The sequence below is a fragment of the Nitrospira sp. genome, assembly GCA_029194675.1.
Lineage (GTDB): Bacteria > Nitrospirota > Nitrospiria > Nitrospirales > Nitrospiraceae > Nitrospira_D.
In genome coordinates, this window is the sequence record JARFXP010000005.1 from 57,672 (window position 1) to 173,014 (window position 115,343).

At 55.3% G+C, this 115,343-nt stretch carries 113 protein-coding genes, 2 tRNA genes, 1 other RNA gene and 2 pseudogenes (2 of these 118 cut by a window edge); 30 read left to right on the forward strand and 88 right to left on the reverse strand.

The annotated features are described in order from the left end of the window. Window positions 1-206: the final stretch of a SurA N-terminal domain-containing protein gene (locus P0120_21065; GenBank protein MDF0676802.1), read on the forward strand. Its footprint begins 493 nt before the window's first position; 206 of the gene's 699 nt are visible here — the last part of the coding sequence; its start codon lies beyond the left edge, outside the window; its stop codon occupies window positions 204-206. Between the two features lie 129 nt (window positions 207-335). Further along, window positions 336-611 (forward strand): DUF433 domain-containing protein, encoded by a 276-nt coding sequence (locus P0120_21070; GenBank protein ID MDF0676803.1) that lies wholly within the window; start codon window positions 336-338, stop codon window positions 609-611. Window positions 612-1,058: 447 nt separating this feature from the next. Here the strand turns inward: P0120_21070 and P0120_21075 are convergent, their stop codons facing one another. The 17 genes from P0120_21075 to P0120_21155 form a co-directional block, all read right to left on the reverse strand. Continuing rightward, complete coding sequence (locus P0120_21075; protein ID MDF0676804.1) at window positions 1,059-1,196, reverse strand: hypothetical protein; 138 nt, start codon at window positions 1,194-1,196, stop codon at window positions 1,059-1,061. A 107-nt stretch (window positions 1,197-1,303) separates the two neighbouring features. Continuing rightward, window positions 1,304-3,928: an SUMF1/EgtB/PvdO family nonheme iron enzyme gene (locus P0120_21080; protein MDF0676805.1), complete on the reverse strand. Its 2,625-nt coding sequence runs from the start codon at window positions 3,926-3,928 to the stop codon at window positions 1,304-1,306. A gap of 282 nt (window positions 3,929-4,210) precedes the next feature. Further along, window positions 4,211-5,230 (reverse strand): tRNA preQ1(34) S-adenosylmethionine ribosyltransferase-isomerase QueA, encoded by a 1,020-nt coding sequence (gene queA, locus P0120_21085; GenBank protein MDF0676806.1) that lies wholly within the window; start codon window positions 5,228-5,230, stop codon window positions 4,211-4,213. Next, window positions 5,230-6,444: a SpoIID/LytB domain-containing protein gene (locus tag P0120_21090; protein MDF0676807.1), complete on the reverse strand. Its 1,215-nt coding sequence runs from the start codon at window positions 6,442-6,444 to the stop codon at window positions 5,230-5,232. Before P0120_21090 ends, queA begins: the two co-directional genes overlap by 1 nt. Beyond that, window positions 6,441-6,698 carry a DUF2905 domain-containing protein gene (locus tag P0120_21095; GenBank protein MDF0676808.1) on the reverse strand — a complete coding sequence of 86 codons (258 nt, stop codon included), beginning with the start codon at window positions 6,696-6,698 and terminating at the stop codon, window positions 6,441-6,443. The genes P0120_21090 and P0120_21095 overlap by 4 nt, the downstream gene beginning before the upstream one ends. A 53-nt stretch (window positions 6,699-6,751) precedes the next feature. Beyond that, window positions 6,752-7,774: an aspartate-semialdehyde dehydrogenase gene (locus P0120_21100; GenBank protein MDF0676809.1), complete on the reverse strand. Its 1,023-nt coding sequence runs from the start codon at window positions 7,772-7,774 to the stop codon at window positions 6,752-6,754. A gap of 7 nt (window positions 7,775-7,781) precedes the next feature. Further along, entirely contained in the window at window positions 7,782-8,987 is a 1,206-nt protein-coding gene (locus P0120_21105) for a hypothetical protein (protein MDF0676810.1), read from the reverse strand. Between the two features lie 169 nt (window positions 8,988-9,156). After that, a complete protein-coding gene (leuB, locus tag P0120_21110; GenBank protein ID MDF0676811.1) occupies window positions 9,157-10,230 on the reverse strand; it encodes a 3-isopropylmalate dehydrogenase in 1,074 nt (357 codons plus the stop codon). A 35-nt stretch (window positions 10,231-10,265) separates the two neighbouring features. Continuing rightward, window positions 10,266-10,634, reverse strand: a complete 369-nt coding sequence (locus tag P0120_21115; protein ID MDF0676812.1) for a cupin domain-containing protein — start codon at window positions 10,632-10,634, stop codon at window positions 10,266-10,268. Window positions 10,635-10,693: 59 nt separating this feature from the next. Beyond that, window positions 10,694-12,241 (reverse strand): 2-isopropylmalate synthase, encoded by a 1,548-nt coding sequence (locus P0120_21120; GenBank protein ID MDF0676813.1) that lies wholly within the window; start codon window positions 12,239-12,241, stop codon window positions 10,694-10,696. A gap of 453 nt (window positions 12,242-12,694) precedes the next feature. Beyond that, on the reverse strand, window positions 12,695-13,501 hold the full coding sequence (gene pssA / locus P0120_21125; protein MDF0676814.1) for a CDP-diacylglycerol--serine O-phosphatidyltransferase: 807 nt from the start codon (window positions 13,499-13,501) through the stop codon (window positions 12,695-12,697). After that, window positions 13,498-14,148, reverse strand: a complete 651-nt coding sequence (locus P0120_21130) for a phosphatidylserine decarboxylase family protein (GenBank protein ID MDF0676815.1) — start codon at window positions 14,146-14,148, stop codon at window positions 13,498-13,500. Before P0120_21130 ends, pssA begins: the two co-directional genes overlap by 4 nt. A 174-nt stretch (window positions 14,149-14,322) precedes the next feature. After that, window positions 14,323-15,336 carry a ketol-acid reductoisomerase gene (gene ilvC, locus P0120_21135; GenBank protein ID MDF0676816.1) on the reverse strand — a complete coding sequence of 338 codons (1,014 nt, stop codon included), beginning with the start codon at window positions 15,334-15,336 and terminating at the stop codon, window positions 14,323-14,325. A 59-nt stretch (window positions 15,337-15,395) separates the two neighbouring features. Beyond that, window positions 15,396-15,914 carry an acetolactate synthase small subunit gene (gene ilvN / locus P0120_21140; protein ID MDF0676817.1) on the reverse strand — a complete coding sequence of 173 codons (519 nt, stop codon included), beginning with the start codon at window positions 15,912-15,914 and terminating at the stop codon, window positions 15,396-15,398. 74 nt (window positions 15,915-15,988) lie between these two features. Then, entirely contained in the window at window positions 15,989-17,764 is a 1,776-nt protein-coding gene (ilvB, locus tag P0120_21145) for a biosynthetic-type acetolactate synthase large subunit (protein ID MDF0676818.1), read from the reverse strand. Between the two features lie 228 nt (window positions 17,765-17,992). Next, window positions 17,993-18,417, reverse strand: an RNA gene (gene rnpB / locus P0120_21150) — RNase P RNA component class A. A 92-nt stretch (window positions 18,418-18,509) separates the two neighbouring features. Then, a complete protein-coding gene (locus P0120_21155; protein MDF0676819.1) occupies window positions 18,510-19,379 on the reverse strand; it encodes a M48 family metallopeptidase in 870 nt (289 codons plus the stop codon). Between the two features lie 112 nt (window positions 19,380-19,491). On the opposite strand from P0120_21155, the gene rnhC reads away from it, so the two are divergent. Next, window positions 19,492-20,157, forward strand: a complete 666-nt coding sequence (gene rnhC, locus P0120_21160; protein MDF0676820.1) for a ribonuclease HIII — start codon at window positions 19,492-19,494, stop codon at window positions 20,155-20,157. 15 nt (window positions 20,158-20,172) lie between these two features. Here rnhC and P0120_21165 read toward each other — a convergent pair whose 3' ends face one another. The 13 genes from P0120_21165 to hisH all read right to left on the reverse strand — a co-directional run bounded on the left by P0120_21165 (window position 20,173) and on the right by hisH (window position 32,071). Further along, window positions 20,173-21,000 (reverse strand): SGNH/GDSL hydrolase family protein, encoded by an 828-nt coding sequence (locus tag P0120_21165; GenBank protein MDF0676821.1) that lies wholly within the window; start codon window positions 20,998-21,000, stop codon window positions 20,173-20,175. Next, window positions 20,997-21,539, reverse strand: coding sequence for a hypothetical protein (locus tag P0120_21170; GenBank protein ID MDF0676822.1), 543 nt, complete (start codon window positions 21,537-21,539; stop codon window positions 20,997-20,999). The genes P0120_21165 and P0120_21170 overlap by 4 nt, the downstream gene beginning before the upstream one ends. Before the next feature lie 13 nt (window positions 21,540-21,552). Further along, the gene (locus P0120_21175) at window positions 21,553-22,716 is read right to left on the reverse strand and encodes an SGNH/GDSL hydrolase family protein (GenBank protein ID MDF0676823.1); all 1,164 of its coding nucleotides are present in this window, start codon (window positions 22,714-22,716) and stop codon (window positions 21,553-21,555) included. Between the two features lie 531 nt (window positions 22,717-23,247). Further along, the gene (locus P0120_21180) at window positions 23,248-24,021 is read right to left on the reverse strand and encodes a C4-type zinc ribbon domain-containing protein (GenBank protein ID MDF0676824.1); all 774 of its coding nucleotides are present in this window, start codon (window positions 24,019-24,021) and stop codon (window positions 23,248-23,250) included. A gap of 54 nt (window positions 24,022-24,075) precedes the next feature. Further along, a tRNA-Ile gene (locus tag P0120_21185) sits at window positions 24,076-24,152 on the reverse strand. Between the two features lie 156 nt (window positions 24,153-24,308). After that, on the reverse strand, window positions 24,309-26,123 hold the full coding sequence (rpoD, locus tag P0120_21190) for an RNA polymerase sigma factor RpoD (protein ID MDF0676825.1): 1,815 nt from the start codon (window positions 26,121-26,123) through the stop codon (window positions 24,309-24,311). 2 nt (window positions 26,124-26,125) lie between these two features. Beyond that, window positions 26,126-27,937 carry a DNA primase gene (dnaG, locus tag P0120_21195; protein ID MDF0676826.1) on the reverse strand — a complete coding sequence of 604 codons (1,812 nt, stop codon included), beginning with the start codon at window positions 27,935-27,937 and terminating at the stop codon, window positions 26,126-26,128. A 134-nt stretch (window positions 27,938-28,071) separates the two neighbouring features. After that, window positions 28,072-28,416, reverse strand: coding sequence for a histidine triad nucleotide-binding protein (locus P0120_21200; protein MDF0676827.1), 345 nt, complete (start codon window positions 28,414-28,416; stop codon window positions 28,072-28,074). Between the two features lie 10 nt (window positions 28,417-28,426). Beyond that, window positions 28,427-29,083: a bifunctional phosphoribosyl-AMP cyclohydrolase/phosphoribosyl-ATP diphosphatase HisIE gene (gene hisIE / locus P0120_21205; protein ID MDF0676828.1), complete on the reverse strand. Its 657-nt coding sequence runs from the start codon at window positions 29,081-29,083 to the stop codon at window positions 28,427-28,429. A gap of 16 nt (window positions 29,084-29,099) precedes the next feature. Then, complete coding sequence (hisF, locus tag P0120_21210; protein ID MDF0676829.1) at window positions 29,100-29,879, reverse strand: imidazole glycerol phosphate synthase subunit HisF; 780 nt, start codon at window positions 29,877-29,879, stop codon at window positions 29,100-29,102. A 79-nt stretch (window positions 29,880-29,958) separates the two neighbouring features. Beyond that, window positions 29,959-30,684 (reverse strand): 1-(5-phosphoribosyl)-5-[(5-phosphoribosylamino)methylideneamino]imidazole-4-carboxamide isomerase, encoded by a 726-nt coding sequence (hisA, locus tag P0120_21215; GenBank protein ID MDF0676830.1) that lies wholly within the window; start codon window positions 30,682-30,684, stop codon window positions 29,959-29,961. A 29-nt stretch (window positions 30,685-30,713) separates the two neighbouring features. After that, window positions 30,714-31,466, reverse strand: a complete 753-nt coding sequence (locus P0120_21220) for a hypothetical protein (protein ID MDF0676831.1) — start codon at window positions 31,464-31,466, stop codon at window positions 30,714-30,716. Further along, a complete protein-coding gene (gene hisH / locus P0120_21225) occupies window positions 31,463-32,071 on the reverse strand; it encodes an imidazole glycerol phosphate synthase subunit HisH (protein ID MDF0676832.1) in 609 nt (202 codons plus the stop codon). Before hisH ends, P0120_21220 begins: the two co-directional genes overlap by 4 nt. A 166-nt stretch (window positions 32,072-32,237) precedes the next feature. On the opposite strand from hisH, the gene P0120_21230 reads away from it, so the two are divergent. Then, window positions 32,238-32,636, forward strand: coding sequence for a nucleotidyltransferase domain-containing protein (locus P0120_21230; protein ID MDF0676833.1), 399 nt, complete (start codon window positions 32,238-32,240; stop codon window positions 32,634-32,636). Beyond that, on the forward strand, window positions 32,626-33,039 hold the full coding sequence (locus P0120_21235) for a DUF86 domain-containing protein (GenBank protein MDF0676834.1): 414 nt from the start codon (window positions 32,626-32,628) through the stop codon (window positions 33,037-33,039). Before P0120_21230 ends, P0120_21235 begins: the two co-directional genes overlap by 11 nt. 52 nt (window positions 33,040-33,091) lie before the next feature. Here P0120_21235 and P0120_21240 read toward each other — a convergent pair whose 3' ends face one another. The 9 genes from P0120_21240 to rho form a co-directional block, all read right to left on the reverse strand. Next, window positions 33,092-34,033, reverse strand: coding sequence for a DUF4238 domain-containing protein (locus tag P0120_21240; protein ID MDF0676835.1), 942 nt, complete (start codon window positions 34,031-34,033; stop codon window positions 33,092-33,094). Between the two features lie 165 nt (window positions 34,034-34,198). After that, window positions 34,199-34,807, reverse strand: a complete 609-nt coding sequence (gene hisB, locus P0120_21245) for an imidazoleglycerol-phosphate dehydratase HisB (GenBank protein ID MDF0676836.1) — start codon at window positions 34,805-34,807, stop codon at window positions 34,199-34,201. Then, window positions 34,804-36,087 (reverse strand): histidinol dehydrogenase, encoded by a 1,284-nt coding sequence (gene hisD / locus P0120_21250; GenBank protein ID MDF0676837.1) that lies wholly within the window; start codon window positions 36,085-36,087, stop codon window positions 34,804-34,806. The genes hisB and hisD overlap by 4 nt, the downstream gene beginning before the upstream one ends. Beyond that, a complete protein-coding gene (gene hisG, locus P0120_21255; GenBank protein MDF0676838.1) occupies window positions 36,084-36,782 on the reverse strand; it encodes an ATP phosphoribosyltransferase in 699 nt (232 codons plus the stop codon). The genes hisD and hisG overlap by 4 nt, the downstream gene beginning before the upstream one ends. A 9-nt stretch (window positions 36,783-36,791) precedes the next feature. Beyond that, a complete protein-coding gene (gene murA / locus P0120_21260; GenBank protein ID MDF0676839.1) occupies window positions 36,792-38,060 on the reverse strand; it encodes a UDP-N-acetylglucosamine 1-carboxyvinyltransferase in 1,269 nt (422 codons plus the stop codon). Between the two features lie 9 nt (window positions 38,061-38,069). Beyond that, window positions 38,070-38,960 (reverse strand): peptide chain release factor N(5)-glutamine methyltransferase, encoded by an 891-nt coding sequence (prmC, locus tag P0120_21265; protein MDF0676840.1) that lies wholly within the window; start codon window positions 38,958-38,960, stop codon window positions 38,070-38,072. Between the two features lie 2 nt (window positions 38,961-38,962). Next, the gene (gene prfA / locus P0120_21270; protein ID MDF0676841.1) at window positions 38,963-40,042 is read right to left on the reverse strand and encodes a peptide chain release factor 1; all 1,080 of its coding nucleotides are present in this window, start codon (window positions 40,040-40,042) and stop codon (window positions 38,963-38,965) included. A 98-nt stretch (window positions 40,043-40,140) separates the two neighbouring features. Continuing rightward, window positions 40,141-40,347, reverse strand: coding sequence for a 50S ribosomal protein L31 (gene rpmE / locus P0120_21275; GenBank protein ID MDF0676842.1), 207 nt, complete (start codon window positions 40,345-40,347; stop codon window positions 40,141-40,143). A 96-nt stretch (window positions 40,348-40,443) separates the two neighbouring features. Further along, window positions 40,444-41,691: a transcription termination factor Rho gene (gene rho / locus P0120_21280; protein ID MDF0676843.1), complete on the reverse strand. Its 1,248-nt coding sequence runs from the start codon at window positions 41,689-41,691 to the stop codon at window positions 40,444-40,446. Between the two features lie 483 nt (window positions 41,692-42,174). On the opposite strand from rho, the gene P0120_21285 reads away from it, so the two are divergent. From P0120_21285 to P0120_21330, 10 genes are all read left to right on the forward strand, one after another. After that, window positions 42,175-42,591 (forward strand): DUF2203 domain-containing protein, encoded by a 417-nt coding sequence (locus P0120_21285; GenBank protein ID MDF0676844.1) that lies wholly within the window; start codon window positions 42,175-42,177, stop codon window positions 42,589-42,591. A 56-nt stretch (window positions 42,592-42,647) separates the two neighbouring features. Continuing rightward, the gene (locus P0120_21290) at window positions 42,648-42,929 is read left to right on the forward strand and encodes a YciI family protein (protein MDF0676845.1); all 282 of its coding nucleotides are present in this window, start codon (window positions 42,648-42,650) and stop codon (window positions 42,927-42,929) included. A gap of 188 nt (window positions 42,930-43,117) precedes the next feature. After that, the gene (locus P0120_21295) at window positions 43,118-44,272 is read left to right on the forward strand and encodes a hypothetical protein (protein MDF0676846.1); all 1,155 of its coding nucleotides are present in this window, start codon (window positions 43,118-43,120) and stop codon (window positions 44,270-44,272) included. Window positions 44,273-44,641: 369 nt separating this feature from the next. Then, window positions 44,642-45,277, forward strand: coding sequence for a carbon monoxide dehydrogenase beta subunit family protein (locus P0120_21300; GenBank protein ID MDF0676847.1), 636 nt, complete (start codon window positions 44,642-44,644; stop codon window positions 45,275-45,277). A gap of 40 nt (window positions 45,278-45,317) precedes the next feature. Next, window positions 45,318-46,529 (forward strand): transketolase C-terminal domain-containing protein, encoded by a 1,212-nt coding sequence (locus tag P0120_21305; GenBank protein ID MDF0676848.1) that lies wholly within the window; start codon window positions 45,318-45,320, stop codon window positions 46,527-46,529. Window positions 46,530-46,585: 56 nt separating this feature from the next. Further along, window positions 46,586-47,497 carry a thiamine pyrophosphate-dependent enzyme gene (locus P0120_21310; GenBank protein MDF0676849.1) on the forward strand — a complete coding sequence of 304 codons (912 nt, stop codon included), beginning with the start codon at window positions 46,586-46,588 and terminating at the stop codon, window positions 47,495-47,497. 15 nt (window positions 47,498-47,512) lie between these two features. Continuing rightward, window positions 47,513-48,220, forward strand: coding sequence for a 2-oxoacid:acceptor oxidoreductase family protein (locus tag P0120_21315; GenBank protein ID MDF0676850.1), 708 nt, complete (start codon window positions 47,513-47,515; stop codon window positions 48,218-48,220). Between the two features lie 18 nt (window positions 48,221-48,238). After that, window positions 48,239-48,517 carry a pyruvate ferredoxin oxidoreductase gene (locus tag P0120_21320; GenBank protein MDF0676851.1) on the forward strand — a complete coding sequence of 93 codons (279 nt, stop codon included), beginning with the start codon at window positions 48,239-48,241 and terminating at the stop codon, window positions 48,515-48,517. Between the two features lie 76 nt (window positions 48,518-48,593). Then, on the forward strand, window positions 48,594-48,863 hold the full coding sequence (locus P0120_21325; GenBank protein MDF0676852.1) for a hypothetical protein: 270 nt from the start codon (window positions 48,594-48,596) through the stop codon (window positions 48,861-48,863). Between the two features lie 63 nt (window positions 48,864-48,926). Next, window positions 48,927-49,002: transfer RNA gene (locus P0120_21330), tRNA-Asn, on the forward strand. Window positions 49,003-49,686: 684 nt separating this feature from the next. On the opposite strand, the gene P0120_21335 is transcribed toward P0120_21330, so the two are convergent. Beyond that, window positions 49,687-50,334 (reverse strand): class II aldolase/adducin family protein, encoded by a 648-nt coding sequence (locus P0120_21335; protein MDF0676853.1) that lies wholly within the window; start codon window positions 50,332-50,334, stop codon window positions 49,687-49,689. 114 nt (window positions 50,335-50,448) lie between these two features. On the opposite strand from P0120_21335, the gene P0120_21340 reads away from it, so the two are divergent. Next, window positions 50,449-51,450 (forward strand): alpha/beta fold hydrolase, encoded by a 1,002-nt coding sequence (locus tag P0120_21340; protein MDF0676854.1) that lies wholly within the window; start codon window positions 50,449-50,451, stop codon window positions 51,448-51,450. A 44-nt stretch (window positions 51,451-51,494) separates the two neighbouring features. On the opposite strand, the gene P0120_21345 is transcribed toward P0120_21340, so the two are convergent. From P0120_21345 to P0120_21385, 9 genes are all read right to left on the reverse strand, one after another. Beyond that, window positions 51,495-52,982 (reverse strand): proteasome accessory factor PafA2 family protein, encoded by a 1,488-nt coding sequence (locus P0120_21345; protein MDF0676855.1) that lies wholly within the window; start codon window positions 52,980-52,982, stop codon window positions 51,495-51,497. Between the two features lie 4 nt (window positions 52,983-52,986). Beyond that, window positions 52,987-53,796, reverse strand: coding sequence for a hypothetical protein (locus P0120_21350; protein MDF0676856.1), 810 nt, complete (start codon window positions 53,794-53,796; stop codon window positions 52,987-52,989). A gap of 12 nt (window positions 53,797-53,808) precedes the next feature. Continuing rightward, on the reverse strand, window positions 53,809-54,582 hold the full coding sequence (locus tag P0120_21355; protein MDF0676857.1) for a proteasome subunit alpha: 774 nt from the start codon (window positions 54,580-54,582) through the stop codon (window positions 53,809-53,811). 105 nt (window positions 54,583-54,687) lie between these two features. Next, on the reverse strand, window positions 54,688-54,879 hold the full coding sequence (locus P0120_21360; GenBank protein ID MDF0676858.1) for a ubiquitin-like protein UBact: 192 nt from the start codon (window positions 54,877-54,879) through the stop codon (window positions 54,688-54,690). Beyond that, window positions 54,876-56,402, reverse strand: coding sequence for a proteasome accessory factor PafA2 family protein (locus P0120_21365; GenBank protein MDF0676859.1), 1,527 nt, complete (start codon window positions 56,400-56,402; stop codon window positions 54,876-54,878). Before P0120_21365 ends, P0120_21360 begins: the two co-directional genes overlap by 4 nt. Window positions 56,403-56,488: 86 nt before the next feature. Then, entirely contained in the window at window positions 56,489-58,225 is a 1,737-nt protein-coding gene (locus P0120_21370) for an AAA family ATPase (GenBank protein MDF0676860.1), read from the reverse strand. 65 nt (window positions 58,226-58,290) lie between these two features. Continuing rightward, a complete protein-coding gene (locus P0120_21375) occupies window positions 58,291-59,409 on the reverse strand; it encodes a trypsin-like peptidase domain-containing protein (GenBank protein ID MDF0676861.1) in 1,119 nt (372 codons plus the stop codon). Continuing rightward, window positions 59,402-59,827 (reverse strand): secondary thiamine-phosphate synthase enzyme YjbQ, encoded by a 426-nt coding sequence (locus P0120_21380; protein ID MDF0676862.1) that lies wholly within the window; start codon window positions 59,825-59,827, stop codon window positions 59,402-59,404. The genes P0120_21375 and P0120_21380 overlap by 8 nt, the downstream gene beginning before the upstream one ends. Beyond that, window positions 59,824-60,705 (reverse strand): hypothetical protein, encoded by an 882-nt coding sequence (locus P0120_21385; protein MDF0676863.1) that lies wholly within the window; start codon window positions 60,703-60,705, stop codon window positions 59,824-59,826. Before P0120_21385 ends, P0120_21380 begins: the two co-directional genes overlap by 4 nt. Window positions 60,706-60,869: 164 nt before the next feature. On the opposite strand from P0120_21385, the gene P0120_21390 reads away from it, so the two are divergent. Both P0120_21390 and P0120_21395 read left to right on the forward strand, forming a co-directional pair. Next, entirely contained in the window at window positions 60,870-61,499 is a 630-nt protein-coding gene (locus tag P0120_21390) for a hypothetical protein (GenBank protein ID MDF0676864.1), read from the forward strand. Further along, window positions 61,496-61,924 carry an HIT family protein gene (locus P0120_21395; GenBank protein MDF0676865.1) on the forward strand — a complete coding sequence of 143 codons (429 nt, stop codon included), beginning with the start codon at window positions 61,496-61,498 and terminating at the stop codon, window positions 61,922-61,924. The genes P0120_21390 and P0120_21395 overlap by 4 nt, the downstream gene beginning before the upstream one ends. A gap of 142 nt (window positions 61,925-62,066) precedes the next feature. Here the strand turns inward: P0120_21395 and P0120_21400 are convergent, their stop codons facing one another. The 10 genes from P0120_21400 to P0120_21445 form a co-directional block, all read right to left on the reverse strand. Beyond that, window positions 62,067-62,897, reverse strand: a complete 831-nt coding sequence (locus P0120_21400) for a hypothetical protein (protein MDF0676866.1) — start codon at window positions 62,895-62,897, stop codon at window positions 62,067-62,069. A gap of 204 nt (window positions 62,898-63,101) precedes the next feature. Next, entirely contained in the window at window positions 63,102-63,509 is a 408-nt protein-coding gene (locus P0120_21405) for a DUF3574 domain-containing protein (GenBank protein MDF0676867.1), read from the reverse strand. 11 nt (window positions 63,510-63,520) lie between these two features. Further along, complete coding sequence (locus P0120_21410) at window positions 63,521-65,248, reverse strand: hypothetical protein (GenBank protein MDF0676868.1); 1,728 nt, start codon at window positions 65,246-65,248, stop codon at window positions 63,521-63,523. Continuing rightward, window positions 65,245-66,714, reverse strand: a complete 1,470-nt coding sequence (locus P0120_21415; protein ID MDF0676869.1) for a class I SAM-dependent methyltransferase — start codon at window positions 66,712-66,714, stop codon at window positions 65,245-65,247. Before P0120_21415 ends, P0120_21410 begins: the two co-directional genes overlap by 4 nt. Beyond that, the gene (locus P0120_21420) at window positions 66,707-66,940 is read right to left on the reverse strand and encodes a hypothetical protein (GenBank protein ID MDF0676870.1); all 234 of its coding nucleotides are present in this window, start codon (window positions 66,938-66,940) and stop codon (window positions 66,707-66,709) included. The genes P0120_21415 and P0120_21420 overlap by 8 nt, the downstream gene beginning before the upstream one ends. 596 nt (window positions 66,941-67,536) lie before the next feature. Then, a complete protein-coding gene (locus tag P0120_21425) occupies window positions 67,537-69,147 on the reverse strand; it encodes a DUF2235 domain-containing protein (GenBank protein MDF0676871.1) in 1,611 nt (536 codons plus the stop codon). A gap of 356 nt (window positions 69,148-69,503) precedes the next feature. Further along, the gene (locus tag P0120_21430; protein ID MDF0676872.1) at window positions 69,504-70,466 is read right to left on the reverse strand and encodes a hypothetical protein; all 963 of its coding nucleotides are present in this window, start codon (window positions 70,464-70,466) and stop codon (window positions 69,504-69,506) included. A 483-nt stretch (window positions 70,467-70,949) separates the two neighbouring features. Continuing rightward, complete coding sequence (locus P0120_21435) at window positions 70,950-71,237, reverse strand: hypothetical protein (GenBank protein ID MDF0676873.1); 288 nt, start codon at window positions 71,235-71,237, stop codon at window positions 70,950-70,952. Window positions 71,238-71,349: 112 nt separating this feature from the next. Continuing rightward, window positions 71,350-72,009 (reverse strand): isoprenylcysteine carboxylmethyltransferase family protein, encoded by a 660-nt coding sequence (locus P0120_21440; GenBank protein MDF0676874.1) that lies wholly within the window; start codon window positions 72,007-72,009, stop codon window positions 71,350-71,352. A 518-nt stretch (window positions 72,010-72,527) separates the two neighbouring features. Further along, complete coding sequence (locus P0120_21445; protein ID MDF0676875.1) at window positions 72,528-73,493, reverse strand: hypothetical protein; 966 nt, start codon at window positions 73,491-73,493, stop codon at window positions 72,528-72,530. Window positions 73,494-74,057: 564 nt separating this feature from the next. Here P0120_21445 and P0120_21450 point away from each other — a divergent pair. Further along, window positions 74,058-75,806, forward strand: coding sequence for an OmpA family protein (locus P0120_21450; GenBank protein ID MDF0676876.1), 1,749 nt, complete (start codon window positions 74,058-74,060; stop codon window positions 75,804-75,806). Window positions 75,807-75,967: 161 nt separating this feature from the next. On the opposite strand, the gene P0120_21455 is transcribed toward P0120_21450, so the two are convergent. Then, a complete protein-coding gene (locus tag P0120_21455) occupies window positions 75,968-77,116 on the reverse strand; it encodes an FAD-dependent oxidoreductase (GenBank protein ID MDF0676877.1) in 1,149 nt (382 codons plus the stop codon). A gap of 77 nt (window positions 77,117-77,193) precedes the next feature. Beyond that, entirely contained in the window at window positions 77,194-77,676 is a 483-nt protein-coding gene (locus P0120_21460) for a hypothetical protein (protein MDF0676878.1), read from the reverse strand. Window positions 77,677-78,964: 1,288 nt separating this feature from the next. Here P0120_21460 and P0120_21465 point away from each other — a divergent pair. The 6 genes and pseudogenes from P0120_21465 to P0120_21490 all read left to right on the forward strand — a co-directional run bounded on the left by P0120_21465 (window position 78,965) and on the right by P0120_21490 (window position 83,286). Next, a complete protein-coding gene (locus P0120_21465; GenBank protein MDF0676879.1) occupies window positions 78,965-79,312 on the forward strand; it encodes a 4Fe-4S dicluster domain-containing protein in 348 nt (115 codons plus the stop codon). 94 nt (window positions 79,313-79,406) lie between these two features. Continuing rightward, window positions 79,407-79,709 carry a hypothetical protein gene (locus tag P0120_21470; protein ID MDF0676880.1) on the forward strand — a complete coding sequence of 101 codons (303 nt, stop codon included), beginning with the start codon at window positions 79,407-79,409 and terminating at the stop codon, window positions 79,707-79,709. A 429-nt stretch (window positions 79,710-80,138) separates the two neighbouring features. Then, window positions 80,139-80,921: an IS4 family transposase gene (locus P0120_21475; GenBank protein MDF0676881.1), complete on the forward strand. Its 783-nt coding sequence runs from the start codon at window positions 80,139-80,141 to the stop codon at window positions 80,919-80,921. Then, window positions 80,897-81,307, forward strand: coding sequence for a transposase (locus P0120_21480; GenBank protein ID MDF0676882.1), 411 nt, complete (start codon window positions 80,897-80,899; stop codon window positions 81,305-81,307). Before P0120_21475 ends, P0120_21480 begins: the two co-directional genes overlap by 25 nt. Before the next feature lie 552 nt (window positions 81,308-81,859). Next, a pseudogene (locus P0120_21485) lies at window positions 81,860-82,108 on the forward strand (transposase). Window positions 82,109-82,314: 206 nt separating this feature from the next. Beyond that, on the forward strand, window positions 82,315-83,286 hold the full coding sequence (locus P0120_21490) for a hypothetical protein (protein ID MDF0676883.1): 972 nt from the start codon (window positions 82,315-82,317) through the stop codon (window positions 83,284-83,286). On the opposite strand, the gene P0120_21495 is transcribed toward P0120_21490, so the two are convergent. Next, window positions 83,253-84,010 (reverse strand): IS5 family transposase gene (locus P0120_21495; GenBank protein MDF0676884.1). Its coding sequence is split into 2 segments (ribosomal slippage): window positions 83,253-83,669 and window positions 83,672-84,010, totalling 756 coding nucleotides; the frame shifts between segments, so codons are not numbered across the junction. The genes P0120_21490 and P0120_21495 overlap by 34 nt on opposite strands. 104 nt (window positions 84,011-84,114) lie before the next feature. Here P0120_21495 and P0120_21500 point away from each other — a divergent pair. Next, complete coding sequence (locus tag P0120_21500; GenBank protein MDF0676885.1) at window positions 84,115-84,717, forward strand: hypothetical protein; 603 nt, start codon at window positions 84,115-84,117, stop codon at window positions 84,715-84,717. A gap of 408 nt (window positions 84,718-85,125) precedes the next feature. Here P0120_21500 and P0120_21505 read toward each other — a convergent pair whose 3' ends face one another. The 3 genes and pseudogenes from P0120_21505 to P0120_21515 form a co-directional block, all read right to left on the reverse strand. Further along, the gene (locus P0120_21505) at window positions 85,126-85,332 is read right to left on the reverse strand and encodes a hypothetical protein (protein MDF0676886.1); all 207 of its coding nucleotides are present in this window, start codon (window positions 85,330-85,332) and stop codon (window positions 85,126-85,128) included. Continuing rightward, window positions 85,329-86,735, reverse strand: a pseudogene (locus P0120_21510) (DUF2235 domain-containing protein). Before P0120_21510 ends, P0120_21505 begins: the two are co-directional and overlap by 4 nt. A 1,309-nt stretch (window positions 86,736-88,044) precedes the next feature. Then, on the reverse strand, window positions 88,045-88,539 hold the full coding sequence (locus tag P0120_21515; GenBank protein MDF0676887.1) for a thermonuclease family protein: 495 nt from the start codon (window positions 88,537-88,539) through the stop codon (window positions 88,045-88,047). 331 nt (window positions 88,540-88,870) lie between these two features. Between P0120_21515 and P0120_21520 the strand changes: the two genes are divergently transcribed. Beyond that, window positions 88,871-89,116, forward strand: coding sequence for a hypothetical protein (locus P0120_21520; GenBank protein ID MDF0676888.1), 246 nt, complete (start codon window positions 88,871-88,873; stop codon window positions 89,114-89,116). Between the two features lie 74 nt (window positions 89,117-89,190). Then, window positions 89,191-89,877: a response regulator transcription factor gene (locus P0120_21525; protein MDF0676889.1), complete on the forward strand. Its 687-nt coding sequence runs from the start codon at window positions 89,191-89,193 to the stop codon at window positions 89,875-89,877. Between the two features lie 286 nt (window positions 89,878-90,163). Here the strand turns inward: P0120_21525 and P0120_21530 are convergent, their stop codons facing one another. Both P0120_21530 and P0120_21535 read right to left on the reverse strand, forming a co-directional pair. Continuing rightward, window positions 90,164-90,679, reverse strand: a complete 516-nt coding sequence (locus tag P0120_21530; GenBank protein MDF0676890.1) for a PQQ-dependent sugar dehydrogenase — start codon at window positions 90,677-90,679, stop codon at window positions 90,164-90,166. Beyond that, complete coding sequence (locus tag P0120_21535; protein ID MDF0676891.1) at window positions 90,637-91,398, reverse strand: PQQ-dependent sugar dehydrogenase; 762 nt, start codon at window positions 91,396-91,398, stop codon at window positions 90,637-90,639. The genes P0120_21530 and P0120_21535 overlap by 43 nt, the downstream gene beginning before the upstream one ends. A 1,267-nt stretch (window positions 91,399-92,665) precedes the next feature. Between P0120_21535 and P0120_21540 the strand changes: the two genes are divergently transcribed. After that, complete coding sequence (locus P0120_21540) at window positions 92,666-93,037, forward strand: hypothetical protein (GenBank protein ID MDF0676892.1); 372 nt, start codon at window positions 92,666-92,668, stop codon at window positions 93,035-93,037. 252 nt (window positions 93,038-93,289) lie between these two features. Here P0120_21540 and P0120_21545 read toward each other — a convergent pair whose 3' ends face one another. From P0120_21545 to P0120_21645, 21 genes are all read right to left on the reverse strand, one after another. After that, window positions 93,290-93,580, reverse strand: coding sequence for a hypothetical protein (locus tag P0120_21545; GenBank protein ID MDF0676893.1), 291 nt, complete (start codon window positions 93,578-93,580; stop codon window positions 93,290-93,292). 63 nt (window positions 93,581-93,643) lie between these two features. Next, a complete protein-coding gene (locus P0120_21550) occupies window positions 93,644-95,368 on the reverse strand; it encodes a class I adenylate-forming enzyme family protein (GenBank protein MDF0676894.1) in 1,725 nt (574 codons plus the stop codon). Next, the gene (locus P0120_21555) at window positions 95,343-96,509 is read right to left on the reverse strand and encodes a citrate/2-methylcitrate synthase (GenBank protein ID MDF0676895.1); all 1,167 of its coding nucleotides are present in this window, start codon (window positions 96,507-96,509) and stop codon (window positions 95,343-95,345) included. Before P0120_21555 ends, P0120_21550 begins: the two co-directional genes overlap by 26 nt. Continuing rightward, on the reverse strand, window positions 96,502-97,419 hold the full coding sequence (prpB, locus tag P0120_21560; GenBank protein MDF0676896.1) for a methylisocitrate lyase: 918 nt from the start codon (window positions 97,417-97,419) through the stop codon (window positions 96,502-96,504). Before prpB ends, P0120_21555 begins: the two co-directional genes overlap by 8 nt. Before the next feature lie 19 nt (window positions 97,420-97,438). Continuing rightward, complete coding sequence (locus P0120_21565) at window positions 97,439-98,842, reverse strand: MmgE/PrpD family protein (protein MDF0676897.1); 1,404 nt, start codon at window positions 98,840-98,842, stop codon at window positions 97,439-97,441. 60 nt (window positions 98,843-98,902) lie between these two features. Beyond that, a complete protein-coding gene (locus P0120_21570) occupies window positions 98,903-99,238 on the reverse strand; it encodes an enoyl-CoA hydratase-related protein (protein MDF0676898.1) in 336 nt (111 codons plus the stop codon). A gap of 29 nt (window positions 99,239-99,267) precedes the next feature. Next, window positions 99,268-100,053, reverse strand: a complete 786-nt coding sequence (gene meaB / locus P0120_21575) for a methylmalonyl Co-A mutase-associated GTPase MeaB (GenBank protein MDF0676899.1) — start codon at window positions 100,051-100,053, stop codon at window positions 99,268-99,270. Continuing rightward, the gene (locus P0120_21580) at window positions 100,050-101,009 is read right to left on the reverse strand and encodes a hydroxymethylglutaryl-CoA lyase (GenBank protein MDF0676900.1); all 960 of its coding nucleotides are present in this window, start codon (window positions 101,007-101,009) and stop codon (window positions 100,050-100,052) included. The genes meaB and P0120_21580 overlap by 4 nt, the downstream gene beginning before the upstream one ends. 11 nt (window positions 101,010-101,020) lie before the next feature. After that, window positions 101,021-101,821 (reverse strand): enoyl-CoA hydratase-related protein, encoded by an 801-nt coding sequence (locus tag P0120_21585; protein MDF0676901.1) that lies wholly within the window; start codon window positions 101,819-101,821, stop codon window positions 101,021-101,023. Window positions 101,822-101,828: 7 nt separating this feature from the next. Further along, entirely contained in the window at window positions 101,829-103,433 is a 1,605-nt protein-coding gene (locus P0120_21590; protein MDF0676902.1) for a carboxyl transferase domain-containing protein, read from the reverse strand. 6 nt (window positions 103,434-103,439) lie between these two features. Beyond that, window positions 103,440-103,847 carry a cobalamin B12-binding domain-containing protein gene (locus P0120_21595; protein MDF0676903.1) on the reverse strand — a complete coding sequence of 136 codons (408 nt, stop codon included), beginning with the start codon at window positions 103,845-103,847 and terminating at the stop codon, window positions 103,440-103,442. Continuing rightward, entirely contained in the window at window positions 103,844-104,683 is an 840-nt protein-coding gene (locus P0120_21600) for an MBL fold metallo-hydrolase (protein ID MDF0676904.1), read from the reverse strand. Before P0120_21600 ends, P0120_21595 begins: the two co-directional genes overlap by 4 nt. Window positions 104,684-105,135: 452 nt before the next feature. Further along, complete coding sequence (locus P0120_21605) at window positions 105,136-106,734, reverse strand: methylmalonyl-CoA mutase family protein (protein ID MDF0676905.1); 1,599 nt, start codon at window positions 106,732-106,734, stop codon at window positions 105,136-105,138. Window positions 106,735-106,770: 36 nt separating this feature from the next. Beyond that, entirely contained in the window at window positions 106,771-107,667 is an 897-nt protein-coding gene (locus P0120_21610; protein MDF0676906.1) for a 3-hydroxyacyl-CoA dehydrogenase NAD-binding domain-containing protein, read from the reverse strand. 99 nt (window positions 107,668-107,766) lie between these two features. Further along, window positions 107,767-108,909 carry a dihydrolipoamide acetyltransferase family protein gene (locus P0120_21615; protein ID MDF0676907.1) on the reverse strand — a complete coding sequence of 381 codons (1,143 nt, stop codon included), beginning with the start codon at window positions 108,907-108,909 and terminating at the stop codon, window positions 107,767-107,769. 100 nt (window positions 108,910-109,009) lie between these two features. After that, window positions 109,010-110,005, reverse strand: coding sequence for an alpha-ketoacid dehydrogenase subunit beta (locus P0120_21620; protein ID MDF0676908.1), 996 nt, complete (start codon window positions 110,003-110,005; stop codon window positions 109,010-109,012). Window positions 110,006-110,038: 33 nt separating this feature from the next. Then, window positions 110,039-111,037 carry a thiamine pyrophosphate-dependent dehydrogenase E1 component subunit alpha gene (locus tag P0120_21625; protein MDF0676909.1) on the reverse strand — a complete coding sequence of 333 codons (999 nt, stop codon included), beginning with the start codon at window positions 111,035-111,037 and terminating at the stop codon, window positions 110,039-110,041. Between the two features lie 21 nt (window positions 111,038-111,058). Then, window positions 111,059-111,817, reverse strand: coding sequence for a hypothetical protein (locus P0120_21630; protein ID MDF0676910.1), 759 nt, complete (start codon window positions 111,815-111,817; stop codon window positions 111,059-111,061). Beyond that, window positions 111,814-112,806 (reverse strand): fumarylacetoacetate hydrolase family protein, encoded by a 993-nt coding sequence (locus P0120_21635; GenBank protein ID MDF0676911.1) that lies wholly within the window; start codon window positions 112,804-112,806, stop codon window positions 111,814-111,816. Before P0120_21635 ends, P0120_21630 begins: the two co-directional genes overlap by 4 nt. Continuing rightward, window positions 112,803-113,909 (reverse strand): homogentisate 1,2-dioxygenase, encoded by a 1,107-nt coding sequence (locus P0120_21640; GenBank protein MDF0676912.1) that lies wholly within the window; start codon window positions 113,907-113,909, stop codon window positions 112,803-112,805. The genes P0120_21635 and P0120_21640 overlap by 4 nt, the downstream gene beginning before the upstream one ends. A 28-nt stretch (window positions 113,910-113,937) precedes the next feature. Then, on the reverse strand, window positions 113,938-114,531 hold the full coding sequence (locus tag P0120_21645; protein MDF0676913.1) for a VOC family protein: 594 nt from the start codon (window positions 114,529-114,531) through the stop codon (window positions 113,938-113,940). A 237-nt stretch (window positions 114,532-114,768) separates the two neighbouring features. Here P0120_21645 and P0120_21650 point away from each other — a divergent pair, with 237 nt between their 5' ends. Beyond that, window positions 114,769-115,343, forward strand: partial view of an iron-containing redox enzyme family protein gene (locus P0120_21650; GenBank protein ID MDF0676914.1) — the 5' portion only. 169 nt of this gene lie beyond the right edge of the window; the window shows 575 of its 744 coding nt (coding positions 1-575); its start codon is at window positions 114,769-114,771; its stop codon lies beyond the right edge, outside the window.

The following is a 115,343-nucleotide window of genomic DNA, read 5'->3' on the forward strand; positions in this document are numbered from 1 at the left end:
ACTCCGTTGGCCTAACCCCGGCTGAGATTGCCGAAGGACAGTCTCTCATGACCAGGCCACAAGATTCAGACCCTGCTAAGGCAGCCGAAGCCAAACAGCGGGTGCTGGATGATATGCTGTTTCAAAAGCAGCAACGCGCCCTGGTGTCATTCCAACAATCCATGAAGGCCAAGCTACCGATCACCGTCCGCAGAGAATTGCTGTGAGATAAGCTCCAGTGGGGCCTCTTCATTGCGGACACGCGGCTGGAGCACCTCCAGATTCTGGACGAAATTGACATCCTGCCGAAGCTTCGATAGGCTCAACTTTGTCCTCAAGTCTGGAGGGAATAACTAATGACCACGGCAACTCGCCATCCCTTCATTGTCTGCACCGACGAAATTCTTCAGGGGGCTCCCATCATCGCGGGTACTCGCACACCAGTACGAGCTATCGCCGAATTGTGGAAATTTGGCCTGGCCCCGGAAGAAATTGTAATCCGATTGCCCCATACCACACTGGCTCAGGTCTTCGATGCCCTCAGCTACTACCAAGAGCATCGGGGCACGATTGATGCCGACATCGAACGCAATCGCGTGACCGACGAACAGGTACATCCCCGGCTGCGGTAACCCCAGCATCCCCATTGTTTCTGCGTCTCTACCTGGACGAAGACGTCTCGATCCTCGTGGCCGATTTGGTCCGTGCGCACGGCTTTGACGTTCTGACAACCCGGAAAGCACAGAACCTGGGTCGATCGGATCAGGCACAGCTGATCTTTGCCGCAGGCGAAGACCGGACACTGCTGACACACAATCGGGTCGATTTTGAACGGAGTGCACATCGAGGCACTTCATCAGCACAAGTTGTATGTGGGCATTTTAGTGGCTAATCGGCGGGCGTCGGACTTCGAACTTGCCAGACGCCTCCTGAGAGTACTAGACCGTTTCACAGCTGAGGAACTCTGTAATCAACTACTCTACCTGTGATTCTGCAATGGACTGCTCCATCCATGTCCCTCGAAGATGCATGAACGGGACATTGCACTTCGTTGATTATCCTGTCTGTCCTTTTTTCTTTTACCCAAGCATTCCGGCTTCGATGCGCTCGCCCAATGTGAAGCGACGCGAACGTGGGAACTTATCGATCTGCGGGATCAGCCACAGCAGCAGCTCGTGGCACGATTGTACAGCCTGTGGGATGGTGGGAGCGGTCACACGCCACCTCCTCGCTGAAAGGGTTGCTCAGCAGAACACTCCTCGGACGGGAATAGAAGCACAAGACACGTGAAGACGCAAAGGGTAAAAAAGCAAAGGGCAAAGGGTTAGGGCCCTAAGTCCTGGACGAGACGAAACCCAAGGGTGCCTTGGAAGTTGAGCCGGAGGGCTTGGTCACCCATGCTTGCGCGGCTGGGCGCACGCAGCAACCCCGTATTGTTGTACCAGGAACCGCCACAGACCACGCTCCCTTGACACCACTCCCATACATTGCCTGCCATATCCAGCACCCCTTGCTGTGTGGCCCCGTGTGGATACATCCCGACAGCGGTCGTGCGCTTCAGTCGGCTTTCACTACCGTTACACCGGCTTGCATCCCAGCCGCCTTCCCATGGATACTCTCGTTTTGGATCTCCGCCTGTTGCCGCCTGCTGCCACTCCCAATCGGTAGGGAGGCGTATCTTCGAACTGGTCCTACTACTGAGCCACCGGCAAAAGGCAACCGCTTCGTACCGGGAGACATTCTCCCGAGGCGCATTGGCACCGAGCCATCTCGGATCAACTTTAAGGACCCGGTCGATCTTGTCGACATCGTACCACCACTCCTTGTTTCCAAAACCGTCCTCTGCGTTGAGAAACGATTCGAACTGCAGGTTGGTCACGGGGTACTTGGCGATGCGGAAGGGCTTGACCTTGAACACATTGTCAGCATTGCCCGTTTGCCGTCCAGAGCGACGCCGTAGAAGCAGCTCAAAGAAGCCTTTGATCTTGGACCCCACATGATCGATACGCTCCAAGTTCCCCTGTACTTCGGGGATATCGATCCACAGAATGTCGGGAAGGCCATCCTGGTTCAGCCCAACACCAGGCCGAGTGTCGCCGACCGTTGCGAGGAACTGGCCAATTGTGAACCGGTCTTGATGCGAAAGCGACGTATTCTCAAGGCATTCACAGAGCTTGTCTTGCGGTGACATAAACCGCCGCACAAGTTCCTTGATGGACTTCTCTCCTCTTCTTGCAACGATCTCCTGTAGCTGCTTGAGCCGGTCCGCATGCCAGAGATACTTGAGATCGTATCCCTGTCCCTCCCATTCACCCGCGTCAATCTCAGCCCGCCGCAGAACGAATAACTCTTCGAGATCATCCCCAATCCACTTGGCCAACTTTGGCCAGGCCCGAAAGAGGGCTTCGTGCGCAACCTCAAGCGTTCGTCCCTTCCCATCCCCACCCGAGATCAGTAGGCGTGCTGAGACAAACCGCTCCAACACGTCATGGGCAGAAGCAGGCAGGTCTTTCCACGGGACTGGTTGCTTCGCATACTGGTCTTTGTCATTTATTCGAACCATGGACAGGAACGTGTTGCGCAGATCCGAGAGGTTCTCCTCTGACAGTGGCTTGGCGCTCAGGACTGCTTCCGCTGCTCGTGCGATACACCCGTCGAGTCTTCCAAGCTTGTCTCGATATTCCTCCAGCGTCAGTAGCTTGTCTTCGCCAAAGCCCTCATAGAGTTCACGGAGGGTAAAGGCAAGCAACGGCAAGGCATCCGCTGTTTTGGTATCGCTGATCATGGCTGGGACAAGGCCCGTCCCCAGCTCAAGGCCGGCGATGCGTGCCGGACCTTCGATCACCGACGTAAACTCGTCCACCTCCATCTGCGGTACGGTAAACGGTTCGACTCTCAGCCCTCGCATCGCGGGATGGTCCTGAAAGGAACCAAGAAAATCGGAGCGCAACGTTGCCAGCACCAGGAGATGGCTATCCTCGCAATCCAGCACGCTGCGTAGAAATGCCAGAAACCGCTCTCCATCTTCGTTGGCGCCTATGGTCAGCAACTCCTCGCATTGATCGATCATCAGGAGCACGGTTGCCTCTCGAGACCCGGAGGTCTCGCGCAAGGTTTTGATCAAGGCCAGGAATGCATCGACAGATTTCTTGGTCTCGTGCTCCTGCCATGTAATTTGATCTCGTACATGCGCGACTTCCGTTGGTGTGGTTGTCGCCTCTTGTGTAGTTCGACTGAACCGTTCAGTGAGGACCCTGGCCAACTCATCAAACGGGGTCTTGAGCGGCCGGAATGGCTCAACCACGATCCAGCGCAAGTCCCGCTTGAGTCGTGGAAGCAGACCTGCGCGCATCAAGGAGGACTTGCCACTGCCCGAGGCACCGAGCATGAGCGTGAGCCGAGGTCCACCGAACTGTCGGAGGCGATTGAGCAAGGCCAGTCCTTCGCGGATCTCCTTATCACGCCCGAAAAAGATAGCGGCGTCTTGTTCTTGAAAAGCCGGCAAGCCTGGATAGGGTGGTCTTCGGCTATCCCAGTCGAACAAGTCTTTCGGATCCAGGCCGGCAGCGAGGAGTCCCTTCTCCAAGCGCTGGTACGCCTCATCCCATCTGGTCGTGGCATCAATAATCTGTTTACCTGTGAGAATTGGATCGACCTTGGCGTCGTCGATTTTGATTGGAAACACTTCCTTGCCCAGCGCCTTGGCATGGGCCATCTCGGCAAAGCACCAGCGAGAAGCCATCGATGCATGACTCCAAAGGACGATGACAGCTCGGCACTCGCGTAACTTAGCGTACAACTCTTTCTCCCAATCTCGTCCTGCAGGAATCCCATCCGCAGGGTCGAAATCGAGGAAGATCGATCGATGGCCCCACTGTTCTAAGCGGGCCTTCAATTGCTGGGCGATCCCGTTATCTTTGCTACTGTGACTGAGAAAGATGCTGCTCATGAAATTATGCCAACCAAAATAACGTATCCCACACCACCAGCATGAATAAGGGGAATACGTACGCGACGCATTCTACGCTTCCGCCAGACAAAGGCAAGGACCCCGAACAGCGCTGTTGCAGCATGACTCTTCTTGTCCGACTCTGTTCGCCCTGACCCTGTGGAAAGGCACGTACCTGCAGCTGGTTCTACTCCCGGGGTTTGACCTGCTCACCACAGGATGAGCCAAGCTTGTCCTGAGTCTGATGAATGGCTGACTACGAACGAACTTGGGGATACTATGCTAGAGAATCAGCATCGCGTCGCCGTAGCTGTAGAAGCGGTATCGCTCCCTGACCGCTTCTTCGTAGGCCCTTCGAATTGGCTCGATTCCGGCGAAGGCCGACACCAGCATGAGCAGCGTGGTCCGCGGCAGGTGGAAATTCGTCATGAGGACATCGACAACCTTGAACGGGAACCCTGGAGTAATGAAGAGCCAGCTCTCGCCACCCATCGGGACCATTTCCCCCTTTTCTTTCATCACGGTTTCAAGCGTGCGGACGACCGTCGTGCCGACAGCCACCACCCGACCACCAGCTCGTTTGGTCTCTCGGATGGCTTTCGCAGTCTCTTCGCTGATTGTGAAACTTTCCGCTCCCATTTGATGATCTTCAATCCGCTCGGTCGTCACCGGCTTGAACGTGCCAGGACCGACATGGAGCGTCACCGTGGCAACGTTGATTGCGGCTTCGCGCAGTCGTCGAAACAGCTCTTCCGTAAAGTGAAGCCCCGCCGTCGGAGCCGCAATCGCCCCCTCGTGTTTGGCAAAGAGCGTCTGATACCACTGGCGATCCTCTTGAATCGGTGTGCGCTTAATGTACGGTGGAAGGGGCATCACCCCTCGTGCTTCGAATAATTGTGTGGCCGGCGCAGGACTATCCACTACCACCTCAGTCCCCGTGGAATCGCGCTTCGCGATCGTGGCGCGAGATTGCTGATCAAACTCGATGATCTGGCCGACACGAAATGTGCCTTTGACCATAACCTCCCACCGCCTCTCACCAAGATCTTTCACGAACAACACTTCGACCAGCGTCCCAGTCGGTTTCTTGATTCCAGGCACTCGTGCAGCCATCACCTTTGTGTCGTTGACTACGAGAAGGTCTCCCGGCTCCAACAATTCCGGAAGATCGGCGACATGACGATGGGTCAATTGTTCCGTCGTTCGATCCACGACCAGCAGCCGCGCACGATCCCGAGGGCTGACGGGTTGTGACGCAATCAGTGAATGATCGAAGGGGAAATCGAACTCGGAGAGTTGCATCAGGAAGGAGGAGGCGACGGTACCGGAGGTGCTTGCGTCAATGACGCATCCTGAAGCTCCGTCCCAGGATAGTAATAGCGAAGAATGCTCGAAAAGGAGTAGCCCAAGTCGGCCAGCTCCTTTGCACCCCACTGGCAAAGCCCAACCGCATGACCGGCTCCGTAGCCGGAGAAGACGACCTCCTCCCCGACCGACTCAATGGTAAATTGCGTACTGGGTACTACCGTATACCCCACCGCTTTACGCAGATCTTCGCCCCGTATGGTCAACTCCCCGCTCGAGTGCACGATCTGTAGAGTTGCAACTCGTCCGGCGCGGCTATAGGAAAGCGGTGTGATGGCCGAGATTGTTCCTACGGCATATCCCTGCCGGCGCAAATTCTTCTCCAAGGTGTCGAGCTTCAAGGAGGCCTTCCACTGATAGTACGGAGACTCGATGTCGAACGGGCATTCCACGCCCTTCAAATAAGGGAGATCCTTCGACCACACAGTCATGGCATCCTCCGTGATTCCCGCAGCAGTCGAAGAGAACGCAGCATAGATCGGAGCACCTTGGTAGGTCACTACCAATCCTCTCGTAGACTCCACTGCCTCCACCACCCGTGCGTCGATGCCTTGGCGGCCGCGATATACCTGATCTTGAATCCCCGCGACCACATCATAGTCCCGAGTGGAGCTGAGCATGCGCTGATACAACGCATAGGTTCGAGTTGCGACTGCCTGAACCTTCAGCATCTCAAGGTGCCAGGCCGGGTTCACCTCTGCCGGTACGACACCTTTGACATACTCTTCCAAATCGACATGATTGACGAGGAGCAATCCCTTTCCTCGCCGAACGAGCTGAATCAATCCGCTGACTTGGAGGGCACCTTTCTCATCACCTGTATGAAGCGCAGTCCTGTTACCATTCTGGTTCAGCCGGAGTTTAAGGTCGTGAATTCCTGCCCGTACCGTCAGTTGATCAGTCACCACCGGTTTGCCGTTGAGGATCAACGCATGACCACGCACCTTGATTCGCAGAACAGGCCGATAGGACCAGGCCTGATCCTGTTCGTCGGTCACCCAAATAGTCTGATCCGTCTGTACTTCCAGCTGCTGAACATCCGGAGCTAACAGCACGCGAATCGATTGCGCCGCCTCTGCCTCCGCCATCATAATCAAGCCGAGGCAGATCCCCAATCCTGCTGCACGAGCCCGGAGCCGCACTGCTGTCATCGGCGGAAGAGCCATCCTACAAGATAGAATAGCAGACTCAGAAGAACGCTGAGGACAATACTGGTCGTGATGGGGAAGTAGAAGCTGAAGTTGTCACGTTTGACGGAGATATCGCCCGGAAGCCTGCCGAGCCAGCTGAAGGTGCTGCTGAGACCGGGAATCCGGTCCACGACGACCAGTAGGATCCCGAGGGCAACAATGCCGAGCCCTATTCCGATCAGGATCTTGCCCAACGTTGTCCATTCCGGTATCAACTTTCATCCCATGAGCGGAGTACCCAACCGGTCCCGTGATACAACACATGGCGCTAGTCATTCACCAGACATTCTGCGATCTGAATGGCGTTCAGCGCCGCTCCCTTGCGAAGATTGTCGGAGACGACCCAAAGGTTGAGGCCGTTTGCGATCGATTCATCCTCCCGCACACGACCGATATAGACCTCATCTTTTCCGGTCGCATCGAGCGGCATCGGGTACAGCTTCTTCACTGGATCGTCATAGACAATCACGCCGGGCATGGCCGCCAGCGCAGCACGCGCCTCGTTAGCCTTCAATGGACGTTCTAATTCAACATTAATCGCCTCTGAATGACAGCGTAGCACAGGCACACGCACCGTCGTGGCCGTCACCCTGAGCCTCGGCGCACCGAGTATTTTTCGCGTCTCTTTTGCGATCTTGACTTCCTCCGAACAGTCCCCCCCCTCGTTGAACGAGCCGATGTGCGGCAACAGATTAAAGGCAATCTGATAGGGATAGACCTTGGCGGTGACGTCGCGAAACGCGAGCAAATCCTTCGTTTGATCCATCAACTCATCCATGGCCGCAGCGCCAGTCCCCGAAACCGATTGAAAGGTCGTGACCACCACACGCTTCACTCCCACCGCATCATGAAGAGGCTTGAGCGCCATGACCAAGGGCGTGGTCGTACAGTTGGGAATGGAGACGATTCCACGAGGCATGGTGCGCAAGGCCGCGGCATTGACCTCCGGAACCACCAAGGGAACCTGCTCATCCATGCGGAACACCGCACTATCGTCGATCACCGCGATGCCGGCGGCACCCAGACGTTGACCGTAGTCTCTGCTGATGGCATCCGTGGCCGAAATGAACGCCAGATCCACGCTCTCGAATGATGACGAATCTGTTAACTCCTCAACTTTCCATTCCTTGCCCTGACACGTCATCACCTCACCGGCCGTTCGTTTGGACGCAAAGAGCCTGAGGCCCATCAGCGGAAATTTACGCTCCTCCAAAATCTCAAGGGTTTCCTTGCCCACCGCACCGGTCGCTCCAAGGACCGCCACCATATACCCTGGTTTCTTCTTGATCATGAACGGCCTACTCCAACGCCAACGTGCGAATGCGATGATTAAAGGTGTCGGCCACCAGCAGCGTTCCGTCGCGATCAGCAACGATACCGAATGGGTAACACAAGCTTGCTTCTTTTGCGAGGCCGCCGTCGCCGGAATGGGATGGAACTCCTTGCCCCGCCACACAGAACGCCATCCCGGATGTCCGATCCCATTGTCGGATGAGGTGATTGTCTGAATCGGTCAGGAAAAGGCGTCCCTCCTGGTCCAATGCGATTCCTGTCGGCCGCGAAAGGCTGGGCGAGGCATCCGACGGGGACTCATACCGATAGACTCCACCGTCGCCGGCCGCTGTGGTCATCAATCCTGACGAAAGATCGACAGATCGAACTCGGCCGTTGAAGGTATCAGCGATATAGAGGTGGTTGTCCGCGAGCGCCAATCCACTCGGACCGGCAAGGGCTGCGTCAGCAGCAGGTTTCCCATCTCCGTCGTACGTTGCCATCCCGGTTCCCGCAACCGTCCGAATCACACCTGTCTTGAGATCTACCATCCGCACACGATGATTGCTCTGATCAGCGATATAGAGTCGGCCCTCGTCGTCAACAGCCAGCGCTGCAGGTTCATTGAGCGCAGCCTGACGTGCAGGGCCGCCATCACCGGAGAATCGGGCGTGACCAGTTCCGGCCAGCGTTGTCATGATGCCGGTTTCTGAATCGACCATCCGCACGCGATGATTCATGGTATCGGCGATATATAAATTTCCCTCCCGGTCCACGGCGACTGCCGTAGGGAAGTTAAGCTCCGCGCGCGCCGCGGGCCCATCGTCTCCGCCATACCGCTTGGGAGATGTGGAGGCTCGAGTCGTCCAATACCTGACGGTTCCGCTCAAATCGGCTTGCTGAGTAAATGTCATCGGACCGGCTTCTCCGGCACCATCGCCCAAAGGATCTTCATCCATAGGCTGGGCGGGTGAGTCCCGCTCCACCGCCGAGCGTATGTGGTCATCCCCGAACTTGCCGGCTACCGTTGAGATGAGACCGGTCGCACGCTCGACTTTGCGAACGACATGATTTTCTGAATCGGCCACATAGACATTGCCATGGCAATCGACTGTCACGCCCTTCGGCTCGTTCAAACGAGCCTGTCTTGAAGGTCCGCCGTCTCCCGTATAACCAGACTGGCCGTTGCCGGCGAGCGTTCCGATCATCCAAGTCGAAAGAATGGCTGCCATAGTTTCGAGCCGATGCTACCAAACTGATGAAAAACTATTTTCCCACAGGATGTTCAAAAAGGCCGTCCAGCGAGGCCGCAGCGAGCGAAGAGGTGAGGCGTACGCTTCGGTACGTTGAGCCTCTGAGCGACGCGAGAACAAAGCTGGCGGACGTTTTCAACATCCTGCTCTAATTCAAGTTTCGGACAATCGCCTCACCCATTTCCACAGTGCCGACGATCTTCGCTCCTGGACTCTGAATATCTTTGGTCCGATATCCAAGGTCGAGCGTTTTCAGGATGGCCTGTTCGATAGCTTCCGCTTCCTTCTCGAGATGAAAGGCATACGAGAGCATCATCGCCACCGAAGCAATCGTCGCAATGGGATTGGCGATATTTTTCCCCGCAATGTCGGGAGCGCTCCCATGAATCGGCTCAAAGAGGCCGACCTTGGCCCCGATACTTGCCGACGGCAACATCCCGATCGAACCGGTCAGCATCGCCGCTTCATCGCTCAGAATGTCTCCGAACATGTTGTTGCAGAGCAAGACATCGAATTGTCGCGGATTCCGCACCAGCTGCATTGCAGCGTTATCCACGTAGATATGTCCCAGTTCGACGTCCGGATAGGAGGCATGCACATCGATAACCACCTTGCGCCAAAGCTCGGACGATTCCAACACATTCGCCTTGTCGACCGAGGTAACCTTCTTCCGCCGTTTCCGAGCCGCCTCGAATGCAACCTTGGCGATCCGCCTGACTTCCTCCGTCGTATAGACTTCCGTATTGACCCCTCGCTCTTCGCCGTTCGGCAACTTTTCGATCCCCTTCGGTTTGCCGAAATAGATACCACCCGTGAGTTCGCGGATCACGAGGATGTCGATCCCCTCGACAACCTCGCGCTTCAATGTGGACGCATCAACCAGATTCGCATAGAGCTTGGCAGGCCTCAAGTTGGCATAGAGTCCTAAGGCTTCGCGGATTCCGAGCAGCGCGCGCTCCGGCCGCAGGCTGTACTCCAAGCTCTCCCATCGAGGCCCGCCGACGGCGCCGAGCAAGACGGCATTGCTTTGCTTGGCAAGCGCCAATGTGTCCTTCGGCAGCGGCACACCCACTTTATCGATCGCCTGCCCGCCGATATCGGCTGCGACAAACTCGAATGAGTGCCCGTACTTCTCGGCAATGACCTTCAAGACTTTCACGGCTTCGGGAACGATCTCGCGCCCGACTCCGTCACCGGCCAGCACTGCAATCTTGGCCTTCACTATCGCTCCTTTCGATGACTCAATCGGCTCATGGCCTATTCCAGTATGGTTTCGTCTTCCATCCGCCAGGCCGGATCAACGAGACACAAGAACTCGACATCGCTCTCCCCGGTATTTTCGACGAACTGTTGTCCTCCCGGCGGCACGTAGATGGTCGTGCCGGCTTCGACCAGCGTGACCTGGTTGTCGATCGTGAAGCGGCCCCGCCCTGAAATGAAGTAATAGACTTCCGATGAGGCCAAGACGTGGCGCTTCGATCGTTGACCGGACGGTAATGTCCCGTGGGCAAGACTATAGTTCAATTTGAGCTGATGCTTGGCAGGATGAAAAATCTCCCGCAAGCGAGTATCATCTCCCGCCAGAAACTCGGGGCGATCCGCCGGCGTCACCTTAAACAAGGACAAGCTCCCTCAATCTCTCAGACCTCACCAGGGAAAGCGAAACTGTACCGTGGAGATCCGCGTCAAATCAAGTTCACCTTCTGCTCGCCTTGCGCCTGTTTCGTCGCCAGATAAGCCAACTTATTCAGGGCACTGATGTATGCCCGAGCAGACGCCGTGATGATATCAGTATCGGCACCGTGGCCTGTGACCGTCCGACCATCCTCCTGCACGCGCACCGATACTTCCCCTTGTGCATCGGTCCCACCGGTGATGGCTTTCACGACATACATCAGCAACTTGCTCTTCGTCTGCGTCATGGCGGCAATGGTGCGGTACACGGCATCCACCGGCCCATCGCCGGTCCCGGTTTGAGCGGTGGGTATGCCGTCGATTTCCAATTCGACTGTGGCTGTAGGGACCCGATCCGTTCCGCTCGATACTTGTAGCGCCTTTAAGACGATGCGTTCGGCCATCTTCGACAACTCTTCGGAGACAATGACTTCGAGATCTTCCTCGAAAATCTCCTTCTTTTGGTCTGCAAGTTTCTTGAACCGCTCGAAGGCGTGGTTGACCTCTGCCTCACCGAGCTTGTAACCCAACTCTTCCAGACGCTGTCGGAAGGCATGACGCCCTGATAACTTGCCCATCACCATCTGGCTTTCAACCAATCCGATCGATTCCGGGCGCATAATTTCATAGGTCGTCTTCTCTTTGAGCAAGCCATCCTGATGAATGCCCGACGTATGGGCAAAGGCGTTCGCCCCCACGATCGCCTTATTGGGTTGCACCACCATCCCTGTGATCTTGCTGACCAAACGACTGGCTTTCGCAATTTCCTCGGTTCGGATACGAGTATCCGCTCGGTAAAAATCCGTTCTGGTGCGGAGTCCCATCACGATCTCTTCCAGGGACGTATTGCCCGCGCGCTCTCCGATTCCGTTGAGCGTGCATTCCACCTGGCCAGCTCCATTCATGATTGCCGCCAAACTGTTTGCCACCGCGACACCGAGATCGTTGTGGCAGTGGACGGAAATCACGGCTTGTTCGGCATTGGGAACCTTGTCGCAAATCCCCCTGATCAGTGCGCCGAATTCCTGTGGAACGGCGTAGCCTACCGTATCAGGAATATTCACAGTGCCGGCTCCGGCAGCGATGACCGCCTCAATGACCTCGTAGAGGAACGAGGGATCCGATCGGCTCGCATCCATCGGAGAGAATTCGACATCGTCAACATAAGTCCGCGCCCGCTGGACCATCTCCACGGCACGCTGTTTAGCCTGTTCCCGCGTCATCCGAAACTGGTGCTTCAGGTGAATATCGGACGTAGAAAGAAACGTATGGATACGGACCTTCGGCGCACCTTTCAAAGCCTCCCATGCTCGATCGATATCTTCCGGTCGAGCCCGCGCCAGACTGCAGATCGTCGGACCTTCGACTTCCTGAGCGATACGTCGCACCGCTTCAAAATCTCCGGGTGAACTATAGGCAAATCCCGCTTCAATAATATCGACGCCGAGCCGCGCCAGTTGTTTGGCCACCATGACCTTTTCTTCCACATTCATACTGGCGCCGGGCGACTGCTCGCCATCTCTCAAGGTTGTGTCGAAAATTCTGATCATGCGTGTCATGGTTGACCTCCGATACAAGCTGCTCAAAAAGTCCTTCCGGCAAGGCCGCAAGGAGTGAGAACCCCGAGGCGTACGTTTTTGGTACGTTGAGGGGTTCGAACGACTGAGAACGAAGCGGGAAGGCTTTTTCAGCAGCTTGAAAATAGAAAAGCCTTCGTCCCATCAGAGACCCAGGGACGAAGGCTTCACGCACTCCGTGGTACCACCCTGATTCAGCCTGAAGACCGACCGGTCGTCAGACCCTTGATTCTGCCTCTTGCGGAGGCAAGGCGGAATCTCCTACTTCATGTTCGGAGATTCGGCTCGGAGGCGAGTTCGGCGGCGTCTAGGCTGGTTTGCACCACCCACCAGCTCTCTACAGAATGTTCACCACCCTGTTTCTGGACGGCTCGCGTACTACTCCTCGTCTTAGCCTTTCACAACCCTTTCAGTTCCTCCTGCTGTTGTTCGCCGTTATGAGTTGGATTCGATCGGTGGCGACTCCACTTTTCCGAGGCCTTTTTTCCCGGCTGCCGGAGCAACCAACCAAAAGACCTTTTCGACCGGCCCCATCGATGCGTAGCCAGCAAAGATGACAAATAACATAACCGCCGGCCAAGCCGCCACCATCATCAGCGTAAGAATACCCCATACCAGGTAAGTGATCTGCCGGTGGCCCTTGAATTTCAGTTCCTTAAAGCTGCGATACTTGATCGTGCTGACCATTAGAAACGAGAGCGCCAACGTCATGAGCAATACCACGATCGGCCTGACGTCCCCTCCCATCTTGAGGAGGTTATGATCAAAGACCACCAGTGACGCCACCACCCCGGCAGCGGCTGGAATAGCCAGACCGGTAAAGTACTTCCCGTCCGACTGCGTGACGGTAGAGTTGAATCGTGCCAACCGCACGGCTCCCATGGCCACATAGGCAAACATCACGGCCACGCCGAACGTACCCTGTCCGCTCAACGCCCAGGAGTAAATTAACAAACCTGGTGCGACACCGAACGACACGACATCAGACAGCGAGTCATACTCCAGCCCGAACTGGCTCGTACTGTTGGTCAGTCTGGCCGACTTCCCATCCAAGACATCAAAAATCATCGCAACAAGAATTGCAATGGCCGCTTCCAGGTAGTTGCCGTTGAACACGGACAGTATCGCAAATACACCGCAAAACAAATTGCCGGTGGTAAACAGGTTCGGAATCAGATGCATGGCGGCTTTCCGCCGTTTCCCATCTTTCCCAAAGGAATTCTTGAATCCCGCCGTTTTCATGGTAATTCTCCCAGGATGGTTTCTCCACCCTTCACCCGTTCACCAACGGCCACTCGGAGTTTAGTGCCCATCGGCAGAAAGGTATCCATGCGCGATCCGAAACGGATCAACCCATATCGTTCACCACGGATGGCTCGATCCCGTGGCGAGATCCAACACACAATACGCCGAGCGATCAATCCAGCCACTTGCACACAAAGAACCTTCATGCCTTCATGCGTCTTGATCATCACGGCGTTCTGTTCGTTCCTCAACGTAGCCTCTGGCTTGCTGGCGACCAAAAACAGACCTGGTTGATATTGCACATCTTCGATCACTCCATCACAGGGAGTCCTATTGATGTGCACATCGAAGACATTTAAAAAGATCGTTACCCGGAAGCTGCGTTCTTTCAGGTATCGCGGCTCGAACTCTTCCTCGACGGCGATCACTTTCCCATCTCCGGGAGCGACCACAAGATTCGGGCCCTGCGGTATGACTCTGGCCGGATTGCGAAAGAACCAGGCAGAGAACAGCGTTGCGATGCCACCGAGAAACGCGACGGCCGGCCAGCCCAGCAATGCAGTTGCGAGTGTCACGCCGGCGGGAACCGCGATGAACGGAATTCCTTCCTTGGCGAAGGGGACGCCGACCGCACGATCTGCCACAGTATTGCCTCACAGTATGAGAGTGGTCAAACGGGCTGTCTACTCCTACCCGCACCTCGACATGCCAATACGGGTCTCTCCGCAGCCAAGACCACCCTCTGTGAAAAGGCGGTTGCACTTCTCATCGTACATTGCACCTTTTGAACGATGCAAGAACGAAGCTGCCAGTCTGTCCTAGTTCTTAGTTTTATCGACGAGCTGATCCTTCTTCAGCCAGGGCATCATCCCCCGAAGCTTGGCTCCGACGGCTTCAATGGGGTGAGATTCGCCTTTGGCAAGGAGCGCGTTGTAGACCGGTCGATTGGCTTGATTCTCCAAGACCCATTCTTTGGCAAACCGTCCTGTCTGGATCTCTTCGAGAATCCTCTTCATCTCCTGCTTCGTCTGTTCGGTCACCACACGCGGACCTCTGGTCACATCACCGTATTTCGCCGTTGTGCTGATCGAGTAGCGCATGTTGGCGATCCCGCCCTGATAGATCAAGTCGACGATGAGCTTCACTTCGTGGAGGCATTCGAAGTAGGCCATCTCCGGCGAGTACCCGGCTTCGACCAGGGTCTCGTACCCGGCCTGGATCAGCGACGTCAGCCCTCCGCAGAGCACGGCTTGTTCGCCGAAGAGATCGGTCTCGGTTTCCTCGCGAAAATTCGTCTCGATGACACCCGCGCGTCCACCGCCGATCGCGCTCGCGTAGGCCAATCCGACCTGCTTTGTGGTGCCGCTGGGGTCCTGATGGATCGCCAAGAGGCAAGGCACCCCGCTGCCTTTCGCATACTCGGAACGAACAAGATGTCCCGGCCCTTTCGGGGCTACCATGAAGACATTGATGGAGGCCGACGGCACAATCTGTCCAAAGTGAATATTGAAACCATGACCGAACGCCAAATAGGATCCCGCCTTAAGATTGGGGGCCACTTCCTGTCGATAGATGGCGGCCTGCGCTTCATCGGGTGCCAGAATCATCACGACATCGGAAGTCTTCACGGCATCGCCGACGGGCATTACTTTTAGCCCGCTCTGCTCGGCCTTTTTCCACGAGGCGCCCTCACGCAACCCGATGACGACCGACACACCGCTTTCTTTGAGGTTCAACGCATGCGCATGGCCCTGACTCCCATAGCCGATCACGGCCACGGTCTTGTTTCGGATCTGTTGAATATCGGCATCCTTCTCGTAGTAAATTTTCATGACCAGCCCTTTCGCTCATTTTATTTTTATATAGCAAGTCTTCGAGTCCCAGCAGGATGCTACTCGCGCGCCACTTTCTTCGCTTGGACGGCAACGGAACGGACCGGTTCGCGCGCGACGGCAACCCGACCGGTGCGGACCAACTCTTTGATCCCAAGCGGCTGAAGCAAGTTGATGATCGCTTCAATCTTCTTGGGATCTCCCGAGACTTCGATGGTGTAGGTGCTCGGCGTCGAATCGACGACGTTCGCCCGAAAGATATCCACGATTCTGAGCGCCTCGGCTCGATCCGCATCCTTCGTATGCACCTTGATGATCGCCGTCTCTCGTGAAACAAACTCCGTTTCGTTCAAGTCCACGACCTTGATGACATCGATGAGTTTATTCAGCTGCTTCACGATCTGCTCGATGATCCGCTCATCACCCGATGTCACAATCGTCATCTGAGACATGGATGGATCAAGCGTCGGAGCGACCGACAGACTCTCGATATTGAATCCACGGCCGCTGAATAAGCCGGCGACCCGTGACAGCACCCCGAACTTATTCTCCACAGTCACTGAGATGATGTGTTCCATCTATTAATAGTGCTGAGTGTAATAGTGCTGAGTGCTGAGTCACTACACTCAGCACCCACTACTCAGGACTTCCTTTATGCCGTTAACACCGTATCTTTATCTTCCGGCGTCACCTTCGCCGTACCGGATTGTTTCTGCTTCAACTCAGGCGGATCCTCAAGGAGCATCTCATGGTTACAGCCACCGGCCGGGATCATCGGATAGCAATTCTCATAGGGATATGTCGGCACATCCACTATGACGGGTTTATCCGTCGCCAAGGCTTCTTTCAAGACGGCATCCAGGTCGCCGACCTTCTTGACTCGCAAGCCGACCGCTCCATACGCATCCGCCAATTTGACAAAATCCGGCGTGGTATCCAGATAGCTCGACGCGTAGCGGCCTTCGTAGAACAGGTCCTGCCATTGTCGCACCATGCCGTGAAATCCGTTGTTCAAGATGACGATCTTTACCGGCAGCTTGTTCACCACCGCCGTGGCCATTTCTTGCATGTTCATCTGGACGCTGCCGTCTCCCGCGATACACAGGACCAGTCGGTCACGAAAGGCAGCCTGCGCGCCCATCGCTGCGGGAAATCCAAACCCCATGGTGCCAAGTCCGCCTGATGTCAACCATCGATTCGGTTTCGTCAACTTGAAATACTGTGCGGCCCACATTTGGTGTTGTCCGACATCCGTCGAGACGATCGGATCCCGATCCTTGGTCAATTCATACAGTCGCTTGACCACCTGTTGCGGCTTGATCGGCCCGTCTTTCTCTTGGTGAAACGTCAGGGGGTGGGCCTGTTGCCATTCTCGGATCTGATCCCACCAGGGCTTCCGGAGGTCTTTCTGCTCGCCATTGACCGTCGCGCGCAAGATCTGATTCAACTCACGGAGCACCGCCCTGCAATCGCCGACGATTGGAATATCGACGTGGATGTTTTTCCGAATGGAGGTCGGATCAATATCGACATGGATCACTTTCGCATAGGGACAGAACTCCGACACCTTTCCCGTTACCCGGTCGTCAAACCGTGCCCCGATGGCGATCACCAGATCGGAATAATGCATGGCCATGTTGGCTTGATACGTCCCGTGCATCCCGAGCATCCCCAGGGACAGAGAATGCTCTCCCGGAAACGCGCCAAGGCCCATCAGCGTCATGTCCACCGGAATCTGTGTCGTCTCAGCCAGCTCAAGCAGTTCCTGTGAAGCTCCGGAGAAGATCACCCCACCACCGACATAGAGAATCGGCTTCTTGGCCTTCATGATCGCTTCGGCTGCCTGTTTGATCTGCCATTTATTCCCCTCGTAGGTCGGATTGTACCCGCGAATCGAGACGGAATTCGGATAGATAAACTCGGCTTTGGCCATCGATACGTCTTTCGGGATATCCACCAAGACCGGGCCTGGACGGCCGGTCGTCGCGATATAAAACGCCTCTTTGATCGTTGCCGCCAAGTCGTTCACGTCTTTGACGAGAAAATTGTACTTCGTGCAGGGTCGGCTCAACCCCACGTTGTCGGCTTCCTGAAAGGCATCGTTCCCGATCAAACTGGTCGGGACTTGGCCGCTGAAGCAGACCACCGGGACAGAATCCATATAAGCATCGGCCAATGCCGTAATGACGTTGGTCATGCCGGGACCGGAGGTGACCAGACACACACCGGCCTTCCCGGTCGCCTTCGCATATCCTTCCGCCATATGACCCGCGCCCTGTTCATGGCGCGTCAAGATCACTTCAATATCTTTCTGCTGGTGAAGCGTATCGAAAATCTTCAACACAACTCCGCCAGGAAGCGCGAAGACGGTCTTCACTCCTTCCCGCTTCAGGCATTCAATGAAGATTTCAGCACCGGTGAGTTTCATGGCAACTCCTTCCAACCGCAAGCAGAAGGTCTACTGTCGATGGTGAAAGCTTAAAACGGTACCCCTCACGAAGCACGCATCATCGTGCAGAAATGTTTTTAAAATCAAGGGGAAAGATTTGAGATCCTAGCATCCTTACCATGGACCGTCAATACAGGGCTGCGCGAACCCCTGAGACGGAGTACGTTGAAGTGTTTGAATACGAGGAAACGTCATCGAAAAAAGTGCGTGGATGGAAGACCTATAAGCCGGATTCTGTCCCGCAAAGAAGTGTCCCCTTTGCTTGGATGATCATTTCTCTGGGATTCGAGTTGCCTCGAACCTCAAGCGACCTACCCGAAGACCTCGACCGGGCCAGTCGGTGTGCGGAGATCCATAAAGAGCCCGCATATGTCTTCCTATTTGGCCTTGCACCGGGCGACGCTTACCGTGCCGGTGATGTCACCACCACCGCGGTGGGCTCTTACCCCACCGTTTCACCCTTGCCTGAGCCGCAGCGACCAGATGGGATCTCATCGCCTTGGCCATCGGCGGTTTGATTTCTGTGGTGCTGGTGTCGGATTGCTCCGCCTGGGAATTACCCAGCGCCCTGCCCCCGGAGTCCGGACTTTCCTCTCGATGGGAACCCACCGAGCGACCATCCAGTCTTCCACCCACGCTGGGTCAGTATAAAAAATGATGCAGGTCGGTAACAAGCAGACGGACCAATCCCTCTTAACTATAGGCCACCAAGCTGCAAGAGCCGTTACCTGCCCCCGACTTCTGGTAGAGGGGCCGCCGGCATGGGGGTCCTTTTCTGATAGATGGCCATGGCCTCAGGCATCCACTCTTTCAATTGGTCAATTCTGGTGTCGTGGCTCGGATGGGTCGACAAGAATTCTGCCGGACCTTCACCGCCCGATACCTCCGCCATCCGTTCCCAGAGTGCAACCGATTCACGTGGATCATACCCGGCATCCGCGGCTAAAAGAATTCCCACGTAATCTGCTTCCGACTCATGTTTTCGGCTAAAAGGAAGCAGCAGGCCGACCTGCGTTCCTGCACCGAGCGCCGCCATCGTCGCCTGACTAAGTGCAGGATTCTTACTACTCATCCCGACTGCCGCACCGACGACTTGAAGCCCGATCTTCGCGACTTGCCCTTGACTCATGCGCTCCGCGCCATGGCGAGCCAAGGCATGCACCACTTCATGCCCCATCACCGCCGCCAAGCCGGCTTCCGTTTTGGCCATGGGGAAAATACCCGTGTAGACCGCCATTTTTCCACCAGGCAGCGCAAAGGCGTTCGCCGTTTTGTCATCTTTGATGACCGTGACTTCCCACTGAAACTGTTGCGCCATCTCTGCGTATTTCGACCGTTTCGCGGCCTCCACGATCCGAGCCGCCACCCGTTTCACCGGTTCAACCTCTCGCGGATCTTGGGAAGGTCTCATTTTTGGATCGCTTTTGACCTGATTGTACGCCTGAGCCCCCATTTGCATTTCCTGGCTGACCGACGTCATCAGTAGTTGTGACCGGCCTGTATAGGGGTTGGTTTCGCATCCTGCGAGGCTGATTCCCCACATCAGGAGACAGATGAGTATCGTTGTGCATATGAGCTTCTGTGCACGCATCATCAATCCTCCAACCGAAATCCGATCCGACAGATCCCCGCGCGATTGACCACCATGAATTCGATTGGTAGATTACCGCGCCCTAGGAGGGACTTCTAGAGGAACCGCGAGCCCCATGACAACAGCGTCACATCCCCGCAACACGATTGAACGCATCGGCATCGACGAATCCGGGAAGGGCGATTACTTTGGACCCCTCGTCATCGCAGCCGTATTCGTTGATGGGACCACCCAAGGCGAATTGAATCTGATGGAGGTCCGCGACAGCAAGAAAATTTCCGACGGCCGAATCTTGGAAATGGCTCCCGACATTAAGGCCATTTGCCCGCACAGCGTCATCGCTATCGGGCCGAAGAAGTATAACGAACTCTACACCAAGATCAAAAATCTTAATCGCTTGCTCGCCTGGGGCCATGCCAAGGCGCTTGAAACCTTGCTCGAACGAGTGACCTGTGATCGGGCCATCTCTGATCAGTTCGGAGACGAACGGCTGATTCTCAATGCCTTACAAGAAAAGGGACGGACGATCGTGCTGGAACAACGGACCAAAGCCGAATCGGACTTAGCAGTCGCCGCGGCATCAATCTTAGCACGGGCTGAGTTTCTCCTTCGCCTCAAACGCCTCTCCGCCGAAGTCGGCACCACCCTCCCCAAAGGCGCCTCTCCAGCCGTCGAACTCGCCGCTAAGATGATCATCAAGAAACACGGACGGGATCGACTGGACTCGGTCGCCAAGCTGCACTTCAAGACCACGCAGGCCATCTTGGCCAGGCTGATCTGATTCTCCAGCTGGCTGTCAGTCAACAAGGTCTGGCCTGATGGGCCCGCGCGCGGCCGATCGCAAAACACCTCCTGATGAACGCCATTCTAAAGAATGCATCGGTACGGCAGGACTCAGTGCAGTGCGGTGGCCGACTAATTGCCGGATCTTCTCGGCCAGGGTCTCTGCAATCATGCGATTGCCTCGAGGGCTCAAGTGTACCCCGTTCATCAAGACATCTCTGTCCTGATCGAGTACCTTCTGAATGTCCACAAACGGCACACCGCTGGAATCCGCCCAATGCTCGAGATCGGTGGTGAGCGCGCTGTGTGTAAGAAGGGGGAGCTCCCTGATCTTAATTGCACCTTCTTTTTCCAACTTGTCCTTTATTATTTTAACTTCTGGCGCATATGTGACCCCCTTCATATCAGCTTCCTTGACGATATGGGACTTCGCCTGCTGCTTGAGAGCCACAAATATGATTCCACGCTGCTGACACTCCCGATACAGTTTGTCGATACTCGCAATGAAATGTTCGCTCGTACCCGTCATGTGCCGTTGAACCTGTCCGCGGTTGAACGTCGGCTCGGCGGTCATGTTCTGCCGAATGCTGTCGATAAACGCGACCGTGACGAGGTGATCACGCACCATCCCATAACCAGCCTTTAATGGTGTGCTCGCCGACTGTTCTCGTCTCTGGGTAGAATTCTTCCTGTCGCCCTCACTCACGCTTGGGTTTCCTCTGGCCGCATCGTTGACCCCTTCGTAAAAAGTGACCACGTCCGGGTGCAACGGTATCGCCTCCGCATAGAAGAGGGCGAGTATTTCCTCCGAACGGAGGTGAGGAATACCGAGATTAATCACTTCAACCTTCCGGTTACCTCTGAGTCTTTGTTGAGTGCTTGTTCGAGATAGTAGGGGTAGGTTTCGTTATCGCGGTCATAGTAGCCGAACGTGGAAAAGGACCCGAGCGTGACAATGCGCGTGACTCCTGGTTTCTTGGTTTCGTCGATCTCTCTACCGCGGAACCCCCGCGAATTGATGGATGCCCTGAAAGTTTCCTTCGTCGCCGGATCATGGTCGATCTTCAATTCATGGGGGAAGAATTTTGTGTACCCCTGTTGAATACTTTCGTGCTGCATGACCGTGTGATGATCAGTCGCGGCAGGAACGTTCTGCCGTTGGAAGCGCGTGCCATAATAGAGCACGCTGGGCCCAACCCGAAAGGCGAGCACAGTCCGAAAGTCGGCCTCGACCACCGAAAGGCTAATGAGCACCATCGCAATATAGAAGCTACCTCGCTCGATGCTTGAAACTCGCACAACAGCGAGAAAGTCAGACATCAGCACTTCCTGTATGTCGATCACCTTACGAGTCCGCTCTTTTTGCGAAGGAGCATCCATATTCTGTTGTCCTCTACTTGTGACTTACCAGTATCGTCGTGGGAGAGGTCTTCGCGAGGTCACTCACAATATCGTTGGCCATCTGTTCCGCCATCACACGATGGCCTTCCCCATTAGGGTGGCCATCGACCTTCGAATTCACATGTGAAGCTATGCGCAGCCCCGCAAACCATGGTGCCATGTCCTTGACCGGAACTCCTTTGGCATGCCGAACCACATCTTCCAGCAATAAGTTATTGTCGCGTGGATCCAACCGTTCGAAGAATAGGATGAGTGGGATCCTCCGTTCTTCACACATCTCAATTAGTTCGCCTAACGCCGACATGGACGCACGCCATCCCATCCCATTTTGCGAGGGAGCAGAAGGCTCCTCTTTTACCTGTTTAGGTATGGCATAGCGATAGGTATGATGAGCTAATCGAAAGAGCCACAGCTTCCTCACCATAGTTTCTAACATGTCGGGAAAAGGCTTTCCCCACAGAGAACTTTGAGTCCATGGATCGAAAGGCCCTTTGTTCACTTCGATGTCATTCTGCACATAGGTCAACATCACCAAATCCGGCTGCAGATTGATCCCTTCCTGCTTGAAATAGGTCACCTCTTGCACCGTGTTGTACCCCCCCACCCCACTGTTGATCACCCTCACCGGCCGGTGGAGACGACCTTGCAGTAATGATTCGAGCCGGGCAGTGAACGTCTTGTCCTGGTCCACCCCCCATCCAAAGGTCACCGAGTCTCCAAGCGCAAGAATCCGATATTCCCCGGCGGCTTTCGGCAAAATCGGTCGATCGCGTAATCCTCGTTCGTTATAGGTCACGCGCACGTCGCCGTAGCGGGCCTCCCAGGACGGTTTGTGGCGGAAGATGAGCTGGTCATCGGCCAGCTTGTCGCGCACGTAATTCCCTGCCAGCTCGTAGTAGGAGATCCCGAGCGGATCAACCAGACGAAGCGCCAGTTCGACCACACCGATCGATACGAGCAATGACACACCGCTTACGAGGAGCCCTGTTTTCGCCTGGCAAAGCTTCAAGTACCAAGACGACTTGATCAGTGAGAGTATCACGGCGATACCAACCAGCAGACCAAGCAGATAGGCATAATTCCAGCTATACCGGCCCAATACCACTGGAGGATGCGAACGATGGGTAGCCGCGAGCAGGACCCCGCTCCACGCCACGATGGAGACTCCTATTTTTACCCACCTAAGTCGAGAACTCATCACTCCTCGATCCCTTGTGCGAGAAGGGGGCAGAAGAATTCCCGTTCGATCGGTCGCAATACGCTGTCGTCCATTCAGATGCAATGTCTAACGTGTTGATATCAGATGAGAATAGAACCGTACATTCCGACACGCTTCAATAGTACAAAGGAAGGAGGGGGGGGTACTTTTGAACCTAGTAGTCCGGCAATGGTGTGAGGCAACGTCGGCCACTCGCTTACCTTGCGAATGCCGGCGCTGTGGGTGACCAGCAAACAGAAAGCGCTACAAACTTCCCTATCCTAGGGAGATCTGACAGCAACCGCTTTGCTTGACTGAGAAGGTATTCGATGTGGCTGTTTCAGGATGATGCGGGCTGTGGCGAGGAGCCGACGATTATCGGTATCGGACGAGATACTCGTGTATCACATCGGAACCAGCGTAGATCTCTGGGTTCTACCCTGATTGCGGTTGCAGAGTGAGATACTAAATGGGCCAGGAACGACTGGCCTAAGCCGATTCTCCCACTTCGAGGTCCGAGGGCTTGCTTTCTAGTGCGGAAGCGCCTTCCGTGATCGGTTCCCCTTCCCAATACAAGATCCGGCGGCAATAGGGGCAGAGATGCAGGTCTTCCGACCGTTTGACTTGCGCGATAAGCTGCGGCGGGATCTGTAGACGGCAGCCGAGACAGATGCCGTCACGCACGGCCGCAAGAGGGTGGTCTTTCCGCGAGGCCTTGACCTGGTTGTACCGATCGAGCAGGGCTTTCTCAACCTTCACTGAAGCCTCTCGATGGCGAAGTTGGAGTTGAGCCAGTTCCGTCGCAAGCTCCTTGTCCTGTGCGTCCAGTCTCTGTTTCTCCTGTGTAAACACCTTCTCATGTGCGGTACTTTTCTCCTGAAGCTCCTTGAGGGTCTTCTGCAATTCGTCGATCTTCTCCATCGTCAACAGAATCTTTTCTTCAAAATCTCCTCGTTTCTTACTCGCCAAGTCCAGCTCGAACAAGTGCGCCTGATACTCCTTGTTGGTCTTCAGGCTTGCCGCGTGCGATTTCATCTTGTCTGTGTGCGCCTCATGCGCCTCCAGGTCCTTTTCATGCGAGCGACGTTCTTTAACGGCAGTCTCGACGGCGACCTTTGTGTCGTTTAGGATCCGACTTGCCTCTCGAAGAGGAGCCTCGGCAGCATGGAGACGTTCGGGGATTTTTCGGCGGATTTCACCGATCTCCATGATTCGGAGATCGAGCTTTTGCAGTTCAATGAGCGGGGAAAGTTTTTGGTTCAACGTATCCTTTCCATCGATGCCGGGGCACTGAAGGGGTCAGGCACCCGTCCAGACTGGTGGGCCCACTAGGACTTGAACCTAGGACCAGCTGATTATGAGTCAGCCGCTCTAACCACCTGAGCTATGGGCCCCCTTCAGAAAGGTCAACTCTCAGGCTAAGGTCGACCATTAAGGAACCGGATCCCCGGCTCTCTTTAAGCTTCGTCCTTACCTCAACCTCGACTTGAGACGGATTCTAGGCTGCTGCTCCGAGCAGAGTCAAATCGCGCCGTCTTGAACTCTGAAATCTATAAGCTCTCGACAAAACTCCTCAGCTTTTTACTACGGCTCGGATGCCGTAATTTCCTCAAGGCCTTGGCTTCGATTTGCCTGATGCGTTCACGGGTGACTTCAAAATCCTGCCCGACTTCTTCCAAGGTATGATCGGTCGCTTCGCCGATACCGAACCGCTTGCGCAGCACCTTCTCCTCACGAGGCGTCAAGGTTTCCAAGGCGCTGTTGATCTGTCGTTGTAAGTCGTAGCGAATAGCCGCTTCCAGCGGAGACACGGCCTTCTTGTCTTCGATGAAATCGCCCAGATGGCTGTCTTCCTCTTCACCGATCGGCGTTTCGAGCGAGATGGGCTCGCGGGCGATCTTGAGGATCTTCCGGACTTTGTCCAACGGCAGATCCATGCGTTCGGCGATCTCTTCGGGAAGAGGCTCACGACCCAGCTTCTGCACGAGGTGCCGGGAGGTTCGAATGAGCTTATTGATTGTTTCGATCATGTGAACCGGAATCCGGATCGTGCGTGCTTGATCTGCAATGGCTCGGGTGATCGCCTGACGAATCCACCAGGTGGCGTAGGTGCTGAACTTATACCCGCGCTTATACTCGAACTTGTCCACAGCCTTCATCAACCCGATATTGCCTTCCTGAATCAAATCGAGGAACTGGAGACCTCGGTTCGTGTATTTCTTTGCGATGCTGACCACGAGCCGCAAATTCGCCTCGACCAACTCCGCCTTCCCACGCTTCACCCGCTCTTCGGCCAAATCGAGATGCTTGACCGCATCCTTGATTTCTTCAGCCGGAACAAGCGCCTCTTCCGTTTCCAACTGACGAATCTTCGCCTTGGCGGTTTGATAGACCTTCCGAATCTCCACCAGAGCTTCTTCCGACACTCCGGTCTTCCGCTTGACCGCCATGAAGTCCTGACGGCTCCGGCACATCTTCCTCAGCAGTTCAGCACCTGCCTCGCCCCCCACGCCGATCCGCCGTTGGCAGCTGATCGCTTCCCGTTCGGCGACACGGATCTGTACCGCCAGATCGCGGACACGCTGGACCATTCGGTCTTTCAGCACACCATGGAGGTTGACCGATTCAATTTTGTTCACCACTTGCTGGCGGATCGCATCGAACTGCTTCTTGAACTTCTTTTGCTTGACCGGGTCATTGCCGAGAGGCTTGCTCTTCTCGGCCATCGCCTTCAGCGCGAGCGAGACCTTCCGCACGGCATTCAATGACTCCAGCGTCTTGACCCGCAATTCCTCGTAATCCCGCTCCACCGGCGGCTGGTCTTCCTCAAAATCCTCTTCGGTCTCCTGGACCGGCACGATCTCGCGCACGTCGATCTTGGCGTTCTTGAGCTGATCCCGAAGAGCCAGGACGAATTCGATGGTCATCGGCATGCCATAGATCACCGAAGCGATATCGTTTTTCCCCTCTTCAATCCGTTTTGCGATTTCGATCTCGCCTTCGCGACTGAGAAGCGCCACACTCCCCATTTCCTTGAGGTAAAGCCGCACGGGATCGTCGGTACGACTGAGGGCGCCAGGCGTCAGATCGATTGCCTTATCGTTTTCCTCCTCGGAATCCGATTCGACATCTTCCACATCTTCGCCGACTTCGCCATCAGATCGTTTCTGAGGCCGATCCCCATCGCTCGCCTCGATGATTTCGATATCCATCTCACCGAACATCGCCATAATGCTGCCGAACTGATCGGAAGATACGACTTCAGCGGGCAAGGTGCTGTTGAGCTCGTCATACGTCAGAAACCCCTTTTCCTTCCCGATCGTGATCAGCTTCTTCACCTCACCGAGCAACTCTTGTTTCGGCATGACTACTCCTTCACCAATGAAACCACACCGGCGGTCGGCGTGCCGGCTTTCCGCATCCGTACCTCATTGATCTGGATATTCAGTAGGCGCGCATCGTCAACCCGGCCTTCGCGTTCAGCCGTTTTCAGTCTGGCAATGAGCTCACCCATGGCCTGCTCCGATCGCTTTCGGTCCAGACAGTCAAAACAGGCCGCAATGTGCGCCGGCACATCGTCGAAATGATCTTCGCGCATCGACAATTCCGTCGCCAGAGCACCACAGTCGAGATCGGCCCCCGACTCATCCAATACCGGCTGGACCTGAATGCGCCCCTCGCGATCCACATGGGCGAGGGCGATCTCGACGAGCTTGCGGCAGGGCGCGACGGTAAAGGACTCCGGCCGCAGGCGGCGGACATCGGCAGGCGCCAATTTTCCGTGCAGCAGCAGTAAGAGTAAATCCCGCTCTTCTGGGAGCCCTTTGAACAGGGCATTGAGCGGAGTTCCCTGCGCGGGCTGCGCGCGCGGCGCTTCCGCGCCCCGTTTCGGTTGAGCCAGCAGCGCCGGATAGCGTTCGATCAGACGGGCCTCGCTGATCCTCAGCCGTTCCGACACGATTTTGATGCGCTCCTGCCGCTCGATCGGATGCTCGCTCTTCTGCAGAATTCGCAGCACCTCATCAACGCTTCGGATACGGCTTTCCAGCGAGCCGTCGTCGGCCTCCTTGACCCTGTGATTCAGCGCATAGTCCAAGAGACTCGGAGCTACCGCTTCCAGCTGGGCAAACGCCCCGGCACCTTCCTTATGCACGAACGTATCAGGGTCCTCACCAACCGGAAGGGTGACGACTTTGACGCCCAATCCGCTGTTGACGAACAGATCCAATCCTCTCAAGGCGGCTCGCACACCGGCTGCATCAGGGTCAAAGAGCAACACGACCTTGTCGGCAAACCGCCGCAGGGCCTGAACATGTTCAGCCGTCAAGGCCGTCCCCAGTGTAGCGACGGTATGGCTGAGCCCCGCCTGGTGGAGCGCGATCGCGTCGAAATAGCCTTCGACGACGATCACTGTCCTGGTCCGCACGATCGCCTCGCGCGCCTGATCGAAGGCGAAGAGGGTCTGGCCCTTCTTAAACAACGGCGTATCCGGAGAATTGAGGTACTTGGGCGTGCGGTCGTCCAACACACGTCCGCCGAATCCCACCACGCGCTTGCGCAGATCGGTGATCGTGAACATGAGCCGTCCATGAAACTTGTCGTAGCAGCCATTACCGTTTGGTCTCGAACTTCCGAGCCCAGCCGTCATGATCTCGCTGTGGGAGAATCCTTTACGAGAAAGAGACCTCAACAACCCATCCCACTCTAGGGACGACACTCCAAGTTGGAACGACTCAACCGTCGATTGTAGGATGCCGCGTCTGTTCAGATATTCACGAGCCATGGCACCGATTTGTGGATCGCGCAGATTGGCTTGAAACCACGTCATGGAGGCGCGGTTCATTTCTTCAATGCGATGGGTCTGCCCGCGTTGCATTCGTTCCGCAGGCGACTCTTCCACCACAATGCCCACCTTGTCTCCGAGCTCCCGCAGCACCTCCGGAAAGGTTGCTCCGGTAATTTTGGCCAGAAAGGCGAAGACATCTCCCCCAGCCTTACAGCCGAAACAGTAAAACATTTGTTTGGATGGACTGACGGAGAAAGAGGGGCTCTTTTCCTGATGAAACGGGCACAACCCCACAAGGTTCTGACCTGCCCTCCTCAGCGAGACATGGCGCCCGACGACATCCGCGATATCTATCCGATCTCTTATTCGATTCTTGATATCGTCGGGAATCAAGCCTCGGCCCCCCAGAGTCGCAGCTCCTACGTTCCCGTCGCGCACGACCGGACGAGTCGGTTGATAAGTAATAGGAATAATTGACCGTTCAAATTAACAGACGGGCTGAAAACCTGTCAATTCAGAGAATTCCGTCACCCTGGAGGCCAGGCCATATGACGGCCGCCCATGACGTGGAAATGCAGATGGAAGACGGTTTGACCTCCGTTTCGTCCGGTGTTCGCCACGAGACGGAATCCTGAGTCGGCTAGCCCTTTGTCATTCGCGACTTTCCTACAGGTCAGCAGCAACTGTGCCAGCAGCGCCTGATCTGACTCACCCAGGTCTTGAATAGAAGCCACATGTCGTTTGGGAATCACCAGGGTATGCACCGGTGCCTGGGGATGGATGTCGTCAAAGGCCAGGGTCTGGTCGTCTTCGTGAACAACCTTGGCCGGGATGGTCTTCGTCACAACCCTGCAGAACAAACAGTCGCTCATAGCCGGTTCCTCACTTATCCGCCCTCAACCCGGACTTGCCGAATCGCTTGCCTAACTCTTGATAGATATCGGATAGCGCCAGATCATGATACCCCAGTACCATCAGGATATGGAAAAACAGATCCGCCACCTCATAGATAACCTCTTCTTTCTTGCCGCCTTTCGAGGCCAGCAGCACCTCGCCCGCCTCCTCCGCCACCTTTTTCAGAATCTTGTCATGCCCTCCCTCGAATAGCTTTGAGGTATAGGAACCGGTCTGGGGGCTGGAGCGGCGCTCCCGAATCGTCCGCAGGACACTTTCAAGGATTCCACCCTGCGCATCTTGCGCATTTCGATGAACGACGTGGCCTTGTTCATCCATTCCGGAAAAGAAGCAGGCCCGCTCGCCTGTATGACAAGTCGGCCCAGCTGGTTGCGCCTTCACCAAAACAGTATCGCCATCGCAGTCAATAAAGAGTTCCTTCACGTGTAGCGTATGACCGGATGTTTCGCCCTTTTCCCAGAGCTTATTTCGAGACCGACTCCAAAAGTGCACCCTCCCGGTCGCAACCGTCTTCGCGAGAGCCTCTTGGTTCATGTACCCGAGCATCAGCACCGTCCCGTCGAGCCAATCCTGAATGACGGCCGGGAGAAGACCCTCGCGGTCGAACTTGAACTGATCTGCCATTCCCTGCCCCATTGTGTCACGCCACTCGATGAAGATTATCCGATCGGACTGGGACACCACGTTCCCGTAGATACGCTTTCGCCTGGGAGATCGTATAGGTCCGAAAATGAAAAATCGAAGCGGCCAAGACTGCGTCCGCTTTCCCCTTCACAAAACCATCGTAGAGGTGGTCGAGCGTCCCGACTCCGCCCGATGCAATGACAGGAATGGACAGAGCACCGGACACGGCAGCCGTCAGATCCAAATCGTACCCGGTTTGCCGGCCATCCTGATCCATGCTGGTCAATAAGATTTCTCCAGCACCGTATTGCTCCATCCGCTTTGCCCACTCGACAGCCTCAAGTCCCGTCGCATGGCGACCGCCGTGTGTGAAGACCTCCCAGTGATCACTCGCTGCACGCTTGGCGTCGATGGCAACGACGATGCATTGCGTCCCGAAACGTTGAGCGGCTTCTCTGACAAACTCAGGCCGTCGAACCGCCGCGGTATTGATGCTGACCTTATCTGCTCCGGCATTCAACAAGGCCCGAATATCGTCGAGCGTTCCCACGCCCCCACCGACCGTCACCGGCATAAAGACCCGCGTAGCCGTGCGTTCGACGACGTCGATGATCGTCTTCCGATTTTCATGCGAGGCGGTAATATCGAGAAAACAGAGTTCGTCCGCTCCTTCGTGATCATACCCCACGGCCGCTTCGACCGGATCGCCGGCATCGCGAAGATTCACAAAACTGACACCCTTGACTACGCGCCCCTCTTTGACGTCCAGACAGGGAATGATGCGCTTGGTCAGCATGGCGACGCGTGAGACGTGAAACGTGAGAGGTGAAACGATTTCACTCCTGAGAGCACCCCCACACCTTCACCTCCCTTCCTTACTCCTTACCAAGGGACGCGACCGTGGCCCCCAGATCAAGCTTGCCATCGTAGAGCGCTTTGCCAACAATTGCTCCTTCGATCTTGGGACCGATTGAGCGCACAGCTCGCAAATCCTCCAGAGACGTGATCCCTCCCGATGCAATCACCGGAAACGAGGAGAATTCAGCGATTTCTTTCAGTGCGGAAAGGTTTGGGCCGTTCAGCATTCCATCACGTGCGATATCCGTATAGATGACGGCAGCAATCGGACAGCCCGATAGTTCTTTCAACAGATCTACCGCTTTGATATCCGACACCGCGGTCCAACCCTTGACCGCAACTCGTCCGTCGCGCGCATCGAGGCCGAGTACGATCCGCTGCGGAAATTCCCGGCAAGCCTGATCGAGGAGCGTCCGATTAGTGAATGCGGCAGTGCCGAGCACCACGCGTGAGACACCGGCATGCAGATACTGCCGAACCGTCTCAATGGTCCTGATGCCGCCACCGACCTGAACGGACGCAGTGACCGATTTTATGATGGACTGGATCTGCCGTAAATTTTTGGGTTCGCCGTCAACCGCTCCGTTCAGATCGACCACATGGATCAGACTGGCTCCATTCTGTTGCCACTTGCGGGCAACCTCGGCAACGTCATCAGAATAGACTGTCTCTGCCGCCATATCGCCTTGGCGCAACCGAACGCAGCGCCCATCTTTCAGATCGATTGCCGGAATGATGATCATGGTCTCTGCAGTTCCCGTGGCCTGTCGACTTATCGGCTCGTCCCAAACGGCATCGCTTTGACGAGTTTTTCGGCGCCAAATTGAGCCAGCTCATCGGCCGTGACATAGCGTCCGTGTCGATGTACGGCGTCAATGAAATCTTCATTCATCGGTCTCTGCCGTTCATAATAACCACCTTCCCAGAGGACAGACCCATCGGCAGAGATGACTTTCACTTCAAATCCAACCGCGGCGGGCGGACTCGCGCCGAGAGGACCTCCGACTCGTTCTTGATACACCAGCACCTTGCCGATCAGCGCAGCATCGACGGCCAGCCTTTTCGCCGTGCGCGACGCAGCCGTTTCCTCCGTCATCGTTTCACTTTCGCCTGACGAGGCTTCGGCGGTTTTCATCGCTTCACGAGGAGCGATGACCCTGATGCCCTGTTTGTTGCGCAGGCGATTCCAAACCAATTCGGTGATCCGCTCCGGGACGTGAGGGGAAATGGAGGAGGTGGTTTGCGCCAATCGTCCCCTGGGAGGAGCGATGCCCGTCGGCGAGATATCCGACCTCTTGGCCCCTTCCGGTACTCCCATGTATGGATCGGCCGACTCAATGAGCTGTGGCGACTCAATTGCGGTAAAAGGAAGCACCACGAGCGAAGCAATCGTATACCGATCGAGCTGGGCCGACGTCTTCGTCGACACCTTGGGGCCGCTGCACCCCTGCAAAACAATAAGCGCGATGATCGAAGTGAGTAAAGGAACACGTCTGTAATAATAGAGTTTCGATGTCCTGATCATTTCCGGTTACCGAAATTCTTCATCAATCGCAAACCTGAGCTCTGGCTTTTTTCCGGATGAAACTGGCACGCCACCACATTGTCTTTCCAGATGCTCGACGTGAAGGGAATGCCATACGTCGTCGTCGTGGCCGTCACCTGCTTGTCACCTGGATCCACGAAAAAAGAATGAACGAAATACCAATGGGCTCCATCGGCGATGCCCTCGAACAGCGGGCAAGGCCGTTGGATTTGGACCTGGTTCCATCCCATGTGCGGAACCTTCAACGACTGATCCTTTGGGAAAGCGCAAACTTTCCCGGGAAAGATATCGAGCCCTTCATGCTTGCCGAACTCTTCACTTTCCGTAAACAGCAGTTGAAAGCCCAGGCAAATCCCCAAGAACGGTTTTCCCGACTGAATCGCGTCCTTAATGGACTCGATCAATCCGTACTGCTGCAGATTCGCCATGCAATCACCGAATGCTCCAACGCCCGGCAGAACCACATGACTGGCATTTTGAATGGTCGCTGCATCGCGCGTGACCATCGCCTGGTGTCCCACGGCCTCAAAGGCCTTGGAGACACTACGGAGGTTTCCCATCCCGTAGTCAATAATAGCAATCATGCTCGCCACCTAAGAGGTTGTAACAATACCGCAAACGTGAAGCTTCCTGCCACTGGCAATCTACATCGCTGGATTCGACCGAACATTGGCCATCCTTCCGTGTGCGTTTGATTGACAGGACGAAATCGAACCAGTAGCCTGAACCGGCTGAAAGATGGCGTCTGACATGAATGACAAAGCGTTAATTGAGTTCGCTCAACAAGCGATCCCCAACTTCATTGCTCTGTATCGGTTCGGTTCGCAAGCGAAGGGAAGGGCACGTCCGGAGAGCGACGTGGATCTCGCGGTGCTCGCGCGTGATCCCATTCCTGCCCTACGGCGATTTGAACTCGCTCAGGAGCTGGCCACGCAGCTGCACCGGGATGTGGACCTCGTGGATCTTCGCAGCGCCTCAACCGTGATGCGCATGCAGGTCATCTCGACCGGAGTGTGCCTTTACAAGGTGAGCGATCAGTTACAAGGAGAGTTCGAAGATCTGGTCTATTCGGCCTATGCCCGGCTGAACGAAGAGCGGCGAGGAATTCTCAACGATGTCAGGACGCGGGGATCTGTGTATGCCGGATGACGTGGTCATCAATAAGGTCGCCAGTCTGGAACGCTGCGTCGAGAGAATCCGCGCGGTCTACGGCGGCACAGAGTCCAACCTTTATGAAGACCTTACAACGCAAGATTCTATCCTGCTCAATCTCCAACGAGCCTGTGAAGTTTCGATCGACCTCGCCATGCATGTCGTAAGGAAGCGCAAGTTGGGCATCCCGCAGGACAGCCGAGATGCGTTCGACCTCTTGCAGACTCACGCCCTACTTGATGAACCATTAGCCACGGCAATGAAACGCATGGTGGGATTCCGTAATGTTGCGATTCACGAGTACGACAAGTTGAACCTCGATATCGTCAAATCCATCATTACTACCAAACTCGATGACGTGTTAACGTTCGGCAAACAACTACTCCGGTCGGAAGCCTAACTCGACTCATTGCCAACTCGGAAACAATTTCACCTGCTCACGGAACTAATCCTTAGTTGTCCGATTTTTCAACCCACTTTGGTTTTCGTTCCCGCTTGCCGAACACCATTTCAAACAAAACCATCTCGTCTTTCCCCATGCCGATTCTGTCAAAACGTATGGTAGGGGATACCGATGCGTGTTCCTCTATAAGTCGTTCCTGTCCTGCCTTTTGGGCAAATATAGCCCGATACCCAAAACGACAGATTTGCCGATTAATCATTTCAACTAAACCAGTGTTCGACAAATCTACTGTTCCTAAGCCTTCCGACGCAAACCGGTCCCTCCACGACGAATGTCCATAAATAATGATGACCGGACTAATTGGAAAGATAAAGACAACCGGACCATCAGGGCGAAGAACATATGGCCGCAAATCAGTATCCTGAACGGAAGGGTCGAACCATATTCCTGGATTATCACTGGTCAAGAATGAAACGCTAGTCTTATTATGTATCGTATAAAACCCAATCTGATCGAATACTTGCCCCGTGGCTTGCATAACGGTAACCATCCCGTGAAGCGATTGATGCGGATTGATTGCTACTTCCACATGGTCAAGGATGTCCTTTATACCGTCAGGCTCGGGTGATAGTTTTCCTTCCGCATCCAACCGCCGAGCCACAGTCATTACGTCTTCTGCATGTATCTTCTCCGTTACATCGCGGCTCGCAGGAACCCTTGCCCGCTGTAGCGCCATGAATTCGAAAATGGTCTCAAGAGAATCATTGACATTCTCTCGACGATGAAGTCGATCAACAATCCTTGGCCATTTCTCTTCCACCTTAGAGAAGAAATCCTCGAAGGCATTATGATCTTTCCCGCCTTCTGGCGTCGGTTGAGAATAGTAATACTTGTGAAAGGCGGTATTGTCCGGTGACAGTGGAATAGCTTTGGATGGATCGTCCTTGCGACAAACCAGCACTCTCCCGGAGTCATCGCAGAACGACCTCAGCTAGGCCTTAGGAACATAATGATGACGTTTCTTGTCCATAGGAAGGATGGGCTACCACCGGATCGTTCATTCGCAAGATATACCTTGCCCATACAAACACAAGGGGCAGGCTTCTTTTTAGAAACCTGCCCCTTCAGACAAACCACATTGGGCCGTGCTTCTACGTTACAGCATCCCCTTCGTCGAGAGCACCTTCCCGGCCAAGCGCTCTTCCAGCATCGTCGCTTGATCGAGCGCTTTGGCCAGCGCTTTGAAGATGGCTTCCATGATGTGGTGGGGGTTCCGGCCATAGAGTAGGTTCACATGCAGGTTCAGGCCTCCGTGGGTCACAAAGGCTTGAAAGAAATCTTCGAACAGGCCGAGATCAAACGCTTTGATCTTCCGATCCGGCAATGTCACGTTGTAGACGAGGAATGGACGGCCGCTGAGATCGATGGTGACCTGGGCTAATGTTTCATCGAGCGGTGCCGAGGCAAACCCAAACCGCTTGATACCGGCTTTTTCTCCCAATGCCTGGTGCAGCGCCTTCCCCATCACGATCCCAACATCCTCCACCGTGTGATGTTCGTCGATGTCGAGGTCGCCCTTCGCCTGGACGGTCAGATCAAAAAACCCATGTTTGGCCAGGAGCTCCAGCATATGGTCGAAAAAGCGGATGCCGGTGTCGATCTTTCCCTGCCCGCTCCCGTCCAAGGTCCACTCGACACGGATGTCGGTTTCTTTGGTGGTTCGTGGGACATTCGCCTGTCGTGGAGCAGACCCGTTCTTCTTCATGAAAACCTGCTCTGCGCCGATTTGACATGCGCATCAAACCCTTCAATCTGCGCCAGTCGAACCAACGGATCCTTGATCTTGGCCAATTCGTGTTTTGTGTAGTGCACGATGTTGCTGACCTTCACATAGTCATTGACCGAAAGCGGGGAAAAGAACCGCGCAGTGCCTCCTGTCGGCAAGACATGATTCGGACCCGCGACATAATCGGCGACCGACGGTGGCGTATAGCGCCCCAAGAACAACGCTCCTGCATGACGGATCTTCTCCAAATAGTCGAACGGATTATCCACAGAGAGGGTCAGATGCTCGGCTGCAATCTCGTTGGCGACCGCGATGGCCTCGTCCATAGTGGACACGATGAACGCCACCGAATGACGCGCAATTGACTTTGACGCGATCTTTTTTCGCTGGAGCCCTCTGAGTTGATCCTCGATCGATTTAGACACATCTTTGGCCAATCGCTCCGATGTCGTGACAAGAAACACCTGCGCATCCTCGTCATGCTCCGCTTCACACAGCAAATCTGCAGCCACATGCGCCGGTTTTGCCTCGTCATCCGCTACCACCAGCAACTCACTGGGGCCGGCGACCATGTCGATTCCAACTGTTCCGTAAAGCAATCGTTTCGCGGTGGCCACGTAAATATTTCCGGGGCCGACGATCTTGTCGACCCGGCCGATGGTTTTCGTCCCATAGGCCAGCGCCGCTACCGCCTGAACGCCGCCAACGCGATAAATCTCTGTGACCCCGGCAATATCGGCGGCGACCAACAAATAGGGATTAATCCCGTCCCTCTGAGGCGGTGTCACCATCACAATGCGCGGGACTCCTGCCACTTTCGCAGGAATGGCGCACATCAGTACAGACGACGGATAAACGGCTTTCCCTCCAGGCACATACACCCCAACGGCGTCGACTGGTGCGACAACCTGCCCCAGCGTGGCATCCCCGTCCTGATACATCCAAGTTTTCGTCTGCTGTCGCTCGTGAAACGACGTCACCCGCTGCGCTGCCAGTCGCAGCGCATCGCCCTCGTCTTTCCTGATATGGAAGTAGGCGTTCTTGATCTCCTCCGAAGTGACACGTAACGCATCGGTCTTCAGTACCACCTTATCGAATTGCGCAGTGTAGCGGAGGACGGATTTGTCGCCGCCTCGCTCCACGGCTTGCAGGATGGTGCGTACGGGTTTTTCAACGGCTGCGCCGGTCGCCCGCCCTCGAAGCGCAGCTTTTTTCAAGGATGGAAGAAAGCTGCGATCTGCCTGTGTGACAATCTTCATGGGCGAACCATCTTTTTCTTACGCATACCGACAGCCGACGGGCGACCATTGCCGGACAGAGCACGCTGATTCCGTACCGCCGCCCTGAGCTTACGAATCAACTCCATCAGCGGTTCCTGTTTGAGTCGAAGGCTCGCCCGGTTGACGATGAAACGAGCCGTCGATTGGGCAATCACTTCGAGTTCGACAAGATCATGCGCTTTGAGGGTGCCGCCGGTTTCGACCAAATCCACGATCCGATCCGCTAATCCTACTACCGGAGCCAACTCAATAGAGCCGTACAACTTGACGATCTCGACCGGAATCCCGCGCGTATTGAAATAACGCCCGGTGATCCTCGGATATTTGGTTGCAATGCGAACCTTGGACGTCAGGCGATCATTCGCCCCCCCTCCCCGGAGCGCGGCGACCGAGATTCTACACGCTCCGAAACCCAAATCCAATGGTTCATATACGTCACTTTCTTGCTCCATTAAGACGTCTTTCCCGACGATTCCGGCATCCGCTCCGCCATACTCCACATAGGTCGGCACATCGCTGGGGCGAACGATGAGGAAGGTCATGTCATTCTCGGGACTAACAAATATCAGTCGTCGACTGTCCCCCGACAATCCGACAATCTTGTAGCCGGCTCGTCCGAAGAGATCCAGGGCGGACTCTATGAGTTTTCCTTTTGACAACGCGATCGTCAGCATGGGAGGCCCCTAGTGAACCTTCATCGTGGTCTGTCGGCGTCGTATGTCGGCTCCTAAGGCCCCTAATTTCTCTTCAATTTGCTCATATCCCCGATCAAGATGATAGACCCGTTGGACCTGAGTGACTCCCTCTGCAGCCAAACCTGCGACAATTAGACTGGCACTCGCACGGAGGTCGGATGCCATGACAGGAGCTCCGGTAAGCTTCTTACCTCCAGTCACCATCAATCGATTGCCTTCCACGCGAATATCCGCGCCCATGCGTCGCAATTCTTCCACATGCATAAACCGGCTCTCGAACACAGTCTCGGTGATAACACTCGTACCTTCGGCTAGGCTCATCAATGCAACCATCTGCGCCTGCATATCGGTGGGAAACCCTGGAAAAGGCAAGGTCCTCAGGTCAGTCCCTCTTAGTTTATCCGGCATAGTCAGACAAACCGAGTCTTTTCCTTCCTGTACATGGGCCCCAGCCTCACGCAGTTTCATCAGGACTGTTTCGAGGTGAGTCGGACGACAGTGTGTTGTGGTCACATCCCCATGAGTCATGGCCCCTGCAGCCAGATACGTACCCGCCTCAATACGATCTGGGATCACTTCGTGGTCTCCACCATGCAGTTCGCGCACTCCCTCTATCGTGATCACGTCGGTTCCTGCACCATAAATTCGCGCACCACGCTTGACGAGAAAGTCGGCCAGGTCCACGATCTCCGGCTCCTTGGCCGCATTTTCCAGCATGGTGACCCCTTCAGCAAGTGACGCCGCCATCATGAGGTTTTCAGTACCGGTCACCGTCGGTGTATCACAGTAAATGCGCGCACCCCTCAATCGTTTCGCCTTGGCCGTGATATAGCCATGTTCAATGGAAATGTTAGCCCCTAGTTTTTCCAATCCCGCCAAATGAAGATTCACCGGTCTGGAACCGATTGCACAGCCTCCAGGAAGAGACACCTTGGCCTCACCCCAGCGCGCAACCAGCGGCCCCAGCACCAGAACCGACGCTCGCATGGTCTTGACCAGATCGTATGGAGCTTCCGTTGATGCAATCACATCGGTTTGAATTACGGCTCGGTTACCCTCGTGCAACACTTTTACCCCGAGAATCCCCAGAAGCTTTCCCATCGTCAGGACATCCACGACCCTCGGAACATTCGTGATGACACATTCCCCGCCTCCCAGAATGGTCGAAGCCAAGATCGGAAGCGCGGAGTTTTTTGCACCACTAATGCGAACTTCCCCGGCTAACCTATTGCCGCCGTTGATGAGAATTTCATCCATACCGTGGTCCTAACCTGCCCGCCGCGCGATCATCACCCGTTCGATGCCGGCTTCGTCTTTGACCGTCTGAAGCCCTGCGTAGCCCCCTGCTCGTTCCGCAGCCTGTCGCACAAGTGGAGCTTGGCCTTGACCAAGTTCCATGACGAGCAATCCACCGGGCACGAGGAATAGTCGTGCATCGTCGAGCAATCGTTCATGGAACTCCGTTCCCCTCTGCCCAGCCACCAATGCCAGCCGTGGCTCAAAATCCCGAACCTCGGGCTGCAAATCGGCCCAGACTGCTTCAGCGATGTACGGAGGGTTGGATACGATCGCATCCACCGCACCTACCAAATTACATTCGCGCAAGGCAGATAAGAAATCCCCTTCCTTCCAAGTAATGCTGTCGCTGACTCCGTGTCTCTCCGCATTGCCCCTTGCAACAGTCAACGCGTCTCCGGAGCAGTCCAGAGCAAAAATCCGCATGCCGCTCAGGATGGTCGCCAAGGTCACAGCCACACACCCGGAACCTGTTCCCACATCGACCAGCACGGCACCTTCCGCCAACCCTCCCTCTCTGACAACCGCTTGGACAAGGAGTTCGGTCTCAGGCCGAGGAATCAGCACCGCCGAATTCACATGAAAGTCGAGGCCGCAGAATTCCTGTGTTCCCAAGATATACTGGAGCGGTTCGCGCGCCATTCGCCTCGATACTACTGATTCGGCACGAGCCAGGTCATCGCCCGACACCGCTTGGTCTCTGCGACTTACCAACTCGTGATGTGTCTTTCCCAAAGCGTAGGCCAACAACCAGAGCGCTTCTTGAGACGCATTTGTGGATCCCGATGTATCCAAAGCGCGTTGGGCCCACGTGATCAACAGGCCAATCGTCTTCGGATCTGCAGTAATGGGGGCGGGCATCGTTACACTTTGGCGGTTTCGGCCTGCTGCTGTTGGGCCTTGAGCGCTTGAATGATCTCGTCGAGATCACCTTCCATCACCAATTCCAGCTTGTGAAGCGTCACGCCGACTCGGTGATCCGTGACGCGATTCTGCGGAAAATTGTAGGTTCGAATTTTCTCGCTTCGTTCTCCGGTCCCCACCTGAGACTTTCTGTTCTGAGCGATCTCCGCTTCTTGCCTTTCCCGTTCGGCTTCGACAATCCGGGCGCGCAAAGTGCGCATGGCTTTGGTGCGATTTTTCAACTGCGACCGCTCATCTTGGCAGGTCACGACCACACCGGTTGGCAGATGCGTAATGCGAACGGCCGAATAGGTGGTGTTCACACTCTGTCCACCGGCCCCGGATGAGCAAAATGTATCGATCCGCAAATCCTTCGGATCAATCTGCACATCCACTTCGTCAACTTCCGGCATGACCGCCACCGTCACGGTCGACGTGTGAATGCGACCACTCGCTTCGGTAACCGGGACCCGCTGCACCCGGTGAACGCCAGCTTCATACTTAAAATGGCTGTAGGCTCCCTTGCCTTCGATTAATGCAACAACGTTCTTATAGCCTCCAATGCCTGTTTCAGACGCTTCGACCGTATCGACCTTAAACCCTTTCTTTTCTGCGTACTTGACATACAAGCGAAATAGCTCTCCGGCAAATAAGCCCGCCTCGTCCCCACCGGTCCCAGCTCGAATTTCCAGCACCAGACTCTTTTGGTCCCGTGGGTCTCTTGGAATCAAGAATTCCCTGACTTGTTCCTCAAGTTCCGCCCTCTGTCGCTCCAGCTCAACCTTTTCCTCCGCCGCCAGCTTGTGCAACTCACCGCCGGCCGACGGGTCGGCAAGAATCCCCATCGCATCTTCCAGCTGCTTCGCGTATTCATGGTAGGCTCCAAAGAGCCTGGCTGCTGGTTCGAGATCGGTGCGTTCCTTACTCAGTTTGTGCAACAAGCTCGGTTGGGTCGCAACGGACGGATCCATGAGTTGATCGGTCAACTCCTGAAACCGTGATGCGAGGCTCCCCCATTTCTTGAGTAACGCTGTTTCCATCGTTTCGTACCTAGACCTTCACAGCGACACCACTGCAACAAAAAAAGAGACCCTGCTTCAGACTCGAAGCAGGGTCTCTTTTTTACCCAGGTGATGAGCTACTTACCTTTCTTCGCGTACTTCTTTTTGAACCGCTCAACACGTCCTTCAGTGTCCACAATCTTTTGGGTGCCGGTGAAGAACGGGTGGCAATTGGAACAGATATCGATGCTGATGTCACCGATGGTCGAACGTGTCTTGAACGAATTCCCGCAGGCGCAGTGAACGGTCGCCTCACGATAGAGTGGATGAATGCCCTTCTGCATGACGTGGAACTCCTTACTGAAGAATTACAACCGCCTCTGGCCCATTCCCAAAGGGGAGCACTTTATCTGAAGGGAGCATAAGAAACAAGCAGCCCATTATCGATTCATCGATTGCAGGAACTCCTGATTGTTCTTGGTACCACCGATCTTGTCCATAAGGAATTCCATTGCTTCCATGGTCCCCAAGGGGCTGAGCACCTTGCGCAGAATCCACATCTTGTTAAGCCGATCCTTGTCCACCAACAGTTCTTCTTTTCTCGTCCCGGACTGACTGATATCGATCGCCGGGAAGAGGCGCTTGTCGGCCAGACGGCGATCTAAGTGCACCTCCATGTTGCCGGTTCCTTTGAATTCTTCGAAGATGACATCGTCCATGCGGCTGCCGGTATCCACAAGTGCAGTTGCCATGATGGTGAGGCTTCCGCCGTTCTCGATATTGCGAGCGGCTCCAAAGAAGCGTTTGGGCCGCTGTAGCGCGTTGGAATCCAGGCCTCCTGAGAGCACCTTGCCGCTGGGCGGCGCAATGGTGTTATAGGCGCGAGCGAGGCGCGTGATGCTGTCCAGCAGGACGACGACGTCCTTCTTGTGCTCAACGAGCCGCTTTGCCTTCTCCAGCACCATTTCCGCGACTTGAGCATGCCGCTGAGCCGGCTCATCGAAGGTGGAGCTGATGACTTCCGCCTTGACCTGACGTTGCCAGTCGGTCACCTCTTCCGGTCGTTCGTCGATCAGTAGGACGATAAGAGTCACTTCTGTATGATTCTTGATGATCGCTCGGGCGATCGCCTGCAGCAGCATCGTCTTGCCGGTACGAGGAGCAGCCACGATCAACCCACGCTGGCCCTTGCCGATCGGAGTCGTCAAGTCCATCACACGGGTACAATACTCCTCTCGGTCGAATTCGAGATTGAGTCTCTCCTCTGGATATAACGGGGTGAGGTTATCAAACAGGATCTTATCCCGCGCGATCTCGGGGTCTTCATAGTTGACCTTTTCAACCTTGAGCAAAGCAAAATACCGTTCGCTCTCTTTCGGCGGACGGATCTGCCCCGATACGATGTCACCCGTGCGCAGGTTGAACCGACGAATCTGCGAGGGTGAAATGTAAATGTCGTCGGGACCCGGCAGGTAATTGGAATCTGGCGCCCGCAAGAAGCCGAATCCGTCTGGAAGGGTTTCCAGAACTCCCTCTCCAAAAACCACGCCGTTTTTTTCGGTCTGAGCCTGGAGAATCGCAAAGATCAACTCCTGCTTCCTCAAATTGGCAGCCCCCTCGATCTTCAGCTCACGGGCTACATCGTTGAGATCCGCGATTGACTTCTGTTTCAATTCTGCAAGATGCATCACTTCCCCCCTAGCTACTGACATACGACTCCTCTTGAGCCATGGTGTTGATACTCTCCGAAATACACTCAAACTGATTGGTCATGCGAAACGTGTCTTTATCTTGGCGACGAGCCTTAGGTTTTGGTCTGTTGGGTTGGGATAACTTGTGGAAGTTCTTTGTCTGATTTTGTGTAGGGAAATAGCGTTGTCTTTTATCCCCCGATGTTCACTGCCCACGCGAGATCTTTGGTCGGCCTTCTGATCACTTGGCTCGCATGCTGCTAGACTTGATTCGAGACAGGTTCCGGAGTTGAAATTCTTCGCTGGAGAGAATCAATCGCCTGAATGCTGGAGTGATAATACTCACGCAGGGTTCTGTTGTCAACTAGCATCTAGAATTTAGTTCTGTCTGCTCATGAGGAATAATTTATCCTGATTCACGGGTTGTTCCCTGAATTTAAAGTGTGTTACACAGTATCAACTATATACGGCGAGTACGACATGGCACGTGACGAAAACGAAACCAGCCCGGGCCGCGTGTTTTCCCTCCTCGAAGCTAATCAGCTCATCCCTCAGCTCCAGTCGCATCTGTCAACCGTCCGAGAAGGTAAAACCGTCCTTATCCGAACCCGCGAGGAGGTGAGCAAAGCATCGGCCAATGCATGTTTCGGAGGTGGGACACCGGCTGGCGTTTCCTACGTGAAATGCCTCCAGGGCATCAGCGCCAACCTCCATGCCATCCATGAGTTGGGAGTTGTTGTAAAGGACATCGATCTTGGGCTATGCGACTTCCCGCATATCCGTGATGGTCGAGTCGTCTACTTGTGCTGGAAACTTGGCGAGAAAGAAATCCGCTGGTGGCACGAAGTCACATCCGGATACAACGATCGTTGTCCTATCGAAGAAGATCCCGCCTAAGTATTCCTCAAGAGGGTTCAGAAAGCAGCCCCCTGGGCGGCACAGCAGGTTACGGCATGAAGTTCGTCATTATCGGGTACGACAGCCCAGAGGGGGAAGCCAGACGGAAAATCCATCGGACCGCCCACTTAGCGAACCTCGAACCGCTGGATAGGCAAGGGCGAGTCGTCCTCGCAGGCCCTCTTACGGATAAAGCCGGAAGCCTTCTGGTGCTAGAGTTTGAGACGCGAGAGGAGGCTGAAAACTTCATCAACCATGACCCCTATACGGTTTATGGTGTCTTTGAACGAGTTGAAATTCACCCGTTTCTTCAGGTTTTCCCCAAATCGCCCTCATAAGGTCCGTTCACTCATTCTCCAGATTTGGCCTCCTCTTTCGCAGCATTGTCCCATGCTAAACCGAGCGGTATAGTTCTCCTATGAATTTTCGGCGTGTACTACAGATTGTTTTCGTCGTCGCCTCATTTATCATGTATCAGCCTGCATGGGCTTCGGAAACCACGGTAGTGACTGAGGGACGTTATGTGATGGGAGATAGCGACACCCTCACAATAGCTGAGGAACGAGTCCTTCGGCTGGCTCAGCGCAGAGCGATTGAAGAGGCCGGACTGTATATCGAGTCCACATTTCAAGACATAGAAAAGGCCTCTTCCGGCAAGAGCTTCCAGTCCAGTTCATCGGAGATCCGGACGATTGCTGCCGCGATCACAAAAACCGAAATCCTGGAATCACGGTGTTCCTTCGACAATGACCGACTAAGTTTCTATATCCGTATCCGTGCAGCCGTCGACCTCGACAATCTTCAAGCCGCAGTTCGACGATGGCAATCCGAGAAGCGATTTGCGGAACATTTTCGTCGGCTTCAGAGCGAGAATGCAGAACTCAAGACCCAGCTCCGTAAGCTACGAGCTACTCCTACCGGCGTGCAAACACTCACCATTGAGCCGCTGAGTCATACAAAAGATCGCGAACAGGCTCGGATATTGGTCGAGAAAGCGATTCTCTCTCAACACCTTCCCCAAAAACTCGATTTGCTCTCACAGGCAGCTGCTTTGGACCCCCAGTCCGTGGAACCTCTGATCGTGCGTGGACAAACTTATTTGCGGCTCGCATCCGCTGCTTACTCGAACAAGTCCAGACCGAGTGAATATTCCAAATATATCGACAATGCTCGAATGGATTTCGATCGAGCCATTCTAATCGATCCAAAGAATACCTGGGCCCTCCTCGGTCAAGGAGACGTCAACACGTGGCTGCATCGACCTGTCGAGGCAGCTCACGCATTCGAACAAGTACTCGAATTGGATCCTTTTTTTGATTTAGCACGTTATCGCCTCATCAATCTGTGTACCACCGAGGCTCGCAAATTGGTGTCCATGAAGCAGTGGTCATCCGCTCTTACCGTCTTACAAAAGTGCTTGTCCCCTAACACTCCTGACAGTTGGATTCCATATCAAAAAGAGGCCTATTTGCTCAGGAGCGACATCTACAAGAAGTTGAGCCAGCCGACCCAAGCAATCGATGATCTTCGTGTGATCCTACGAGCCGATCCCACTGATAGGCAGGCATTGCTCGCGAGAGCCTCGCTTTTCCAGCAAGAACTGCAAGGGCGTTCTGCAAAAGATGACCTCGAACGCGCGTGCATGCTCGGAGCAACGCCTGCCTGTGAACAGCTTCCGTAGCAACATTTCTCCCCACGCTCGCCGGTTGATTTCGGCTGAATTCCGGGTGCATCATGCCGATCGACTTCTGTCGTCTGACATGTCATGACCCCGTCCGCTAAGTTTGACAATCCGAAAGATGGACAGCTACAATGGCTCGGGCCTTGGCGTCGATGGGCGTCGATGTTTGATCAATTTCCATCGGCACAAAGGATGAGGACAAAGGACCTAAAGCCTCCGCCAAACAGTGGCACGAAAGCTCCTAGAGGTGGGTCTTCTGTGGTCTTGAACACACGTGAGGAAACAGCTTAGAGTGTGTCAGAGAATTAAGTACGTGAAAAGCCACCGTTTCTTTCATCAACAAAATTTTTCCCGGAGTGTAAGGTTGTGATGAGTGATTATCGTGTGCTTCCAGGACCAGAACACTTCCTCCCCCCAGCTGCCGCAAGCATGGGAATTCGATTACCGAATCCAGGCGAAGCCCATATCAATGGCGTGATTACCTCGGAAGAAAATGCCTATGAAGAAGCAGCGCGTCAGTTCTTAATGGCAAAAGTACCGACGATCTTCCCCGGGCCCTTGGTGCTTTGGGCATGGAACGAAAAGGCCGCAAAGAAAGCGACGGCCATTCGGCATCTTTTTAACACGCTGAAGGAATGCGTTCAGCCAAACCAAAAGCCGATGTTGATTCCAATGCCGGACTACCGTCCCAAGTATCCAAAGATCAACCCCGAAATCGAGATCAACCCGAATCATCCAAATTTGACGATCTGGCACAACAAGATCGACTGCTGCGTATTTATCGGCGTCCATTGTCATCAAGCCAATCTATCGCTGAAGATTATTCGTGGAGGGACATCCTGCTATACTATCGCCATGTGCGCGCAGGCCGGCCATGAAGATGCTATGCTTTCATTCCGCGATGCATCGGTCGACAAGATCATGCGATTGGCCGACACCATAAAGCGCTTGAAAGGGACCGTCCAACCAAAACTGACGCCGGTGAAGAACGCCGTCTCAGATTGATCCTTTTGAACCTGTCTGTGCGTGAAAGGAGGCTGGGTCCATGGCAGAAACAAAATCCCTCATTGGGACACAAAATAAAAAAGGTCAGACCTATACTGATACCTGGAAAATGATGAATGAGGCTCCGCGTACGCCTTCATTCTTCACAGGCAGTGAAGTCATCAAGGAAGCTCTCCGTCGGGCAAGTTGCGATGTCATGATCGCGTATCCGATCACGCCGCAGAGTGAAGCCGCTGCATTGATCGGCGAATTATTTGCCGAAGGCTATATCGGAGACTACTTTCGCGGCGAGAGCGAATTTGCCGTCATGTCGCAATGCGCCGGTTCCGCGTTTGGCGGAGCCCGTGTGTTCACGACAACAGCGGGACCGGGCACCATGCGGGCCATGGAGAACTTCCCGATGTGGGCCGGCGCCAGATTGCCGATTCAGATGATTGTCACCTGTCGAGGGATCAACTCACCGCTCTCGATTCAGCCAGACACGCTCGAAATCGCCTACCTGCTGAACACCGGAATGTTAGTGTGGCATGCAGAGACGGCTCAAGACTTCTTCGATTGGATTCTGAAGGGTTACATGGTGTCGGAGGAGCCGGAGGTGCACCTTCCACTCGCACTGTGCTGCGACGGGTTCTTTGTCACCCACACAAAAGACGTGGTGAATCTGACGCCAGCGGACATGTGCCTCCCACCATATGACCCCTACCGGTCTCCCGTACCTTGTATGGATATGGAGTGTCCGCCTGTTCGGATGATGCGCGACCCGTTTGTCATGAAGAGCAACTACATCAGCTATGCAACACATGCTAGCTGGCAGCAAGAAATTTGGGCTGCTGTCGAACGCTCGCGAAAACATTCGATCCATTGGCTGAATGGTCTGATCGACACGGAAAATACGGACGCAGACATCGTAATCGTAGCTTCAGGCACAGCCGTTTCTCAGGGTCGAGAAGCGATTCGGTTGTTGGAAGATGAAGGAGTGCGCTGCGGCCTCGTGAAGGTGAAGACTTTGCGTCCCTGGCCGGAAGAAGAAATTCGTGAGGCCACCAAGAACGCGAAGCACATCTTTGTTCCGGAGTTCAACGTGACCGGCTGGCTGGCCAAAGAAATCCGGGCCACCGTCCCAAATCCTCATCGAGTTCATGCCGGTCCACATGTTTGTGGAGGCATGACGATGCCGCCGGAGATCATTGTGTCTGAAATCAAGACGGCCCTCGGGATGAAAACTTTCTCCCTGGCTGGTCGTGGAAGCTGAGTCATATTGACTGTGAACCTGTCCGCTCTCACGAGCGACATTGAGGAGGCCTATATATGAGCAAGGAGCGTATTCAAATATCCGAAGCCCTGTACGACATTATGCCATCGGACTATCAGGACCTCGTGAAGAGCGCGACATACGGCAAGGATGACCGCGGTTGGAAGGACATCGGGACATCGAAGGAGCTGATTGAGCAGCATTCGCTCTGCGCCGGCTGCCCCGAGTCCATGGCCTTCCGTTACATATTGGCCTCTCTCCCCAATCCCGAGGACACGGTTATGGTCGGTTCGACCGGCTGTACCAGTCTGGTATTTCCAATGGTTGCCGTCCATAACATCCACTCGTTGTTTGGAAACCAAAATGCGATCGCATCGGGCCTTAAACGTGCCCTCAGCGTCAGATTCCCAGGCCGTGTAAAAGACGTCGTCGTCCTCGCCGGTGACGGGGCGACGGTCGACATCGGTCTGGATATGACATTGCAGGCCTGGTTCCGACAAGAGAAGTTCACCACCATCTGCTTCGACAACGAGCTCTATGCCAACACCGGCGGACAGGAGAGCGGGCTTATGCAGAAAGGCTTTGTCGCAAAGATGGCGCCGGTCGGGAAGTTATTCGATAAGGTACGACTGCCGGAGATCGCCCGTGAGTCCGGCTGTCACTATGTGGTGAACTGCACGGTCAGCAAACCATCCCTGGTCGAGAAGGTTATCCGCAACGCCGTGCACATAGCCCGAGAAATCGGCCCGACCTATCTCCAGCTCTACACTCCATGCATTCTCGAAATCGGCAAGAACAGCATGGAAGGCTTGCAAGAAATGCGTGACTCTGAGAAGCCGACCGAGCGGTTCGCGTATAAGGAATACATCAGCGATCCGGCGAAGCAACTGTTGGCCGAATTGGCCGCCAAGGATAAAGAACGGAAGGCAGCCGCTAAGCAGTTGGCCGCACAGGCACAAGCCAATTAGAACGGGAGGCCATTGATGATCAAGAAGCGACTTAATATCCGGATGTCAGGTTTAGGCGGACAAGGTGCCGTCACCGCCGCTCACGTCATGGCCATGGCCGCCAATAGGGATGGAAAGTTCTCCATTTCGAACCCATTTTTTGGTGCCGAGAAACGCATGGCTCCGGCAGAGAGCTATTGCCGGATCGGAATCGAACGAATCTACGATCGAGGGGAACTCGTGTTTCCGGATGTGATCCAGGTGTTCCATCCTCAGGTCATTACAATGGGTAAAAGTTACACCATGCCGTTCTATTCAGGCATCAAAGAAGGCGGCGTGGTCATCATCAACTCCGATGTTCCACTGCTTTCCGAAGAGGATATCCAGCGTCTTAAAGATTTGAACGTTGCCGTGTTCTATATTCCCGGCACACAGATCGCGATCGAAATAGCCGGAACGGAGTTGTCGACTAACATGACCATGATCGGTTCCGTCGCCGGTATCACCAAGTGCGTATCGATGGAAGCTCTAGATGGCGCGCTCCAGGAACGATTCGGCAAGAAGTTCGTCGCCTCGGGCGGCACCGCCTCGCTGGACGAAGCCATCAAGAAAAAGTTTGCAAAGAAGGAAATGCTTCTGGCAAAGAATTTGGCAACCGTCAAGCGTGCATACGATATCGCCAGTGAGTGGGCGGAAAAGAACAAGATCGAATTGCGGGTCGGCACTCCGGCCGTCGCTGCGTAAGAGAAGGAATCACCTTGCATGTATAATGTCGCACAAGTCATCGATGAGAAATGCACGGCCAAGAAAGGTTGCCGGCTGTGCATCATGTACTGTCCTGAGGCTAATTGTTTGGACTTGAACACGAGCAAGATGGTAGCTGAGGTGTTCATCGACCGCTGCAAAGGCTGCGAACTATGTGTGGTCGTCTGCAACGCCGCCAAGCACGAAGCGATCGTGATGCAAGCTGTCAGCGCCAGCGGTCAGCTCATGTCGAAAAAGGGAGAATCCGCAGCTTTGGGGCAAGCCTATCAAGGTTGACCGAATTCGGTTTGAATGACAAAACCCCATGGCGCCAACGCTATGGGGTTTTTTGTTGGTAGTCAGCGAGGACCTTATGGAGAATGAAGACAACGTCATCGGGGAGCTGCTCCGGGAAATCGCCGCCTTGATCGGCGAATACCCAAAGGCTATTGAGCGACGGGCAGCGGTCATCCAAGCCACAGGCAAAGATCCCGAGCTCGTCGAGAAGCTCGTCAAGGCCGCCGACACCATGCGCGATAGTGGCAACCTTTACCTGACGTGGGCCAAACATTACGCCGCCTTGGCTGAAGGCAACACCGACGCCTCCTCCGACGAAGACGAAACCGATGATTTCGACGTTTAAAAAATCTCCCTATTCCTCAAAGAGTTTTGCTAAAATGCCTTCCTCCTTTGCTGAAATCACTGTTCCCCGGTAGCTCAGTTGGTAGAGCAGCCGGCTGTTAACCGGCTGGTCGCAGGTTCGAGTCCTGCCCGGGGAGCCACTGCCTTTCTCCTATAACTCTCCATTTCGTATCCTTATCAGGCTGTTCTCGGCTGGCTTGACGTGGTTCAACAGCCACTTCAAGCGTTCGGATACCGAATCCCTGTCCGATATCGATCGCAACAATTTACTTAGGTGGCTGATTTCGAGGAGGCACTCCGCTATAACCTCCAGCCATTTTGTCCACCCTCATTGGGCAGAGTCACGTTCACGAGTCGGTAGGAGAATCCGCACCGGCGGAACCGCCGGAGAAAGAACAGTGCTACATGAGTTACTTGTGTTGTACCATTGGCCGCTATTCTCTCACGGTTGTGATGCTAGTCTTCGTGCTGTTCAGCAGCCCAGCCCAAGCCGAGCGGTATGTGGCAGGGCAGGCTGGAGCCACCTTTAACCCTAAAAGCGGCAGTCAACGTGTCAGATCGCCTGGGTCCCTCGTCAGCATCATGTTCCGCTACCAGATAGGTCGATTGGAACCATACGCAGGGGGATGGCTGGGTTCAACTTCGGGATCTGCTTCCAGCATAACGACCGCTGTGAAAAGGAAGGGGTTCGCTCTACACAAACTCTCAACACAGCCAAGAGGAAGGACCGACTTGATCAGCATCAGAAAGAACGGTCGATTAGTACTTATAGTTCCATCGACAATCGTCGATAGTGTCCTGGCCTCCTCATTCTAGACCGTTGCCTATGCTGTCACCGAAGCCAACCGGCTATTGATCGCTCGTACGCCCACTCCACTCTTCAGCACGATCTCACAAACATGATCCAGTCGCTCGATATGCTCGTAAGCCGCCCAGGGATCCATGGCGACCGAACAAACTCCGTGATTTGCCTGCCCCACAATGTCGAACTCAAGCGTGCCATCTTTTCCAAGACCTAAGCCCTCCGACGTTGCATCGGCCAGATCACGAGATAAAGCCGGCAGCGGCGGGACCGTGGGCCCTACTCTGGTGTAGCGGGCAATTTCCGGAAATTCCGAGCTGATTGCCTGCAAGTCGATCCCTGCATAGATAGCCGCCACAACGTGCGTGGCGTGGACATGAACGACGGTGCGCGTCCGCTTGGAATCACGCTGCAGATTCCAGTGCATCCACAGTTCTCCCGATGGCTTTTGTCCATCTCTTACGCTGGGGACCAGCCGACCGGTCAACGGATCGGTAATAATTTCCAGCCTGACGACATGCTCAGGGTGAACGATCGTCTTGCGCCAACTGGAGGGCGTGATGTACAGATACCTCCCTTCCCGCTTCCTCATACTGATATTGCCGTCTCTCGTCGTGATCCAACCTCGCTCATAACAACGTCTCATGACATCGCCGATGGCCGTCAGCATGATTCCTCCATTTAAAACACAGAATAGCTCTGATATGGTTTGGTTATCGGCGTCTTAAGCCGACTTTGGAGCCGTCTTCAAAGCGCACCATCACAGGAGTGCACATTGTACACCATGAACGATGACATGATCACCGACATCGCTTCGTCGTTTCAACCGCCATTACCCCTCCGGAACGCTCATCTCATGACCCTCGTCCCCCGCTACGTGCCGCGGGACACGTCCTTGGCAGGATTGCCTCAGGAGTCGCGTTACTTTCCTGTTGAGCCACATGCACAGCTTCTGGGATTCTGCCATTGGCAAGACGATCGCAAGGCGTCCGCCACAGTGGTGCTGGTTCACGGCCTTGAGGGCTGCAGTGAATCGCGATACATGCGCGGCATTGCTGCAAAGGCCTATCGCACAGGCTTCAACGTCATCCGCATGAACCAGCGTACGTGCGGCGGCACGGAACATCTCTCCTCGACCCTTTATAACAGCGGCCTGAGCGGAGACTACCGGGCTATCGTGAAGGAGCTGGTACAACGCGATGGCCTCGAACGGATCTGGTTAGTCGGATATTCCATGGGTGGGAATCTTGTACTCAAAGCAGGTGGCGAGTTTGGCCGGACCGAGCCCGCGCTGACGGGAGTCGCAGCAGTATGCCCGAACATCAACCCGGCCGTTTGTGCTCGTGCATTGGAGGAGCCTCGTAATTTCATCTATCATCGCCACTTTCTCATGCGGTTGAAATCGAGATTGCGGAGAAAGGCGGCCCTGTTACCTAGGAAATGGGATCTTTCGCAACTCGATCGGATCGCCACGATCAGCGAATTTGATGATCGCTACACGGCTCACGATGGAGGCTATCAAAACGGCGCCGATTATTACGATCGGGCAGGCGCACGCCATGTGCTCGATGCCATCGCAGTTCCTACCCTCATTATTACGGCGCAAGACGATCCGTTTATTCCATACTCGATGTTCACCGCCCCGACGATTAAGCGGCACCGTCACATTCGTGTGGTCGCGCCTCGCTACGGAGGTCATTGCGGGTTTTTTCACCGAGGCCTGAACGGAGAAGACCCGTACTGGGCGGAGAACCGCATCGTGGACTTTTTACTGGGGCTGCTGTGAGAGCCCCTCACTCAAGCTCGTCTCATGCATGACAAAGTGAGTGACTACACGATCACGCTTTGTAAGTGGGTCCGCACATCTTCCAGATAGGTCTTAAACGGGTCCGGCATGGGAAACGGGGCATGACCGCGCACTTGGAAAATCGACCAGTTGATGACATAGGGAGGGAACAATCCATCAGGCGCTGGAAACTGATCCATTCCTGAGGCTGGCCCCTCATTCAGGAGATGTCTGACCAGTTCACTGCGGCCGTAGGCACGCGTGTTTTTCGGCGCCGTTTCCATCGCCAGATGGATGAGGCGGTCTGTCGTTACCCGAGGGGCACGCCCCTCTTCCAATAATCCATGATACAACCCTTTCTCGTGATTCAGATTGTGATACTCCAAATCCAAGCTTTTCATCATGGGATCGACCCAGTCGACATGTTCCGCTTCTCGAAAGCATTCCAGCAACCACAGTTTGGACGCCCAGTCGACACGCCCGACGAGCTTTTGATAATCGCCGCGCAGGTCATGGAGCACCGATGCCCATTGGACAAGCACCCAATCGGTTTCTTCATCCTGCCCCTTGCAATACCGAACCGCACAGTCAAGAAACCGTTCTTGAATATCCAAAGCCGACATCGTTTTTTGAGACTGCAACTGGATCAACCAGCGCCGTTCTTGATCCTGGGAAATCTCTTGGAGCGCGTCCACCGGCTCGTCGATCTCTAAATCCTGAGGCGCATGTCCTTCCTCAATGAGCTGCAGCACCAGCCCTGTCGTTCCGAGCTTCAATGCCGTCGCATATTCGGCCATATTGGAATCGCCCAGCAGCAGATGAATCCTTCGGTATTGATTGGGATCGGCCAAAGGCTCATCTCTCGTGTTCACGATGGCTCGATTGTGTTGCACCCATTCGAAGAAATCGTTCACGATATAGTCGGCACGTTGGGAGATTTGAAAGGGCAGCTCCGATACATGATGCACACCGAGAGCCGAACGTGGAAGGATTAACCGATCCGTCTGAATCCAGGCATCTTGTGGAGCGGCGGAACCGACACGCCCGGAGCCGGTAAAAATCTGCCGGGTCACAAGAAACGTCACGAGTGGAGCAAGCCCGCGCCTCGAAAAAGGAAACCGTCGAGATACCAGATAGTTCTCATGCGAGCCGAAAGTCGCGTCGGTTTCATGATCGATGTTGTTCTTGATCAAGGACACCTGTTCTGAGAAGCCGAGCTCTTCGAGAGCTTGCTGTAGCAGGTGATCTCCGGCACGATCGGACGCCACGACATCGGTGAGAGAATGACATTCCGGCGAGGCATACTCCAAATGCCCCATGTCCAAATAGATTCGTCCGGCGTTGGCGAGAAATCCCCCATTGCCGGGAGGCTCATCATGCCCACGATGATGAAGGTCGAGGACGCCTCTTCGCTGGACATGGAACAGCTGGTCACGGAGCCTATGGGCAAACCAGGTCGGTGAATGATCAGGGTGATCCTCGTGAATCAAGAGCCCGTATTCAGTCTCCAAGCCGAAGATACGGTTTAACATGAGATCACGAGAGTGATGGGTTCAGATCCGTCGGGAGCACTGCTTCCAACTCATCGGCCTCAAGAGCTCGATACTTGGATGGTCCTTGCACCTGTCGATCCAGCAGAGCACATTCCATCGTCTTTTCGGCAATGCACCGACGCACATGCGCATATAGAGTCTCCGCATCAGTCACCTGCTCAGTCGTGTCGATCATTGCTTCGTTATGGCCTTCGCCATCCTCCAGTGCCGATCGTTGCGCTCGATCACCGATCGCCCACGTACGAATCGCCGCACCCACAGCGTCCTTCAGGGACACGATGGACTGTTGCCGGACATACCCGATCATTCTCTGCTCTACCACCGACGTAGCGGCAAGCACCGCACACCGACTCTTTTCCTCAAAAGTACCGTCGTAGTTGATCGTCAAGAAGCCGTCTCTCCCAGCTTTCTGGCTCAATTCTGCCAGGAGGATTTTCACGATGAAGGGGGCTTTGAACACCTCTTCGAACGCTTGTTTGATGACCGGCGCGATGCCGTACTTCACCAGGCGGCTCCCGGTCACATCGGAAGCGGAACGATTGAATCCTTCGACGTGAGCCATTTCCAGCAGATTGAACCGCAGCTTCTCCAGGTCGGCCGGGTGCCCCATACCTCCCAGGGCTAAACGATCGTAAATCTCATATAACTTAGGCGTACCTTTGCTCATTGTCATGAGCAGAATGCCGTGCTCGTACGCGACCCCGACGACGGGTGTGCCCTCCTTAAGCTGATCGTCCAGGTATTGCCGGCGATTTCCGACTGCTTCCACCCATCGATATGGCTCTTCATACATAACTAATGCCCCTTACACACTTCGCGCAACCCTTGATTCAAACAGCGATCGGAGCTGAAGATCCGGCATCGCTCTGACACCACCGGCCGTGATGAACTTAATGACCGGATAGAGACCGGCATCACGGTTGACTCCGCCGGTCGCACTGTCGAATTCTGCGGCACTCGTCAATAGTCGCAACGCCTGAACGGTTGCCTGCTCTTCCGGCATCGTGCTCAAGGGCTGTTCGCCCCATGTATTCAAGTAATGAAGGATCCCTCGGATTGTCGATGAGCCGGACCCCGATACCGCATATTCCACTCCCTCGAACTCCGCGCCGAGAATGTCGTAAAAGTAGATTTTCGCTGCCTCTTGCCCGGCATCGTAACCGGCAAAGATCGGGGCTACAGCTCCGGTCCCCGCTAAGGCCGCCGCGACATTCTCCTTCAACAATTTGGAGAGAGCGCGGAGCTTCCCCTCAAAGCTCAGCTCTTGGAGTTGTGTCCGCCGATAATACTTGAAAGAATGTTCAAGGATGCGCGCCATTTCATAGGCGGTCGCGGGCACTCCGGCGATCGCCATCACACTATGTTGGTCGATCTCCAATACCTTATCAGTGCGGTCGTACATCACCATATTTCCGGCGGTCGCGCGACGATCTCCAGCGACCAGAACGCCTTCACGATATTTAAAGGCAAGGATGGTTGTGGCGGTCGTCAATTCCTGCCTTGCTCCCGCCTGCCCCGACACTCCAAACACATATCCTTGCTCTTTCAAAAGCTTATAGAAATCACCCTGTATGCCCATCTGTTCCTCAGTGCTGAGTGCGAAGTGCTGAGTGCTGACTCCGACTGGAACAGCATCACTCTGAGTCTGCTCCCCGCGCAGCACTCAGAACTCAGCACTGCTTCACTACTCCCCCGTCCTCTGCCGATACCGTTCTGCCTGTTTGGGATCGACTTTCCGCATTCGCTTCATCAGATTGTCCTTGTCCGGCGATCCCGTCTCTGGGCGGCGTGGTCCACTTCCTTCTTCTGGGCTGGGAGATTTTGGCATGGGATCGACTGGACCCTCGCGCCGTTCCGGCATCATGTTGTGTTTCATGTCCCCGTATCCTTTCTGCGACTCCACGCTGTCAGCGCATCAGCCGGTGAATGGGCATGTTGGAAGATGTCTGTACACCGTCGGACTTCCTGCGGATTGAAGAGGTCCCCCATGTCCAAATGATGGGTGCGAAGCCCGCCCGCGAACTGAATCCGTTCCCACTGCATCGACGTAATCTGATTCGAAAATTTCTGCACGCAGAGTCCACGCAGCCCGCCACGAGTATCGCTCGGGCCGTTCTGAAGCGCTTCATCGATCGCCTCGTCGGTCGTCATCCGCCAAGCTTTCCCATCTGCTTCCAGTCCCAGATAGAGGCCCTGTTCCGGGTCCACGTTGTGATACTCCAAGTCCAGGCTGGCCAACCAGGGATCGTCCCAGCCGATACGTTCTTCCTGCATGAACGTTTCGAGCAACCACTGTTTCGTGACCCAGTCCAGCTTCCCCACCAACTGCGAGCGGTCTTGAGACAATAGGCGTAAGGTGTCACTCCACTCGTTCAACAGCCAATCCGATTCCTCATCGGCGCCTGCCAACTCGCGGCCTGCCGCCTCACAGTAACGCTCTTGAAGCTCTAACGCTGAAAGCCTCCGTCCGCTTTTGAGACGAACCGCAGCTTTCAGGTCTGGATCACGCGATAACTGTTTCACTGCGGCCACCGGCTGATCCAGCTCGATGTTCGGCATAGCCCCTCGCTCGATGAGGTCGAGCACGAGTCTGGTCGTCCCCACCTTCAGCGCCGTCGCATACTCGCACATGTTGGCATCGCCGATGATGAGATGGAGCCGGCGAAATTTCCTGCGATCAGCGTGCGGTTCATCTCGGGTGTTGAGAATCGGTCGGTTATGCATCGTGTCGACGCCCAACTCCGCTTCAATAAAGTCGGCGCGCTGCGAGAGCTGATACTGTCCTGGAACATAACCAGACTCCTGTGCTTCGGTCCCGACCTTTCCCGCACCGGCGATGACTTGCCGACTCACCAAGAACGGCACCAAGCCGGCAACGAGAGCCGGAAAGGGAACAGCCCGCGAGACAAGATAATTGTCGTGACATCCATAGCTGTGACCATGGAAATCCGTGTTGTTCTTATACAGTCGGACGTGACCTCCTCCGAGCACGTGATTGCGCCGCTGGGCGGCGCGTAGAACGATACATTCCCCCGCGCGATCTTGGGCAAGCAGAGCTCTGATCGTCCGGCATTCCGGCGTCGAATACTCCGGATGCGTATGATCGTTGTAGAATCGAGCGCCGTTCGGCAACACGAGATCGCTCTTCATTTCATGGAATGAAAAGGGGCGATGGGCATCCATCTTCGCAAACTCATCTTCTTCCTTATCTTGCTGGAGACCGGAGACACGAAAGCCACGAGCATCTTCATGCGGATCTTCGCCGGCATAATCCCACCGGCGTTCAAAAGAAGCTTCCAGATAGGCCCGCACCAATTCCATCGATTCCACGACCGGATCTATCTCGGGTACGTCATCCCTCGTAATTCCATACTCGGTTTCGATGCCAAAAAGACGCATGGTTCGTTAGATGTGAACGGTAAAGCGTGAATCAGGCCCCATCCGGGCCCTCAACCTTTCACCTTGGCTTCTCACATTTCACGTCTTCAGATGATCTGATTCACGGGTCGTTCTTCCGTCTGACGCCCCCGCCGGAACGAGGAAATTCCAATCACCTGTTCCGGGTGATGATCCAGCAGCTTCAGCCACTCCTCCGCAGCATCGTCAGGCGGCAACATGTCACCCTCTCGAAATTCCTCTGAGACGGAATCCAAGAGGTCTTTGGCCTGCAGTCCTGACTGTTGCCCCGACTGAACGGTACGATCGATCGCCTTTTCCTTGGCACGCTGCACGATCGAGGCCAAGATAGCTCCGCTCACCAAATCACCGCGATACAGCACCTTGTTTTGCCCGCTCCTGAGCCGGATCGACAGAAGCCGATTATCCTCCGTTCGATGGAAGATCGACTCAATGATGTCTTCGACGAGCGAGGCCACTGCCTGCATCTGCTCACCGCCCCGCTCCTTCACCAGCACTGGGTCCAGCGGCAGATCCGCAGTCAAATAGACCTTCAGAATCTCGGCTGCAGCGTCCTTGTTCGGCCGACTCACTTTGATTTTCCGATCGATCCGGCCTGGGCGCAGCACCGCCGGATCGATCAAATCAGGGCGGTTGGAAGCTAAAATAATGACGACGTCACGGAGCGATTCGATCCCATCCATTTCGCTGCAAAACATCGGCACGAGCGTATTCGAGATATTGAAGGAGCGCATGGCACGTCGTGTCCCCAAAATCGACTCTGCTTCGTCGATGAAGATAAACGGCAAGGCGCCGTCCTTGCGTCTCGCCCGGGCCTGTTCGAAGAGATCGCGAACCATCCGCTCGGATTCCCCGAGCCACATGTTGAGGATTTCAGGCCCTTTCACATGCAGGAATGCTCCGCTGATCACCGGCGAGCGCTTCGCCGTATCAGCTGTGTGTTCCTGCTTTGATTCACTGACCAGTTTGGCCAAGCTACCGGCTGCCGCTTGGCCGATGAGCGTCTTCCCGCATCCCGGTGGGCCATAGAGAAGAAAGCCCTTCGGTTGGGAAAACTTGAACCGTTCGAACGTCTCCGCATGTAACAGCGGATACTCGATCGCCTTTCGGATGCCGGCGATCGCCTCGTTCTGCCCGCCGATCTGATCCCAGGTGACCTGGGGAGTTTCGCCGAGAAGATGGCGGCTTGCTTTGCGATCCTGCATTTTTTCGATCGCCACACGATGGCTGGGATCGATGCGAATTTCATCGCCCGCCTTGAGCTCCACAGTGACGAGATCGGTCGACCTCTGCAAGATCAACGATTGCCGGCCCATCTCCTGCTCAAACCGCAATCGTCCGTCAGGCATGGCCTCGGCCAGTTTCAAGATAGGGCCGTTACGATCGTACCCGAGCGTCTTGATCACTGCGTAGGCTTCGTTGACCAGAACCTGCGTTCCGACTTTAAGATCCGTATCGAGGACGCGGGGGTCCACGTTGGCATAATACTCGGCCCCACCGACGACGATGCGGGCGATTCCCTCCTCCGGAATATCGAGCAAGGTGCCGATGCGATTGGCCGGTGCCGTCAGTTTGGCGACGACCTCGCTCACTTTCTTGAATTCCAGTTCACGTTGTTGATGAGCGGCTTGAGCCAGCGTCACCGCATGACGCAACTTATACAGCAGCTTCTGTCGAGCATCCCCCTCGGGAAACGTGGCCAGGCATTGCTCAATCAATTCGATTGGATCGGTGCCGGTCTTGAGCAACGGCTCCTCGCTCCGATCGTTGGGTTCATCTTGTTCTGGAGCTCTGCGATCACTCATAGGTGGTCCTTCACGACGCTTGACCAAATGATCCTAACACAGAGCTGTCTTGCAATGCCTTCATACTAATTGACCGCCTGAAGAATCACCGACACTTTCTCACGCCGGTTTCCCCGCAGAATCTCCACGCTGACTTGATCACCGACTTTGTGCGCTTCCATCACATCCATCAGGTCATCGATGGTGGCCACCGGCTTTCCGGCGATCGAGACAACGACGTCGCCGAGTTGAATCTGACCCATCATGGTTTGACGCGCTCCCTTGAGCCCAGCCCGATCGGCGGCACCGCCGCGCGTCACCTTGCCGATAATGACCCCCTTGATCCCCCATCGCTTCGCCATTGCGTCCGGCACGAGAGAGACGCCCAACCCCGGACGGATGAGCTTGCCGTGCTTGATGAGTTCCGGAACAATCCGATTCACCGTATCGACGGGAACGGCGAAACCAATCCCGGCATAGGCTCCGCTCGGACTCACGATTTGCGTGTTGACACCGATCAATCGCCCAGCCCCGTCGAGAAGCGGGCCGCCCGAATTACCGGGATTGATCGCCGCATCCGTCTGGATCACACCTTCAATCGTCCGATTCGACATGGATTTGATGGTTCGTCCCAACGCACTCACGACTCCGGTCGTCAAGGTATGATCGAGCCCGAATGGATTCCCGATTGCCAACACCTTTTGCCCCACTCGCAAGTCATGCGAGGCACCGATCGCCAACGGCTCCAAGTAACCATCCGGCACTTGGATTTGCAGTACCGCCAGATCGTGATCGGGGTCGGCGCCGACCAGCTTCGCCTCGTGCTCGCTCCGATCGGCCAACGTAACCTTGATCGCATCGGCCCCGTAGATAACATGAAAGTTGGTGACGATGTGGCCTTGCTTACTCCACACAAAACCGGACCCTGAACCCTGGGGTACTTCAAAGAGGTTGAGCGACCAGATATCTTGTTGTATTGCTGTGTTGGCAATGAACACGACGGACTTGGTCGCTCGCTCAAACACCGCGATTGTCGATCGCTCATCTGCACTCAGTTCACCCGGAGAGGGCGTCACCGGACGCGGCTTCCCTTCAGGGCCGTCATAGACGGCACCCAGCGGCTTGCCCCACTCCGCCGCATGGATCGGTGAGCCAAGCATCGACGTCACCAAAAGCAGCGTCAGGGATCCGGCGTGGCTATTCACCCAGAACCTGCACGACGAGTTCACGAGTTCTGGCGCGGGTATCGAAATCCACCACCACGATTTGTTGCCAGGTGCCGAGCAGCAGTCTGCCGGCTGCAAATGGAATGGTGATGGAAGGCCCTTGGAGTTGCCCTCGAAGATGGCTGTGGCCGTTGTCTTCCCCGGGATTCACCCGGTTGTGCCGCCAACGTGGGTCAGGAGGAATGAGACGATCCCAAAACGTTTTCGTGTCTGCGCGAATCCCTGGTTCATCTTCGATAATCATAACGGAGGCGGTGGTGTGCTTGACGAAAACCGTCGCGATTCCGGCTGTAAGATTGGAACCAACCAACGCATCGGCCACCGATTTCGTGATGTTGTCGACCTGCGTCTCACCTTCCATACGGATCGTCAGGGAAACGGTGTGGACAGCCATCATCGTCTCCGATCTGCGAGGCTGTGAAGGTAGCGGCGATCGCTTCGGGTCAGCGGCTCGCCTCGCGCTTCTTCCAAAATGGAATCGAATGCGCCTTCAGCCGTCAGCATTCGTACAACGCTCAAGACTTGACCGCTCAGAATACCTTCTTGCCCCAGCTTACCGAGATAGGCAAAAGCCTCCGGCAGGCTCTCTTTGTTCCGAGCATAATAATCCCGTCCCCGTCGCTGATTACTGTAGGCCTCAAACTGTTCGCAGGCGACGAGAATCTCCGCCAATTGCCGCACCCATGCCTTCGCCTGAGCCAGCCGTTCCGGGTAATAGTAATACAACATCACCTGCTGCATCCAAGGTTGCCACTCAATACCAAGTGTCTTCAGATTCGGCTTCACCGCACGCAATCGTCTGGCGAGGCGCCGCGCATAGCCCAGCCTCATTTCGATCTGCTCGACAGCCCATGTGTCCACGGTTATGCCGGTGGCAGTAAGATCCTGGCGATACAATGAAACGAAGGCTTCTGTTTCCCGGCCATACGTCGTCTCCGGGTGAAGGGCGCGCCATTCGCGAGGTCTCGTCGGAATACCCCGTTGCTTGGCCCAAGACCAAATCGTTCCAAAGAGTTGCCGATCGAGGCCGGCACGGCCCAGGTCGTGCAAAAGGCAGGCAATGTGATAGCGTCGTATCCGGTCGCGCGGATGTCCTAAGCGATCGGCGACGGTCACACACATCTTCGCCGTTCGCACGGCATGTGGCCGATCATAGCCACGGATTGTTCGTCCGGGTCGACGGGGGTGCGGATAATCGTAGAGCTCCATGAGGGCCGTTGCCAGAGAACGGGAGACTTCCAGAGTTTCCAGTCGACGGGAATCGGATAGAGCCATAGTTCGTAGCCAGAGCTGAACGATCGGGCAAACCGAAGCGAGAATATCGTCGGTCGAAATGGTGTGTCAAGGCGACTCCCAGGGAGTGACTCCAAGGGAATCGGCTCGCCCAATCCCATGGACTTTGCTATGCTCACCTACGGCACGCACGTGAGGACATGGAGATGATGAGCCGGCTACGAACCTGTTGCCTCGCTGCGGCTTCGGCCATCGCCACGGAACCGCTGTGCGGCTTCGCCGGATCACTAGATCATTTGACCGATCTGACCGGACAGGTACAGGCCATCGTGACATTGAAGAGTCGCGACAACTTCGCCAGTGAATATCGCTACGACGTGACTGTCAGGAACCTCTCACCGGACGCGATCATCGGTGATTCAGTGATCATCGTGCTGGACAGGATTACCAACTTGGCCGGGGAAGACCGAGAGGGGCTCACGGGAGAATCTTTCCTGAAACGATTCGACGTGTTGGGTCAAGACGGCCAGACCGATGACGGAAAACCATACTTCCGCATTCCGGCTGGGACTTCTCCGGACCTCGCACCGCAAACCGATAGTCTTCCCGCCGTGGTCCGGATCAGGAATCGGGATTATGTGGCGGTCTTCACCCCCTCGTTCAAAGTTTTTGGACAGAAGCGGCCCCCTCCCAAGGCGAAGCGAGAATCCACACCAACACCCGCTCCTGGGACTCCGGCGGCAGCCAATCAGAAAGCCGTCGATAAGCTGATTCAACTGCTGATCAAGAAAGGCATCTTAACCGAAGAAGAGTGGCGCAAGGCGAATCAGCCATGACGGACGTATGTGCGGCGTGCCAGAGAACTTGGCCGAGAGAGGACCATTTCATCACAGACCTCGGATTGTCGAAAGTCTATCTCCACGACGACCAATTCTTTCCAGGCTGGACTGTCATGGTCTTCCAGCGCCACGCCACGGAGTTATTCCAACTTGCCCCCACCGAACGCTTTCAGCTGATCGAAGAGGTCAGCCGAGTGGCCAAGACCGTAGCCGATGTCTACCAAGCGAAGAAGATGAACTACGAACTCCTGGGGAACCGACTTCCTCATATCCATTGGCATATCATTCCTCGTCTCGCGAGCGATCCGGCCCCGCTGGAACCGGTCTGGCATGTGCCGCACAGTCCCGTTTTTCTGACGGAGTCAGCGCTTGATGAAGCCATCAACCGCCTAGCGTACCCCCTTCGCAAGTCGAACCACTAGTACAGCGACACCTCCAATAGGATCAACCGGTTTCATTCGGAAAGCAGACCCAACGGGTCGATAGAATAAGGAAGCTCCCATAGCAAGCTCCGCCCGTCTGTAGAGGAAGCCAGGGTTGTGAAAACCGTGGGGCTCCACAGACTCAGTGCTTCTCGCCGAATAACTTGTGGGCAAGATAAAGGATCGCCATTATCCCGGCGCTGAGCGATCCTGTCATGAGGATTTCAAAAGGCCATAGATTGTGCGACGTGGGATCCCGGAGACCATCGACCACGATTCGCAGAACGACGAACGCCATCATTGCAGCCGGAACGGCCGCCGCAATTCTCCAAATCCCTTGCCAGCGCCCTATCCCCCAAGCCGGCAAGCACAACCCTGAGAGTCCGGTCGTGAGTACGGCCAAGAGGAATCCGTCAAAGAGGGCTATATCAGAGCTCTTGACGGGCTTCTGCATCTGCGTCCGACGGGCTTTATCCTCCACTGCTTTGACACGTGCGTTCATCTCGGCAATCCAGGCCGGCTGAGTCTGTGCATCCGGCGCCTCACTGCCTCCCACGATATCGCCGCGCCACACTGCAACAATAGGTGTGTTGGAGATACTACCGTCGCCTGCGGTGATCCTGACTTCATCCACCATGTCCCCGGGCGCATGGAAAAAGAACCAGCCAAATGTCTCCCCATTGCCTGAGTACATCTGCGAAGGGTTACTTCCGGCCTTGGCAGGTTTGCCGTGGAAGTACGGCCTAGCCCAGATATGGACAGGCTTGTCCGTCTCATACGCCAGCCTGAGATAGAAATTCTGGTTCCTGCCTAACGTGATGTGTTCGCCGGGCGGCCAAGTCTCGATGACATGCACAATCGTATCGGCTCGGACACAATCGATCGGCAAGAAGGACAACAGAAGTGCGATCAGAAATATGACAGCTGCAGAAGCATGAAGATCTCGGCAGAGAACGGTTTCTGATGTCGGCATCGCATAGATACTCCTCAAAGGATTGGATAAGGAACAGGACACGTTGCCCACAACAGAACTCTAGCAGCGGCAGGCGCGCTGACAAGAAATACTTGGAAGGCTTCGAGAAGTCACCGGACCGATGCGCGATAATTCAGAATCGACATGAGCACAGGCCGTTTGGATGAATGCGGAGCCTTGATTATTTGAGCAGCATGGGATGGACTACAGAGACATGCACGTATGAGCTTTGATGCGGAGCACGGCTTTCTGCTGGAAGCGTGTTTTGTAGGTCACGATAATGTCCTGAACGGCCTTGTTCGGTGCGACATCGTCCGGATGGACAAGACTCAGCACGTATGAGGGCTCGCGGATCACTTCACCGGAAGCTGACCGCCATTGGCCGGAGGCCTGCCAGGCCGAGAGTCCTTCAGGGAAACGCGGGGTGACTATCTCGCCAAGGAATTGCGTCCAGTCTTCCGGCGTGACATGGCCGGATGGTGTTGCTGTTCCGAAATACAACAGATCCTGCACTGCAAACCGCCCATCGCCGCTGCATGGCGCGACGTTCATCGTCCCACAGCCCACGAGCGAGGCAAAGAGCAACAGAACACCCAATGGATTCCATAGCATGCTGCGATAGACTACCGATCCTTTTCAGAAAACGGATATTCCTGAACAGCGGCGTGGTTTCCCGGTACATTCATAGGACGCCAGGGCATATCCACGAGCAGCAGTTGTTTTCGGCGCCCGTCATATAGATACGCAAACGGTTCTCCCCGTGAGACTGAAAGCGGAGGGGCCTTACCGAAGGCGTTGCCGAGCATTTGAACGAAAAGGTCATTGATGGCGTGTAGTGAGGGATCGTACCCGCCCGGCTCCCCAGGGAGCTTGACGGCAAACAGCGTCGACAGCTCATCCCCATAATCGTCCGGCGTCAATTGACTCTGCTCATCTGATCTCGGAAGTCGGAGTCCCAAGCGTGCACCATGGTCTCCGTGAACAATGATGATCGAATCACTGAATACCCCAGACGACTGCATCGTCCGGAATAGTTCATCCAACCTCACATAGAGACACTCCACCTGCCTCAAATATTGGTCGAAGCGAACCCTTCTGCCTTCAGTTGTACGCAACTCCAGAGGAGTCTCATCCAAGTTATCCATCGATTCCGAAATCGCCCGCGGCGAGCAATCCTCCCGATAGACGTAGGGAAAATGCGGGAGCAAGAGATGCGCAAAAAGCATGTGGCCAGGAGTGAGTTGCTGAATGCTCGCCGATAACGCGTCCATCGCCACCATCGCATTCACCGAAAATGGGTAGAAAGTTCGCTTTGCCCAGAGCGATTCACGATTAACGACCGGACCAGCCACACCACGCGAGAGCAAAAACGGACGTACCCACTTGTTGTAAAGATTCAGGATACCCTGATATCGCGTGTAACTAGCCACGAATGTAGTTAGAACCGTCGCCGTCTTCGTAAGTGTCGGGAAGTCCAGCTTTGCCACATTGCTCCAGGAATTCCATCGATATTCAGTGCAGGACTGTGGCCGTGTATCCCGGCTCAAGCAAAAATCCAGATAACCACCGTGCATCACATGGATCCGATACCCCACACTGTTCAGGAATTGGAAATAGCGGTTCTGCTGCAGAACATACGGCGGGTCCTCATTCGTTATATATACCCAGTTGACGCTTTCCGTTGAGAAGTTCACCAGATTGGGAATCGCGTCAAGTGTTTCGGAGTAATGACTGTATGCCCCCCCGTACAGCTCAAATCCATAACGCTGATAGAATTGCTTGATCTTGCGCTTCAGCGCCCTGGCGTAGTCGGTATCGTCGGGGATTGCTTCGATCCCAAGATGTTCATCCAGGATAAGATGGATGAGCCGAGGTGGCCCCTCTGTCATCGTATCCATGTGAGGCACTGGCACGGCGAGGCCGGACTCGTTCTTAACCCCTTTGACCAGGAACGTCGAAATCACAAACACGCAGAGAAACGCCGTGACTGCCAAGGTCATGGTCTTTTCGAAACGCCGTATCAGAGCCACGAGTATTCCGAAAATGACAAGATGCGTAATGGTGCGACCCTGTGCAACCCACTCAAATAGATAGTCGGCAGCAACTGCGAGAAGGCCACTCACGCTCATTGCGTAGATCCACCTTCCACCGGCCCAACGGAGCAACCCGATCACGGTTGACACGCAGAACAGGCCCGCAAGGATGAGTAAGATCTCGGGACTCATCAGGGGATAGTCGCGTTTCGTCAGGTAGGCCGTAAAGGGGGTTAGCAACGCGAGGAATGGGACGGTGATCGCCAGGTGAACCCTATGGTCCAACCAGACTGTTTCCGAGGACTGCTCCGGCTTCACGGGGGATGCTCTCGGCGGATCCCCTCATATCCGTGCCGGATGTAACTCACGAGGGTGCGCCCCTGTTGCCCGACTTTCAGAACACGGTCGATCCGTGCCTTCTGGGCGATGCGGTCGGTGAAAAAGCCCCACGTATAGTCTTCAAAAATATCGGCCCGAAGCGCCAAAAGTTTCTGCACCATAGGATCTGTCTTTGGGACGAACTCGATGACCCCACAAGGAGCAAGATCCACCAGCCAATCCAAGAGCTCTCCAAAAGGAATGTTCCGTGAAATAGCCAGGTGATGCACTACCGCGAGGGCCACGAGGGCATCGGCCGATCGACGAGCACCAAGCCCTTCCCGTTCGATTCCCATCCACCCTTGGTCTGGGCTCACATTGGCCATGTCCATCACAATTGATTGGATAGGCAGCTGATCTTTACGTGCCTCTGCGTAGCACCGGTCGAGCGCACCTTGGTCGAAATCAAACCCGACTACGTACTCGGCGCCGCCTTCTAAGGCGGCCTTGGAAAAGACCCCGGCATTACAGCCAAAATCCCACAACTGCCGAGGGCGATGCTGCGCGGCAAAGTCCCGCACGAAGGCCGCTTTTTCACCCAATTCGCCGGCCTGGTACGAGTTCTCCTTGGCATAGTCTTGCCAAGTCGACTTGCTGATCTGAAGAGGCTCAATGCCGCTGATCCAATGACGCAGGCCGGTGAGCAGCTTTCGATAGGCCTGCATGGGGATAGTCCCCTCTCTCACGGTAGTTTTGTTGAGACCCTGTCCCTGTAGAGTGGACACGGTCGATCGTTGCAGCCAAGACTGGAGGACGATATGCGTTAACAAATCCTTCTTGAGGTAGTGCCGCCAAGTTAGTAACCGACTCAATTCAATGACTGAAATCCCTTCCAGACTCCCTCGGTACCATGCATTGTGGGAAATGCCGAATAAGGACCTCAACAAGAGAGGGCTCAGAAACTGCTCGCAAAACTGTCGATGCCCCGCCCACATCTCGCCCTGTTCATATCGTCGAAATGAGAGATGGTCAATAAATGTGGGAGTGGCGCCTATGAACTGGATATTGTACGCAGAGGCATCAGACAGCGTCACATTGTAGTCAAGCGAAGTCAGCTGAATATCCAGATGCAAAAGAGCCGCAGCTTTGAGAGCAGGGAACGACCATTCGTAAGGGAACGATACAAACGTGATCTTCGGCACTTCAAGTACATAGGACACAGATTCGTCCATGCCGTCAGATGCAGAGGAGAGAGGTCCGTCAATGAGTTCGAAGGGCAAGAGACGTCCTTCTCGTATGAGCAACTCGAAGAGACCGGACCGGCGCACGAAGTCGAATTGCTCTTTTCCCGCATTGGTGACAGTCCGAAAAATGCGGTCACCCTGACGATAGACGTGGCCGCTCGGATCCCGAAAAGATCCACCTACCCTGGTAGGTCGATCGTAGACCATCGCCGACTTATTCATGACGATTCGTGCTTTCCACTCGACCGAACAAGGATTGGTACTTCGTTTTGACGCGATCCCAGTACAACCTGACGACAACCCCGATGCCTGCGATGCCTCCCAGAATGAGCTGGAGCAATGCGCTTCCGCTTCCGGGATCAATATACGCATGAGCATCAGAGACGAAAATGCTGCTGAGAAGAATGAACAGGCTACCAGACGCTCGAACGGTCGACCATTTCGGCATGATGTGTCTCCTAACTTGATTAAAGGGTGAACCTTGTCCAGCCATTCGGATGGGCTTGCTTAGTCAGAGAAGAAAATAACCTGGACCAATAGGTTCCTTGCCTGCACACGCCCATTTCCTTGCAAGAGAGGACAACCGTCGAGCACTCTGGGTAGGACCTCTCAGAGAGGGACCGACCCACATCAAAAAGAAAAAGGAAGACCGCTTTGGATAGCACCCGACATCGTCAAGTATGAATCTTATATGAATCCTACTAGTGAGAGGGAAACATGCTACGCACTTCGGGTACCACGATGCAAGTCCAAAGTCTCACTCCGTAATTTTAAGCCGCCTGGCCGATAGATCTACACAGCCGCATCCTCAGCAGAGAAAAAGATGTATCAAAATGGATATCACGCTGGCGGAAGCGAATCATCGGCTTGGAAAACGACTAATCACAGATGGCGGTCGTTGTTGAACCCCGCTCCTCACTCGACTGCAGATCTATTTCTCCTCTTGCCACACTACTTGCCCATTCCCGGCTCGATTTGGCGAGGGCTTGTCATCCAAGTTTTATTCTGTGACACCCGATGAACGATCTACAGAGCCTCATCTTCCTACCTCAATGCGAAACGACCTGAATCTCGTTCCGCCGATGTTCCCCCCTCCGCTCGTTCCAGTTCTCGCCGCGTTCGAGCATTCGTGAAGATGTTGCGTAGCGCTTCACGATGCGATTGCCACTGCTTCTGCGCCACAGCGTCCATCCGTCGGTCGACCCGGTCGGACCACCACCATACCAGCCCACCGAGACAGGCGTAGATGCCGCCGATCACGACATTGGGATAGGGACACCATTGAGCGATGGTCTCCGCAACCTGTGGAAACGGCGGCAAGGCATACCACCAACCGATGGCGGGAATCGAGGCCGCAACAAAGACGTAATATGACATCTTTCCGCTTTTGATGGTTCCGGTCATGCGTTCCAGTAATGACTCATTTCTTGCCGATTCTCTCCCTGCCTCTTGAACACGCGCAATCTCGCGCTCAATCGCCCATAGAGTCTGGTCCGAAGGCCACGACTGCTCGTCATGTGTGCGGACCACTTCACACTGATGGGGAAGATTGAGAGGAGCATAGCATCCCGTGCCGTTGGCAATCCGTTCAAGCAAGCTCACGTGAATCTTCGGCAAACCCATATGATGATCGCGACAGAGTTTCACGATGTCGCGCGGCTCCCAGCGATAGTACGCGCCTAATCCGGCACGGGCATCATAGAGCTCGTCGTGCACATCTTGGTGTGTGTGGACATATTCTCGGTCCGCCTTGATAAAACGTAGCCCGCAGCGCTCAGCCTCGGCCATCATCCAGTCCAAGGCCACCAAAGACATGCCGTGCTTCACGTAGCCGCCTCCCACGTTGGAGTGCACACCGGCAAACCATACCTGATCTACTTGTCCGGCAGGTATCCCCTTTTCATTCCACAGTTCCGGGTGAAAGGTCCGGCGGTCGTCGTCGATCGATAAGGCGTGGCAGGCACGTGTGATGCGGCTACTGGGAGTCAATTCGGAAAACCGCATGGGATAGATCCAGTTGAACAGATCCCGTAGCTCCTCAAACGGCATCCCGACTGCCCCGACCGTATCCCATACTCCCACAAAATCTATGGTCACGACCCCATCAGGCGCATGTTCATCGTGGATGATCGCGCCGCACGCCTCACGTCGCGCTCGGTCTTGTTTGGCCATGTCGGACGACGGCTGATTCTTCCGCCTCTCGCTTTCCGTCACCCTCTGGAAGGCCTCTCGTCGAAACGCCGTCCAGCATTTGTTCACGCAACGCTTGAGTGCCACATGGCTGACTTTCCCGACATCCAAAATGCCGCAGTACTGGATGAGACCTGAGAGAGCCCTGACTGTATAAGCTCCCCGACTGAACCCGAAGAGGTAGATGTGGTCACCAGGCTCGTAGACATGAATCAATTCCGTGTAGAGGTCTTTGACGTTCTTGCGAAACCCATAGCCGAAGGCGCCGCCGATCAACTTGACCGGAGCCAGCCGCGACGTGCCGACCCCGTCATCATAAAATGCAATTTGCGGCGTCAAGGTCTGGTCGTACTTATGGCCCTGGATATCAACCGCTTCGTACAGCTTAAAGACGTTGGTCCCCCGCGCTTTGATGGCGGTATTGCCTGTTCCATCCGAACACAACACGATATTTTTCCCAGACATGCGATCCTCCTCGTCATCTCTCAGGAGCTACTCCGTCCTTGACTCGTCATCAATACAAGAAAGACGTTCCACCTGCGGTACCAGCAAGCTTTGCACCAGAGGGACTGGAGAAGTATCTGCTTCTATATTGAGGTTTTACGAAATAGAACGTGGATCGGGGAAGTGCTATAGCGGTGGTTCTGTATCTATACAGATAACAGACTGTATCGGAAATGATTCAAGACGGAGCAGCTGGATTACCCCGTGACCTACGAGGTTTCAGAAGCAAGCGGACTTACCCTCCGGTTGCCGATAGAGGGATGGAATCACCAGCCATCTATGTTCCTCATCGATGCAATGTCACGGATAAGGTCCCTTCAGAACCAACCTTCAAGGCGCCATCCCCGCGACACGAACAGCGGCACGAAGGCAGGGGGGATGAACAACCGGTCTTCAACATTCGGGATGCGGAAGTAGTGCTGCGGTTGCAGCATCACATGATCATTCCGGCTCAAATCGATGACGGCACGACTGGGTGCTTCACGTCGCCCCAAATAACGCACCTCAAACGCCTCAAAACGGAGTGGATTAGCAGAATCGAAGACACCGGTTCCGTTGGCGCGGGACTGGCGAACGAAGTCACGTGCCCGGCGCAGCGCAGGAGTTGTCTCGGCCACCCGATTTGCGGCGCCAGGCGCAATGACCGCGTCCAGGATCGAGGGCGATTCACGGAACGGATCAATGTTCGGCCAGACGAAAAACGGCATTGCCGCGCCGATTGCGAGCATGCGTTCGTTATAAGAAGGCGGGCGTGGGCCAGGGCTGGTCCCGTTCGGCTGATTTCGGTTAATAAAAGCCAGAAACCGCCCAAACGAATCAAAGACTTCAAACGAGAAGGAGAAGAAGTATCCGAATGTATTCGAATCCTGTCCAAGAGCGGTCATGTCGGTTTGCACCAGGGAAATCAATGTTCGCTCGGCATGATCCCCGTGAAAGCGATGATTGATGCCTGCTCCGGCTCCAATACGCCCCTGCAGATGACCCACAAGATCCGCGTCAAGTTGAAGGGGTCCGAACTGAGGAAGAAACGGATCTGTGAGATAGGCATCCCATTCCGCTGAATCAAGACGGCGCTGCGCCGATGACCCGGCGAGCTGGAAGTTTTTCTCGGGCGTATCGACACCGAGAAAACGAATTGATCCACTGCCCTCGATGTGAAGCCCGATCGTATCGCCGTCGGGGATCGAAGCTTCGAGGGATTGCGGTTGATCATTGGCTCCTCGCCGAATAGATCCGATCGCGCGCACATTACCATCCGTAGTAAAGAATGCATCAGCCATGATCGAACTCCTCCTGTGCGTCCGAGGACGAGTGGGCAACGCTCGACATGAGTGCAGCCACTCGTGCTCATCGAGTGGCGAAGAGACTTGTGGCAAGACTCGTGCCGAGACCAATAAAAAACTTCGTCTCTTAATTTCCAGCCACTAAGGAAGGATTGGCCACACAGAGCAAAGGAATGATGGAGAGATCTGTATTGAAACAGTCATCATGAGTATCGGAAGAGATACTACTTTCCGCAGTTAGACACCCTCGGGTTCTTAGTGAAGGGCTCACTCCGTTTGGACTTTTCAGTCTTCTATCGGCTTCCCGACGTTTCATCCCAAACGTTCGAAATGAATCGCCTCGCGTCGTGGCCAGTGCAAGGGATTGAGTGGCTCTTACCAGAACTTGACCGGGGCAAAAATCAGCAAGTGGGACTCAGCCGGTGCGAAATCAGCCGTCGTGGTGCGGATCATCTGACCAACCCTATGGTCTTGCCACGTTCATGATTGGTGATGAGCCCTTGAAGAGGAGCCTTTGACGAATAGCACTCGCTCGGCTTGTGTGATCGCATCCCGCAGTATCTTCAGATTCTTCTCTGTTTTCTGCACACTGTCCACATAACGGGATGCCGCCAGCGTCAAATCCTGCAACGTCTTTTTCAAGTCATTCTCTTCCGTAAATTCCCTCGATGCCGAGGATCGAGCCAGCGCCAGCCGTCGGCGCGGGCCGATATAGGGTTGGGGAGCGATTGGATTATCTTTTTCGAGCTCCGGCCGCCTGAATATCATTGTATTTCCTCCATGGAGGTAGGCACGGTATCATAACCCTCAGGCGGTTTATAGAGCATCCCTCGTGCCACTCGCCCTCATGAGGCTGATCCTATCCATATACTCGTCTTTCCTACGTTCCGCTTTCTGGTTCTCGTCCCCGCTTTCTCCGTGAAGGGAAGAAGGCCGGCGTTACCGCCGCATACTGTTCATAAGCCTCGCCGAATGCCGCGCGGGCCTCTGCCTCCTCTTCGTGCGCAAGCAGAACATACATCCCCACGAGCACAGGGAACATGACCAGAGTCGGAAAGGTCGGCCACTGGAGAAGAAAACCGAGCATAATGATAATGAAGGCGGCATACTGAGGATGTCTGATCAAGGCATAGGGTCCGCTCGTGGCCAAGACTTGGGCACGTTGCGCCCGATACAAAATGCGCCACGAGGCCGCCAGCAGCAGTAGTCCAATAAAGACCAACACCTCACTGAGAATATGCACTGGATCAGAGTGCGCGGGGCCCGGGATGCCGAGCAAGACATGCCAGAAATGGCCAGTGTCGTGAGCAAATGGATCGACCTCCGGATAGTGGTTCGCCAGCCATCCCGAAAGGAGATACAAACTCAGGGGGAACCCATACATCTCCGCGAATAGGGCCACGATAAACGCGGAGAAGACTCCAAGGGATCGCCAATCGCGTCCCGTCCGAGGACGCGTGAAGGTCAGCGCAAAAAGAATAAAGAACAGGGAATTAATGAGGACGAGCCACCATACCCCGTAGGCTGCGTCATTATCCATATGCCCTCTCCCTGCCGTCATATGACATGTGTCGATACAGAAAGGCGGCAGTTCCTCCAACTGCTACACCATATCGTACTCAACCAGAGTAAGTCAGTCGGACCCTATTGAGAACGGCTATCTTCCTTCCGGCATCGCCCAGATGCAGCCGAACGCTGATGTTCCAGCTCCTCTCAAACGAGGAGCATGTGAATCGGGGGGAGGCAGCTGAGAGGTATGTCGGCACGAAAGGCCGCTACGCGGTCCAATTCCTCGCTCGTGCCTAAGCGGACAACAGCACATGCCGCTCATGGTCAGTAAGAAAGATAGGGGAACAGGGCCTCAGCGGGGATATAGGAGTAACTCTCTTCACGTGTGGGTAAGAAGCTCTGATTGACGCAACGAACAGGGCTGGGGGTGAGAAGAACTTCGGATGGCTTGATAGGAATTTAGCGCTCTTCTTACTGCCGCTGACCCTCTGTTCTTCTTTACCTCTGCTGTGCTTTATGAACTCATGATGGTCTTGAGCACACAGGATCTCACCGCCTACCCGTCTTCAACTTTGCGTAATGAGAACAGCCTTTTGGCTCTCTGAGATCGCAGGCTTTCCCGTAGTACTTAAGTGCTTCAGCATCGTCCTGTTTGAGACCCCTTCCGACTTGATAGACCATGCCGAGATGGATACAGCCCTTCGCATCCCCAGCGTCACAGGCCTTTCTGTAAAGGTTGATGGCTCGAATGTCGTCCTGCTTGATCCCGGTCCCCTGGGCATACATCAGACCGAGATTGGAGCAACCTCTCGCATTCCCACCATCACAGGCCTTCCTGTAGAAGTCGGCGGCTTGAAAGTTGTCCTGCTGGACCTCGGTGTACATCACGCCAAGGTTGTAGCAGCCCCTCGCATTCCCACCGTCACAGGCCTTCCTATAGAAGTCGGTTGCTTGAACGTCATCCTGTGGAACCCCGGCCCCTTCGGCATACATCACGCCAAGGTTGTAGCAGCCCCTCGCATTCCCACCGTCACAGGCTTTCCTAGAGAAGGCAACGGCTTGAGCGTCGTCCTGTGGCACCCCAATCCCTTCGGCATACATCACGCCAAGGTTGTAGCAACCCTTCACATGCCCCCCATCACAGGCTTGCCTGTAGAAGTCGATGGCTTCAAGGTCGTCCTGTTGAACCCCGGTCCCCTCGGCATACATCACGCCAAGATTGAAACAGCCCTTCATACCCCCACCATCGCAGGCTTTCCGAGAGAAGGCAGCGGCTTGAACGTCGTCCTGTGGGATCCCGATCCCCTCGGCATACATCACGCCAAGATTGGAGCAGCCACTCGCATCCCCGCCGTCACAGGCTTTCCTGAAAAGGGCTGCAGCTCGAGTGTCATCTTGCTTCACTCCTTCACCTTTCAGATACAACAATCCGAGGGAGTTGCATGCTGTCGAAGTGCCTTTCTCGCACGCTGCTTTCGCTTGTTGCGGCTGGTCGGCTGCCTCCGAAGGACTCATCGCTGCTGAGACCAATGTTGCGAAGACAATGTATGCGTGAAGAAGAGGGCGAACCGTCATTGGGTAACCTCCGAAAAAGCAGAAAGCCTCGAGCGGAACGAAGTCTAGCGAGACGGACGATCAGATTCAAGGCGGGAAGCTGGAACCGAATCTGAAGCCCAACTTGTGCGAGATGCGGTCTCTGCATCGCAGCGACGTTCGCGAATAAGTTGTCAACTTGCATGAGAAAACACGGGCGCGTCGGTGCGGTGAACGTTGTTGACACCATTCGGATTCCAGATTGTCAATTCCAAGGGATGTTCCATATTCCTCTCATCGCCCGCGTCTCATATGGTATGGCCCCGCACACCCGTTGCAAAGTGAATCTCGAAGGCGATACGATCGCTTTCCCTCTTTTTCTTTTCCTTCATGAAGAGGGGAACGCGCCGACATCGGTTTAGGCTTGAATTCAGGTGCTTCCGCCTAAGCCTCCTGAGCGGATTTCATGCGCACATGAGTGAATTGAAGCCCATTGGCGGGGAATCCATTTGTGGTCACCGCACCTTATCGACTTGTGGGTGAAACATGATCATCAAGTTAGCCACCTTTGCTCTTGTCTCCATCGTCATGCTATGCGGAAACATGCCTGTTGCTATGGCCGTTGGAGATTCAGACGGGCAGTCGTCGCAAGACGAATTGAGTGTGGCGAGGAATCAACTCCAGCAGGCCAAGCAAAAGATCGATGATCTCGAGCGACAACTCAAGCAACGGATCGGTGAGCTCGTTCTCCAGCTTCATGCCAAGGATAATGAGATCGCAGCCCTGATAACCAGCGGCCACGAGAATTCCAAGCAGCTTCGAGATGATCTTGCGTCCCAAACTGAGGAGCTCAACCAGGCCAAGCGCCGTATTGCCGAACTTGAACAACAGCTGGCAGCGACGGGAAAAATGCAGGAACTGGCGCAGGCCAAACGGCGCGCCGCCGAAGCCGAACAACAGACGGCAAAGAAAGAACAAGAGCTGGCGCAGGCCAAGCGCCGCGTTGCCGAATTCGAACAACAGCTGGCAGCGATGGGAAAAGGACAGGACCTGACCCAGGCCAAACGGCGCGCCGCTGAAGCCGACCAGCAGATGGCTGGGAAAGAGCAAGAGCTGGCACAGGCCAAGCGCCGGGTCACCGACGCGGAACAGCAGATAGCCGGGAAAGAACTAGAACTGGCTCAGGCTAAGCGCCGTGTCACTGAAGCCGAACTGCAGATGGCGGAGAAAGAGCATGAACTGGCGCAGACCAAACGCCGTGTCACCGAAGTCGAACAACAGACGGCGGGGAAAGAGCAGGAACTGGCGCAGGCCAAGCGCCGTGTCACCGAAGTCGAACAACAGACGGCGGGGAGAGAGCAAGAGCTGACGCAGGTCAAGCGTCGTGTCACCGACACGGAACAGCAGATAGCGGGGAAAGAACTGGAACTGGCGCAGGCTAAGCGCCGCACCGCCGAAGCGGAACAACAGACAGCGAAGAAAGAGCAAGAACTGGCGCAGGTCAAGGAGGACCTCAAACAAGCCACTCAAAAGCTGGCGGATCTCAATCCCCAACTCACGGCAAAAGACGCGGAACTTGTGCGCACGAAGCAATTGCTGGCGGAGCTTGAGCTCAATTCGTCCAAACAAACCGCACCGCCTTCCGCTCAAGAAGAACCTCCCTCGCTTGCTCTGCTACCTATCGATCACAATCTCTCCTTGACCAACCTGCTCGGGCCCGACTCTGAGGTCGCAGATGATGGGGAAGTATTACCATCAAATGGTGACCTCGGCAAAGTGAGCGAAAGCCTTGCGAATCTCTTACAGCCGGAACTCAAGAAGGGCAGTGCGGCCTTGAAGCAGCGAGGAAATAAATTGACCCTCGCATTGGCAACCAGTGAGTTATTTTCCACAGGTGACGCGACAGTCACCATCGGAGGCGCCTCGCTGCTCGAGCGGGTCGGAGTCGTCTTGCATGGATTCCGTTACCAGAACATAGAGGTAGCCGGGCATACCGACAACCAACCGCTCCGGAACGACTCTCGGAAAGGCTTTCGGGATAATGCCGAACTCTCTCGGACCAGGGCCGACCATGCCGTTCAGGTACTGGTCAGCGGGGGGTTAGGGGGCGACCGGATCAAAGCAGTGGGGTACGCAGATAGCAAGCCTATCGCGACGAATGAGACTGAAAAGGGCCGGATGAAGAACCGACGAATGGAAATCGTCATTACACAGTGGCCGGAATCGGGTGGCACTGTGGGCGACGGTAAAGCGCAAGCCGGCAAGAAAGTTCAAGATACTCCGCTCAAACGGTGACCATCGTTGCCAGTACAAAACCGGCGATGATGAAGACAACGATGTACGCGCCTTGAGTTCTAACTCCAAATCACAAACAACGTCTGCCCCTATCCTCCCTTTGAGGAAGAGGCGCGGGTTCACCCGGAACATTCCAAGACCCCGTGAAACCGCGAGAAGAATTAGGCGGATGAAAACCTGCTCCGAAGGGACGGCAGGTCGCAAACATGCCGTGCGAGCGCCAAGGCGGCGGAGAGCCCCGGTGATTCAATGCCGATCAGATTAATCAACAGGGGATCTTCCCTGTCGACCGAAATGATGAAGTCGCTCTTGGCCCGGCTATTCGTCACGACACGTGGCCTGATTCCGGAATAGGCCCAACGAAGATCGCGTTCATCCAGGGAGGGCAGGAATTTCTGCAAGACTTCAACGAACAAGCCTGGCGGTGTCTTGCGCGAGGTGTAGTCCGCTTTGTCCGCGACGGGCATTTCGTTCGGTCCGAGATACACTCGTCCGTTCGGGCGGGGACTGAAATGAATTCCCTTGCCGGTCGCTTGAGGTGGTAACGCAGGATACACCGGACGCCCGATCAGGCTTCGCTTTTCTGGAGTGATCAGTTCGTAATACTCACCCCTCACCGGGCTGATGACATATTCCTTATGGGACATGCTCAGTGCGGCAACCTCGTCGGCATAGAGTCCGGCCGCATTGATGAGGCAGGTGGTCCGGATCCGTTGGCGATCGGTGGAAATGAGATACGAGCCGGCGGCCTCCTCGACGCCGATGACCCGATTGTTGAAAGCAAACTCTGCGCCGCCCGCTTCCGACTCGGTCTTGAGCGATTGCACGAAGGCCTGAGAATCGATGACGGAGACGCTTGGTATGACGATTCCACAGCAGGCGTGAAGATGCGGTTCGCAAGCCCGTAAACCAGAGGGCGTCATGAACCTCACCCTCGTTTTCGTCCTCCAGGCGTTGAACCACAAGCGCCGCAGCATCGATATGTCGCGCCACAGGCCCCGACGGACGTCCTCCATCGAGACAGCGATGATCATACCGGCTCTGAGCAACGGGACGCCATGTTCGGGAGCATATGCCGTCGCCAACCGGCAACCTTCCCGGGCGAGCCTCTCTTTCAGAGAAAAAGGAGGTTCATGGATACCGCTGTGGAGGACGCCGCTGTTGCGCCCGCTGGCTTCTTCGCCGGGGCGTTCGTGCTGTTCGAGGACGAGGATACGGATCGGCGCGGCTCGGCGCCGGCACAATAATTCCCTGGCAATCGCACATCCGACGATCCCGGCACCGACGATGGAGACATCGTACGAGTTCATGAGGCCTCATCCTGCGCACCATCACCCGAACCGAAAGAGGATTTAAGGAGATGTCAAGTTCCCGGGCAAAGAGCCCGTCAAGCTGCTTTCCCAGATGAGGCTTTGGATCGCACGAGAAGATCAACTTCGCAATCCAACACGTGAAGCAATGTCAGAAGCTGATCAACCGATTTACGGTAATTGGTTTGATCGAGCAACCGGTACAACTGCGTTGCCGATGTACGTAATCGTCTGATAATTTCCCGTTTTGAAAGCGGACTTTTCTCGATCCGCTTCTGCGCTTCAATCGTCAACTTGTAGAGCAGCGCATCTCTCAGGAAGGATGGGTCTTGATTGTATTCCAACACCTGCTCACCATGAACGGTGCCTTCCCTCCCGGATGCCAAGACATAGGTGAAACCCTCTCCTCCCAATTCCTTATCGACAAAGACTCTGGCGACCGGGTCGTTGCCGCTCGGACGAACATCGACCTTCGAATAGGGAATCACTAACGTGCCTTTTGAGGACTTCACCTGAAACATCTTCTTGCGGTTATTACACACCACTGATTGAATCTTCATAGCGCCCCCTCATCGTCCAACTCTTCAATCAATGCACGAACTTGTCTCGAAGCCTTCCCGATCATTGGTTGTTTGCTGTCCAAATCCCATTCACAACGAGAACACCATCACGATAGACATGCATGTGGCGAGGAGTATGGTCGCCCTTCCAGGTGACAAACACATACCCACCCCGACGAACCTTCCCCATGTGTGAGTGTTACCTTCTGAGGTATCACTTGTCAATGCTATGGACCCAGCCATCACAGCCATGGCTTTCACCGGCTGTCGTTTCTTACCTACATCAGAAAGAACCGGGTCTGCTTCCTTACTCAGTAGTCAGAAACTAAGGCAACAGCAACACGAATGAAACCCGCATAGAATAAGGTTAGCTGTGACATCGTGTTCTGCAAATTACCGTCTTATGAGTAATTATTCGAAACGGTCTCTGATCCGATTCCGTCGAGTTTCTGCGGGAAAAAGACGCACGCATGGCGGGGTGCTAAGGTTATGGAATGGCACCGTCTCAAGAGGTCATAAGATTAATTTCGTGGTGGATGACTTGCAGCCTTCTCGTTGTGTCCCTGCCCCTCAACCCTGCTACTGCCGCTGAACCAGAACAGGTCTCGATCCAGACGTTACTGTCGCCACAAGCCACCTCGTATCAGCAACATCTGGTGACGCTAGGAGGTGTGACCAGCGCGCTCCAAATAGTTCCCCCATTCTTTGGGAGCTCCTCTCCATTCCGTGGCAGACTGTGTCTCCTCTATGGGCGAGCTTCCTTCGTACTGGAGGATGAGACGGGCTCGATGTCCGTGGAGGTCTTGGGAAGTTGTAATCCAAGCGCGGCTGAGGCATTGCCGAAGGACGGGGATCGGGTGAGAGTAACTGGGATCGTGCAGGTACTGAAGGGTGAGGCTCCGAATGATGTCAGAGTCCAGGCAACAGTGATCAAATCTTCGAACCAAACTGATTCAGCGGTGCCCGCTTGACAGCCTGATCCGAATCAACGGGGCCCACCGCCTAACTCAGAATCATATTACAAGGCGCGACCCCACTTCTCTTCCCCTGAAGTTCTCCTTTCGAACCGCCGGATTGACAGGGGCGCTTACAAAGGCGCAACATGCGTCTCCTGTTGATCTATTGAAAAGGCGCAGCAAACAGCTTGACTGCCCTATTCATTGCGCTTTCGGTGATCTGGTCAGGAGCACACTTCCACGATGAGATCCTCGAGGGTGCCTTGCGGGAAATAGGATAAAGAGGACGTGCGGCGCCCTGTTCAATCTTAGAAAATAAGGAGGCCAAAATCATGGCACTGCTGATTACCGATGAATGTATCAACTGTGGCGCTTGCCTGCCGGAATGTCCGAATGAGGCCATCTTCGAAACTCGCAGCGATGCGGAGACGAAGGGGAATCATGTGGGCGACGGCCAGGGAGTGGGGGACAACATTTACGTGATTACTCATGATCGGTGTACCGAGTGTGTCGGCCATTTTGACGAACCCCAATGTGCGGCGGTCTGTCCGGTCGATAATTGTTGTATTTCTGATCCGGCTTATCCGGAGGGAACCGATATCCTGCTGGAAAAAGCGAAGACGCTCAATCCTGACAAGCCTATCGATCCCGCAAAAGTGTGGAGCGGCGTGCGGAACTGATCGTTCCCACTTCGAGGTTCCGTGCCACTCTGAGATGCTGAGAACGCGGACGGTACAGCTATGTTAGGCCTTGGAGTAACCGAAACAATTAGTCATGGCTGATAAAGTTCCAAGATTTATAACAAATGCAACCGTCATCAAGGTTTTAGCTAAAGTATTTGCTTTCCAAGCCATCGAGATCAACCTATTGCGTTCCCATGCTGGAATATCCGATGCTGATTGGAAGACGCTTAAGACGGAAGCCTTTAAAAAAACCTACGCGAAGCAACGGGCTTTTTATGAAGATCGCTTGACCGGCGCGTTCGCTCTGGAGCGCATTTCCCAGTCTGAACGCGAGACTAGACTTCTGGAACTCTGGCTAAAACAGAGCGAGGATTCCCCCAAAGACGAACCATAAGCCAAACGTCCGGTTCCATACGCCGCAGAAAAGGTCCCCGACCCTTTAACTCATTTCAAATTTCCCAGTCTCTGCGGTCTAGTTTCTGGGGAGGTCTCAAAAGCACAGTGGGACTTCCAAGCCCATGGTCTAGTGTTCGGGGGAAAGGTTCAATTCATCTGCTCCGTTTCGTTGATCTTACCTTCTTGTTCACCTTCTGACCGCTGCCACATCACTCTCTGACTGCTTTCCATTCATTATGATGATGGTAGATCCATTAAGCCTTACAAATAAAGAGCCAAACAGCTCTCGTACTAAAAAGGGATAGCGCCCACTCTTGTCCAAAATAAGTTCTCAACAGGCCTCCGGCTTGTGAGTAGGATAGGTTGTTCAACGCACATCCATCCACGGCGTTCCCGCGCCGTGGCACCCACAAGCCGGAGGTGCAGTATGGTAACCGTCGCCAGTTGCTTTGCGCAAATGCTCGCCCTGATCGATCGCGCGGACTTCGCTCGGGCCGTTCGACAGCACGCCGCTGAGCGAGCAGCCAAGGGGTTCAGCTGCTGGGATCACTTGATAGCGATGCTGTTTTGTCAGATGGGTAGTGCGCACTCACTTCGAGAAATCTGTGGCGGCTTGGCCACCGCCCTTGGCAAACTCGTCCACCTTGGCATCCGTCGGACACCGACTCGGTCCACGCTGGCCTATGCCAATGCGCATCGGCCCTGGCAGCTGTACGAGACGCTCTTCTATCAAGTCCTCACCCGTTGCCAAGCCGTCGCGGCCTTGAAGCGCCGCCGGTTCCGGTTCAAGCACCCCTTGCGCACCCTCGACGCAACGATCATTGAACTCTGTGCCACGGTGTTCGATTGGGCCAGATTCCAGCGGACGAAGGGGGCGATCAAGCTCCATCTGCAGCTGGATCACCAGGGGTGTTTGCCCTGCTGGGCCCTCGTGACCGACGGCGACACCAACGACGTGCGGATCGCCCAACAGCTCACCTTTGCGCCAGGCACCATCGTGGTGATCGATCGCGGGTATCTCGACTATGCCCGCTATCATCGTTGGACGGTCGACGAGGTGGGATTTGTCACCCGTCCACGCACCAACATGCTCTACGAAGTGCTGGAGCAACGCTCCGTGCCGACACGCGGACCGGTGCTGGTCGATGAGGTGATCCGTCTCACCAGTTCCCATGCGGCTGACCGGTGCTCGGTCCCCTGCGACAGGTGACGATCTGGGATGAGAGACAGCAGCGGCCGCTACGGTTCCTGACCACTCTCATGCAGCTTGCGGCCAGCACGATTGCCGCCATCTATCGGGAGCGCTGGCAGATCGAACTCCTCTTCAAGGCCTTGAAACAGCATCTCCGGATCAAGACGTTTGTGGGCACGAGTGAGAACGCCGTACAGGTCCAAATCTGGATCGCCCTGCTCGCGATGCTGCTGTTGAAATTTCTGCAGCTGAAGTCCACGTGGCCCTGGAGTCTCTCGAATCTGGCCGCGTTGCTCCGCTTCAATCTGTTGACCTATCGGGATCTGTGGGACTGGCTCAATGCGCCCTTTGAACGGCCGCTGCTCATACCAGCGCCGCCCCAACAGAGGCTATTCGCTACCTGATCTTGGACAGCAGACCGGACAACCTGAACTGGATGGGTGACCAGAGACCGTCTCATATGCCGCATTCACGGGGGAAGAACTCGAAACAGCCGACTATTTTGGACAGCAGTGGATAGCGCCCTATATTTGAGTTCCTGGGCTGAGAAAATATTTGCTCCTCCTTTTGCCCATGTTGACAAGAAATATGAGACGCTCGAATGGGACAGGAAATGGTAGACGGGCGATCTGAGAAATGGGGAACACTACAGCATTAGGAGTCATAGCTATTCTGAAACTGCGTTGACGTCCATAGAATCACCTGCGGAAGCTACGGCAGTTACCTATAAGAAGGTTATATAGCGATATCTTGGAATATTGTCCTTGCTGCCCGGCATGTATGAAGCAGAGACATGCGTGTATGACTCAAAGACTAATGTGGTATCGACATGATAATACAAGTATATATTGGGAGGACACCTCAAAGGTTTGTGGAGTGGTGTAAGCTTCCCCTAGATGGAGACAGTCCAAAGGAGGACTTTCTGGCAGAATCGTCCCCCTAGCCAGGAGGTTTCCATGGGTCAGTCAAACTTCACTGAATCCCAAATTGTGTCGATTCTGAAGGAGACCGATACCAGCCACCCGGTCAATGAGATCTGGAGGCAGTACGGGATCAGCTCGGCCACTTACTACAAGTGGAAGGCCAAGTACGGAGGACTGGAGGCCTCTGATGTGAAGCGGCTCAAGGAGCTGGAGCACGAGCACAGCCGGCTGATGCGGCTCTATGCAGACCTCTCGTTAGAGAATGCCGCGCTGAAGGATGTGATTGCAATAAAGAAGCTATGAAGGGTGCCAACCTGGTGGAACTGCGGTAGAGCAATGGCATGCAGGGTCCTCATTACCTAACCAAGGGGAGGTTGGCATGTACTACTGTGGCCGTCGTTCGGGTATCGGACTCCGTGTCAGGTCGAACAACAACACCCGGCCAGCCACAACGCTTCGTGACCGCATAATTGATCGGGAGACCTACCGTGCTTTCATCCAAGAGCATGTGGAAAAAGTGTGCTGACAACGCAATTCTGTATGTCAACTGGTATCGTTCCGTCATACTTCTCATGCTGCTAATAGCAATCGCTGCATGTTCCTCCCCCCCGTTTTCGGTTGCTGTGGAACAGGCGCTAAAATTAATTTCCTTGCGAAAGAATGTCCACTTCGTAGAATTCGCCGCTAATGGGACCCCGCGAAATCCGTTTGAAGTGGCACGTCTCATTGACTCGTTAAAGCAGAAACGTCCGCAAAGAATTCTAATCCTCGCCTTCGGATGGCAACATGATAGAGACGAGGCAACTGAGTATTATATCAAGGAGGTTTTACTCCCGGCCTTGTCGGATTTGAGAAATAAAGAAGCACAGAGCGACCTTGATGATCCTAGCAAATGGGCGACCATTTGCGTCTCGTGGGACTCTAAAGGAACAGGGCTACGTAAGCTGCTTGATGATGTTGTCCCGCAACCAGGCTTGACGGATGTCATCGCCACCTTACCGGAATACGCTCTACTTCCTCTCACTTATTACGCTAAGGCAACGCTCGCCGACGGGCTCGGCCCTGGAGCGCTAAAGACCACGCTGAACATGATATTTAGCAACGTTTACACCGATGGAACACAGCCGGATTTGTACTTAGTAGGACATAGCTTCGGCGCTAGAGTCCTTACCGGACTGGCACTCGATGAAACGAGGAAAAACAGTCGCGATGAAAGCCATTCACAGAAATCTGTGACTGGGAAGATAAAGGGAATGGTGTTAGTGGAACCTGCCATGACGTGGTGGGAACTGCCAGGCACTTTCAAAGATCGTTCAGAGGTAAATTACCCTATTGTGGTGGTTCAAAGCCGTCATGACTATGCGAATTCGTTTCTATTCCCGCTTGCTAGTATCCCAGCCAATTTCATACTCCCTAGGGCGTGTCATCAATTAAGCCATGTCATCGAAGCAGCGAGATAGATGGCACCGAGGAAATTGGCGGCGCGTTTATCATAGCGGGTGGCGATGGCACGGAATTGCTTGAGTCTCGCGAAAAAGTTCTCGATCAGATGGCGGGCTCGGGAGAGGTCTTGATCGTATTCACGTGGGGTTGTTCTGTTGGATTTGGGTGGGATGACGATGGTCTTCCCTGCTTTTCGCAGCGGTTCAATCACCCGTTCATCGGCATCGAAGGCTTTATCGGCGATGACGGTATCCGCCTCAATGCCGGGTAGCAAGACATCGGCGCCCTCCAGATCATGCGCCTGTCCTGGGGTGAGATGAAACCCGGTCGGATTACCCAGCGCGTCACAGGTGGCGTGGATTTTCGTGGTCAGGCCCCCCTTGCTGCGTCCGATGGCTTCCTGCACTTGGTGCCCCCTTTTGCCCCAGCGCTGTGCTGGTGGGCACGGACGATGGTGGAATCGATCATCGCGTATTCATTGTCGAGATCCTCGGCCAGACGCGCAAACACCCGTTGCCAGACGCCGCGTCGACTCCAGCGCGTATGGCGCGTGTGGATCACTCGGAAATCTCCGAACCGCTCCGGCAGATCCCGCCACGGGATTCCCGCGCGATACCGGAACAACACCGCTTCCACAAATAGCCGGTTGTCCTGCGCGGTCACCCCCACCGTGCCTTCACGCCCAGGCAACAGGGTTTCAATCTTCTCCCACTGGTCATCCCGCAACCCGTACCGTCTCACCATCCGCAGGCCCCTCCTTCGGCCTGGGACGGAGTGAATCACACCACGATGGCTTTGTGAACCTAGAAAATTAATTGATGACACGCCCTAGTAAGCACTGGCGGATGATTCTTCAGGAGGATGAGGATAAGTTTCCCGCATGGTATACGAGCGTTTCGGATATATGCCTCGCGCTACCTTTCAGAATTGCAACTGCCGCAGTGACCTTCCCATTCCAATATATCGGGGCACAGTTTAGACAAATATATGACCGTGGCCTTCATTACCTACCGGATACGTTGTCCCAGATTCCCATGGTAAAAATCCCATTCCGCGCCGTCGATGAAGGAATATTTGAAAGACAATTGCACTGGGGAGAGCGGCATAAAGGTATCTTTAATATGGGTTCTGCCTACGAATCCATCGCCCGCCCCGACGCAGCTACGTACGTTACCGAGGACATCACACAATTGGAGAGTTCCAAGAATCACGTTTGTAAGTCTCCAGTAATTTATGTTGATGCGTCCTCTCATGTTAGACACGGTTTGTTGGGCCAGGACCTGGACGGTGGTTTTTCTGTTGTTATCACAGGTTCTCTCGATCCGGTAGGCAGTCATACTGATATATACCAGGGACCAATATACGAACTCATTGCGAAGGTCTTATTGGACCGAATTCAGATTAACAAGAAAATATCGGCTGACAAGTGTGAGATTGCTACGTCATAAATAGCACAGGGTTAAGGTTTCAATGAGTTATAGCAGCCGGAAGGGAATGCCGACACGAAACGGCTCGTGCGCAGGCTGAAGACGAACTCCTTTGGCGCCGTGAGAGGCCGAATCCAGGTAGTAATTGGGTCAGAGTGCCATTTCTGAGCGGCACTAAACTCTCTGGCCTCAAAGGCGGCGACATTCATGAGCGCGCCTCCAGATCGTGAAGACCGAACCAGGTACCATGAAGATGAATTTAGGGTCAGATCTTGCCATGTGCGTTCGCTGTCTTCCTGCGCTTATTGGCACACACAGAACAAGATGTGACCCCAATTCATTCGTCCTCTGGCTCCCTCAAATCATTGCTCACTGGTATGCACAGAACAAGAGTGACCACAATTCTGTGACGGGCACTGTATTGTCAGGTCACCTTCGTATCTTTTCCAGTCGCCAAGTTGCGTGCAATCCTGCGGCCTCCTTCAAGGCTTCGCGCAGCCTGGCGTGGTGGCTATGCCAAAACTGGGAGAAGACGGTACTCATGCGGCGGTCGGCATAGAGCATGAGCACAGAGGCCAGCAAAAATCCGCCTACGACGACTCCCGCTTTTCCAGGCGACATGGCGAGCGCTTTCACACTTGCCAGACCTCCTCGAACTGAAGTGTCACGATGTGGTACACGAACAACCCCATGTTCTTCAGTACCAGCCAGGGAGTGGACAATGATTGCATCCCGTCCGGCGTCGAGACCGCGACGAGGAAGACAAGGAATGCACACACATAGAGATAGTAGGAGGTTAGCCCTATTCCAATCTCGCTTCTAACCCCCGCCAACAGGGATTCCTCACCGTCGTGGGCCGAACGAAGCACCGCTTCGACTGCTTTCGCTCTGGCCTCGGCGGCCGTCTGTTTTCCGCCATTGTCGGTCGGGGTGATGACCACATTGGCGTTGGACGGCAGATTGCTGGGAGCATAATCATCGGTTCCATGCGCAATCCGTTCGAGCACACTCAAATGAACGGCGGGCGTTGCATGATGCATCCGGCAAATCTCAGCGATGTCCCGCACTTTCCATCGATAGAAAATCCCTAAGCCTGAACGAGGATCGTACAATTTGTCATCCACATTCGCGTGTTCATAATAGAGTGCCCGGTCGGCCGCAAGCAGGCGGAGCCCCTCACCCTCGCCGCCGGTGCGTTCCGCCTTCCGCATCATCCATTCGAGCGCCACGAGCGACATGCCCTGTTTCGGATACCCGCCGCCGACGTTCGAATGGGCTCCGGCGAACCATACTTGTTCGATTCGGCCTGTATCTTCTTCTCTCTCATCCCAAAGAATAGGGCGAAACGAATGTCGTTCATCATCAATCACCAACGCGTGGCAGGCATGCTTCACCAGCTTGCTCAATTTGTGGTCGCGAAACTTGAACCGGTAGAACACCATGTTGATGAAATCGCTCAGATGGAACGGCAGACCGACGGCATCCACCGTGTCCCACACGCCCATGAAAGCGATCGGGACCTCGCACGCGAGACAGTGTTCGCTTTTGAACTTAGCGATTAAGGAGTTATCCGGCTTGCCGAGAAACAATTTCGCCATCGCCGTGCGATAAGATTTGCGATAGACCCTATAGGTGTCGTTGACGGCGGCATCAAGATCGTCCGCCGTTTGGAGTTTCTTGACATCCAGGATGCTGCAGGCCGCGATGAGGCCGACCAGGGTCCGCACGGTAAATGCGCCGCGGCTGAAGCCAAAGAGGAAAATGCGATCGCCTGGGTCGTAAATGCGAACCAACTCTTTGTACAGTTGCTTGACGTTGCGGCTGAGCCCATATCCCGTCGCGCCGGTAAAGATTTTGAGCGGCTTAAAATTTTCGGTTCCGACTCCGTCGTCATAGAGCGCAACTCAGGGAGTCAATTCAGGCTGTGTTTTGTGGCCGTTCAGGTCGATGGCTTCAAACAGCTTGAACACATTGGTGCCTCGTCCTTTGATGGCTGTGTTACCGGTTCCATCGGAACAGATCACGATATTTTTCGACATGGCACCTCCCATATGCAATGAATCCCCCGGCTCCATGGCCGATCAACCACCCAGAGCTCTCCCCTATCAACCCATCACACACACATCATGCCAGGCCTTGCGCCGTAACCATTCGGCGATGCGATCAGGATAAATGACTAATTGCATTAGGGAAATGTGGGATCGAGCCGATCGAGCGTGACTGTACCAGTCACGCTACGAGGGTATCTGAAACGATACCCCATGGAATCTGATCCGATACAGGGGAGAAAAAGAGAGACGTGAGACTGGCGTCCCACTTCCCTATATCCGACCATCCCCTAGTTTCCTGATCTCTTCCATCCTCCGGCGATTCACACCGAAATGGCCGGAGCCGAGCCGAGATGCCGAGCGGAAATGAATCTTCTCATTTCATCATCGAATAGGAATTCCACATCGTCAACGAATCGGAGCACCAGGCTCGTGAATTCGAAACGCAGGTAGGATTCATCCTCGTTAACGAGGTCGGACAGGGCAGGGAGAGAACCGCCTGCTTACAGTAAGTGCTTCTTTTGCTTCCTCCTTGATCCGTTGATACCGGAGTGGGGCGATCGCATGTCGCTCGTCTTGAGATTTCGTCGAGACGCAATTGAGGCTTGAGACAAGGAGGGAATAGTCTCACGGCATGAAGAACCGACGATGAGTCGCCATCTATCTGATCCACACCACGATGAACTCATCCGTACGGATCGGAAAGTCGCGGCAGTGCAATGCTCCCGAGCGGCCCTGTCAATGAGGGTGATGCGAGCGTACCGATTCAGACTAGACCGACCAGCAGGGGCCGAACCGACCATTTGGCTCTGACGTTGAGAAATTGGTCTCGAGATCTTTTTCGTTATTCCACTATGCCATGGAGCCGTTTTTTCATGTTCGAATCTCTTGACAAATATGAAACCACGCTCCTAGTGCAGGATCGGTTATCCACAGGAAACTTTTGAACCTGTGGATAGCGATCCGAATGGTGGCAATGACCAGGGCACCAGCAGGGGCCAATTGGTCATGCTAAGTACTCGTCCTAGGAATATGCAAGAAAGGAAAGAACGTATACCGGTACCACTATTACTTGTGGCTCTACCGGTGTGGGGCGGATGCCTAAAAAATAGGCGAGTCGATGAATAGCCACGCCATTCGCACCGTCTTTCTCTGATCAAGGGACTTATTCACAAGGTTATCCACAGAAGATGGGGATGTGAAATCTCATGCCAATCCTTCCGCCCAATGAAATGATTTTGGGAACCCTTCGATATTGTTCGGTTGCTTAACTACAATGATTGAGCGGCAGAGTCCGCTACTATTTGTAACGAGCAGGCTTCATAGCTTTCCATTTCCACGGAGGAACGGGATTAGGCTCAGCCCACAGGCCCATCCTTCCGGCCCTAGCCAGTTCTTCCATATCTTTCAGAGCTTGATCGTCGGACCCTCCCGGCTGCACCCAGGCAAGCCCCTCTTTGATCAACTCATGGGCGATCTGTCGCCTATCCGGCAGGAGGATGTCGGCGGTCATCCGGCCCTGTCGATCCCGTTTCAAGTCTCGTACGATCACTTCGCGGTTGGCGATGTAGGCAGCCGTCGCATGCTTCGCCTGTTTCCCATAGGGTTGTTTCAGCTCGGGACAATCCACATCACGAAGATAAACCATGTCCTTTCGGCCTTGATGGTGGATTGTCAGGCGATCTCCCTCGTGAACGATGAGAACCCGCGCGACAACGTCGGTCGCCGCCAACGTGGGTGCGGCCATCACCCATGTAGACGTTATTGTTGTGACAAGCAGGAGTGTTCGGAACATGGGCCTATGCTAGCGCCTCAGCATGTTCTGGCCAACTATTTCCTGATTCTTGGACATCACGAGAGCCCCCTTGATCGCCATACCCGTGAGGCGTAGATTGGATTGTCGATACCGCCTCATCTTCCAGGGGGGGGGTGGTCATGCTCGTCCTGGGAATACCGCACCAACCGACTGTACATGGCAAGTGTGCCTCCCCCTCTCTTTTATCTCTGAACAATTATCTCACTGAGTTGTCTTGGAAAGATGTCATCGGGCTCGTGAGCTCGACGAACTTCTTTCTGTGTGACTTGTCGCCACACATGCGATTGCCCGATGTAGTAGGGAGGTAGGTATGTCGTACCGCTATAACACGATCGATATCATCTTAGGCGTCGAGATGTGTGCAACTCTCTTTGGAGGCCTCCTGTTGTTTCTCTTCGCCAACGGAACCCATCGAGCAGTCCCGCCACAAGCTATAGCGTTGTTGACCGCCAGCTTTTGGGGAGGACTTGCCATGGCGGCGCAGAGCAGAGAGGCGAAAACGCTCGCTCAGCTGAGACAGGACGCGGGCCGCTGGGCGTTTCGCATGGCAGCCTAACTCAAGCGTGAACGGTACACCGGTGCCCGACAGAATCAGGAGGCAAGCCGTCGAGTGCCGGTGAAGTCATGAGCATGAGAAACGCAGCACATCGAATCGATCGTGGGATACAACCCAAATCCATCCGACTGCTCATTGTCGAAGCCCAACGCCTGTTCAGACAAAGCCTGCGGATACTCTTGGAACAGGAACGAGATATCGCTGCAGTGGTGGAAGCAACGGATGGACGCGAGGCCCATCGACTGGCGCTAGAACACAAACCCGACATCGTCCTTCTGGACGTCGATATGCCGGACCTTGATGTGGAATCGGTGACCAAACTCATTCACCAACACTTGCCCGACACAAGCGTGCTGCTGTTGGCTCGGTACGATGAAGACACTCGGATCGTGACCGCGATGCGGGCTGGAGCGTTCGGCTATATCTTAAAGGACACTGACCAGACAGATTTTCTCCGCATCATCAGAGCGACCGCTCGGGGAGAGCAGGTCTTGTCTCCGATCATACCGGACCATCTCGTTCGAACCGTTCCCGGTGCAGTCAGACACCCCCAGGAGGAACACACCATCCAGTTTTCCGGTCTGACCGACCGTGAACGGGAAATATTGGCTTGCGCGGCAGCCGGCCGGAGCAACAAGGAAATCGCCGACCAGTTGTGCGTGTCAGTCGATACCGTGAAGACGCACCTCCATCACATCTATCAGAAGCTCTCCGTCGGCGGACGTGTCGAGGCGATTCTCACCTACCTTCGTGCTCGGTAGTCCAGAGCCTTTGCGTGTCTCCCCCATCACCCAATTGGTGTAGGCAATAATTCCATCTTCTGGGCGATGGTGCAGGAGCAGTCGGCATCTTAACATTTACCGATGAGAAGAGATCGTCAGGCACCCTGATTCAAAAACTTGACGTTATAAGCATGGAGGTAAACGGCGATGGAGCATATACACATGAAGGATATAAAAGACGAGCTAAAGTCTGAGCCAACATGGGCATACGTGTATGCAGCATTTTTTCTCGGGATGGTTGTCTTTGCAATCGTGGTCGGCGGTTTCAACTGGAGCATGGGTTGAACACCCGGGCAACCGACATAGCCTCCCTCGGTTGCCCGGCTGATGCTGTGCGTGGAATGGGCAACACCTTATCGAGCGTTTGAGACTCGAAGGATCTCTCCATCATCCTGTCGGTGAGAAGAGAGAGCCGTCCATCCGGTCCGTGCTGGGCTTCGCGAAGTCGTGACTTCAGTTCTGAAAGATAGCGTTCCTCACAGACTACCCGAGTGCCGTCAAGCGTCAGACGAACGAGCAAACCGGGATTGAGTGAGCCCACAAAGAGCGATCCATTCCATTCAGGGGATGTCTTGCCGGTATAAAAGGTCATGCCGGACGGGGCGATGACCGGGGCCCAGTAATAGACCGGCTGCTCCATGCCGGGCTTCGATGTTCCCTCTCCGATGATCGTCCCGTTGTAGTCGACGCCATAGGTAATGACCGGCCAGCCGTAATTCTTGCCCGCCTCAGGATGGTTCAGCTCATCACCGCATCGAGATCCATGCTCGAGCGTCCACAACTGCCCTGTCGCCGGATGAAGGGCCGCCGCTTGGATATTCTCCGATGGCCATAGGACCAAATCTCTGGTTCCGCTCCATCTTTGCCGACAAAAGGGTTGTCGCGTGGAACCATCCCATCCGGATGGACACGCACGATCTTCCCGAATTCCACGGACAGATCCTGGGCCTTGTCTCGATAGTCGTACCGATCTCCCAACGTAATGAACAAGGTTCCGTCCCGAGCAAAGACGAGTCGCGAGCCGAAATGATTGGCCCCGGTCACCTTGGGCTGCTGCCTAAAGATGACTCGCAGGTTCTCCAAGCGATTGTCAATGAGCTTGGCGCGAGCCACGGCAGTCCCGGCGGTGCCGCGATCGCCCGGTTCAGCGTAGGAGAGGTAGAGCAGCCGGTTCTCGGTGAACCGTGGATCGAGCTCGATATCGAGAAGGCCGCCTTGGCCACGCGCAAAAACCGGAGACACGCCCGGCAATGGATCAGAAAGGCGGCCGTCGGGACCCACGATGCGTAATCGTACTGGTCGCTCGGTCACCAACATTCGCCCATCCGGCAGGAATGCGAGCGCCCAGGGATGTTCCAACCCTTTGGCCACGGTTTCGACGGTCATCCGACCTTGCAGTGGAGTCGGCGTGGGTGAACGAGGCGCGTGATCCTCCGCCGACACGGATGCAAACCCAGAGGCGAGAACCGCCAACATGATAGCCGTGGTTCGGTGGTTCATAAATATCTTGTCCCTCATATTGGAACAGCCGAACAAAAGAATGGCCACGGCGACAGGTTGACGGTTCAACGAATGCTTCTCAACACCCGAGGCTGCAAGAGATGTTGTCCGTCTCCGTTTGCGGCTCGGCGCCGAGCCTGCTGGGCGTCTTTAATCGGAATGCGAGTTTGGTAATAATAGCAGTTCAGCACCCGTTGTCGGAGCTGCTCTTTGGTGAGGCGTCCATCATGCCTCCTTAAAAAATAGCTTTCACTCCCATGGCCCATGGGCTTCGGAAAAGTCACGATCACGCGTAGCACTACGAAGCTGAAGCATTGTTTTCACGCGGGATTCAGGTTGAATTCTAGTATGGCGAGGCTGAAGAAGAGTCAAAGAAAGAAATGCCATCTAGGGCAAATCCTAGCTCGGCATAACAGATTGTAGAGTGCCCGTGCATCCGATGCGGTAATACGAAACCGTGGGCTTCTGCGATACTGACAATCATCCCTCAACGCTCATTGACCTGCCTCTTTTCACGCGTTGACTCTCACCCAATCGGTGTAGACCATGATTCAACCTTCTAGGCGATGTCGAAGGAGCAGTCCGCATCTTAGGATGTTGGTAAAGAGAGAGGACGGTCCGACATCCTTATCCGGAAAACCGGACGTTCGAAGCAAGGAGGTGAAGCGCGATGCAGCATATACACATGAAGGATGTAAAAGACGAGCTAAAGTCTGAGCCAACATGGGCATACGTGTATGCAGCGTTTTTTCTCGGGATCGTTGTCTTTGCAGTCCTGTCCGGCGGTTTCGGTTTCCACTTCTGATGATCGATCGATAGCAGATGTCCAGCTGAGTGGTGTGAGGGGGTGAGTGCGCCGCAAGGACGGGAATGCCAGCTGGAGCTGTCCTCCGACGGCTCCAGCTGTCCATGGACGATGCCATGAAACGCTGGCTTGCTGCGGCGTCGCTTTCTTCGTTCGCAATCCACACTCCCATGTGGTACACTGAGTCACACGAATTCTGATCCTCGCGCTTTTCCCTCGCCGTTTCGCTCCTGCGCGATAGTATTGATCAGTCTGCGGTGAGTTCGTCTGGCGTCGGTCTTTGTCCCTCAGCCATCAGTGTAGCTGACGGAGACCCCGAGAGCGCCTCCGCCGTGTCTCTCGACCGCTACTTCAGGCAATGGAGGCTGGTGCAGGCTGTACGTGCACCGTATGGGGCAGCTCTGTGCCCTTGAGTCAAGGAGGAGACAAACAGATGAGCGACCACACGCGAAGTGAATGTCCATGAGTACCGTCAAGATGAATCGACCGACACCCGTTGAGCGTTGGGTCCGCATCCCAGACGGCACGAGAGTGCGTCATCGCTCGGAGGCCTATGAAGGTGTCATTGACGGCTTGACGGAGATGGTATCCGGCTCAGAGCGTAACCCTGACGGAAAAACGCTGTATCGCGTGAATGTAGGGGATAGCACGCGGTTACTCGTCTCGGAGGATCACCTCAATATTCTGCTCGACAACAACAAGTTGGTTCTGCTCGCTCGCGAATCAGAACTGTATCGTCGGTCCGTCACCGACCGGCTCCGAGCAGTCTTTCCGGAAGATCGGTTCGTGACTGCTGGGGACAAAGTGTCTCCGTCTCTCGACAAGTCGCGATGATGGTAAGGCGGACATCCTGCCGCCTATTTCGTAACGTTCAACCCTTGAAGGTGTAAACGCGATGAAGACATCATGGGGAACCAAAGCTTCGCACCGACGAAAGCGGGCCATTCGTAGAACGAAGGTCCGCTGGGATCTGCTCGGACTACAGGACCCGGAACGGACGTCGTCGACAACGTCGATAGACGATATTCGTCGTCAGATCATCTCAGCCGCAAACCAAGGCCTCAGCCCAGATACGCTCTCCCGTTCTCATGCAAAGCCTGGACGCCCCAAACCGGGATCCAAGGCGTCGGTGGTTACCGGCAAGCGTGGTGCCGCTTCGTAGCAGGCCTTACTACATAAGCGCACCGCACCCGAAAGGAGGACATCATCGGAGGAACAGGCAAAACCACAGCCGCAAAGCGGGACCGTGAGAAAGCACGTCTGCAGAAACAACGCGACAAAGAAGAGCGCCGTGTACAGCGGAAGGCTGCCAAGCTCAATCGGCCGACGCAAGAGGGCGAAGACCCTGACCTCGCCGGCTTGCAATGGGGCCCACAACCCCCTCTCTTTTGATCAGCACCACCGGTTGTGTCTATTCGCCGGTGATTCCGCCTCTCCGTTCTATACCGGCTCTGTGTCCTTGAATTGACGATCGCGGTAGGCTGCCAATGTGGCAGCGAGAGAGGTTTTCAACTCCAAGCGCTTGGGTTTGCCGGTCGAGGTATAGGGTACCGCTTGTCCGAAATGGACGACCTTGGGACATTTCGAGAAGGGAAGCCGTCGACGGCAATGCGCGAGTAATTCGGCTTCTGTGGGTGGAGAGACATCGTCTCGCGGCACCACATAGGCGGCAATCTCTTCCCCATAGTAGCGATGCTCGAAGGGAACAGCCATCGCGAACCGGACCAGAGGATGAGTCCTCAACACCTCGTCGATTTCGAGCGGAGCAATATTGACGCCGCCTCGAATAATCAATTCCTTGAGCCGACCTGAAATGAAGAAAAACGGCCGACCGAGCTGATCGCGGACATAGAACCCCTCGTCCCCGGAGCGGAACCACCCCCATTGAAACGCCGCCTCATTGGCGTCGTCCCGTTTGAAGTAGCCGGCACATACGGTCCCGCCGCGGATGCAAATTTCTCCCCTCGCCATCTCCGGCAGCTGCTGTCCATCGCTGTCCACGATCGCCATCCTATTGTGTCGCAGCGGAACACCGATGGAAGGAAACTCGTAATCTCCGATCCAATGGCGATGCTCATCACGTGAGAGGTCATTCGGCAGAAAACAGGAATAGCAGGTCGTTTCGGACAGGCCGTAGCCATGGCGAATCGGAAACCCGAATCGGGCTTCGAACCGTGTCGCGGTGTCTTTGAACAAGGGGCCCGCGCCGCAGATGAGTCCACTGAAACCCTCCAGCTTGTATGGAGTTAGATCTTCGTTCGCATCAAGGAGAAATTCCAGGATCGTCGGCACGACGCTCACGCAAGTCACGCCCTCATCGTGCAATCTTCGCCAGAACGTGGCGCTTTTGAATTTGCGATTCAGGACGGCACCGCCTTTACAGTAAAACGGCGTGATCAGCGTGACGACCGTCCCGTTCACGTGGTGGATCGGGAGCACGCACATCAAGCAGTCGTCCACGCCGAACCGATGCCAGTCGGTGATCGCGTCGGCATCAAGGAGCAAATTCTCCACAGTAAGGATCACACCTTTGGGCGGACCGGTCGTCCCGGATGTGTAGACGATGAGCGCTTCGTCATCGAGTCGGGGAGTGATGGATGTTGTGTCTAGGTGGGAGGAGAATCCCACCATAGGGCCTGTCCTAGGCTTCGGTCCTTCCACGAAGCCTTCGTCATTCACCGCAATCACATGGCGTAAGGCCGGAAGATCTCGCTGAAGGTCTCTCACTTCATCAAGATAGGAGTGCCAGCAGCAGACGGCCGATGCCTCGGAATGTTGCAGGATATAACGTTTCTTCTCCGCAGATTCTTCGACGTTGATCGGAATAATCGTGATCCCCAGGATCCACGCCGCAAAGTACAGCACCACGGTGACGTCGTGATTAAAGAGGATCGTCGCCATCCGATCCCCCCGTCGTACCCCCACATGGTCATGAAGGAACGCCGCGGCCAGTTGGACTACCGTTCCGAATTCCGCATAGCTGTACGTATAGCGAACAGACCTGTCATCGTCGCAATAGGTCAAGCATGGCCGATTGACGAGGGCGCGATCATAGACGCGGGATTTGAAGAAGTCAGCGAACGAGTTCCATGGGAGCAGAGGACACAGTCCTTCGACTTTTCGTGCCTGCGCGATGTGCTCAGGTACGGCGATCAAGGGGGACATATTCCCTCCTCGACGGCCCCGTATAGAGAGCCCGGGGCCTCATCAACCGATTGTGATCCTGTTGTTCGATGACATGGGCGCACCATCCGGTGATGCGAGAACAGATAAACACCGGTGTATACAGCGTACGAGGAATTCCCATCAACAGATAGGCGACCGCGGTGTAGAAATCCAGGTTGGGACGGAGCCCTTTTTCCTGTTCCATGACGTGATCGACGGCGGTCGCAATCTCGTACCATCGGCGGTCGCCGCAGATCCGGCTCAACGATTCAGCGTGCCGTTGAATAATGGCTGAACGGCTGTCTCCCTTCTTGAGCACGCGGTGACCGAAACCCATGATCCGCTGTTTCTGTCGGAGAGCCTCCCGTACCCATGCTTCCGCCTGTTCACGGCTGCCGATACCGAGAAACATCTCGGCCACCGCCTCGTTGGCCCCGCCATGGAGCGGTCCCTTCAGCGTTCCGATCGCCGAAGTAACGGCCGAATGCATATCCGTCATCGTCGACGCAGTCACTCGGGAGGCGAACGTGGACGCATTGAATTCATGTTCGGCGTACAGTGTAAGGGAGATATCGAGAACTCGAGCCATGGCTTTCGCTTCATCGTTTCCCCTTCGGTCAGTGAGGAGGTACAAGAGATTCTCAGCGAAACTTAGATCCTCTAGTGGTCTCACGCGAGATTTTCCGCTCATGAGCCGATAGGCAGTCACAATCATCAGTGGGATCTGTGCCAGCAGTCGGATCGATTTCCGAACGTTGGCATCATGCGAGTTGTCGGCCGTCTCAGGATCGACCATGCCCAGCAGAGAAACGCCCGTTCGGACAATATCCATGGGATGTGAGCAGGAAGGCGCAGTGCCAAGGAAGACATCAAGGGGATGAGGAAGGGCAGCCTGATTGATGAGTTGTGCTGAGAAGTCTGCTAACTCCTGCTGATTCGGCAGCTGACCAAACAGCAGCAGATAGGCGACTTCCTCAAACGTGCTGTGCTCCGCCAAATCACGGATCGGGTAACCACGATAGAGGAGACCGGCTTCCCCTTCATCGACAAGGCAGAGAGCCGATTCTCCGGCGATCACTCCTTCAAGACCGGGGCTATAAGCAGGACGACCTTTCACCTCACTCACGACAGACTCATTCATGGCGATGCTCATACATCCCCCCTTCCCGACGCTCACCAGACTCGGTGTACCGGAGCAGACGGTACAGTTCTCGTCGTGTCATCATGCGATGGAGCCAGTCCTTCTGAGATCCAAACAGCTTCAGCTCTGCCAACAGCCTATCGACGGCTTGCAAGGCCGTCCGTAACCCCGTAACAGGAAAGAGCACGCCGCGATACCCCAGGCTCTCAAATTCCGCGACGCTCAACAGAGGCGTTTTCCCGAACTCCGTCATATTGGCGATCAGTGGAACAGTAATTCCTCGCTTCGTAATTTCGCGAGCAAATGTTCGGAATTCTTCGGCCGATTCCAGAGCCTCGGGAAATAACGCGTCCGCCCCGGCTTCCGCGTAAGTCGCGGCACGTTGAACCGCCGCCTCAAGTCCCTCCACCGCGCGGGCGTCAGTGCGCGCAATAATCACGAAATCTGGATCTCGTTTGACATGGACAGCCGCCTTAATTTTGGCTGTCATTTCTTCTACAGGCACCAAACTTTTCCCCGAAAGATGGCCGCACTTCTTAGCCATTTCTTGATCTTCAATCTGCATGCCGGCGAGATCACTCTCCTCGAAAGCCCTTACCGCTTCGGCGACGGATAGCGGACCGCCATATCCTGTGTCCGCATCCACAATGGTCGGGATCGATACCGAACGGGCGATCCTTCCCGCCTCCGACGCCATATCACTAAGCGTCAACAGGCCGATGTCCGGCATTCCGCGGCAGGCAGATATTGCAGCGCCTGAGACATACGCAATCTCGTAGCCGGCTCGTTCGATCTGCATCGCGACCAACGCATTAAACGCTCCGGGAATGGCGAGAGTACGTGTAGCCAGCAATTCGCGCAACCGAGATGTCTTCGTTTGCGCTGCTGAATCCTTGTCCGTGTTCGTCATCCACCCTCCTGTTCTCAACTCAGATCCTCAAGAGCGGCATGAGCGTACTGATGTCTCTAACCCGATCAAGGTTCCACACGAATTCGATAAGCCGTTCGGTGCGAGAGCGATTCAGCCGTCCGGCGGCCAACCGGCGAAACTTTGCCTCCAGATCCCGATCCGACATCGGATTGCCTGGATGTCCTACCGGCACATCGACTTGACTCATGTAGGTTGTCCCCGCTTCTGTCTTGACCGTGATCCTGGTCGGCATGGTCCTAGGATAGCGTCCCATGAATTCCGGCTGCTGCGCGACACGGACCTTCTTCATCAGATTCCGCACGGCCGGATCGCTCAATCGTTTCGGGCCGAATGACTGCAACGTCACAGGACCGTGGAGCAATGCCACTGCAACGCAATAGGGGAAGCTGTGGTCAGCCGTCTCCCTCGTGGCCGGCTGCCATTTTTCAGGATCACGCCCGATGATTTCGATGGCCACGTCATAACTACCGATCTCAACACCTGTTACATGATCGATAGCACGAACTCCTTCTGCGTCCGTCACTTCATCGCGAAGTGCCAACGCCGCTTCGACCGCAGTCTGGGCGTGATACTCGACTGGGTAATGTTTGATATAGGTATCGAGGATCCTGAACTGAGGAGACTGGCTCTCACCGAGAGCGGGTGCCTGTCCCCGTTCTGCAGCGAAGGGCACCAGCTCCAGTGGTCCCGAAACCAGTTTCATGAAGCCCTTTTCTCCTTCGAAGATAGGCGAGGGTCCTGTCATACCCAGCTGCGCCAGCATGGCGGCGAAGACCCCGTTGCGGGCGGCATTCGAGAAGGCGCAGGCTTTCCACATGGACAGATCCCCGACCCGCGTCTGCCGAAGAGCCAGATTCGCAATGCCGGCCAGATTGATGGCCTGCACCGTCTGTTCGTTGGAAAGTTTCATGAGCTTGGCGGCACCGAGTGCGGAAGAAAAGGGGCCGTACGTCACATGGTCCCAACCGCGGGGACGTAGCGCCGAAGCATCACAGAGACGGCACTGGATTTCATAGGCGAGCACGATGGCTTCCATGGTGCGTTTACCGGACGCGTGGACGGCCTCGCCGACCGAAAGAATGGCCGGAATATTATCGGAAGGGTGCGCCGGCTCTTTTGAAAGATAGGTATCGTTGAAATCAAGATACCGGACCAGCCCGCCGTTGGCGAAGGTCGCAAGATCGGGTAGGGTTTTATGACCGGTGCCCCACACGGTCGCACCCTGCGGCACCTTGACGGTCTGGGCAATCAGGCGGGCGACCCGACACGGTGGTGCATTCCACGCCCCAAGCGCGCAGCCAAGGCTGTCGAGCACGCGCCGTTTGACTTCGTGCACAACAACGTTCGGCAAATCACTGTAGCGCAAAGACCTACAATATCGAGCGAGGCGATCTGCAAGCATCGGCTGACCCTTTCCGATCTATGCCATCTCTTCACCCCTCATGCTCGACACTCCACGAGCTCATGCTTCTGTTTCAGACAATTTCGGCTGCCGCTTTTCCAAGAATGCCTGTACGGCTTCTTGTTTGCCGGGAGTGACGCACAATCGGCCGAACAATTCCGCTTCCCTAGCCAGGCCCTCGGACAGGGGGATGTCGATTCCTCCCTTGATCGCATGAAGCGCAGCTTCCACCGCAGTTTTCCCGTGGGTGATAATTGAGGCCGCAATGGCGTCAACCTGTATGATCAACTCGTGCGACAGTACCACTTGGCTCAGCAAACCGATTCGCAGTGCTTTCTCCGCGGAGACACCCTTCCCGGTCAAGCTCATTTCCGCCGCCTTTGATGCGGCATACATCCCCCGCACAACCCTTCACTTGAACCTGGTCAGCGATTTCGAACTTCACCGACAGAGCTGACACTGCGGGATGGTCGATGCGCCAGAATTGCTGCAGCAAGCTCCGACATCCCCTCGCCTGTCGTCGCGACCGTACGCAACACATTCGGGCACCATTCGCGCAGATCTCGTAACGTGTTATCCGCGCCGAAAAGGTCTCCCTTGTTGACGACGACGATGTGTGCGACTTCCAATAGTCCGGCCTTCATCGCTTGAACCTCGTCGCCCAGGCCCGGTGCCACCACTGCCACAACGACATGCGCAAGATCGACGATGTCGATTTCATTCTGGCCAACCCCGATGGTCTCAATCAGGATCACTTCATATCCGGCTGTTTCCAATACCAGCGCGGCATCGCCGGTCGCTCGGGCGAGCCCTCCATGATGTCCGCGAGTGGCCATGCTTCTGATATAGACCCCGTCATCCAGCGCATGCTCCTGCATTCTGATACGGTCACCCAACAGAGCACCGCCTGTGACAGAGCTACTGATATCGACCGCCAAAACCCCCACCGTCAAACCTTGCCGTCGATAGCAACTCACTAAGCGGTTGACCACTGTACTCTTCCCAGCTCCGGGATACCCCGTGACACCAATCACCGTCGCCCCCTGCAAGGTGCTGTTGAGGAGGTGCAGGGCTTGTCTGTTGTCCGTGTGGTTCTCCAATAGGCTGATCAGACGTGAAACGGCACGAATATTACCGCTTCTGACCTGTTCGGCCAAGGTCGCCATACCTTCGATGTCACGCATGAACAGGTGCGGGCCAGCGGGACTCATGCCGCACCCTCATACGCGGTTCGTTCTGTCTGTACCTGCGATAGGCGCGACGATAGTCGGCGGTTCAGAACCTTACCGATCTCGCTTGCCGCCGCAATGACCTTCCGTTCATCCACGGCAAGCGAAGCGCCGGATGCTTTCAGGGCATAGACCACGTCTTCCGTCGCAACGTTCCCCGACGCCCCTGGCGCGTACGGACATCCTCCGAGTCCTCCAGCAGCCGTGTCGAACGCCTCGATGCCGTACTCCGCCCACGCGGTCAGGACATTGGCCACGGCCATGCCGCAGGTGTCGTGAACGTGAAGCGAGAGTCGACTAGGCTCGGCGCGGGGCACTATTTCATCCAGCAGCCTCTGGACGTCGCGGGGTGCGGCTTTTCCAACAGTGTCCCCGAGGGAGATTTCGTCGACTCCAAGATCAAATAACTGCCGCACCACATCCAAAACCTTCGACGGCTGGACGGCACCCTCGAAGGGACAATGGGTCACTGTAGAGATGTACCCTCGGACGACCATGCCGTCACGTTTCGCGTCGTACACCACCGGCCTGAACCGCTCGATCGACTCGTCAATCGTACAGTTGATGTTCTGCCGGGTGAACGTGTCGGAGGCCGCCGTAAAGACGGCGATCTTATCCACGCCCGCTGCCCTTGCCCGTTCCAATCCTCGTTCGTTCGGTACCAGCGCTGAGTAGATCACGCCGGGCCGCCGCTCAATCCTCCGGAACACCTCATCGGAATCCGCCAGTTGCGGAATGGCATGAGGCGACACAAACGATCCCGCTTCGATCTCCACCACACCGCTCTCGGACAAGGCGTTTATAAACGCTACCTTGGCCTCCGTGGAGACGACGTCCGACTCATGCTGCAGCCCGTCTCGAGGACCAACCTCGACGATCCGGATCACAGCCGAACTCTGTTTTGGTCCCTGGCTGTCGGGCATCATGCGATGTTCCACAACAACACCTTTTACTCTCCGCCTGTTGATGGAACCCAGTCCGGTGTTCGCCGTTCGCGAAAGGCACGAAGCCCTTCCAGCGCCTCAGATGAAAGGCGAGCCTGAACATTCCCTTCAATACAAGCCTTCCAACGCTCCTCCTGGGACAGATGGCGAAGTCGGTGAAACAGCGCTTTCGTGTCACGTACGGCCTGCGGAGCGAGCCGGCTAATCTGTTCAACCAATGATGCGACATGGGCGTCAAGCGTGACCGGCTCAACCACGTCATGAATCAGACCGGCTGCTTGAGCAATCCCTGCGGAAAACGACTCGCCGGTCAAACAGAATCGTCGTACGAAAGAGTCCCCGGTCTTCGCAAGGACGAAGGGGGCGATGACGGCCGGGACCAATCCCAGACGAACCTCGCTGAACGCGAAGGTCGCAGTGGCGGCAGACACGGTGATGTCGCACGCCGCGATTAACCCGATTCCTCCGCCATATGCAGGTCCCTGAACGCATCCGATCACCGGACAGGGGCAATCATCGATGGTCCGGAACATCGCGAGCAACAGCTCGGCGTCCTGCTGCGCTTCTGGTGCGGATACGATTCGGTCCGTCCCCATCCAGGTGAGGTCTGCACCTGCACAAAATGTCGGACCACTACCGGTTAGGACGATTGCACGCACCGAATGGTCCTGTCCCAATGTTTCGAAGGCCTTGCAGATCTCGGCCACCATGCGGGCATCGAACGCATTTCGTCGATCGGGTCGATTCAAGGTCACCCTTGCGCCGCCTTCGTACAACTCAACGAGGATCGACGTAGGATGATTCATCGGCGCCTCACATACGAAAAACAGGGAAGTGCGACGGGTGGACCGGCGTCGTCATCGCGACGTCAAGACACAGACCGAGAATTTTCCGCGTATCCACCGGATCGATGATCCCATCATCCCAGAGACGAGCGGTGCTGAAATAGGGACTGCACTCCTGCTCATACTGGGCTCGTATAGAGGCCGTGATCCTTCGTCGCTCGTCTTCCGACAGGGACCCGTTGTCGCGGGCCCGCTGCTGCTGTTTCACCGTCAAGAGTACCTGGGCCGCCTGTTGCGCCCCCATCACTGAAGTCCGCGCATTGGGCCAGAGAAAGAGAAACCGCGGAGCGTAAGCGCGTCCGCACATGGCGTAATTGCCGGCGCCATGAGAGGCGCCGATAATAATGGTGAACTTCGGAACCTCGGCGGTCGCCACCGCTTGCACCATCTTGGCGCCGTCCTTGATGATTCCGCGCGCCTCATATTCCTTCCCAACCATGAAGCCGGTAATGTTTTGCAGAAATACGAGCGGTAGCCGTCGCTGGGTGCAGAGTTGCACAAAGTGCGCGCCTTTCAGCGCAGCTTCGGAGAAAAGCACGCCGTTATTCGCAACGATGCCGACCTGGTGCCCCATCCAACGGGCAAAGCCACACAGAAGCGTTCTGCCGTAACGGGCCTTAAACTCATGAAAGCAGCTGCCGTCCACTAAGCGGGCGATGACTTCACTGGCGTCGAATGTCTGCCGTGGATTGTTCGGAATGAGTCCATACAATTCAGAAGCCGGGTAATGCGGCTCTTCGATCGCAGCCGGTCTGCGAAGGGCCGGCCGTCGAGGCAAGGTGTCGATGATCGACCGGCAGATTTCGAGTGCCTGCTGGTCATCGTCTGCGAGGTGATCGCTCACACCCGAAAACCTGGTATGGAGATCTGCCCCGCCAAGCTCTTCGGCGGTGACCTCCTCACCGGTTGCCGCTTTGACCAGCGGGGGTCCTGCCAGATAAATGGTGCCGGTCCCTTTGACGATCACGTTTTCATCGCACATGGCCGGCACATAGGCGCCGCCCGCAGTGCACATCCCCATAACGACGGCAATTTGAGGAATCGCGAGAGCGGACATGCGCGCCTGGTTATAAAAGATCCGTCCGAAGTGCTCCTTGTCGGCGAAGACATCGGCTTGCATCGGCAGGAACACACCTCCGGAATCAACGAGATAGATTGCGGGCAGCCGATTTTCCAGGGCGATCTCTTGAGCTCGAAGATGTTTCTTGATCGTCATGGGGAAGTAGGTCCCGCCCTTGACCGTCGCGTCATTGGCGGCGATGACGCAGGGCCGTCCTGCCACAAAACCAATGGCAGTAATCAGACCGGCGGCAGCAATATGATCGTCGTACATGTCCGATGCTGCCAAGGGGCTGAGCTCGAGCCAAGGCGCACCCGGATCGAGCAACTTCGCAATCCGCTCACGAGCGGTCAGTTTGCCCCGTTGTTGATGAATCGTGATGGCCTCCGGAGGTCCCCCAGCTCGAGCGAGCGCGAGGTGTTTCTGAAGGTCGGCCACTAGTCCTTCATAGTGTGCACGATTCGACGCGAATTCGCCGGAGTTGGTCATCACCGATGTGGTCAACGTACGCATGGTTCCTCAGCCCTGTGGTTTGAGCCCTTTCACGAACGTTACGATCTCCTCCATGGGTGCTCCCGGCCTAAACAGAGCCTTCACTCCGACCGCCGTGAGCGTGGACACATCCTCATCGGGGATGATTCCGCCGCCGAACAAGGCGATGTCTTCGGCATCCTGTTCTTTAAGGAGTTCGAGAACGCGACGGAACAGCGTCTTGTGCGCTCCTGAAAGAATGCTCAAACCGATCGCATCCACATCCTCTTGGATCGCCGTATTGACGATCTGCTCCGGCGTCTGATGCAATCCGGTATAGATGACTTCCATTCCGGCGTCTCGCAAAGCACGCGCAATGAGCTTCACCCCTCGGTCATGCCCATCGAGGCCGACTTTGCCGATCAAAACACGAAGAGGAGCAATCGCTACCGTCATGTTGCCACCTCCCGAAGATAATACTTGCCTTCCTGATCCCTCCGCACGTACCCAGCCTGAACCACTGGATCATGCTCGAAGAGCAGCAGCCATTGCTCTTCAAACGCCCGATCCAACACCCATCGTTTCGTCTCCATGGTCTGGATGGGGAAGAGATCGTAGCCCATGATGTAGGGAAGCGGCAGATGCGATACGGTCGGAATCAAGTCTCCTAGAAAAAAGGCAATCCGCCCTTCCGATTCGATCTTGACGCTCTGATGACAGCGCGTATGGCCGGCAGTAACAACCGCTGTCACGCCTGGAATGAGTTCCGTATCGCCATGGAGGAATTCCCACTGATTGATGTGATCGATCGGTGTAAAGTTGTCCGGGCGGTAGCTGGCCTTGGTCCGTTCATTGGCGCGAGCCGCATCTTCAAACTCGCCATGCTGAATGAAGTATTTGGCGTTGGGAAAGGTGGGCACGACGGATCCGTCCTCTCGCATCGTGTTCCCGCCGGCATGGTCGAAATGCAGATGCGTGTTGATCACCAGATGGATGTCATCCGGTCCTAGGCCTAGTCGCTTCAATGATTCAAGGATCGTCGGCGTTCGCTCAACGGCGAACATACGGTGAAACTTCTCGTCTTCCTTAGGCCCCAGCCCCGTATCAACCAGGATGTTCTTGCCGTTCGCCCTGATTAATAGAGCTGTGAGGCTGAGGGAGATCCGGTTCGACTCATCGGTGGGACAACATTTCTCCCACAAGACTTTCGGCACAACGCCAAACATGGCGCCGCCGTCCAGCCGGAAGCGGCCGTCACTTACGGGATAAATCTCAAACGCACCGAGTTTCATGAGTAGCTCTCGACCGACTGTGTTTTTACCTCATCGACCTATTCTACGGGTCCTGTCACGACAAACAGCCCCACCGTGCTCACTCCACCCATCCCCCTGTGGGACCCTTTCGTTGCGCGCGGTGGGGCGCCCCGTTCGCCGCGCCACCCGTGATTTCCCATCGCCGCTTCTATTCGGCCCATTTCCTTCTAGCACCTTCTTCTTCCTTTCCCATTCCCCTAGCCCAAGTCGATCAGAGTGGTGGAAAGAGACATTGCGGGAAAGCCGTGCTGGTGTGCGTAGAGAACGAACGAGCGAGGGCCGACAGCTCATGGCTGTACCTTCAGTCATGAGCAGATCGGAATACCCCCACGTTTCCACGTGGGGGATAGGGGGCACCGCAGCCGTTCTTCCGTGCACTACAGCAGCTAGGCGAACACGCAAAGAATCGGCTTCACCACTCTGATCGACCCTCATAACACCACCGGATCCCGATACATGCCCAAGACTTCTTTCAATGCCAGGCAAATTTCACCTAACGTCGCCTTGGCCTTCACCGCGTCGATGAGATACGGCATCACATTCTCGCCACACGTGGCTGCTTCCTGCAGTGCCTCGACGGCGCCGGCCATTTTGAAGGAGTCGCGAGACTTCCGCAGGTCCGAAAGACGTGCCACCTGGTCATTCTCAACATCCTGCCCGATCTTGAGGATCGGGATCTGGCGTGCTTCCGGTTCCACATACTCGTTGACCCCCACGATGATTCGCTCCTTCTGTTCCACCTCACGTAGGTACCGTTGCGCGGCGTCGAGGATTTCACGCTGGGGGAAGCCCCGCTCGATGGCCCTGACCATGCCGCCCATCTCGTCCAACCGACGAAAGTAACCCAGCGCCGCCTCTTCGAGGCGATTAGTAAGGGTCTCGACATAATAGGAGCCGCCGAGAGGATCAACGGTATTGGTGACCTCGCTCTCCTGCGCGATGATCTGCTGGGTGCGCAGCGCGAGTTTCACCGCGTCTTCGGTCGGCAGCGCGAGCGTTTCGTCCATCGAATTGGTATGGAGGGACTGTGTGCCACCCATGACGGCCGCGAGGGCCTGAATCGTCGTCCGGACCACGTTGTTCATGGGCTGTTGCGCCGTGAGTGAACAGCCGGCCGTCTGCGCGTGGCAGCGAAGTTGCGCCGAGCGGGGATCGGAGGGCCGATACCGACGCGTCATTTCGCGAGCCCACAGTCGACGGGCGGCACGGAACTTGGCGATCTCCTCAAAGAAGTCGTTGTGGGCATTGAAAAAGAACGAGAGCTGCGGAGCGAACCGGTCCACGGGTAGACCCGCTTTGACCGCCGCATCCACGTAGGTGAGACCGTCGTAGAGGGTAAAGGCCAATTCTTGCACCGCAGTCGAGCCGGCTTCCCGGATGTGATACCCGCTGATGCTGACCGGATGCCACTTGGGCACATACTCGGCGCAGTACGCGATGGTGTCGGTGATCAGGCGGAGTGAAGGATCAGGCGGAAAGAGCCACTCTTTCTGAGCGATGTATTCTTTCAGAATATCGTTCTGCAACGTGCCGTCCAGCCGCTCGAGACCGATGCCGCGCTTCACCGCGACCGCGAGATACATCGCGAAGATCACGGCGGCCGGACCGTTGATCGTCATCGAGGTGGTGACTTGCTCAAGCGGAATGCCGTCGAACAGTCGCTCCATGTCATCGAGCGAGGAGATCGCGACGCCGCAATGACCGACCTCACCGTGAGCGCGGGGATCATCTGCGTCGATTCCCATCAACGTCGGCATGTCGAACGCCACGCTCAGTCCGTTTTGTCCATGCTGGAGGAGGTATTTGAATCGGCGATTCGTGTCCTCCGCCGATCCGAATCCGGCGAATTGCCGCATCGTCCAGAGCCGGCCGCGATACATGGTCGGATGCACGCCTCGTGTGTACGGAAACTCACCCGGTGCTCCAAGTTCTTCCTCGGGCGACCAGTCCTTCAGATCGTTATGGGTATACACAGGGTTGATGCCGAATGCCGAAAGAGAGGTGAATCGCGGTTTACGTTCTTGCATCATCTGCTCCGGATCGTGGCGAGGAACCGGGGATCAAGATCAGAACCTGCTTATGGCTGCCTGCTGTTCGTTACTCCCTTCATAGACGTAGAACCCGCGGCCGCTCTTCCTCCCAAGCCACCCTGCTTCAACATACTGGCGGAGCAAGGGGCAGGGACGGAATTTGGGATCGTTCAAGTCCTGACACAGAACATCGCCGATGGCCAACACTGTATCCAGGCCGATCCGGTCGGCAAGGGCCAACGGTCCCACGGGATGATTGGCGCCGGCAGTCATGGCCAGATCAATGTCCTCGGCAGATGCAACATCCTCTTCCAGCACGAAAACGGCCTCATTGATCATGGGAATCAGGACGCGGTTCACGATGAATCCCGGTACATCTTTAGCCAAGACGGGCGTTTTCCCCAAGCGCTTTGCCAAGTCGAGCACAAGTTGCGTCGTTTGTTCGGTTGTTTCCAGTCCGCGAACAACCTCCACGAGTCTCATCACCGGTGCTGGGTTCATAAAATGGAAACCCACAACACGGTCCGGCCGGCCGGAGGCGGCTCCTAACTTCGTGATTGAAATGGATGAGGTATTGGTCGCGAACACTGCCTGCGGCACGCAGACTCGATTCAATTGGGCGAAGAGGTCTCGCTTCATAGCGAGATCTTCCGGAATCGCTTCGATGACCAACTGTACGTCCCGCAAGCGGTCGAGCTTGACCGATGGGTGAATGAGAGCCAGCACCTCCCCTGCTTGACGGTCGGTGAGGCTCCCTCGCGAAACTGCACGTTCCAATCCGACACGTATCTTGGAGATGGCCTCCGCTAACGGCGGCTCGGCAACGTCCACAAGGAAGACATGGTACCCGGCAGTGGCGCACACTTGACCAATGCCGCGGCCCATCTGGCCCGCTCCGACAATGCCGATCATCCCTATGTCGTCGAGTTTCATGGCAAGAAACCACCACCTTCGCTCGTTACTCCGACCGGCTGAACCGGCCGTTAAAACTCGTCCGCACGGCGCCGACGATCCCTGCACGTGAGGTCCGGTTCACAAGATCTGCTCCCAATGGCTCTGTTCGAGATACTGTTTCACTTTTGCCATGAATTGATCCGCCGTTGCACCGTCGATGACCCGATGGTCGAAGGACAGGCTGAGGTAGCCCGTCGGTCGAATGGCAATCGCATCGTCAATGATGACGGCACGTTTCTGAATGGCGCCGATGCCCAAAATCGCGATTTGCGGCTGATGGATGATCGGGGTGCTGAACAAGCTGCCGAACCCGCCATGGTTCGTGATTGTGAACGTCCCGCCCTGAACCGCTTCAGGATTCAACTTTTTGGACCTGGCCCGTTCGGCGAGATCACCGATTTCTTTCGACAGCTGCGTCAGTCCTTTTCGATCGGCATACCGAATAACCGGCACCAATAGCCCGTCATCGAGCGCTGTGGCGATCCCCACGTGGATATCTTTCTTCACCACGATGCCTTGCTCACTCCATGACGAATTCACGACTGGTACCTCGCGAATGGCTCTCGTCGCGGAACGGATCACAAACGGAAGATAGGTGAGGTTTCGACCTTCCCTGAATTTGACGATGTTCGAAAAATCGGCCTCGAAAAAGGTGGTGACGTGGGCTGACGTCTGTTTGCTCTTGACCATCCGATCGGCGATGGTCTTGCGCATCTGCGTGAAGGGCAGAAGTTCTTCGCCCATGGAAACCTCGTCACCCGCAGCGGCGACTGTGATCTGAGAACCGCGCTGAGCGAGACAGTCGAGCACATCCTTCTTGGTTACCCGGCCGCCGACCCCGGTCCCCTTCACCTGTGAAAGATCGATGCCGCGCTCCTTCGCCAGCTGCCGGACCGCCGGGGAATGATGTTGTTCGCCCGCTGGAGTCGGTTCCATGGGACGGACAACCACCCCCCCGACCCGATTGATCACTTCCGACGGCGGAGCACTCTCGATTCGGGCCAGCAAGCTTCCGACAGGAACCGTCTGCCCCTCATGCACGACGATCTCATTCAACAAGCCTGTGGCAGGCGAGGGAATTTCTAATGTCACCTTTTCAGTTTCGACTTCCAAGAGGGACTCGTCCTTCTGAATCAGCCCTCCGACCGGGACGAGCCACTTGACCACCGTTCCCTCGGCGATGCTCTCTCCAAGCTGCGGCATGATGATCTCGGTAGCCATGCTCAAGTGTTGAGTGATGAGTGCTGCGGACTGAGATGGGCATCTAGCAAATGTGCGGGGCCTTGGTGCTCAGTCCTCATAACACAGTCCTCAGCCCTTTTTAGTACGCCGCCAACTTCCGCGCTGCTGAGACGATGTCGCTCGTCTTCGGGAGGAAAAACTCCTCCAGCGGCGGACTGAAGGGCACCGGCGTGTCCGGCGGTGCGATACGCACAATCGGCCCATCCAAGCAATCGAAACAGTCTTCAGCCAACAGTGCTGCGATTTCGGCTCCGATACCGCCGGTCTTGTTGTCTTCATGCAGAAGAATGACTTTGCTGGTCTTGCGTACCGACGAATAGATTGTTTCCTTGTCGAGCGGGATCAATGTGCGCAAGTCGACCACTTCCAGGTCGATCCCTTCCTTGGTCAATGCCTGAGCGGCCTCGAGCGCCAGGTGCACCATTGCGCCGTACGTGATGACCGAGATATCGTTCCCGACCCGTTTCACATCGGCCTTTCCAAGCGGCACAACGAAGTCTTCCTTAGGCAAGGCAGATTTGATGCGCCGGTAGAGAAATTTGTGCTCGAAGTAGATCACCGGGTTAGGGTCGCGAATCGCTGCCTTGAGGAGCCCCTTGGCGTCGTATGGTGTAGACGGGGCGACCAGCTTGAGCCCGGGTGAATGGAAGAACCAGCCTTCCGGACATTCAGAATGGAACGGCCCACCATGCACACCACCGCCGAACGGTGCGCGGATAACCATAGGCACCGCGGCTCCCCATCGATAATGATTCTTGGCCGCCACCTCGGTGATCTGGTCGAAAGCGCAGGAGATGAAGTCCGCAAACTGCATCTCCACCACCGGACGCAGACCCATCATGGCCGCACCAATGGCTGCGCCGACAAAACCGGACTCGGCCAACGGCGTATCTAAAACCCGCCATTCGCCGTATTTTTGGAGAAAGCCTTCGGTGATCTTGAAGGCACCCCCGTATGTGCCGACATCTTCCCCCATCAGAAACACCCGTTCATCTCGAGCCATTTCCTCATCCAAGGCTTGTGAAATCGCCTCCAGGTAACTGACTTCCTCGGTCGCTTGAGCCATGGCCACCATAACTGAGGCTCCTTCTGGGCCGAAAGCCAACCGCTAATAGCTGTCAGCTCCGTCCGCGAACACGCCTTCCAACATTTCCGGTCCTTCCGGCAGAGGACTCTGTTCCGCAAATTCCACACCGGTCTCGACTTCGTTCTTTACGCGTTCGGCTACTCTTTGGAAATACGATTCCTCGGCATAGCCGAGTTCTCTGAGCAGCCTCTCGGCTTTCAGGATCGGATCTTTCTTCTTCCAGTCCTCCAACAGTTCACGTGGCACGTATTTGGCCGGATCATGTTCGGAATGGCCGTGCATCCGCATCGTTTTGAACTCAAGAAAGGTCGGCCCTTCCCCCTCACGGGCGATTGCAATCGCCCGTTTTGCCGCCAGATAGACCGCCGCCACATCGTTACCGTCCACAATCTCACCGGGCATGCCATAGGCCTTGGCTCGATCCACGACGTTCGAGATCGCCATCTGCAGACGAAGCGGCGTCGAGTAAGCATATTGGTTGTTGGTACAGAAAAAAACGACGGGGAGCTTCCGCACCGCCGCAAAATTCATCGCCTCGTGAAAATCGCCCCTGCTGGATCCTCCATCACCGGTTCCCGTAAAGACCACGCGCGATTCGCCTCTAATCTTGAAGGCCAGAGCTGCACCGGCTGCCACCGGCAGGTTGTCTGCCAAATGGCTGACAAATCCGAAGACTCCTCGCCTGAGATCTCCCATGTGCACATTCCCGTCTTTTCCTTTGGTCGGCCCGGTCCTCTTCCCAAGATACTGGGCGAGGATCTCGCCGGTCGTGAAGCCCCGAATGAGGAAAGCCCCCATGTCCCGGTGATACGGAGCGATGACATCATCTCGCTCCAGCGCGGAGGCATATCCGACGGCAATCGCTTCCATTCCATGACTGGTGTAGACCCCGCCGACGATACGTCCCTGTCTGTAGAGTGCTGTGATCCTCTCCTCAAGCGCTCGGGTGAGCCTGAGGTAGTGGTGCATCTGGAGCATGTCGTCTCGCTTGATCTCTTTGGCGATGTCGGCAACATCCATGACAACCTCCGAATCGCTGACTTACAAGGCCGGCATGTCATTCCATGACAACAAGGGTTTGTGTGCCCGGCATAGAGGACAGTGTGCGGGCTCCCACTGCGGCATGTCGAGATCCGTCGTGTAGTAGAATGGATACTGTGCGATTAATTCATTCATCAGCGGGAACTGGCCGCTGTCGCGGCGGGCAAAGACCAGCAAACCTGCCAAGAGCCCTCCATTGTCCGTGATGACCTTGCCGAGTTTGCTGACACAATTGCCGCGCGTGGTGACATCGTTGAGAGCCACAAAACGTTCGCCGGCTTTGATCGCACCGACCGCAATGTCCGTTCCGATCCGTCCTGTCTGGCAGCTGTACGGTGTCAGTACCACTCGCAATCCCATCGTGTCATCCAAGACCTCTGCGATTCCTCGTGCAAGTAATTCCGCGGTCGAGCTGGTCGCCATGAGCCCGGTGATTGGATGGTGTTGAAACGTCTGTTTGATCCAGGCCGCCATATCGACGACCAACCGTTTGATCAATTCCGGAAAACGCGCGATCGATTCGAACCGTAGGTATGTACCCGTGTGATGACCTGACACGACCTCCACATGGGTATCGAAGTAGACGGATCGAGATGTACGGAGAATCCCCAGAATGTCCTTCTTTGTCAGAATGGTATGCGAACCGACACGGATAAGGCTTGTCAGCTTTGCATCGATCGCCGACTCGTCATAGAGCTTTCGATGCCGTTCCGCCATCTCTGCGAGAGCCTGCTCAGCCGTGCCGACCGACATCTTCACCCCCTTTCTGCTTCACTCACCACACAGGTTCTGAGAACGCCGACCGGCTGGATTTCCAGCTCCACCACATCACCCGGCTTCAGGTAGCGATCCATTTCCAAGCCACATCCCCCTCCGACCGTTCCCGAACCGAAGACATCGCCCGGATAAATAGTTTCGCCTCGCGACACATGCGCGATCATCTGGGGAAAAGACCAGTGGATGGTCCCGAATCGCCCCCGCGACCACTCTTCTCCGTTCACCCTGGCAATCATCGTCAATGCACCGAGGTCGGCAATCTCATCGGGAGTCACGAGACAGGGACCCATCGCGGTTGCGAAGTCCTTACCCTTGGCCGGCCCAAGCCGACAAGCCATTTCTTGGAATTGAATGTCGCGCGCGCTGAAATCGTTCATGATCGTGTAACCGGCGATGTAGTGCTCTGCCTGCCGTTCGGGAATGTCTCTGCCCTTGCGCCCGACTACACAGGCGAGTTCCAGCTCATAGTCCAGCTTCGTCGTGTCGAGCGGCCAGGCTAGAGTCTCGTCCGGCCCGATGATCGTACGATGGTTTCCCTTGTAGTAGACCGGCATTTTGTACCACTCCGGTGGGATCGGCTGCCCCCGCTTCTTCGATGTCGCAGCAATATGTTCTTCAAACGCGATAAAATCGCGAAGCGAAGGCGGATTGGGAAGGGGAGCGGAGAGTTGAACATCGGTGGCTGAATAGACGATCGTTCCCCCCGCAGGGCCTTTGACTGAAGCGGGAAGTGCTGTTACGTAATCTTTCGCCCGACACGCTGCCGCGATTGTCGAAGCTCCTCCTTCGAGGAACTCCAACATCGTCGATGGAATCTGCGCATCGGCCAGGCGACGTGGTTGCGCTTCCTGTTGATCTGCCAACCAACGGGCATAGGCCATGTTCAAGTCCACGACCTGTTGATGGTGTATCGCTCCTACCCTCGTGAAGGTGCCGAGAGAGGTTCTGACTCGGAAACTAACGAGCCTCATCGAAGACCCCAACTCAGGGCATAGTCCTTCAGCTCCACCGCTTCCATCTCCGGTAGGACCGTGAAGGGAGCTTTGGACTCCACCATCACCGCCACTTCGCTCGTGTATGTCTTCGTTTTGCCGGCTTGGACCGCCTGTGGCTGCGGCCCATGGTGAATACCCTGAGGATGCAACGTGAGCATCCCAGGCTGAATTCCCGCGCGGCTGAAGAATTCACCATCATGGTAGAAGATCACTTCATCGTAGTCGGTATTTTGATGGTAAAAGGGGACGCGCAAGGCCTCTGGATCGCTTTCTAAAGGCCTCGGAACAAAAGTTGAGATGAGACATCCGCCGGCCTGGAACGTCTGATGGACGCTCGGCGGCAGATGATAGCGGGGACTCACGACCGGCCTGAAATCCCGCACGTTGAGCTTTGCGACCCAGAGATCCCCTTTCCACCCAACCACATCCATGGGATAGAAGGAATAGACGACCCGCGTCCACTCGCCTTGGCGCTTGATGTGAACCTCCCATGCGCGACCCACCGTCTCTACCGGCGCCACCGTTTCCAAGTCGGGAGCGACAAGCACACCTTTATCGAAGAGCGCATGCTGTCCGAGCGCTCCTCGCTCCGGCACCATCAGAGGAACAGGCGTTTCTATAATGAGAAAAACGGAAGGTCCCTTATCGATGTGAGTCCGATAGGTAGTCCCCTTGGGGATCAGGACGTAATCGCCCGGCTCGTAAGTCAGACACCCATAGTCGCTCTCAAATTTTCCTATACCCTTATGCACGAAATGAACTTCATCTCCATCCGCGTTGCGCACAAAATATGGCATCGTCTCCCGTCGCCAGGAAAGGTGGAGAGCGACATCCTGGCTTTGCATCATCAGCGCTGATTGTGTGGTGATGGATAATGTGGACTCGGAAAGCTGCGCGCAAGCAAAGGCCCGTGGCTTCAGCTTCCCCTCGATCGCGATCCACGCCGTCGGTGGGTGTGTCCTGTAGAGGTGAGAAGCTGCCCCCGAAAACCCGTTTCGCCCATGTTCTTCTTCATGAAGCCCTTCGGGAATGCCGACATGGGCTTGATTGGGAACTTTTCCTCTCCGCGTGAGATACATGGCGGCTCTCACCAAGTGGATTGTCCGCTTATGACGCCTTTTTCAGCGACTTCCTTTGCTTTTGCCGGGGCATCGAAGATGAATCGTAGTCAATGATCGTCTTCTCGACTCCGGAAGCTTGATCTCGTTCGATATCCTTGTACAGCGACTCCACCGTACTTCTTACAAACGTCCGCGCCGCTTCTTCACCATGCTGCCGTTGGGTCAACTCGATGAACAGTCCGCTGTTCGGGAAAAGAGGATAGGTGAAGCGTTGCTTGAGCGGCCCGAACCCGTCTCTCCCCTCTTTGACCGGCCCACTGAACTTCACGCCATGCGCCTCCCATTCTCGACACACGGCCTCGATGTTGTCGACCGAGAGCGCGACGTGCTGCACGCCCTGTCCATACTTTTCGATGAATTCGTTGATTTGGGACTTCCCCGCCTTGTCTCGACCCTGCATGAGAGCGATCTTGGCGGCCCCGCGCTGCACGACGACAGTGTCCATTGACGATGTCTCGCTGCCGACATCTTTCGCCGCCCAAATCACCTCAAAGCCGAGGATCTTGGCGAACAGAAACTCTGCGGCTTCGAGATTGTCGACGCAGAGCGTAACGTGATCGAAGCCCGTCGTCTGCTCCATGGTGTCTCCAAATTACCTTACCCGATTCCCAACGCCTCTTAATAATAACATCTTGCGATTGCATAATTGCAGAGTACTATTTTTTTAAACCCATTACAAGGAGAATCTTTTATAACTCGATACAAAAACGTTCATCCATTGTGCTGTTTTATACCATCAACCTGTTGCGATTGTAATATAAAAACGTTATCATCAACATAACACGAGCTCCCTTAGCTAAGAACGTTGGAGGCGCCTATGACTTTCTATAAAGAAATTCGGCAATTCGTACTTGAACATGGAGCCATCAACAATTCCTACCTCACTAGTTTTTGTTCCGGCGACCTCACAGACAAAGCACTCAAGGAATTCGCAGTGGAGTTCTACAACTTCGCCAGGTTTTTTCCGCAGGTTCTAGTGGCTCAGCTCGTGAATACCGAGGACGAACAGATCGCCGACGAGCTGACCAAAGTGCTGTACTCCGAACTGGGCGATGGAGAGACTCGGCGTCGCCACGAACTGCTGTATCGGGACTTCTTGCGGTCTCTCGGAATCGACATTCACGACGCCATGACTCGCCCGATGCTGCCCTCAACCCGCGCCTATATCGAAGGGATGGAAAAGTTGTACAGCGACGGCAACCATGCGAGGGCCTTGGGCGCCTCATTCGGCCTTGAGAACATGGCCATCACAATGTGGGATCATTTAATCCCAGGCCTCACGCAACTGAAGACAGCTCGTTATCCCCACATGGACTTGACCTATTTCACCTTTCACCGGCAACTGGAGCAGGGTCATGAGGAAGCCATGAAGCAGGCTGTTCAGGTCATGAG

What these genes read in the sequence shown, in the direction of transcription:
- P0120_21070 (MDF0676803.1), top strand. Translation starts at nt 336, where the DNA reads ATGACCACGGCAACTCGCCATCCCTTCATTGTCTGCACCGACGAAATT.
- P0120_21080 (MDF0676805.1), bottom strand. Translation starts at nt 3,928, where the DNA reads ATGAGCAGCATCTTTCTCAGTCACAGTAGCAAAGATAACGGGATCGCC.
- queA (MDF0676806.1), bottom strand. Translation starts at nt 5,230, where the DNA reads ATGCAACTCTCCGAGTTCGATTTCCCCTTCGATCATTCACTGATTGCG.
- P0120_21090 (MDF0676807.1), bottom strand. Translation starts at nt 6,444, where the DNA reads ATGACAGCAGTGCGGCTCCGGGCTCGTGCAGCAGGATTGGGGATCTGC.
- P0120_21100 (MDF0676809.1), bottom strand. Translation starts at nt 7,774, where the DNA reads ATGATCAAGAAGAAACCAGGGTATATGGTGGCGGTCCTTGGAGCGACC.
- P0120_21105 (MDF0676810.1), bottom strand. Translation starts at nt 8,987, where the DNA reads ATGGCAGCCATTCTTTCGACTTGGATGATCGGAACGCTCGCCGGCAAC.
- P0120_21120 (MDF0676813.1), bottom strand. Translation starts at nt 12,241, where the DNA reads ATGACACGCATGATCAGAATTTTCGACACAACCTTGAGAGATGGCGAG.
- pssA (MDF0676814.1), bottom strand. Translation starts at nt 13,501, where the DNA reads ATGAAAACGGCGGGATTCAAGAATTCCTTTGGGAAAGATGGGAAACGG.
- ilvC (MDF0676816.1), bottom strand. Translation starts at nt 15,336, where the DNA reads ATGAAAATTTACTACGAGAAGGATGCCGATATTCAACAGATCCGAAAC.
- ilvN (MDF0676817.1), bottom strand. Translation starts at nt 15,914, where the DNA reads ATGGAACACATCATCTCAGTGACTGTGGAGAATAAGTTCGGGGTGCTG.
- ilvB (MDF0676818.1), bottom strand. Translation starts at nt 17,764, where the DNA reads ATGAAACTCACCGGTGCTGAAATCTTCATTGAATGCCTGAAGCGGGAA.
- P0120_21155 (MDF0676819.1), bottom strand. Translation starts at nt 19,379, where the DNA reads ATGATGCGTGCACAGAAGCTCATATGCACAACGATACTCATCTGTCTC.
- rnhC (MDF0676820.1), top strand. Translation starts at nt 19,492, where the DNA reads ATGACAACAGCGTCACATCCCCGCAACACGATTGAACGCATCGGCATC.
- P0120_21170 (MDF0676822.1), bottom strand. Translation starts at nt 21,539, where the DNA reads ATGGATGCTCCTTCGCAAAAAGAGCGGACTCGTAAGGTGATCGACATA.
- rpoD (MDF0676825.1), bottom strand. Translation starts at nt 26,123, where the DNA reads ATGCCGAAACAAGAGTTGCTCGGTGAGGTGAAGAAGCTGATCACGATC.
- P0120_21200 (MDF0676827.1), bottom strand. Translation starts at nt 28,416, where the DNA reads ATGAGCGACTGTTTGTTCTGCAGGGTTGTGACGAAGACCATCCCGGCC.
- hisIE (MDF0676828.1), bottom strand. Translation starts at nt 29,083, where the DNA reads ATGGCAGATCAGTTCAAGTTCGACCGCGAGGGTCTTCTCCCGGCCGTC.
- hisF (MDF0676829.1), bottom strand. Translation starts at nt 29,879, where the DNA reads ATGCTGACCAAGCGCATCATTCCCTGTCTGGACGTCAAAGAGGGGCGC.
- hisA (MDF0676830.1), bottom strand. Translation starts at nt 30,684, where the DNA reads ATGATCATCATTCCGGCAATCGATCTGAAAGATGGGCGCTGCGTTCGG.
- P0120_21220 (MDF0676831.1), bottom strand. Translation starts at nt 31,466, where the DNA reads ATGATCAGGACATCGAAACTCTATTATTACAGACGTGTTCCTTTACTC.
- hisH (MDF0676832.1), bottom strand. Translation starts at nt 32,071, where the DNA reads ATGATTGCTATTATTGACTACGGGATGGGAAACCTCCGTAGTGTCTCC.
- P0120_21230 (MDF0676833.1), top strand. Translation starts at nt 32,238, where the DNA reads ATGAATGACAAAGCGTTAATTGAGTTCGCTCAACAAGCGATCCCCAAC.
- P0120_21235 (MDF0676834.1), top strand. Translation starts at nt 32,626, where the DNA reads ATGCCGGATGACGTGGTCATCAATAAGGTCGCCAGTCTGGAACGCTGC.
- hisB (MDF0676836.1), bottom strand. Translation starts at nt 34,807, where the DNA reads ATGAAGAAGAACGGGTCTGCTCCACGACAGGCGAATGTCCCACGAACC.
- hisD (MDF0676837.1), bottom strand. Translation starts at nt 36,087, where the DNA reads ATGAAGATTGTCACACAGGCAGATCGCAGCTTTCTTCCATCCTTGAAA.
- hisG (MDF0676838.1), bottom strand. Translation starts at nt 36,782, where the DNA reads ATGCTGACGATCGCGTTGTCAAAAGGAAAACTCATAGAGTCCGCCCTG.
- murA (MDF0676839.1), bottom strand. Translation starts at nt 38,060, where the DNA reads ATGGATGAAATTCTCATCAACGGCGGCAATAGGTTAGCCGGGGAAGTT.
- prmC (MDF0676840.1), bottom strand. Translation starts at nt 38,960, where the DNA reads ATGCCCGCCCCCATTACTGCAGATCCGAAGACGATTGGCCTGTTGATC.
- prfA (MDF0676841.1), bottom strand. Translation starts at nt 40,042, where the DNA reads ATGGAAACAGCGTTACTCAAGAAATGGGGGAGCCTCGCATCACGGTTT.
- rpmE (MDF0676842.1), bottom strand. Translation starts at nt 40,347, where the DNA reads ATGCAGAAGGGCATTCATCCACTCTATCGTGAGGCGACCGTTCACTGC.
- rho (MDF0676843.1), bottom strand. Translation starts at nt 41,691, where the DNA reads ATGCATCTTGCAGAATTGAAACAGAAGTCAATCGCGGATCTCAACGAT.
- P0120_21285 (MDF0676844.1), top strand. Translation starts at nt 42,175, where the DNA reads ATGGCACGTGACGAAAACGAAACCAGCCCGGGCCGCGTGTTTTCCCTC.
- P0120_21290 (MDF0676845.1), top strand. Translation starts at nt 42,648, where the DNA reads ATGAAGTTCGTCATTATCGGGTACGACAGCCCAGAGGGGGAAGCCAGA.
- P0120_21295 (MDF0676846.1), top strand. Translation starts at nt 43,118, where the DNA reads ATGGGAGATAGCGACACCCTCACAATAGCTGAGGAACGAGTCCTTCGG.
- P0120_21300 (MDF0676847.1), top strand. Translation starts at nt 44,642, where the DNA reads ATGAGTGATTATCGTGTGCTTCCAGGACCAGAACACTTCCTCCCCCCA.
- P0120_21305 (MDF0676848.1), top strand. Translation starts at nt 45,318, where the DNA reads ATGGCAGAAACAAAATCCCTCATTGGGACACAAAATAAAAAAGGTCAG.
- P0120_21310 (MDF0676849.1), top strand. Translation starts at nt 46,586, where the DNA reads ATGAGCAAGGAGCGTATTCAAATATCCGAAGCCCTGTACGACATTATG.
- P0120_21315 (MDF0676850.1), top strand. Translation starts at nt 47,513, where the DNA reads ATGATCAAGAAGCGACTTAATATCCGGATGTCAGGTTTAGGCGGACAA.
- P0120_21320 (MDF0676851.1), top strand. Translation starts at nt 48,239, where the DNA reads ATGTATAATGTCGCACAAGTCATCGATGAGAAATGCACGGCCAAGAAA.
- P0120_21325 (MDF0676852.1), top strand. Translation starts at nt 48,594, where the DNA reads ATGGAGAATGAAGACAACGTCATCGGGGAGCTGCTCCGGGAAATCGCC.
- P0120_21335 (MDF0676853.1), bottom strand. Translation starts at nt 50,334, where the DNA reads ATGCTGACGGCCATCGGCGATGTCATGAGACGTTGTTATGAGCGAGGT.
- P0120_21340 (MDF0676854.1), top strand. Translation starts at nt 50,449, where the DNA reads ATGAACGATGACATGATCACCGACATCGCTTCGTCGTTTCAACCGCCA.
- P0120_21345 (MDF0676855.1), bottom strand. Translation starts at nt 52,982, where the DNA reads ATGTTAAACCGTATCTTCGGCTTGGAGACTGAATACGGGCTCTTGATT.
- P0120_21350 (MDF0676856.1), bottom strand. Translation starts at nt 53,796, where the DNA reads ATGTATGAAGAGCCATATCGATGGGTGGAAGCAGTCGGAAATCGCCGG.
- P0120_21355 (MDF0676857.1), bottom strand. Translation starts at nt 54,582, where the DNA reads ATGGGCATACAGGGTGATTTCTATAAGCTTTTGAAAGAGCAAGGATAT.
- P0120_21360 (MDF0676858.1), bottom strand. Translation starts at nt 54,879, where the DNA reads ATGAAACACAACATGATGCCGGAACGGCGCGAGGGTCCAGTCGATCCC.
- P0120_21365 (MDF0676859.1), bottom strand. Translation starts at nt 56,402, where the DNA reads ATGCGTCTTTTTGGCATCGAAACCGAGTATGGAATTACGAGGGATGAC.
- P0120_21370 (MDF0676860.1), bottom strand. Translation starts at nt 58,225, where the DNA reads ATGAGTGATCGCAGAGCTCCAGAACAAGATGAACCCAACGATCGGAGC.
- P0120_21380 (MDF0676862.1), bottom strand. Translation starts at nt 59,827, where the DNA reads ATGATGGCTGTCCACACCGTTTCCCTGACGATCCGTATGGAAGGTGAG.
- P0120_21385 (MDF0676863.1), bottom strand. Translation starts at nt 60,705, where the DNA reads ATGGCTCTATCCGATTCCCGTCGACTGGAAACTCTGGAAGTCTCCCGT.
- P0120_21390 (MDF0676864.1), top strand. Translation starts at nt 60,870, where the DNA reads ATGATGAGCCGGCTACGAACCTGTTGCCTCGCTGCGGCTTCGGCCATC.
- P0120_21395 (MDF0676865.1), top strand. Translation starts at nt 61,496, where the DNA reads ATGACGGACGTATGTGCGGCGTGCCAGAGAACTTGGCCGAGAGAGGAC.
- P0120_21400 (MDF0676866.1), bottom strand. Translation starts at nt 62,897, where the DNA reads ATGCCGACATCAGAAACCGTTCTCTGCCGAGATCTTCATGCTTCTGCA.
- P0120_21405 (MDF0676867.1), bottom strand. Translation starts at nt 63,509, where the DNA reads ATGCTATGGAATCCATTGGGTGTTCTGTTGCTCTTTGCCTCGCTCGTG.
- P0120_21415 (MDF0676869.1), bottom strand. Translation starts at nt 66,714, where the DNA reads ATGAATAAGTCGGCGATGGTCTACGATCGACCTACCAGGGTAGGTGGA.
- P0120_21420 (MDF0676870.1), bottom strand. Translation starts at nt 66,940, where the DNA reads ATGCCGAAATGGTCGACCGTTCGAGCGTCTGGTAGCCTGTTCATTCTT.
- P0120_21425 (MDF0676871.1), bottom strand. Translation starts at nt 69,147, where the DNA reads ATGTCTGGGAAAAATATCGTGTTGTGTTCGGATGGAACAGGCAATACC.
- P0120_21430 (MDF0676872.1), bottom strand. Translation starts at nt 70,466, where the DNA reads ATGGCTGATGCATTCTTTACTACGGATGGTAATGTGCGCGCGATCGGA.
- P0120_21435 (MDF0676873.1), bottom strand. Translation starts at nt 71,237, where the DNA reads ATGATATTCAGGCGGCCGGAGCTCGAAAAAGATAATCCAATCGCTCCC.
- P0120_21440 (MDF0676874.1), bottom strand. Translation starts at nt 72,009, where the DNA reads ATGGATAATGACGCAGCCTACGGGGTATGGTGGCTCGTCCTCATTAAT.
- P0120_21445 (MDF0676875.1), bottom strand. Translation starts at nt 73,493, where the DNA reads ATGAGTCCTTCGGAGGCAGCCGACCAGCCGCAACAAGCGAAAGCAGCG.
- P0120_21450 (MDF0676876.1), top strand. Translation starts at nt 74,058, where the DNA reads ATGATCATCAAGTTAGCCACCTTTGCTCTTGTCTCCATCGTCATGCTA.
- P0120_21455 (MDF0676877.1), bottom strand. Translation starts at nt 77,116, where the DNA reads ATGAACTCGTACGATGTCTCCATCGTCGGTGCCGGGATCGTCGGATGT.
- P0120_21460 (MDF0676878.1), bottom strand. Translation starts at nt 77,676, where the DNA reads ATGAAGATTCAATCAGTGGTGTGTAATAACCGCAAGAAGATGTTTCAG.
- P0120_21465 (MDF0676879.1), top strand. Translation starts at nt 78,965, where the DNA reads ATGGCACTGCTGATTACCGATGAATGTATCAACTGTGGCGCTTGCCTG.
- P0120_21470 (MDF0676880.1), top strand. Translation starts at nt 79,407, where the DNA reads ATGGCTGATAAAGTTCCAAGATTTATAACAAATGCAACCGTCATCAAG.
- P0120_21475 (MDF0676881.1), top strand. Translation starts at nt 80,139, where the DNA reads ATGGTAACCGTCGCCAGTTGCTTTGCGCAAATGCTCGCCCTGATCGAT.
- P0120_21500 (MDF0676885.1), top strand. Translation starts at nt 84,115, where the DNA reads ATGATTCTTCAGGAGGATGAGGATAAGTTTCCCGCATGGTATACGAGC.
- P0120_21515 (MDF0676887.1), bottom strand. Translation starts at nt 88,539, where the DNA reads ATGTTCCGAACACTCCTGCTTGTCACAACAATAACGTCTACATGGGTG.
- P0120_21520 (MDF0676888.1), top strand. Translation starts at nt 88,871, where the DNA reads ATGTCGTACCGCTATAACACGATCGATATCATCTTAGGCGTCGAGATG.
- P0120_21525 (MDF0676889.1), top strand. Translation starts at nt 89,191, where the DNA reads ATGAGAAACGCAGCACATCGAATCGATCGTGGGATACAACCCAAATCC.
- P0120_21535 (MDF0676891.1), bottom strand. Translation starts at nt 91,398, where the DNA reads ATGAACCACCGAACCACGGCTATCATGTTGGCGGTTCTCGCCTCTGGG.
- P0120_21540 (MDF0676892.1), top strand. Translation starts at nt 92,666, where the DNA reads ATGAGTACCGTCAAGATGAATCGACCGACACCCGTTGAGCGTTGGGTC.
- P0120_21550 (MDF0676894.1), bottom strand. Translation starts at nt 95,368, where the DNA reads ATGTCCCCCTTGATCGCCGTACCTGAGCACATCGCGCAGGCACGAAAA.
- P0120_21555 (MDF0676895.1), bottom strand. Translation starts at nt 96,509, where the DNA reads ATGAATGAGTCTGTCGTGAGTGAGGTGAAAGGTCGTCCTGCTTATAGC.
- prpB (MDF0676896.1), bottom strand. Translation starts at nt 97,419, where the DNA reads ATGACGAACACGGACAAGGATTCAGCAGCGCAAACGAAGACATCTCGG.
- P0120_21565 (MDF0676897.1), bottom strand. Translation starts at nt 98,842, where the DNA reads ATGCTTGCAGATCGCCTCGCTCGATATTGTAGGTCTTTGCGCTACAGT.
- P0120_21570 (MDF0676898.1), bottom strand. Translation starts at nt 99,238, where the DNA reads ATGTATGCCGCATCAAAGGCGGCGGAAATGAGCTTGACCGGGAAGGGT.
- meaB (MDF0676899.1), bottom strand. Translation starts at nt 100,053, where the DNA reads ATGAGTCCCGCTGGCCCGCACCTGTTCATGCGTGACATCGAAGGTATG.
- P0120_21585 (MDF0676901.1), bottom strand. Translation starts at nt 101,821, where the DNA reads ATGAATCATCCTACGTCGATCCTCGTTGAGTTGTACGAAGGCGGCGCA.
- P0120_21590 (MDF0676902.1), bottom strand. Translation starts at nt 103,433, where the DNA reads ATGCGTACGTTGACCACATCGGTGATGACCAACTCCGGCGAATTCGCG.
- P0120_21595 (MDF0676903.1), bottom strand. Translation starts at nt 103,847, where the DNA reads ATGACGGTAGCGATTGCTCCTCTTCGTGTTTTGATCGGCAAAGTCGGC.
- P0120_21600 (MDF0676904.1), bottom strand. Translation starts at nt 104,683, where the DNA reads ATGAAACTCGGTGCGTTTGAGATTTATCCCGTAAGTGACGGCCGCTTC.
- P0120_21605 (MDF0676905.1), bottom strand. Translation starts at nt 106,734, where the DNA reads ATGATGCAAGAACGTAAACCGCGATTCACCTCTCTTTCGGCATTCGGC.
- P0120_21610 (MDF0676906.1), bottom strand. Translation starts at nt 107,667, where the DNA reads ATGAAACTCGACGACATAGGGATGATCGGCATTGTCGGAGCGGGCCAG.
- P0120_21615 (MDF0676907.1), bottom strand. Translation starts at nt 108,909, where the DNA reads ATGGCTACCGAGATCATCATGCCGCAGCTTGGAGAGAGCATCGCCGAG.
- P0120_21620 (MDF0676908.1), bottom strand. Translation starts at nt 110,005, where the DNA reads ATGGTGGCCATGGCTCAAGCGACCGAGGAAGTCAGTTACCTGGAGGCG.
- P0120_21625 (MDF0676909.1), bottom strand. Translation starts at nt 111,037, where the DNA reads ATGGATGTTGCCGACATCGCCAAAGAGATCAAGCGAGACGACATGCTC.
- P0120_21635 (MDF0676911.1), bottom strand. Translation starts at nt 112,806, where the DNA reads ATGAGGCTCGTTAGTTTCCGAGTCAGAACCTCTCTCGGCACCTTCACG.
- P0120_21640 (MDF0676912.1), bottom strand. Translation starts at nt 113,909, where the DNA reads ATGTATCTCACGCGGAGAGGAAAAGTTCCCAATCAAGCCCATGTCGGC.
- P0120_21645 (MDF0676913.1), bottom strand. Translation starts at nt 114,531, where the DNA reads ATGGAGCAGACGACGGGCTTCGATCACGTTACGCTCTGCGTCGACAAT.